General features: G+C 65.6%; 106 protein-coding genes and 1 pseudogene (2 of these 107 cut by a window edge). 62 read left to right on the top strand and 45 right to left on the bottom strand.

Annotated features, from left to right (window positions below; translation table 11 throughout):
- From V6V88_RS15155 to V6V88_RS15175, 5 genes are all read right to left on the bottom strand, one after another.
- Positions 1 to 569: the 5' portion of an alpha/beta hydrolase gene (locus tag V6V88_RS15155; RefSeq protein WP_196589521.1), read on the bottom strand. 298 nt of this gene lie to the left of the window's left edge; only the first 569 of its 867 coding nucleotides appear in the window; its start codon is at positions 567 to 569; the stop codon falls past the left edge of the window.
- Positions 566 to 1,723 carry a glycosyltransferase family 4 protein gene (locus V6V88_RS15160; protein ID WP_338615453.1) on the bottom strand — a complete coding sequence of 386 codons (1,158 nt, stop codon included), beginning with the start codon at positions 1,721 to 1,723 and terminating at the stop codon, positions 566 to 568. Before V6V88_RS15160 ends, V6V88_RS15155 begins: the two co-directional genes overlap by 4 nt.
- Positions 1,698 to 2,654 (bottom strand): glycosyltransferase family 9 protein, encoded by a 957-nt coding sequence (locus V6V88_RS15165; protein ID WP_152384628.1) that lies wholly within the window; start codon positions 2,652 to 2,654, stop codon positions 1,698 to 1,700. Before V6V88_RS15165 ends, V6V88_RS15160 begins: the two co-directional genes overlap by 26 nt.
- Positions 2,655 to 2,812: 158 nt before the next feature.
- Complete coding sequence (locus V6V88_RS15170; protein WP_338615454.1) at positions 2,813 to 4,120, bottom strand: ATP-binding protein; 1,308 nt, start codon at positions 4,118 to 4,120, stop codon at positions 2,813 to 2,815.
- Positions 4,113 to 4,835, bottom strand: coding sequence for a response regulator (locus V6V88_RS15175; RefSeq protein WP_196589522.1), 723 nt, complete (start codon positions 4,833 to 4,835; stop codon positions 4,113 to 4,115). Before V6V88_RS15175 ends, V6V88_RS15170 begins: the two co-directional genes overlap by 8 nt.
- 222 nt (positions 4,836 to 5,057) lie before the next feature.
- Here V6V88_RS15175 and V6V88_RS15180 point away from each other — a divergent pair, with 222 nt between their 5' ends.
- Entirely contained in the window at positions 5,058 to 5,681 is a 624-nt protein-coding gene (locus V6V88_RS15180) for a glutathione S-transferase (RefSeq protein WP_338615457.1), read from the top strand.
- Positions 5,682 to 5,712: 31 nt separating this feature from the next.
- Here V6V88_RS15180 and sodC read toward each other — a convergent pair whose 3' ends face one another.
- The 4 genes from sodC to V6V88_RS15200 all read right to left on the bottom strand — a co-directional run bounded on the left by sodC (position 5,713) and on the right by V6V88_RS15200 (position 10,011).
- Positions 5,713 to 6,237, bottom strand: a complete 525-nt coding sequence (gene sodC / locus V6V88_RS15185) for a superoxide dismutase [Cu-Zn] SodC (protein ID WP_338615458.1) — start codon at positions 6,235 to 6,237, stop codon at positions 5,713 to 5,715.
- Between the two features lie 166 nt (positions 6,238 to 6,403).
- Positions 6,404 to 7,732, bottom strand: coding sequence for a DUF445 domain-containing protein (locus tag V6V88_RS15190; RefSeq protein WP_338615460.1), 1,329 nt, complete (start codon positions 7,730 to 7,732; stop codon positions 6,404 to 6,406).
- A 78-nt stretch (positions 7,733 to 7,810) separates the two neighbouring features.
- Positions 7,811 to 9,025, bottom strand: a complete 1,215-nt coding sequence (locus V6V88_RS15195; RefSeq protein ID WP_223575858.1) for an AI-2E family transporter — start codon at positions 9,023 to 9,025, stop codon at positions 7,811 to 7,813.
- 53 nt (positions 9,026 to 9,078) lie between these two features.
- Positions 9,079 to 10,011 carry a LysR family transcriptional regulator gene (locus V6V88_RS15200; RefSeq protein WP_223575860.1) on the bottom strand — a complete coding sequence of 311 codons (933 nt, stop codon included), beginning with the start codon at positions 10,009 to 10,011 and terminating at the stop codon, positions 9,079 to 9,081.
- A gap of 207 nt (positions 10,012 to 10,218) precedes the next feature.
- Between V6V88_RS15200 and V6V88_RS15205 the strand changes: the two genes are divergently transcribed.
- From V6V88_RS15205 to V6V88_RS15235, 7 genes are all read left to right on the top strand, one after another.
- Entirely contained in the window at positions 10,219 to 12,339 is a 2,121-nt protein-coding gene (locus V6V88_RS15205; RefSeq protein WP_223575862.1) for a 3-hydroxyacyl-CoA dehydrogenase NAD-binding domain-containing protein, read from the top strand.
- A 24-nt stretch (positions 12,340 to 12,363) separates the two neighbouring features.
- The gene (locus V6V88_RS15210) at positions 12,364 to 13,545 is read left to right on the top strand and encodes an acetyl-CoA C-acyltransferase (RefSeq protein WP_338615461.1); all 1,182 of its coding nucleotides are present in this window, start codon (positions 12,364 to 12,366) and stop codon (positions 13,543 to 13,545) included.
- Between the two features lie 9 nt (positions 13,546 to 13,554).
- The gene (locus tag V6V88_RS15215; RefSeq protein ID WP_338615462.1) at positions 13,555 to 14,751 is read left to right on the top strand and encodes an acyl-CoA dehydrogenase family protein; all 1,197 of its coding nucleotides are present in this window, start codon (positions 13,555 to 13,557) and stop codon (positions 14,749 to 14,751) included.
- Between the two features lie 9 nt (positions 14,752 to 14,760).
- Positions 14,761 to 15,894 carry an acyl-CoA dehydrogenase gene (locus tag V6V88_RS15220; protein WP_338615464.1) on the top strand — a complete coding sequence of 378 codons (1,134 nt, stop codon included), beginning with the start codon at positions 14,761 to 14,763 and terminating at the stop codon, positions 15,892 to 15,894.
- A 16-nt stretch (positions 15,895 to 15,910) separates the two neighbouring features.
- Positions 15,911 to 17,851, top strand: a complete 1,941-nt coding sequence (locus V6V88_RS15225; RefSeq protein WP_338615466.1) for an acyl-CoA synthetase — start codon at positions 15,911 to 15,913, stop codon at positions 17,849 to 17,851.
- Positions 17,852 to 17,890: 39 nt separating this feature from the next.
- Positions 17,891 to 18,874 (top strand): tripartite tricarboxylate transporter substrate binding protein, encoded by a 984-nt coding sequence (locus tag V6V88_RS15230; RefSeq protein ID WP_338615468.1) that lies wholly within the window; start codon positions 17,891 to 17,893, stop codon positions 18,872 to 18,874.
- Positions 18,875 to 19,035: 161 nt separating this feature from the next.
- Positions 19,036 to 19,722, top strand: coding sequence for a GntR family transcriptional regulator (locus tag V6V88_RS15235; protein WP_280000703.1), 687 nt, complete (start codon positions 19,036 to 19,038; stop codon positions 19,720 to 19,722).
- 16 nt (positions 19,723 to 19,738) lie between these two features.
- On the opposite strand, the gene V6V88_RS15240 is transcribed toward V6V88_RS15235, so the two are convergent.
- Positions 19,739 to 20,611 carry a LysR family transcriptional regulator gene (locus V6V88_RS15240; RefSeq protein WP_338615471.1) on the bottom strand — a complete coding sequence of 291 codons (873 nt, stop codon included), beginning with the start codon at positions 20,609 to 20,611 and terminating at the stop codon, positions 19,739 to 19,741.
- A gap of 137 nt (positions 20,612 to 20,748) precedes the next feature.
- Between V6V88_RS15240 and V6V88_RS15245 the strand changes: the two genes are divergently transcribed.
- Positions 20,749 to 22,266 carry an MFS transporter gene (locus V6V88_RS15245; protein ID WP_338615472.1) on the top strand — a complete coding sequence of 506 codons (1,518 nt, stop codon included), beginning with the start codon at positions 20,749 to 20,751 and terminating at the stop codon, positions 22,264 to 22,266.
- A gap of 34 nt (positions 22,267 to 22,300) precedes the next feature.
- Here V6V88_RS15245 and V6V88_RS15250 read toward each other — a convergent pair whose 3' ends face one another.
- From V6V88_RS15250 to V6V88_RS15260, 3 genes are all read right to left on the bottom strand, one after another.
- Positions 22,301 to 23,584: a cystathionine gamma-synthase family protein gene (locus tag V6V88_RS15250; protein ID WP_062841014.1), complete on the bottom strand. Its 1,284-nt coding sequence runs from the start codon at positions 23,582 to 23,584 to the stop codon at positions 22,301 to 22,303.
- Between the two features lie 167 nt (positions 23,585 to 23,751).
- On the bottom strand, positions 23,752 to 24,351 hold the full coding sequence (locus V6V88_RS15255) for a thiamine pyrophosphate-dependent enzyme (protein WP_338615473.1): 600 nt from the start codon (positions 24,349 to 24,351) through the stop codon (positions 23,752 to 23,754).
- On the bottom strand, positions 24,351 to 24,887 hold the full coding sequence (locus tag V6V88_RS15260) for a phosphonopyruvate decarboxylase (protein WP_338615474.1): 537 nt from the start codon (positions 24,885 to 24,887) through the stop codon (positions 24,351 to 24,353). The genes V6V88_RS15255 and V6V88_RS15260 overlap by 1 nt, the downstream gene beginning before the upstream one ends.
- A 114-nt stretch (positions 24,888 to 25,001) precedes the next feature.
- Here V6V88_RS15260 and V6V88_RS15265 point away from each other — a divergent pair, with 114 nt between their 5' ends.
- From V6V88_RS15265 to V6V88_RS15305, 9 genes are all read left to right on the top strand, one after another.
- A complete protein-coding gene (locus V6V88_RS15265) occupies positions 25,002 to 25,934 on the top strand; it encodes a LysR substrate-binding domain-containing protein (protein ID WP_338615475.1) in 933 nt (310 codons plus the stop codon).
- Positions 25,935 to 26,050: 116 nt separating this feature from the next.
- Positions 26,051 to 26,746, top strand: coding sequence for an alpha/beta hydrolase (locus V6V88_RS15270; RefSeq protein WP_338615476.1), 696 nt, complete (start codon positions 26,051 to 26,053; stop codon positions 26,744 to 26,746).
- A 69-nt stretch (positions 26,747 to 26,815) separates the two neighbouring features.
- Entirely contained in the window at positions 26,816 to 27,784 is a 969-nt protein-coding gene (locus tag V6V88_RS15275) for a tripartite tricarboxylate transporter substrate binding protein (protein WP_062841019.1), read from the top strand.
- A 38-nt stretch (positions 27,785 to 27,822) separates the two neighbouring features.
- Positions 27,823 to 28,779, top strand: coding sequence for a tripartite tricarboxylate transporter substrate binding protein (locus V6V88_RS15280; RefSeq protein WP_338615478.1), 957 nt, complete (start codon positions 27,823 to 27,825; stop codon positions 28,777 to 28,779).
- Positions 28,780 to 28,972: 193 nt separating this feature from the next.
- The gene (locus tag V6V88_RS15285; protein ID WP_338615481.1) at positions 28,973 to 29,848 is read left to right on the top strand and encodes an NAD(P)-binding domain-containing protein; all 876 of its coding nucleotides are present in this window, start codon (positions 28,973 to 28,975) and stop codon (positions 29,846 to 29,848) included.
- Between the two features lie 59 nt (positions 29,849 to 29,907).
- A complete protein-coding gene (locus V6V88_RS15290; protein ID WP_056318153.1) occupies positions 29,908 to 30,873 on the top strand; it encodes a tripartite tricarboxylate transporter substrate binding protein in 966 nt (321 codons plus the stop codon).
- 36 nt (positions 30,874 to 30,909) lie between these two features.
- Positions 30,910 to 31,581 carry an RraA family protein gene (locus V6V88_RS15295; protein WP_056318150.1) on the top strand — a complete coding sequence of 224 codons (672 nt, stop codon included), beginning with the start codon at positions 30,910 to 30,912 and terminating at the stop codon, positions 31,579 to 31,581.
- Positions 31,582 to 31,583: 2 nt separating this feature from the next.
- Positions 31,584 to 32,636: an NAD(P)-dependent oxidoreductase gene (locus V6V88_RS15300; RefSeq protein ID WP_338615482.1), complete on the top strand. Its 1,053-nt coding sequence runs from the start codon at positions 31,584 to 31,586 to the stop codon at positions 32,634 to 32,636.
- Between the two features lie 54 nt (positions 32,637 to 32,690).
- Positions 32,691 to 33,350: a GntR family transcriptional regulator gene (locus V6V88_RS15305; RefSeq protein WP_338615483.1), complete on the top strand. Its 660-nt coding sequence runs from the start codon at positions 32,691 to 32,693 to the stop codon at positions 33,348 to 33,350.
- A gap of 27 nt (positions 33,351 to 33,377) precedes the next feature.
- Here the strand turns inward: V6V88_RS15305 and V6V88_RS15310 are convergent, their stop codons facing one another.
- The 8 genes from V6V88_RS15310 to V6V88_RS15345 all read right to left on the bottom strand — a co-directional run bounded on the left by V6V88_RS15310 (position 33,378) and on the right by V6V88_RS15345 (position 43,569).
- Positions 33,378 to 34,391, bottom strand: a complete 1,014-nt coding sequence (locus V6V88_RS15310) for a PleD family two-component system response regulator (RefSeq protein WP_056318137.1) — start codon at positions 34,389 to 34,391, stop codon at positions 33,378 to 33,380.
- Positions 34,392 to 34,425: 34 nt separating this feature from the next.
- Positions 34,426 to 35,436, bottom strand: a complete 1,011-nt coding sequence (locus tag V6V88_RS15315) for a chemotaxis response regulator protein-glutamate methylesterase (RefSeq protein WP_056318132.1) — start codon at positions 35,434 to 35,436, stop codon at positions 34,426 to 34,428.
- Complete coding sequence (locus V6V88_RS15320; RefSeq protein ID WP_338615484.1) at positions 35,433 to 37,745, bottom strand: hybrid sensor histidine kinase/response regulator; 2,313 nt, start codon at positions 37,743 to 37,745, stop codon at positions 35,433 to 35,435. Before V6V88_RS15320 ends, V6V88_RS15315 begins: the two co-directional genes overlap by 4 nt.
- Positions 37,742 to 38,404, bottom strand: a complete 663-nt coding sequence (locus V6V88_RS15325) for a chemotaxis protein CheW (protein WP_222119279.1) — start codon at positions 38,402 to 38,404, stop codon at positions 37,742 to 37,744. The genes V6V88_RS15320 and V6V88_RS15325 overlap by 4 nt, the downstream gene beginning before the upstream one ends.
- Positions 38,397 to 39,683, bottom strand: coding sequence for a CheR family methyltransferase (locus V6V88_RS15330; protein ID WP_081101041.1), 1,287 nt, complete (start codon positions 39,681 to 39,683; stop codon positions 38,397 to 38,399). Before V6V88_RS15330 ends, V6V88_RS15325 begins: the two co-directional genes overlap by 8 nt.
- On the bottom strand, positions 39,680 to 40,222 hold the full coding sequence (locus V6V88_RS15335; protein WP_062841025.1) for a chemotaxis protein CheW: 543 nt from the start codon (positions 40,220 to 40,222) through the stop codon (positions 39,680 to 39,682). The genes V6V88_RS15330 and V6V88_RS15335 overlap by 4 nt, the downstream gene beginning before the upstream one ends.
- An 8-nt stretch (positions 40,223 to 40,230) precedes the next feature.
- On the bottom strand, positions 40,231 to 41,850 hold the full coding sequence (locus V6V88_RS15340) for a methyl-accepting chemotaxis protein (RefSeq protein ID WP_223575877.1): 1,620 nt from the start codon (positions 41,848 to 41,850) through the stop codon (positions 40,231 to 40,233).
- 252 nt (positions 41,851 to 42,102) lie between these two features.
- Positions 42,103 to 43,569, bottom strand: a complete 1,467-nt coding sequence (locus tag V6V88_RS15345) for an amidase (RefSeq protein WP_223575878.1) — start codon at positions 43,567 to 43,569, stop codon at positions 42,103 to 42,105.
- 366 nt (positions 43,570 to 43,935) lie between these two features.
- Between V6V88_RS15345 and V6V88_RS15350 the strand changes: the two genes are divergently transcribed.
- The gene (locus tag V6V88_RS15350) at positions 43,936 to 44,298 is read left to right on the top strand and encodes a group III truncated hemoglobin (protein WP_062841103.1); all 363 of its coding nucleotides are present in this window, start codon (positions 43,936 to 43,938) and stop codon (positions 44,296 to 44,298) included.
- 12 nt (positions 44,299 to 44,310) lie between these two features.
- On the opposite strand, the gene V6V88_RS15355 is transcribed toward V6V88_RS15350, so the two are convergent.
- From V6V88_RS15355 to V6V88_RS15375, 5 genes are all read right to left on the bottom strand, one after another.
- Positions 44,311 to 46,581, bottom strand: a complete 2,271-nt coding sequence (locus V6V88_RS15355) for an ATP-dependent DNA helicase (RefSeq protein WP_338615491.1) — start codon at positions 46,579 to 46,581, stop codon at positions 44,311 to 44,313.
- Positions 46,578 to 48,224: a VRR-NUC domain-containing protein gene (locus tag V6V88_RS15360; RefSeq protein ID WP_338615493.1), complete on the bottom strand. Its 1,647-nt coding sequence runs from the start codon at positions 48,222 to 48,224 to the stop codon at positions 46,578 to 46,580. Before V6V88_RS15360 ends, V6V88_RS15355 begins: the two co-directional genes overlap by 4 nt.
- A 259-nt stretch (positions 48,225 to 48,483) precedes the next feature.
- On the bottom strand, positions 48,484 to 49,803 hold the full coding sequence (locus V6V88_RS15365; RefSeq protein WP_062841031.1) for a cytochrome c: 1,320 nt from the start codon (positions 49,801 to 49,803) through the stop codon (positions 48,484 to 48,486).
- 12 nt (positions 49,804 to 49,815) lie between these two features.
- On the bottom strand, positions 49,816 to 51,591 hold the full coding sequence (locus V6V88_RS15370; RefSeq protein WP_223575882.1) for a GMC family oxidoreductase: 1,776 nt from the start codon (positions 51,589 to 51,591) through the stop codon (positions 49,816 to 49,818).
- A 3-nt stretch (positions 51,592 to 51,594) separates the two neighbouring features.
- Positions 51,595 to 52,308 carry a gluconate 2-dehydrogenase subunit 3 family protein gene (locus tag V6V88_RS15375; RefSeq protein ID WP_338615496.1) on the bottom strand — a complete coding sequence of 238 codons (714 nt, stop codon included), beginning with the start codon at positions 52,306 to 52,308 and terminating at the stop codon, positions 51,595 to 51,597.
- Positions 52,309 to 52,658: 350 nt separating this feature from the next.
- Between V6V88_RS15375 and V6V88_RS15380 the strand changes: the two genes are divergently transcribed.
- Positions 52,659 to 54,272 (top strand): NAD(P)/FAD-dependent oxidoreductase, encoded by a 1,614-nt coding sequence (locus tag V6V88_RS15380; RefSeq protein ID WP_223575884.1) that lies wholly within the window; start codon positions 52,659 to 52,661, stop codon positions 54,270 to 54,272.
- Positions 54,273 to 54,335: 63 nt separating this feature from the next.
- On the opposite strand, the gene V6V88_RS15385 is transcribed toward V6V88_RS15380, so the two are convergent.
- From V6V88_RS15385 to V6V88_RS15395, 3 genes are all read right to left on the bottom strand, one after another.
- Complete coding sequence (locus V6V88_RS15385; protein ID WP_338619618.1) at positions 54,336 to 54,956, bottom strand: DUF1629 domain-containing protein; 621 nt, start codon at positions 54,954 to 54,956, stop codon at positions 54,336 to 54,338.
- 55 nt (positions 54,957 to 55,011) lie between these two features.
- The gene (locus V6V88_RS15390; protein ID WP_338615499.1) at positions 55,012 to 55,824 is read right to left on the bottom strand and encodes an SDR family NAD(P)-dependent oxidoreductase; all 813 of its coding nucleotides are present in this window, start codon (positions 55,822 to 55,824) and stop codon (positions 55,012 to 55,014) included.
- Between the two features lie 199 nt (positions 55,825 to 56,023).
- Positions 56,024 to 57,160 (bottom strand): hypothetical protein, encoded by a 1,137-nt coding sequence (locus V6V88_RS15395; protein WP_338615501.1) that lies wholly within the window; start codon positions 57,158 to 57,160, stop codon positions 56,024 to 56,026.
- 368 nt (positions 57,161 to 57,528) lie between these two features.
- Here V6V88_RS15395 and V6V88_RS15400 point away from each other — a divergent pair, with 368 nt between their 5' ends.
- Positions 57,529 to 62,373, top strand: coding sequence for a DUF3320 domain-containing protein (locus tag V6V88_RS15400; protein ID WP_338615503.1), 4,845 nt, complete (start codon positions 57,529 to 57,531; stop codon positions 62,371 to 62,373).
- 168 nt (positions 62,374 to 62,541) lie between these two features.
- Here the strand turns inward: V6V88_RS15400 and guaA are convergent, their stop codons facing one another.
- Both guaA and guaB read right to left on the bottom strand, forming a co-directional pair.
- Entirely contained in the window at positions 62,542 to 64,134 is a 1,593-nt protein-coding gene (guaA, locus tag V6V88_RS15405; protein WP_062841038.1) for a glutamine-hydrolyzing GMP synthase, read from the bottom strand.
- A 100-nt stretch (positions 64,135 to 64,234) separates the two neighbouring features.
- Positions 64,235 to 65,695, bottom strand: a complete 1,461-nt coding sequence (gene guaB / locus V6V88_RS15410; protein WP_056319209.1) for an IMP dehydrogenase — start codon at positions 65,693 to 65,695, stop codon at positions 64,235 to 64,237.
- Between the two features lie 193 nt (positions 65,696 to 65,888).
- Here guaB and V6V88_RS15415 point away from each other — a divergent pair, with 193 nt between their 5' ends.
- From V6V88_RS15415 to V6V88_RS15425, 3 genes are all read left to right on the top strand, one after another.
- The gene (locus V6V88_RS15415) at positions 65,889 to 66,509 is read left to right on the top strand and encodes a DUF2239 family protein (RefSeq protein ID WP_338615510.1); all 621 of its coding nucleotides are present in this window, start codon (positions 65,889 to 65,891) and stop codon (positions 66,507 to 66,509) included.
- A gap of 105 nt (positions 66,510 to 66,614) precedes the next feature.
- Positions 66,615 to 66,992 (top strand): DCC1-like thiol-disulfide oxidoreductase family protein, encoded by a 378-nt coding sequence (locus tag V6V88_RS15420; protein WP_338615512.1) that lies wholly within the window; start codon positions 66,615 to 66,617, stop codon positions 66,990 to 66,992.
- 154 nt (positions 66,993 to 67,146) lie between these two features.
- Positions 67,147 to 67,656: a hypothetical protein gene (locus V6V88_RS15425; protein ID WP_338615514.1), complete on the top strand. Its 510-nt coding sequence runs from the start codon at positions 67,147 to 67,149 to the stop codon at positions 67,654 to 67,656.
- A 22-nt stretch (positions 67,657 to 67,678) separates the two neighbouring features.
- Here the strand turns inward: V6V88_RS15425 and V6V88_RS15430 are convergent, their stop codons facing one another.
- Both V6V88_RS15430 and V6V88_RS15435 read right to left on the bottom strand, forming a co-directional pair.
- A complete protein-coding gene (locus V6V88_RS15430; protein WP_338615516.1) occupies positions 67,679 to 68,773 on the bottom strand; it encodes a PHB depolymerase family esterase in 1,095 nt (364 codons plus the stop codon).
- A gap of 27 nt (positions 68,774 to 68,800) precedes the next feature.
- The gene (locus tag V6V88_RS15435; protein ID WP_056319198.1) at positions 68,801 to 69,223 is read right to left on the bottom strand and encodes a hypothetical protein; all 423 of its coding nucleotides are present in this window, start codon (positions 69,221 to 69,223) and stop codon (positions 68,801 to 68,803) included.
- 161 nt (positions 69,224 to 69,384) lie between these two features.
- Between V6V88_RS15435 and V6V88_RS15440 the strand changes: the two genes are divergently transcribed.
- A complete protein-coding gene (locus tag V6V88_RS15440; protein ID WP_338615521.1) occupies positions 69,385 to 69,831 on the top strand; it encodes a DUF4189 domain-containing protein in 447 nt (148 codons plus the stop codon).
- 43 nt (positions 69,832 to 69,874) lie between these two features.
- The gene (locus V6V88_RS15445; protein ID WP_062841043.1) at positions 69,875 to 70,258 is read left to right on the top strand and encodes a hypothetical protein; all 384 of its coding nucleotides are present in this window, start codon (positions 69,875 to 69,877) and stop codon (positions 70,256 to 70,258) included.
- 118 nt (positions 70,259 to 70,376) lie between these two features.
- Here the strand turns inward: V6V88_RS15445 and V6V88_RS15450 are convergent.
- Positions 70,377 to 71,183 (bottom strand): annotated as a pseudogene (locus V6V88_RS15450) (LysR family transcriptional regulator); the annotation flags it as partial.
- Positions 71,184 to 71,358: 175 nt separating this feature from the next.
- On the opposite strand from V6V88_RS15450, the gene V6V88_RS15455 reads away from it, so the two are divergent.
- The 17 genes from V6V88_RS15455 (at position 71,359) to V6V88_RS15535 (ending at position 87,853) form a co-directional block, all read left to right on the top strand.
- The gene (locus V6V88_RS15455; RefSeq protein WP_223575893.1) at positions 71,359 to 72,354 is read left to right on the top strand and encodes a tripartite tricarboxylate transporter substrate binding protein; all 996 of its coding nucleotides are present in this window, start codon (positions 71,359 to 71,361) and stop codon (positions 72,352 to 72,354) included.
- A gap of 56 nt (positions 72,355 to 72,410) precedes the next feature.
- Positions 72,411 to 73,376: a 2-hydroxyacid dehydrogenase gene (locus V6V88_RS15460; protein WP_223575894.1), complete on the top strand. Its 966-nt coding sequence runs from the start codon at positions 72,411 to 72,413 to the stop codon at positions 73,374 to 73,376.
- 117 nt (positions 73,377 to 73,493) lie between these two features.
- A complete protein-coding gene (locus tag V6V88_RS15465) occupies positions 73,494 to 73,787 on the top strand; it encodes a hypothetical protein (RefSeq protein ID WP_223575895.1) in 294 nt (97 codons plus the stop codon).
- A 67-nt stretch (positions 73,788 to 73,854) separates the two neighbouring features.
- Positions 73,855 to 74,127, top strand: coding sequence for a hypothetical protein (locus V6V88_RS15470; RefSeq protein ID WP_223575896.1), 273 nt, complete (start codon positions 73,855 to 73,857; stop codon positions 74,125 to 74,127).
- Positions 74,128 to 74,170: 43 nt separating this feature from the next.
- Positions 74,171 to 74,377: a hypothetical protein gene (locus V6V88_RS15475; RefSeq protein WP_223575897.1), complete on the top strand. Its 207-nt coding sequence runs from the start codon at positions 74,171 to 74,173 to the stop codon at positions 74,375 to 74,377.
- Between the two features lie 191 nt (positions 74,378 to 74,568).
- Positions 74,569 to 75,546, top strand: a complete 978-nt coding sequence (locus tag V6V88_RS15480; RefSeq protein ID WP_142054871.1) for a LysR family transcriptional regulator — start codon at positions 74,569 to 74,571, stop codon at positions 75,544 to 75,546.
- Complete coding sequence (locus V6V88_RS15485; protein ID WP_223575898.1) at positions 75,543 to 77,018, top strand: NAD(P)/FAD-dependent oxidoreductase; 1,476 nt, start codon at positions 75,543 to 75,545, stop codon at positions 77,016 to 77,018. The genes V6V88_RS15480 and V6V88_RS15485 overlap by 4 nt, the downstream gene beginning before the upstream one ends.
- Positions 77,015 to 77,989 carry an ABC transporter permease gene (locus V6V88_RS15490; RefSeq protein ID WP_152384672.1) on the top strand — a complete coding sequence of 325 codons (975 nt, stop codon included), beginning with the start codon at positions 77,015 to 77,017 and terminating at the stop codon, positions 77,987 to 77,989. Before V6V88_RS15485 ends, V6V88_RS15490 begins: the two co-directional genes overlap by 4 nt.
- The gene (locus V6V88_RS15495; RefSeq protein ID WP_056319169.1) at positions 77,986 to 78,903 is read left to right on the top strand and encodes an ABC transporter permease; all 918 of its coding nucleotides are present in this window, start codon (positions 77,986 to 77,988) and stop codon (positions 78,901 to 78,903) included. Before V6V88_RS15490 ends, V6V88_RS15495 begins: the two co-directional genes overlap by 4 nt.
- Positions 78,900 to 79,913 (top strand): ABC transporter ATP-binding protein, encoded by a 1,014-nt coding sequence (locus tag V6V88_RS15500; protein WP_062841051.1) that lies wholly within the window; start codon positions 78,900 to 78,902, stop codon positions 79,911 to 79,913. Before V6V88_RS15495 ends, V6V88_RS15500 begins: the two co-directional genes overlap by 4 nt.
- Positions 79,910 to 80,935: an oligopeptide/dipeptide ABC transporter ATP-binding protein gene (locus V6V88_RS15505; protein WP_062841052.1), complete on the top strand. Its 1,026-nt coding sequence runs from the start codon at positions 79,910 to 79,912 to the stop codon at positions 80,933 to 80,935. Before V6V88_RS15500 ends, V6V88_RS15505 begins: the two co-directional genes overlap by 4 nt.
- A 74-nt stretch (positions 80,936 to 81,009) precedes the next feature.
- The gene (locus tag V6V88_RS15510; protein ID WP_062841053.1) at positions 81,010 to 82,581 is read left to right on the top strand and encodes an ABC transporter substrate-binding protein; all 1,572 of its coding nucleotides are present in this window, start codon (positions 81,010 to 81,012) and stop codon (positions 82,579 to 82,581) included.
- Between the two features lie 3 nt (positions 82,582 to 82,584).
- Positions 82,585 to 83,934, top strand: coding sequence for an acyl-CoA thioester hydrolase/BAAT C-terminal domain-containing protein (locus tag V6V88_RS15515; RefSeq protein ID WP_062841054.1), 1,350 nt, complete (start codon positions 82,585 to 82,587; stop codon positions 83,932 to 83,934).
- 24 nt (positions 83,935 to 83,958) lie between these two features.
- Positions 83,959 to 85,128 (top strand): CMD domain protein, encoded by a 1,170-nt coding sequence (locus tag V6V88_RS15520; RefSeq protein ID WP_081101045.1) that lies wholly within the window; start codon positions 83,959 to 83,961, stop codon positions 85,126 to 85,128.
- 184 nt (positions 85,129 to 85,312) lie between these two features.
- A complete protein-coding gene (locus V6V88_RS15525; protein ID WP_056319153.1) occupies positions 85,313 to 86,161 on the top strand; it encodes an SAM-dependent methyltransferase in 849 nt (282 codons plus the stop codon).
- 24 nt (positions 86,162 to 86,185) lie between these two features.
- Positions 86,186 to 86,740 carry an SMI1/KNR4 family protein gene (locus V6V88_RS15530; protein WP_062841055.1) on the top strand — a complete coding sequence of 185 codons (555 nt, stop codon included), beginning with the start codon at positions 86,186 to 86,188 and terminating at the stop codon, positions 86,738 to 86,740.
- A 57-nt stretch (positions 86,741 to 86,797) separates the two neighbouring features.
- Entirely contained in the window at positions 86,798 to 87,853 is a 1,056-nt protein-coding gene (locus V6V88_RS15535; RefSeq protein WP_062841056.1) for an RNA methyltransferase, read from the top strand.
- Between the two features lie 21 nt (positions 87,854 to 87,874).
- On the opposite strand, the gene V6V88_RS15540 is transcribed toward V6V88_RS15535, so the two are convergent.
- On the bottom strand, positions 87,875 to 88,666 hold the full coding sequence (locus tag V6V88_RS15540; RefSeq protein WP_338615538.1) for an IclR family transcriptional regulator: 792 nt from the start codon (positions 88,664 to 88,666) through the stop codon (positions 87,875 to 87,877).
- Positions 88,663 to 89,295, bottom strand: coding sequence for a flavin reductase family protein (locus tag V6V88_RS15545; protein WP_056319142.1), 633 nt, complete (start codon positions 89,293 to 89,295; stop codon positions 88,663 to 88,665). Before V6V88_RS15545 ends, V6V88_RS15540 begins: the two co-directional genes overlap by 4 nt.
- 242 nt (positions 89,296 to 89,537) lie before the next feature.
- On the opposite strand from V6V88_RS15545, the gene V6V88_RS15550 reads away from it, so the two are divergent.
- From V6V88_RS15550 to V6V88_RS15575, 6 genes are all read left to right on the top strand, one after another.
- The gene (locus V6V88_RS15550; RefSeq protein WP_280000633.1) at positions 89,538 to 90,506 is read left to right on the top strand and encodes a tripartite tricarboxylate transporter substrate binding protein; all 969 of its coding nucleotides are present in this window, start codon (positions 89,538 to 89,540) and stop codon (positions 90,504 to 90,506) included.
- Between the two features lie 121 nt (positions 90,507 to 90,627).
- Positions 90,628 to 91,008 carry a RidA family protein gene (locus tag V6V88_RS15555; protein WP_280000631.1) on the top strand — a complete coding sequence of 127 codons (381 nt, stop codon included), beginning with the start codon at positions 90,628 to 90,630 and terminating at the stop codon, positions 91,006 to 91,008.
- A gap of 12 nt (positions 91,009 to 91,020) precedes the next feature.
- Positions 91,021 to 91,893 (top strand): amidohydrolase family protein, encoded by an 873-nt coding sequence (locus V6V88_RS15560; protein WP_223575904.1) that lies wholly within the window; start codon positions 91,021 to 91,023, stop codon positions 91,891 to 91,893.
- On the top strand, positions 91,890 to 92,756 hold the full coding sequence (locus tag V6V88_RS15565; protein WP_338615544.1) for a fumarylacetoacetate hydrolase family protein: 867 nt from the start codon (positions 91,890 to 91,892) through the stop codon (positions 92,754 to 92,756). The genes V6V88_RS15560 and V6V88_RS15565 overlap by 4 nt, the downstream gene beginning before the upstream one ends.
- Positions 92,757 to 92,765: 9 nt before the next feature.
- Positions 92,766 to 93,548, top strand: a complete 783-nt coding sequence (hpaH, locus tag V6V88_RS15570; protein WP_062841063.1) for a 2-oxo-hept-4-ene-1,7-dioate hydratase — start codon at positions 92,766 to 92,768, stop codon at positions 93,546 to 93,548.
- A gap of 8 nt (positions 93,549 to 93,556) precedes the next feature.
- Positions 93,557 to 94,333, top strand: coding sequence for an aldolase/citrate lyase family protein (locus tag V6V88_RS15575; protein WP_280000628.1), 777 nt, complete (start codon positions 93,557 to 93,559; stop codon positions 94,331 to 94,333).
- A gap of 101 nt (positions 94,334 to 94,434) precedes the next feature.
- Here the strand turns inward: V6V88_RS15575 and V6V88_RS15580 are convergent, their stop codons facing one another.
- From V6V88_RS15580 to V6V88_RS15590, 3 genes are all read right to left on the bottom strand, one after another.
- Positions 94,435 to 94,650, bottom strand: coding sequence for a hypothetical protein (locus V6V88_RS15580; protein WP_056319125.1), 216 nt, complete (start codon positions 94,648 to 94,650; stop codon positions 94,435 to 94,437).
- 159 nt (positions 94,651 to 94,809) lie between these two features.
- Positions 94,810 to 95,415 (bottom strand): hypothetical protein, encoded by a 606-nt coding sequence (locus tag V6V88_RS15585; protein WP_338615548.1) that lies wholly within the window; start codon positions 95,413 to 95,415, stop codon positions 94,810 to 94,812.
- Positions 95,416 to 95,530: 115 nt separating this feature from the next.
- Positions 95,531 to 96,280, bottom strand: a complete 750-nt coding sequence (locus V6V88_RS15590; RefSeq protein WP_338615550.1) for an SDR family oxidoreductase — start codon at positions 96,278 to 96,280, stop codon at positions 95,531 to 95,533.
- A gap of 216 nt (positions 96,281 to 96,496) precedes the next feature.
- Here V6V88_RS15590 and V6V88_RS15595 point away from each other — a divergent pair, with 216 nt between their 5' ends.
- Complete coding sequence (locus V6V88_RS15595; protein WP_338615552.1) at positions 96,497 to 98,254, top strand: DUF4157 domain-containing protein; 1,758 nt, start codon at positions 96,497 to 96,499, stop codon at positions 98,252 to 98,254.
- A 45-nt stretch (positions 98,255 to 98,299) separates the two neighbouring features.
- Positions 98,300 to 98,722, top strand: coding sequence for a hypothetical protein (locus V6V88_RS15600; protein WP_280000620.1), 423 nt, complete (start codon positions 98,300 to 98,302; stop codon positions 98,720 to 98,722).
- A gap of 36 nt (positions 98,723 to 98,758) precedes the next feature.
- Here the strand turns inward: V6V88_RS15600 and V6V88_RS15605 are convergent, their stop codons facing one another.
- A complete protein-coding gene (locus tag V6V88_RS15605) occupies positions 98,759 to 99,787 on the bottom strand; it encodes an NADP-dependent oxidoreductase (RefSeq protein ID WP_280000618.1) in 1,029 nt (342 codons plus the stop codon).
- 112 nt (positions 99,788 to 99,899) lie between these two features.
- Here V6V88_RS15605 and V6V88_RS15610 point away from each other — a divergent pair, with 112 nt between their 5' ends.
- From V6V88_RS15610 to V6V88_RS15620, 3 genes are all read left to right on the top strand, one after another.
- Complete coding sequence (locus V6V88_RS15610) at positions 99,900 to 100,799, top strand: LysR family transcriptional regulator (protein WP_338615556.1); 900 nt, start codon at positions 99,900 to 99,902, stop codon at positions 100,797 to 100,799.
- A gap of 120 nt (positions 100,800 to 100,919) precedes the next feature.
- Positions 100,920 to 101,708, top strand: coding sequence for a DUF899 domain-containing protein (locus V6V88_RS15615; protein WP_056319106.1), 789 nt, complete (start codon positions 100,920 to 100,922; stop codon positions 101,706 to 101,708).
- 115 nt (positions 101,709 to 101,823) lie between these two features.
- Positions 101,824 to 102,402 (top strand): hypothetical protein, encoded by a 579-nt coding sequence (locus V6V88_RS15620; protein WP_338615560.1) that lies wholly within the window; start codon positions 101,824 to 101,826, stop codon positions 102,400 to 102,402.
- A gap of 3 nt (positions 102,403 to 102,405) precedes the next feature.
- Here V6V88_RS15620 and V6V88_RS15625 read toward each other — a convergent pair whose 3' ends face one another.
- Positions 102,406 to 103,452, bottom strand: coding sequence for a hypothetical protein (locus V6V88_RS15625; protein ID WP_235512637.1), 1,047 nt, complete (start codon positions 103,450 to 103,452; stop codon positions 102,406 to 102,408).
- A gap of 138 nt (positions 103,453 to 103,590) precedes the next feature.
- Between V6V88_RS15625 and V6V88_RS15630 the strand changes: the two genes are divergently transcribed.
- The 4 genes from V6V88_RS15630 (at position 103,591) to V6V88_RS15645 (ending at position 106,037) form a co-directional block, all read left to right on the top strand.
- A complete protein-coding gene (locus tag V6V88_RS15630) occupies positions 103,591 to 104,184 on the top strand; it encodes a YSC84-related protein (RefSeq protein ID WP_223575915.1) in 594 nt (197 codons plus the stop codon).
- Positions 104,185 to 104,242: 58 nt separating this feature from the next.
- A complete protein-coding gene (locus V6V88_RS15635) occupies positions 104,243 to 104,725 on the top strand; it encodes a nucleoside deaminase (protein WP_062841078.1) in 483 nt (160 codons plus the stop codon).
- A 170-nt stretch (positions 104,726 to 104,895) separates the two neighbouring features.
- Positions 104,896 to 105,531 (top strand): hypothetical protein, encoded by a 636-nt coding sequence (locus tag V6V88_RS15640; RefSeq protein WP_338615565.1) that lies wholly within the window; start codon positions 104,896 to 104,898, stop codon positions 105,529 to 105,531.
- 26 nt (positions 105,532 to 105,557) lie between these two features.
- Positions 105,558 to 106,037: a hypothetical protein gene (locus tag V6V88_RS15645; protein ID WP_056319096.1), complete on the top strand. Its 480-nt coding sequence runs from the start codon at positions 105,558 to 105,560 to the stop codon at positions 106,035 to 106,037.
- On the opposite strand, the gene V6V88_RS15650 is transcribed toward V6V88_RS15645, so the two are convergent.
- Positions 105,946 to 106,992 carry a helix-turn-helix domain-containing protein gene (locus V6V88_RS15650; protein ID WP_223575916.1) on the bottom strand — a complete coding sequence of 349 codons (1,047 nt, stop codon included), beginning with the start codon at positions 106,990 to 106,992 and terminating at the stop codon, positions 105,946 to 105,948. The two genes, V6V88_RS15645 and V6V88_RS15650, sit on opposite strands and share 92 nt — an antisense overlap.
- A gap of 103 nt (positions 106,993 to 107,095) precedes the next feature.
- On the opposite strand from V6V88_RS15650, the gene V6V88_RS15655 reads away from it, so the two are divergent.
- Positions 107,096 to 107,809 (top strand): GNAT family N-acetyltransferase, encoded by a 714-nt coding sequence (locus V6V88_RS15655; RefSeq protein WP_338615568.1) that lies wholly within the window; start codon positions 107,096 to 107,098, stop codon positions 107,807 to 107,809.
- A 126-nt stretch (positions 107,810 to 107,935) separates the two neighbouring features.
- Complete coding sequence (locus V6V88_RS15660; RefSeq protein ID WP_223575917.1) at positions 107,936 to 109,237, top strand: UDP-N-acetylglucosamine 1-carboxyvinyltransferase; 1,302 nt, start codon at positions 107,936 to 107,938, stop codon at positions 109,235 to 109,237.
- A gap of 13 nt (positions 109,238 to 109,250) precedes the next feature.
- Here the strand turns inward: V6V88_RS15660 and V6V88_RS15665 are convergent, their stop codons facing one another.
- The gene (locus V6V88_RS15665; RefSeq protein ID WP_062841081.1) at positions 109,251 to 109,721 is read right to left on the bottom strand and encodes a cupin domain-containing protein; all 471 of its coding nucleotides are present in this window, start codon (positions 109,719 to 109,721) and stop codon (positions 109,251 to 109,253) included.
- A gap of 53 nt (positions 109,722 to 109,774) precedes the next feature.
- On the opposite strand from V6V88_RS15665, the gene V6V88_RS15670 reads away from it, so the two are divergent.
- Together V6V88_RS15670 and V6V88_RS15675 are read left to right on the top strand one after the other, a co-directional pair.
- Positions 109,775 to 110,239: a MarR family transcriptional regulator gene (locus V6V88_RS15670; RefSeq protein WP_223575918.1), complete on the top strand. Its 465-nt coding sequence runs from the start codon at positions 109,775 to 109,777 to the stop codon at positions 110,237 to 110,239.
- Between the two features lie 147 nt (positions 110,240 to 110,386).
- Positions 110,387 to 110,971 (top strand): YceI family protein, encoded by a 585-nt coding sequence (locus tag V6V88_RS15675; RefSeq protein WP_056319084.1) that lies wholly within the window; start codon positions 110,387 to 110,389, stop codon positions 110,969 to 110,971.
- Between the two features lie 250 nt (positions 110,972 to 111,221).
- Here the strand turns inward: V6V88_RS15675 and V6V88_RS15680 are convergent, their stop codons facing one another.
- Together V6V88_RS15680 and V6V88_RS15685 are read right to left on the bottom strand one after the other, a co-directional pair.
- Positions 111,222 to 112,517 carry an acyl-CoA thioesterase/bile acid-CoA:amino acid N-acyltransferase family protein gene (locus tag V6V88_RS15680; protein ID WP_280000602.1) on the bottom strand — a complete coding sequence of 432 codons (1,296 nt, stop codon included), beginning with the start codon at positions 112,515 to 112,517 and terminating at the stop codon, positions 111,222 to 111,224.
- Between the two features lie 25 nt (positions 112,518 to 112,542).
- Positions 112,543 to 113,137 carry the 3' portion of a tripartite tricarboxylate transporter substrate binding protein gene (locus tag V6V88_RS15685; protein ID WP_223575921.1) on the bottom strand. Its footprint extends 395 nt past the window's final position, so only the last 595 of its 990 coding nucleotides appear in the window; the start codon falls outside the window, past its right edge — the gene reads right to left on this strand; its stop codon occupies positions 112,543 to 112,545.

Here is a 113,137-nt window from a genome sequence, read left to right on the forward strand (position 1 = left end):
CGTCCCGGCAGCGCGCGATGCCGGGCGATGCCGAGCACACGCAACACCGGCAGCAGGAAGGCCGTGCTTGCCCGGCGCGGACCCGCACGGCCGTCATGACGGAGCACGGGCGATAGCGCCAGGACGCCAGCCACGTGGAACGGCCGTTCCTGCGCCAGGGCAAGGGCCAGCACGGCGCCCGTGGCGATTCCGCCGACGACGATGCGATCGGTCCGGCTGGCCAGCATATCTGCGCCCCGGCGCACGCTGGCCAGCCAATCCATCCACCCTGCGCCGGCCAATTCTTGGAGCGATCCGCAATGGCCCGCCAGCTTGACCGCCATGACGCTGAAGCCCTGTTCATTCAGACCGCGCGCCAGTTCGTGCATTTCCCAGGGTGCGCCGCCCAGACGGTGGATCAGCAGGATTCCCGTGCGCGCGCGCTCGCCCTTGCCCACAAGCAACTGCTCGCCGGCCTGGGGCGCCAACGGCGACAGTGGGCCATCGCATGCCGCCGCCGTCCCGATGACGGACGTCGCGCACGGGTCCGGACGCGCCGCCACCTTGCAGACCCTGTCGATCGTGGTCAAGCCGACGCCCCCCCGCGCTGATAGCGTTCGGGCGGCAAGCGTGCGCCCACGGCCACGCGATACGCCTCGAGCGTGCGGAACATCTTTTCTCCCAGGCGCAGATGCGCATCTGCGAACGCCCGCGCGTTGGCCACAATGGCCTGGGCATGCCAAGGCCGGTTCCGGATCTGCAGGATGCAGTCGGCATACGCCGCGACGTCACCCCGCGCGGCAAGCCACCCGGTACGGCCCGGCACGACGATCTCCGGCAGGCCACCCACATTGCTGGCGACGACGGGCCGCTCGCCGGCGAAGGACTCGGGCACGATGCGCGACCAGGCTTCGGTCGCGGACGGAACCAGCACCACGTCCGCGGCGCGGATCATGTCGGGCACGTCGGTCCGATGACCTGCAAACACGACATGCTCTGCGATACCCAGATCCACGGCCAGGCGGTACAGCGAATACGCATACGGTTGTGTGCGCGCGGTTGCCATGCCCACGACCAGGGCCACCGCGGGCACGCCTTGAATGCGCAGGCGTTGCACCACGTGAAGCAGATCGGCCTGGCCTTTCTCCGGGCGCAGCATCCCCACGGTGGCGATGACGTAAGACGCCTTGGGCGCCGGTATCCCCAAGCCGCGACGGATCCGCAGGACGGCATCCGTCGCGTCACCGGACTGAAAGAACGCGTCGCCGGCCCACTCCCCGACCACGCTGATCCGGTCCTCCGGCACCAGCCGGGCCGCCAGCAGTTCTTGTTTGCCGACGTCGCTGGTGGCGATGACGTGGTCGCAGCCGAGCTTCCATTCCAGCCGGCGGCGCAGGGACGAACGCATGGGCTTGGCAAAATGACGCGTGCGCACGACCGCGCACAGATCCCGGCACAGCGCGGCCGTCTTGGCGTCTGCGCGGCTATGGCTATCGATGACCTGGATGCGCATTGCCTGGACGGCCCGGCGCAGCGCCAGGACGGTCCTGGGCGAATAGGCAGGGTTGAAGTCAATATCCACGGTCGTCAGCTTGCGCTCGCGCGCGGCGTGGCTCACGGCGCTGCCCGAGGGCGACGCAATGGCCACTTCGTAGCCGTGATTGAGCAGCCAGCTCGCCTGCTCCAGCGTGCGGAACTCCAATCCGCCCAGACTGCGCTCAGCCAGCGTGTGCAGTATGCGCATGATGATCCAATACATCCAGACAGGCCGCCAGCACTTCGCCGGGCGTGATCGAATTGATGCCGCTTGGCGGATGCCGCGGCACCACGAACGCCGACCCGCGCCGGCGCCAGAACCACTCGGGATTTGCTTCGTTGAAAACGCCCACATACGGCACGCAAGCGCCTTGCGCGATGTGCGAAGGGCCGCAATCGTTGGCCACCACCAGCCGCGCGCGCAGCATGATGGCACTCAGCTCGGCGATGGGCCGGCAATAGGCAATGGAGAAGTCGGGCCGCTGCATCGCGCGCAGGGCATCCCGCTCCGCGGCTTCCTGCTGGCCCAGCACGAAGAGAAAACGGGTGCCGGCGCCCAGCAGCGGTTTCAGCCTGTCGGCCAGCCGCAGGTAGTTCGATAGGCTCCAACGCTTGAAGTCGCCGGCGCCGCCCCCGGGAATCATCACCACGTCGCCGCCCAACGGCACGCGCAGGTGCGGACGCGCCAGCGTATAGAAACATGCGCGCGTCGCCCCTTCCAGGTCGAATGGCCGGTACGACGCCAGCAAGCGCAGATTGGCCTGGCCGATGTATTCGGTGATGTCCTTGCGATGGCAATGCGTCCAGGCAACGTCGCTGAAGCGCGCATTGCGAAACCCCAACCGGATCGCCGGGCGGCGCAGCAGATTGACCACGCCGAATCGCTCGCTGCTGTGATGCAGGCTGACGGACATGCGGGTCTCGGATTTCAGGCTGCGCAGGTAATCGATGAATGTCGAGGCACGCACGAACTCGTCGACCCAGGGCAGCGCCCGGTAGAAATTGCCCACGTCGTCACGGGCGACCACCTTGAGCCGGCGCGATGGCCACCATGTCTTGAGCTGATACAGCGTTGGCATGGCGACGATCTGGTCGCCCAGCTGCGGCTGGCTTCTGACATACACAACGATCTCCGACACCTGCGGCCTCCGTATTGACGGCCAGTTGGCCGATGGCCGGCAATGTATCGGGAGACGTCAGGCAAATTTCCCTGATCTCTTTAACAATTGTGAAGAAGCATTAAGCGGCCCGGCATACCACTGCACAACGACGGCGGCCGCGCGGCGTGCGGGTCAGATCAGGCCGCTTGCCAGCGGATCACGAAACGGGCGCCGCCCAGCGGGCTCTCGGACACCAGCGCCTCGCCGTTGTGCCATCGCGCCACGCGGCGCACAATCGCCAGGCCCAGCCCGGTTCCGCCAGTGCCGCGCGCACGGCTTTCGTCTAGCCGGATGAAGGGATCGAACACGCGCTCGCGATCGGCGGGCGGCACGCCCGGTCCATCGTCGTCCACCGTCAGCACGTACTGCCGTGGCGCGGGGCTGGCAAGTCCGACCTGCACCTGCCGGCCGGCGTGGCGGATGGCGTTCTGCAGCAGGTTGAGCAAGGCGCGCGTCATGTAGCGCGGGTGCAGCCGCACGTCGCCTGCATCGCAGTGCGTCACCACGCACTGCACCCCCGACAAGTCGGCCTCAAACGACGCATGCTGCACGACCGAATCGAGCCACCCGCGGGCGTCCTGGGCTTGAAGCGGAATGTCGTCACTCTTGTGTTCCAGACGGGCGTACATCAGCAATTCCGACGCCATGCTGTCCAGCTCGGCGACGTCGTTCTTCATGTCTTCGACCAGTCGCCGGCGCGCGGCGGGATCGGCCTCTTGCTCGATCATGTCCAGCTCGAACGACAAGCGGGCGATGGGCGTGCGCAGTTCGTGCGATACCGCGTTGGTCAGTTCGCGCTGATTGCTGATCAGCGCGCTGATGCGTTCGGACATCTGGTTGAAGGTGTCGCCCAGCCCGCGGATGCTGGAAAACCGCGACAGCTGCGCGCGCACCCGCAGGTCGCCCTGCCCCATCCGCTGCGCGGCGGTCTTCAGCGCCTCCAGGTCGCGCCAGACCGGCAGCGCCCACACCAGCATGAAGGCGCACAACAGCACGCCCAGGGCAGCGTAGATCGCGACGATCACCCACGTGCCGACGAGCGGCTCGGGCGGCAGCTTGACCATCAGCCACTGTGCGCCCGGGCCCGGTATGGCGGCCACGAAGCTCATCAGGTTGTCGCGCAGGAAGAACCCGCCCGCGTCGATGGTGCGCCGCTCGTCAGCGGTCAGCGCGAAATCCGGCGCGTTGTAGTCAGCCGGCTCCAGGACCTGCAACGTCAGTCCGTAATGCGGCGCCAGCGTGTTGCGCACGTAGTCGGGGCGCGCGTCCGGCGGCACGTGGGCCAGCTCCTGCTTCAGGCTGTGCAACTGGCCTCGCACGGCTTCGCGCGTGTAATTGGCCGTCTCCGACTCAAAAAGATAGTTTGCCGCCCGGTCGACGACTTCGTTGGACAGCACGAAGCCAATGGCCAGCACCACGAAGATGCGCAGGACGAACTTAAGCATCGTCCAGCTCGTGACCCTTGGGCGAGAACAGGTAGCCCTTGCCCCAGATGGTCTTGATGCGGGACGGATCCCGCGGATCGTCATCGAGCTTGCGGCGCAATTTGCTGATGCACACATCCACGGTGCGATCCAGCCCATTGAATTCGATGCCGCGCACCGCGTTCAGCAGATCGTCGCGCGTCAACACCTGCCCAGCCTGGCTGGCAAGCGCCCAGAGCATTTCAAATTCCAGTGTCGTCAGGTCGACCTCGACCTCAGACAGCATCACCGCGCGCGTCTGGCGGTCGATGGACAACGCGCCGAAATCCAGGCGTTCAGGCTGCAGCTCGGTCTGGTTGTGGCGCCGCATCAAGGCGCGGATCCGCGCCAGCAGGACGCGCGGTTCCACGGGCTTGATGACGTAATCGTCCGCGCCGGACTCCAGGCCCAGGATGTGATCCAGATCGTCTTCGCGCGCCGTCAGCATCAGGATCGGCGCAGACGAGAACGCACGCAGGTCGCGGCAGACCTGCAAGCCGTCGCGGCCCGGCAACATCAGGTCCAGGATGGTGATGGCCGGCTCGTGGCGGCGGAACGCATCCACCGCGTGATCGCCGCGATAAGCCTGGGCAACATTGAATCCGTGTTGTTCCAGAAACTGCGCGATCAGGCGCGCCAGCTTCGTATCGTCTTCGACTAACAGGGCCTTGGTCATGGTGGGCAGACAGAGGTTCATGCACCGTCGCAGTGCAATGGCGCGGCAAGCATACACCGAAGCCCGCCCGGGGCCGCGTGCGCGACGCCGGCTACCCACGCTTACCGGCGCAGCCGGCCACGTGTGGTTTGACGGGCTTCTGTTCTGGCTGCGCATTCCCCGATCTGTATCTGGCGGTGGCCCTTGCCGCCCGCTAGACTGCGGCGATCCTGTACTTCCGAACGCCCCGCCGGGCTGGCTGCCATGCTGAAAATTCTAGGTAAGGCCTCGTCCATCAACGTGCGCAAAGTGCTGTGGACGTGTGCCGAACTGAACCTGCCCTTCGATCGCGAAGACTGGGGCAGCGGTTTCCGGCCGACGTCCGATCCGCAATTTTTGGCGCGCAATCCGAATGCGATGGTGCCGGTTATCCAGGATGGCGACTTCGTCCTGTGGGAGTCCAACACCATCATCCGCTATCTGGCGGGCCAGTATGACGGGCGGCATCTTTATCCGGCCGAGCCCAAGGCGCGGGCCCGGGTGGATCAGTGGATGGATTGGCAGGCAACGGACCTGAACCGGTCCTGGAGCTACGCGTTCATGGCGTTGGCCCGGCAGTCGCCCGCGCACCAGGACGCCGCTGCCATCGAGGCGTCGTGCAAGGAATGGGCGCGATTCATGGGAATCCTGGATCAACGCCTGGCCGGCACCCGGGCGTACGTGGCGGGCGACACCTTCACGTTGGCCGACATTCCCGTTGGGCTGTCCGTGAACCGGTGGTTCCAGACGCCTTTCGGTAAGCCCGCGCTGCCATCGGTGGCTGCGTATTACGACCGCCTGGCCGAGCGCGACGGCTACCGGCAATACGGCCGCAACGGGACGGCCTGAGAACGGAACGCGACCGGCGCCGTCATCCTTCCTACTTCACGACGCCGCAAACCAGGCGTCCGCCCCCGCCGCCCAGCGGCTCGGGCTTATCGCTGTAGTTGTCGCCGCCCGCGTGGATCATCAGCGCGCGCCCCTTCACGTCGGCCAGTTTCAAGTGCGGGGCAAGCACCGTCTTCGTCGCGCTGCCGTCCGACGCAACGGTAAGGAACGGCAGGTCGCCCTGGTGCCCGTCGGTCGCCATCGGTCCCTTGTGGGCCTTGGTGCCCTTCGGGTCCAGATGGCCGCCCGCGCCACCGCCCGGCGCGGTCTTGCCATTCACCATGCCCGGCTCGCAGGAGCCTTTCTCGTGGACGTGGAAACCCCGCTCGCCCGGCGGCAGGCCTTTGAGGTGCGGCGTAAACTGCAGCCCCTCCTTGGTGTCTTTCAAGGTGATGGTGCCGGCGCTCTTGCCCACGCCTTCTGGCGTCAGGAACGACATCGAGACGTCTTCGGCCAGCGCCGCGCTGGACGCGCCCGCCAAAGCCAGCGCCGTGACAAGCATCGAGAATTTCTTCATGAATTGCCTCCTGGAAAGATGCCCGCGAACTGCGGGCGGCCAACGGAGCGAGACGCGCGCCTCGCGCGATGGGTGGCGCCAATGAAGATAGCACCGGCGCCGGGCGGTTCGCCAGCAAACTTCATTCCTGATACAAGGTTTGACACGGCGTAGGACACCGCGCCGTTTATCCGTTCACCAGCAGGATCACCGCGTGCAGCAGCACGCCGATCAGCCCCCCGACCAGCGTGCCGTTAAAGCGGATGTATTGCAGGTCGCGCCCCACGCTGAGCTCAAGCTCATCGACCAGATGGCGCTCGTCCCAATTCTTGACGGTGCGTGAAATGTGCTCGGTGACGCCCACGCGCAGCCGGCCGGTCAGCCGCCGCGCGCCGCCCAGGATGTGGTTGTTGATGGCCTCGCGCAGCCTGGGGTCTTCGCCCAGCTTGCGGGCCAGCGCCAGCAGCGCGCTTTCCAGGTGCGCGGCCAGCGCGGAGTGTTCGTCCGCCAGGTCACGCCGCAGCGCCGCATGGATGTCGTCCCACAGACCCTGGACATACTCCTGGACCTTGGGATGGTCGATGGCCCGCTGCTTCAGCGCTTCAACCTGGCCGGCCAGGGCGGGATCCGTCTTCAGGCGTTCGATGTAGTTCATCACCCAGGCCTCGTAGTCCCGGCGCACCGGATGATCGGGCTGGGACAGCACATCGCGCAGCTCTTCCACCAGCGCGCGAGCCAGGCGGTCGGCCAGGTTGTCGGCGATGTTGTCGACGGACTTGACCACGTCGACGGCGGCGATGATGCGCGGCCATTCCTTGCGGGCGAACTTCACGAGCAGCGTCGACGCCCGTTCCTTGACGTCTTCCTCGGCCAGATAGCCGCCCAGGCGTTCCAGCGCGGCGTCCAGCAATTCCTGGTGCCGCCCGTCGCGGGTCAAGAGGCCCAGGACCTCGCCCGCGGTGGCGGCCGCGTCCCAGCGGCGCAGATTGCTGACTACGAACTCCTGAATGACGCCCCGCACGGGGCGGTCATCCAGCAGGTCCAGCGTTTGCAACGCCACCCGGCGCGCGCCGTCGCTCAGGGCGCGGGCCTGGGCGGGCCGCGCCAGCCAGCGGCTGAGCCGCGCGGCGGGGTCGAAGACGCGCAGCTTCTCGATCAGGGTATCGGGGTCCAGGAAGTGATCGCGCACGAACACCGCCAGGCTGTCGCCGATACGGTCCTTGTTGCTGGGGATGATGGCGGTGTGCGGAATGGGCAGGCCCATGGGCCGCCGGAACAGCGCGACGACGGCGAACCAGTCGGCCAGCGCGCCCACGGTGGCGGCCTCGCAAAAGGCCCGCACCCATGCCCACGCGCCCTGCCCGCCCATGACATGGCTGGTGATGAAGCCGCTGACCATGGCCACCAGCAGCGCCAGCGCCGCGATCTTCATGCGGCGCAATTGCGTGCGCCGCGCATCCAGGGATGGCGCGGCGCGCACGCCGGATAGCCGGTCGGAACGGAAAGTGTCGGTCATGGAGGATCCGGTGATTCGAGGTGCAAGCATACCAATCGCACGCCGTCCGGCCATTGCGGCCGGGCCTGCCCGCAACGCCTACTCGCTCAGGAACTCGGACAATGCCTCCAGCCCTTCGATGTGGTCGGAAACCACCTTTGCGATGAACGCAATGGGCAGCGACAGCAGCGTGCCCCAGATGCCCCACAGCCACGTGAAGAGAAGCAGCACGATGAACACGGCGACGGCGTTCATGCGGGCGATCCGCCCCGACATCCAGGTGGTGACGAGCACGCCGATCAAGAGCGCGATCGCAACCGAACTCATCGAGATCGCCAGCGCCGGGCCAAGTTCTCCGAACTGGATCAGGCCGGCAATGCCCGTGCCAACCGCCGTCATCAGCGGACCGAAGTACGGGATGATGTGCAGCGCACCGGCCACCACCGCCCACGTCGCGGCGTTTTCCAGCCCAAGCCAGCGGAACGCCACCCACGACAGCAGACCCAGCGCCACGTTGGTCACCAGCATCATCGCCATGTACATGTGGATGGAGTTGTTGATCTGGTCCAGCATATGCACGCTGATCTTCTTCTGCGACAGCGTGTTGCCCGCCATCTTCACGAACTTGCGCTTGAACGCGTTGCCCGACAGCAGCAGGAAAAAGACCAGGAACACGCACATGGTCGCCTGCCCCACGAAGGTCGCCAGGCCTTTCGAGCCCCACACCAAGATGTCGCTCAGGCCCGTGTCCGGTTTCGCGACGACGACCCGCCCGCCCGCCTTGGGCGCGCCGGATTCCTGCAGGATGCTTGCTGCGTTGCGCAATTTTTCCAGGAACGACCCGTCCCCGCTCAACAGGCCGCCCAGCGTGCGGGACAGCTTGCTCGATATCTCGGGCAACGCATTGATGATGCCGGTGACCTGGTCCTGCGTGAAATAGATCACACAGCCAATTCCGACCGCGATGGCGCCCATGACGACCACCGTGCCCAGCGACCGGGGCACGCGGTACCTTTCAAGCATTGCCACCACGGGGTCCAGGGTGTAGGCGACCACGATCGCCATCACCACCGGCACGATGAATTCTTGCGCAGCCTTCAGGCCGAACAGCACCGCCAGCACCGTCAGCGTCACGAGGCAAAAGCCGCTGACGCGCACGAGCGGCGTCGGCGCGGGCGGCTTGATGAGGCCGGCGTCCTGGGCCGTGACCTTTTCTTCTGGCGGTTCGGGTTTATCCTCGGCCGGCGGGGCCGTCACCGGCTCCGGGCCCTGCCTCGGCGTCGAGGCGTCCACTGGCGTCGCGCTGTCCATCATTCCCCTCACATCCAATTTGCGAAGGCCTTCAGCAAGTTCCGTGCCTGCCGGTTCTACCCGGCGCTTACCGCCAGCAGACCGGGTTCGCCGTCATGCCGCCGCTGCGCGCGTTCGAGGATGAATTCGATCATCATTGCCAGCGCGCGCGGATGATGGCGGTTTGGCATGTACAGCATATACATGCCGCGCCCGAAAATGCTCAACCGCCAGTCCGTCAGCGCCGGTAACAGTTCGCCGCGCGCGATGTCTTCATGCACCACGTAGTCCGGCACCACGCCCACGCCCAACCCCGCGCGGATGGCGTCGCGCAGGAAGGCGTAGTTGCGGGAAATGACGGTGGGTTCCAGTACCACATGCTGGCGGGGCTGGCCGCCGTAGTAGGCCGACAGGCGCAGCGGCCGCCCGATCACGGCGGCGCTGATGACGGGCGTGCCGGCCAGGTCTTCCGGCCGCTGCGGCAGGCCGCGGTTAGCCGCATAGTCGGGGGACGCGCAGGCCACGTAGCGCACCTGCCCCAGTTCGCGCGCGACCAGGTGCTGTGGCGGGTCGGACATGATGCGCACGGCGATGTCGACCTCGTCGCGCAGCAGGTCTTCGACGCTGTTCTCGAACAGCACGTCCAGCACGATGTCGGGGTAGGTCTTCTTGAATTCCAGCAGCCAGGGCGTCATCACGAACTGCCCGTAGCCGCTGGGCACGCTCAGGCGCACCTTTCCCTGCGGCGTCTTGCCCAGCGTTTCAATTGACTCGCGCGCGGCCGCCAGTTCGTCCTGAATGCTGCGGCCGTGCTTGTACAGCTTCAGGCCGATCTCGGTGGGTTCCACGCGCCGGGTCGTGCGCCGCACGAGCTGCATGCCCACCGATCGCTCGAGCTGGCTCAGGTGATAGCTGACGTTGGCCCGCGTCATTTTCAGGCGGCGCGCGGCTTCACTGAGATTGCCCGCGTCCAGGATTTCGACCAGCAGGGTGAGGGATTTGGTGTCCATGACGGCGCTCCTTGCCGTGCATTGTCAAATTTTCTTATCCGGAGTGTCAATTATCGATGCCATTGTCAAGACATCTTTGCTGGGAAAGAATAAAGCCATAACAGACGGGCCACGCCTGGCCCGCCCCAGGCTCCGCTCGCGCAGCCGTCGGCGCTCCGGCATGCCGGCGCGGCGCGCGAGCAGGAAGCCATTAAGGAGACACTGTCCATGACAGACAGCGCAAGCACCGGCGCGGCCCAGACGCGCCGCCATGAAGACATTATGGTCGTCGTCATCGACCATCCTCCCGTCAACGCCCTGAGCGCCACCGTACGCCGCACGTTGTCCGAGGCCATCGCGCAGGCGCAGACCGACACGGGGGTGCGCGCGATCCTGCTGATTGGCGCCGGCAAGAATTTCATCGCGGGCGCCGACATCCGCGAATTCGGCAAGCCGCCGCAACCGCCCCTGCTGCCGGACCTGTGCAACCAGATCGAAGCCAGCGCCAAGCCGGTTATTGCCGCATTGCATGGCGCGGCGCTGGGTGGCGGGCTGGAGATTGCGCTGGCGGCGCACTACCGGGTGGCGCTGGCCAGCGCCAAGCTGGGCCTGCCCGAAGTGAACCTGGGCCTTTTGCCCGGCGCGGGCGGCACGCAGCGCGCGCCCCGTTTGATGGGTGCCGCCGCGGCCCTGGACCTGATGCTGAGCGGCAAGCCCCTGTCCGCCGATGCAGCGCTGGCAGCGGGGCTGGTCGACGCCCTGGCCGCCGAGGACGATCCATTGGACGCCGGCCTGGCTTACACGCGCCAGCTGCTGGCGCTGAACGCAGGCCCGCGCCGCACGCGCGACGCGGGTCATGCGCTGGCGGACCAGACGGCGCAACGCGCGGCGGTGGACGCGGCGGCCGAACGCGTGGCAGCCACCACCCGTGGCCTGTTTTCCCCCGCCAAGATCGTGCAAGCCGTGCGCGCCGCGATCGACCTGCCCTTCGACGAGGGCCTGCGCACCGAACGCGCCCTGTTCCTGCAATGCCTGGACAGCCCGCAACGCGCCGCGCTCATCCACGCGTTCTTCGCCGAGCGCGACAGCGCCAAGATTCCCGAGCTTAAGGAAGCCCGTGCCCGCCGTCTGGAACGCGTGGGCATCGTGGGCGGCGGCACGATGGGCGCGGGCATCGCCGTGGCGGTGCTGGATGCCGGCCTGCCGGTGGTAATGGTCGAACAGGACGATGCGGCCCTGGCGCGCGGCCGCAACCGCGTCGAACAGGTGTACGACCTGCTGGTCAAGAAAGGCCGCATCACCGCTGACGAACGCGCGGCCCGCCTGGCGCGCTTTACCGGCGCAACGGATTACGACGCGCTCGGCGAGGCCGATCTCATCATCGAAGCCGTGTTCGAGGACATGGCCGTCAAGCAGGCCGTCTTTGCGCAGCTGGACCGCGTGGCCAAGCCCGGCGCGGTGCTGGCCACCAACACCTCCTATCTGGACGTGGACCGGATCGCCGAAGCGACGCGCGGGCCCGCCGACGTGCTGGGGCTGCACTTCTTTTCGCCCGCCAACATCATGAAGCTGCTGGAAGTGGTGGTCGGCCGTCACACCGCGCCGGATACCGTGGCCACCGGCTTCGAGCTGGCGCGGCGGTTGCGCAAGATTCCCGTGCGCGCGGGCGTCTGCGACGGCTTCATCGGCAACCGCATCCTGGCCGTGCACCGGCAGGCGGCCGACATGATGATGGAGGACGGCGCCTCGCCGTACGACATCGACGCCGCCGTGCGCGCGTTCGGCTATCCGATGGGTCCCTACCAGATGGCCGACCTGGCGGGCGGCGACATCGGCTGGGCCACCCGCAAGCGCCGCGCCGCCACGCGCGATCCCGCGCTGCGCTATGTGCAGATTCCCGACCGCCTCTGCGAGCGCGGCTGGTTCGGGCAGAAGACCGGCCGCGGGTTCTACCTGTATCCCGACGGCGCCCGCCAGGGCACGCCCGACCCCGAGGTGCTGGCCATCATCGACGAAGAACGCCGCCGCGCCGGCGTCACGCCCCGCCCATTTACGCAGGAAGACATTTTGCGGCGCTATCTGGCCGCCATGGTCAATGAAGCCGCCAACGTGCTGCATCAGGGCATCGCGCTGCGTCCGTCCGACATCGACGTGGTGTTCCTGTCCGGCTACGGCTTTCCGCGCCATCGCGGCGGCCCTATGCACTACGCCGACAGCGTGGGCCTGGCGCAAATCCTGGCCGACATCCGCGGCTACGCGGCCGAAGACCCCGCGTTCTGGAAGCCATCGCCGCTGCTCGTGCAGCTGGCCGAATCCGGCCGCACCTTTGGCAGCCTGAACGCCGCCTGATCCAAACACCTTTTAGGAACCCCAATGCGCGAAGCCGTCATCGTCTCCACTGCCCGCACCCCCATCACCAAGGCGGGGCGCGGCGAATTCAACCTGATCGCCGGGCCCACGCTGGCCGCGCACGCCGTGCGCGCCGCCGTGGACCGCGCCGGCATCGACCCCGCCCTGATCGAAGACGCGTTCATCGGCTGCGGCTATCCGGAAGGCGCGACCGGGCGCAACATCGGCAGGCAGGCCGTCATCCGTGCCGAGCTGCCTGTCAGCGTCGGCGGCGCCACGATCAACCGCTATTGCGCGTCCGGCCTGCAGGCGATCGCCTCGGCCGCGAGCCGCATCGTGATGGATGGCGCGCCCGCCGTGATCGCCGGCGGCGTGGAACTGGTATCGCAGATCCGCACGCGCGACGACGGCGTCAGCGGCATGGACCCGTGGATCGTGGCCAACAAGCCCGAGTTGTATCTGCCCATGATCGAGACCGCCGACATCGTGGCCGCGCGTTACGGCATCAGCCGCGAGGCGCAGGACCGCTTTGCCGCGCAAAGCCAGGCGCGCACCGAGGCCGCGCAAGCCGCCGGCCGCTATCGCGAGGAGATCGTTCCGGTCACGACCACCATGTCCGTCACGGACCGCGCGACAGGCGCCCTCACCGAGCGCGAAGTGACGGTGGACAAGGACACCTGCAACCGCCCCGGCACCACCTACGAGGCGCTGGCCGGCCTGGCCCCCGTCCGGGGCGAGGGCCAGTTCGTCACGGCGGGCAATGCCTCGCAGCTGTCGGACGGCGCGGCGGCCTGCGTGCTGATGGAAGCCGCCGAAGCCCAGCGCGCCGGCATCCGGCCGCTGGGCGCGTTCCGCGGCTTGGCCATTGCCGGCTGCGAGCCCGACGAAATGGGCATCGGCCCGGTGTACGCGGTGCCCAAGCTGCTGGCCCGCCACGGCTTGAAGGTGCAGGACATCGACCTGTGGGAACTGAATGAGGCATTCGCATCGCAGGCGCTGTATTGCCAGGAAAAGCTCGGCATCCCCATGGATCGCCTGAATGTCGACGGCGGCTCCATCGCCCTGGGCCATCCCTTCGGCGTCACGGGCGCGCGGCTGGCTGGCCATGTCCTGATCGAGGGCCGCCGCCGCGGCGCCCGCTACGCCGTCGTCACGATGTGCATCGGCGGCGGCATGGGCGCGGCCGGCCTGTTTGAAATCTACTGAGAGACCCGCATGGATCTGGAATTCACCCCCGAAGAAATCGCCTTCCGCGACGAGGTGCGCGCCTTCCTGGACGCGAAGCTGCCGCCCCGGCTGTCGGACAAGGTCAGCGAAGGCAAACTGCTGACACGCGACGACATGACCGAGTGGCATGCCATCCTGAACGCGCAAGGCTGGCTGGCCACGCATTGGCCCGTGGAATACGGCGGCACGGGCTGGAGCGCATCGCAGAAGTACATCTTCGATAACGAATGCGCGCTGGCCAACGCGCCGCGCATCGTCCCCTTCGGCCTGAGCATGCTGGGACCCGTGCTGATCAAATACGGCACCGAGGCGCAGCGCCGTTACTGGCTGCCCCGCATCTTGGACGGGTCGGACTGGTGGTGCCAGGGCTACTCGGAACCCGGCGCGGGTTCGGACCTGGCGTCGCTCAAGACCACGGCCGTGCGCGACGGCGACAGCTATGTCGTCAACGGCCAGAAGACGTGGACCACGCTGGGCCAGTACGCCAACATGATCTTCTGCCTGGTGCGCACCTCGCAGGAAGGCCGGCGCCAGGAAGGCATCAGTTTCCTCTTGATCGACATGAACAGCCCGGGCATCGAAGTGCGCCCGATCATCACCCTGGACGGCGAGCACGAGGTCAACGAGGTGTTCTTCTCGGACGTGCGGGTTCCTGCCGAAAACCTGGTGGGCGAGGAAAACCGCGGCTGGACCTGCGCCAAGTACCTGCTGACCTATGAACGCACCAACATTGCGGGCGTCGGCCAGTCCACGGCCGCGTTGGAACGCCTGAAGGCCGTGGCCGCGCGCCAGAAGCGGCACGGCCGCCCGCTGGCCGAAGACCCGGATTTTGCCGCGCGCCTGGCGCGCGTGGAGATCGAGCTGGCCAACATGCGCACGACCAACCTGCGCGTGGTCGCGGCGGTGGCTGGCGGCGGCGCGCCCGGCGCGGAGAGCTCGATGCTGAAGATCCGCGGCACGCAGATCCGCCAGGAGATCAGCGCCTTGAACCGCCGCGCCATGGGCCCGTACGCGCGCCCCTTCGTGCCTGAGGCCTTGCACGACGGTTACGACGCGCCCGCCATCGGCCCGGACGGCGCAAACAGCGCCGCGGCGCAGTACTTCAACAACCGCAAGCTGTCGATCTTCGGCGGCTCCAATGAAATCCAGAAGAACATCATCTCCAAGATGATCCTGGGACTGTAAGGGCTGGCCATGAATTTCGAACACACCGAAGACCGGCGCATGCTCTCGGACATGCTGCGCCGCTTTGTCGCCGAGCAATACGACTTCACCACGCGCATGCGCCACGCCGAATCGCGCGAGGGCTACAGCCCCGAGTTCTGGCGCCGCTACGCCGAGCTGGGCGCCATCGGCGCACTGTTCACCGAGGCCGATGGCGGCCTGGGCGGCGCGGGCTTCGATATCTCCGTCGTCTTCGAAGCCCTGGGACGGGGCCTGGTGGTCGAGCCCTTCCTGGACGCCGTGATGGTCGGCAGCGCCATCGCCGCGGCGGGCTCGCCGGCGCAGCGCGAGGCGCTTGACGGCCTGATCGCCGGCAGCCTGACCGCCGCATTCGCCCACGCCGAACCGGCGTCGGGCTACGACCTGAATCAGGTGGCCACGCGCGCCGAACCCAGCCCCGACGGCTGGGTGTTGAACGGCGCCAAGGCCGTCGTCTACGCGGGCGAACATGCCGACCTGTTCCTGGTGTCGGCGCGCACGGCGGGCAATGTTGACGACGAATCGGGCATCGGCCTGTTCCTGGTGACCCGGGGCACGCCGGGCCTGGCGCTGCGGGGCTACGGACTGATCGATGGCGGGCGCGCCGCCGAACTGGTGCTGGACAACGTCAAGCTCGCCCCCGACGCCCTGCTGGGCGAGGCGCACGCCGGTCACGCGCTGCTGGAACGCGCCGTGGGCCGCGGCATCCTGGCGCTGTGCGCGGAAGCCGTGGGCGCCATGGACTGCGCGCGCGACGCCACGCTGGAATACCTGCGCACGCGCCGCCAGTTCGGCGCGCCGCTCGGCAGCTTCCAGGCCTTGCAGCACCGCATGGCCGACGTGCTGCTGGAAATCGAGCAGGCCCGCTCGGCCGTCATCAACGCGGCGGCCGCCGTGGACCATCCGGATCGCGCCACGCGCGAACGCGCGCTGTCCGCGGCCAAGGTCACGATCGGCCGCATCGGCACGCTGGTGGCCGAGGAATGCATCCAGTTGCATGGCGGCATCGGCATGACGTGGGAACTGCCGCTGGCGCACTACGCCAAGCGCCTGGTCATGATCGACCACCAGCTGGGCGACGAAGACCACCACCTGCGGCGCTACATCGCGCTGGGTCAGGCATGAGCGCGCAGGCACGGCCATGATCGACTCCCCTACCTCGACCCGCGCCCGCCCCATTGCCGCACCCTTTGCCGCGCCGTTTCCGGTACGCACGGCGCAGGACGTCCAGCGGTTGCAGGCCCGGCCGCTGGCGGACACGCTGACGGTACAAAGCACCTACGAGATCTTCTGCAACTCCGCGGCTGCATTCGGCGACAGGCGGGCGCTGACCTTCCTGCGCAGCGCCGACCCGGCTGACGATGCCACCAGCTGGACCTACCGTGAACTGCTGGCAGGCATCCACCAGACCGCCAACCTCTTGCACAGCCTGGGCATCCGCGAAGGCGACGCCGTGGGCGTGCTGCTGCCCGGCTGCCTGGAATACCACCTGGCGCTGTGGGGCGGCGAGGCGGCAGGCATCGTGCAGCCGCTCAATCCCCTTCTGACCGACGACAAGCTGGCGTCCTTGATGACGACGGCGGGCGCCAAGGCGCTGATCGCCTATGGGTCCGACGTGGAATGCGGCTCGTGGTCCAAGGCGCTGCGCCTGATGGAACGCGTGCCGACCCTGAAAACGCTGCTCCGCGTGGCGCCTTGGCACGAGGCCGAAGCCGACCGCCCCGCGCTGCCGGACTTCGCGCGCGATTTCAACGCGGCGCGCGCGGCCCAGCCCGCCGACCGCCTGGTCAGCGAACGCGTCATCCGCGCCAGCGATGTGGCTGCCTACTTCCACACCGGCGGCACCACGGGCGCGCCCAAGCTGGCCATCCACACGCACGCCAACCAGGTGTTCTCCGCGTGGGCGGCCGTTCAGCTGCAAAACGCGGGGCCGGGCGACGTGGTCATCAACGGCTATCCGCTCTTTCACGTGGCGGGAGTGCTGCCGGCGTCGCTGGCAGCGTTGTCGGCTGGCGTCGAAACCGTCATCCCGACCACCCTGCTGCTGCGCAACCGCGATGTGCTGCGCAACTACTGGCGTCTGGTCGAAAAGCACCGCGCCACCTCGCTGCAAGGCGTGCCGACCATCCTGGCCGCGCTGGCCGAGGTGCCGCTGGACGGCGCCGACATCTCATCGCTGCGCTACTGCCGCACGGGCGCGGCGCCCCTGCCCGCCGAGCTCGCCGCGCGCTTCAAGCGCCTGTTTGGCCTGCATGTCAGCGAAAGCCTGGGCATGACCGAGATGGCCGGCATCACGTCGATCTCGCCGCCGGGCTGCGAATTTCCGGTCAACTGCGTGGGGTTTCCGCTGCCCTATGTACAGGTGCGCATCGTGGGGCTGGACATGCCCGCGGGCCAGCCCGCGCGCGACCTGCCCGCCGGCACGCCCGGCATGGTGCTCATCAAGGCGCCCAACGTCATCCCGGGCTTTCTGGATCCCGCGGACACCGCGCACGCCTTCACCGAAGATGGCTGGCTGATCAGCGGCGACGTCGGCTTCATGGACGCCGAGGGCCGCCTGCATCTGCAAGGGCGCGCCAAGGACCTGATCATCCGCGGCGGCCACAACATCGATCCCAAGACCATCGAAGACGCCCTGGCCACGCATCCGGCCGTGCAGCTGTGCGCGGCGGTCGGCGCCCCCGACGCCTACGCGGGGGAATTGCCGATCGCGTTCGTCACGCTGGCCGAAGGCCGCGAGGCGACCGAGGCCGAATTGGTGGCCTATGCCGCCGCGCACGTGGACGAAGGGCCGGCACGGCCCAAGCGCGTGGTGATTCTGGACAGCATGCCCATGACCAACGTGGGCAAGATCTACAAACCCGATTTGCGCCGCCTGGCGACCGCCGTGTCGGTCGAGGCCGTGGTGGCGCGCACCCTGCAAGCGGCTGGCCGCGCCCAAGACGATCCCGTCTTTCGCGTGCTGGCCGATGCGCAACCGGATGTCGCCGTAGAAGCCGGCGCCGGTGCGCCCGCGCCGCTGATCGCCAGCCTGCGCGAGGCGCTGTCCCGGCTGCCTGTCAAAGTCGACGTACGCGATTGACTGGCATCCCATAACAACACCCACCAGGAGACAACACCCATGGCCCGACTGCCCCTGCGACGCGCTTGCCTCGCCGCCCTTACGCTCACCCTGGCAAGCGCCGCCTTGCCGTTTTCCGCCAGTGCGCAGACCGACTTTCCCACCAAATCCATCACGCTGATCGTGCCCTTCCCGGCCGGCGGCTCGACCGACCGGCATCTGCGCATCGTGGCGCAGGATGCCTCGAAGTATCTGGGCCAGCCCGTCATCGTGGAGAACCGTCCCGGCGCGGGCGGCACGCTGGGCACCGCCACCATGGCCAAGACGGCCAAACCGGACGGCTACACCATCGCCCTGTACACGCTGGCAATGCTGCGCATGCCTTACATGCAGAAAAGCAGCTGGGATCCGATCAACGACTTCACTTTCATCCTGGGGCTGTCGGGCTATACGTTCGGCTTCACCGTCCGCTCGGACTCGCCCTACAAGACGTTCAACGAGTACATCGAGGCCGCGCGCAAGGCGCCCGGCAAGATCGACTACGGCTCGACCGGCATCGGCTCGTCGCCGCATCTGATCATCGAAGAGATCGCCATCAACGCGAACGTCAAGCTGAACCATGTGCCGTTCAAGGGCAACGCCGACATGCAGCAGGCGCTGCTGGGCGGCCACGTCATGGCGCAGAGCGACGCCACGGGCTGGGACCAGTTCGTCGATTCCGGCAAGATGCGCCTGCTGGTCACCTTTGGCGACAAGCGCACGACCCGCTGGCCCGACGTGCCCACCGCGCAGGAGCTGGGCTACAAGGTCGTGTCCACTTCCCCCTACGGTCTGGCCGGTCCCAAGGGCATGGACCCGGCGGTCGTGAAGATCCTGCATGACGCGTTCAAGAAGGCCCTCTTCGATCAGGCCAGCATGGACGTCATGAAGCAGCTCAATCAGGAGCCGGCCTATCGCAGCAGCGAGGACTACAAGGCGTGGGCGCAGGCGACCTTCGTCAAGGAAAAGGACCTGATCGAGCATTTGGGGCTGATGGCCAAATAACAGTGGCCCGGCCGGGCGCCGGGGTTGGCGCCCGTTTGGGCCCGGAAGCCGGCGCGGGGTGCGGACAGATTTTGCATGCAAGAAATGTCCACCGCCGCGCCTGCCTTTTGTTAGACTGGCTGCCCGATGATTTTCCGCACCGGCAGCCCCTGCCGCGCCTCATGATCCAGGACGTCCAGCCAGACCCCAGCGCCGACGACATCGCAAGGGAAGTTTCCGCCGCCATCGTGGCGCACAAGCTTCCGCCCGGCACCCGGTTGCGCGAAGAGGCCCTGGCCCGGGTCTACAAGGTCAGCCGCACCAAGATCCGCGCGGCGCTTCTGATGCTGTCCAAGGACAAGCTCATCAACATCGTGCCGGACAAGGGCGCCTTCGTCAGCAAACCGGATGCGAACGAGGCGCGCGAGGTCTATGCGGTGCGCCGCATCCTGGAGGCCGCGCTGGCCCGCGAATTCGTGGCGCGCGCCGGACCTGACGATTACAAGCGCATCGACGACCACCTGGCCGAGGAACGCCGCGCGCTCGACAGCGGCGACGTGCAGACGCGCAACCGCCTGCTCAGCCATTTCCACATCCTGCTCGCCGAAGCCGTCGGCAATTCCGTCCTGACCGGCATGCTGCGCGAACTGTCGGCGCGCAGCGCGGTGATCACCGTGCTGTATCAGACCTCGCACGACGCCCATTGCTCGTCGCGCGAGCATCACGCCTTCATCGAGGCGGCGCGCGCGGGCGATGTCGAGCGGGCCTGCGCCCTGATGGACGAACACCTGGAGCACGTGCTGACCGCGCTGGACTTCAACGGGGACAAGCAGGCGGGCAGCGACCTCGTCGCCGCGCTGCTGAGCTGAGGCCCCTTCCGTGCCGCTAGCCGGCGCGCAGCAATTGCTCCATGCGGTGCTGCAACCAGCGCTCGGTCTCGTTGAGCACCGCCCCCTGCATCCATAGCGTGCGCACGGACAGCATGGGCAACGCCAGTTCCGCGCAGGGCAGCGGCCTGAGCGTCGTGCGAAAACTCTCGTACTCCGCAATGTTCAGGGGCAGGATCGCAAAGCCCAGCCCGTCGGCCACCATGCCCGCAATGCTGTAGAAGCTGTCGGTGCGCCAGACCGTCGGGCTCAGCACCATGTCCTCCACGCCTTCCATCTGCATGACCAGCTGGCGGTGACGCGCCAGGTCCTCGCGCGACACCTGCGGCAAGCCCGCCAGCGGATGGCCGGACGCCACGAAAATCCCTTGCGCCACGTTGCCCAGGGATTGGTGCGCGAAGTCACTGCCGGGATCGCCCCGGTCGAAGTGGAACGCGATGCTTGCCCGGCCCTGGCGCACATAATCGGCGACCTCGGTCGCGGTGCCGTTCAGTTGCGTCAGCTCCAGCGCCGGAAACCGCTCGGCCAGTTCCACCACCAGCGCGCCCAGCACGAGATAAGGCAAGGCTTCATCCAGCGCAATGGACAGGCGCGCCTCCTGTCCGCCGGCGAACGCCAGCGCCCGCTGCGACAACCCGCCGGCCTGGCGCAGCAGTTCCTTGGCTTCCAGCAGCATCACCTCGCCGGCCGGCGTCAGCACCGCGTTGCGGCGCGACCGGTCAAACAGCTCCACCCCAAGATCCGCCTCCAGCAGCCCCACCGCCGTGCTGACCGCCGACTGCGCGCGCCCGATGCGCCGCCCCGCCGCCGAAAACGAACCCGCTTCGGCGGCTGCCACGAATTGCCGTAATTGATCCAACGTCCACTGCATGGTCCGCTCCTGATTAGCCATCTATTTTATAGATGGAATCCAACTTTTTATGGCCAATATCTAGATGGATAATGCGATCCGTGATCCCGAGCGCGCCCGCCGCGCCGGGATCATGGTTATCAATAAGGAGTAGAACCATGCAGCGGACTCATTCGAACGCTGTCGCCGCGGCCCCCGGCCGCTGGCTCGTGCTGGCCATCGTGTCCAGCGCCTTGCTGCTGATCGTCGTGGACATGACGGTCCTGTATACCGCCCTGCCCCGGCTCACCCACGAACTGGGCGTCACGGCCTCCGCCAAGCTGTGGATCGTGAACGTCTACGCGCTTGTCGTGTCCGGCCTGCTGCTGGGCATGGGCACGCTGGGCGACCGGCTGGGGCACAAGCGCCTGTTCATGATGGGGCTGGCCGTGTTCGGCGCGGCCTCGCTGGCCGCCGCCTACTCGCCCGGCGCAATCGTCCTGATCGCCGCGCGCGCGTTGCTGGGCGTGGGTGCCGCGATGATGATGCCCGCCACCCTGTCCATCCTTCGTCTTGCGTTTGCCGACGAGCGCGAGCGCGCTGTCGCGATCGGCGTCTGGGCGTCGGTCGCCTCGGGCGGCGCGGCGCTGGGACCCGTCGTGGGTGGCCTGCTGCTGGAGCATTTCTGGTGGGGTTCCGTGTTTCTCATCAACGTGCCCATCGTCCTGCTGGCGCTGCCGCTGGCATGGCGCTTCATTCCGGCCAGCCGGCCTGACGCGTCGCGCCCCTGGGATCTGGCCGGCTCGCTGCAAGTGATGGCAGGCATGGTGCTTTGCGCCTACGCGCTCAAGGAGCTGGGCCGCGCGTCGCCTTCCTGGCTGCACGCCGCGCTGGCCTGCGCGGCAGGCGCCACCATGCTCGCCATCTTCGTGCGGCGGCAGCGGCGGCGTCCCTACCCGCTGATCGACTTCTCGATCTTCCGCAATGCGTCCTTCAGCTCTGCCGTGGCGGCGGCGCTGTTTGCCGCGGCGGCGCTATTGGGCATGGAACTCGTGTTCAGCCAGCGGCTGCAACTGGTGCTGGGCATGTCGCCGATCCAGTCCGCGCTCTTCATCCTGCCGCTACCGCTGGCCGCGTTCGTGGCCGGGCCGCTGGCCGGCCTGCTGCTGGGGCGCATCGGCAGCCGGCGCCTGCTGTTCCTGGCGCTGCTGGTGTCGGGTCTGGGCATGGGCGGCTATCTGCTGACCTACGACGGGGCCGTGATGCCGCAACTGATCAGCCTGTGCGTGCTGGGCCTGGGCATTGGCGCCACCATGACAGCCGCCTCCAGCACCATCATGCAAAGCGCCACCCCCGAACGCGCCGGCATGGCCGCGTCGATCGAGGAAGTCTCGTACGAGCTGGGCGGCGCGCTGGGCGTGACCTTGATGGGTTCGATCCTGTCCGGCGTCTACGCGCAGTCGCTTTCCGTGCCGGCAGGCGTGACGGCCACCGGTGCGGCGCGCGACAGCCTGGACGAAGCGCTCATCGTGGCCGGCAGCCTGCCCGCGGACTTGGCGGCGACGCTGACCTCGCTGGCCCGAAGCGCCTTCGAGACCGGCTACGCCGCGGTGATCGCGACCGCCACGATCATGCTGCTGGGCACGGCCGCGTTCGTGCTGCTGAACCGCACCCGGCGGACAGCGCAACCGGGTTGAGGGCGCGCGGGCCCGGCCGCCCGGCCCGCGCCGCTCAGCCGTTGCGGAACGCGTGATCCAGGTCCGCGATCAGGTCTTCCTCGTGTTCCAGGCCAATCGACACCCGGATCAGCCCTTCGGACACCCCCGCCGCATCGCGTTCCTCGGCGGGCACGCCGGAATGCGTCGTCGATGCAGGGTGGCAGACCAGCGTTTCCGTGCCGCCCAGGCTGACGGCCGAGCGGAACAGATGCAGGGCATTGATGAAGCGGAACGCGCGCTCGCGGCCACCTTCCAGCACGAAGGCGAAGGTCGAACCCGGTCCGGTGCACTGGCGCTTGTAGACCTCTTGATAGGCGCGGTCCGCAATCAGTTCAGGGTGGAACACCTGCACCTTTTCGTACGGGTTTTCCGCCAGCCACTGCGCGACGCGCGTCGCCGTGCGCGCCGCCTGCTTCATGCGAAGCACCACCGTTTCCATCGACCGCGTGATCATCCAGCATGAATGCGGGTCCAGTTGCGAGCCGAAGGCGCTGCGGATGGCGCGCACCTTCTTGATCAGCGCCTTGCTGCCGGTGACCGCCCCCGCCACCAGATCGCTGTGGCCGCCGACGTACTTGGTCAGCGAGTACACCGACAGGTCCACCCCATGTTCCGCCGGCTTCTGAAAGATGGGTCCCAACAGCGTGTTGTCGCATACCGAGATCGGCCGGTAACCATGCCGCGTCTCGAACGCATCCAGCTCGTTCTTCATTGCCTCAAAATCGAACAGCGCATTGGTCGGATTGGCGGGCGTCTCGACATAAAATAGCTTGACCGGCCCCTTCTCGGCCGCCGCGTCCAGCGCCGAGCGCATGCTGCGGGGCGACAACCCGTCCGCGACAGGATGCGAACCAATGCCCCACTCCGGAAAGATCTTGCCGATCAGCGTCTCGGTGCCGCCATAAAGCGGCACGGACTGCACCAACTGGTCGCCCGGCCGCAAAAAGGCCATCAACACCGCGCTGATCGCGGACATGCCGCTGGACGTCACCGCCGCGTCCTGCGAGCCGTCCAGCAGCGACAGCCGGTCCTCCACGATCTCCAGGTTCGGGTGATTGAACCGGCTGTACACCAGCCCCGCCGTCTCGCCCTGCGGCAAGGGCTTGCGGCCCGACACCAGGTCAAAGAACGCCGCGCCGTCCTCGGCCGTGCGGAACGCAAACGTGGACGTCAGAAACACCGGCGGCTTGACCGCCCCCTCGGACAGATAGGGATCGTAGCCATAGGACATCATCTGGGTTTCGGCATGCAGGGGACGGCCGAAGATGTCCTTCTTGTGGTAGCTCGAGTACGTCATGGTGTGCCTCTTTCTGGTGTTCCAGCCAAGCGGGCAGGCGCGTCACGCATCTTCAGACGATAACGCCGGGCCGCGAGCGAAACATTGCAGGTTGTGACCCGCACCAGATCAGAGGCGCCCCGGCGCCGCGAGCGGCGCCGAGGTGGCATTCAACCAAGCACCCGCAGTCAGAACGGCTGCAGGCCAAGCGCGGCTCGGAACCGGTTCTTCACGTGCACGCCGTCGCGGGACGGTAGCGCGCGGGGCGGCTCGTCGGGGCTGATGAACGCCTGCACGAACGTAACGCCGCGCCGCGCCCGCACGCGCTCGGCGACTTCCCCCGCCTGGCCGGTTTCGCGGACGCTGAACGCATCCCGGATGCCGAACCCGCGCGCCACCGCCACGAGGTCCGTGCCCAGGCTGGTGTGGCTGCGCTGCATGCCGGTCTCGCCAAAATGCCCGTTATCCAGCACCAGGATGGTCAGGTTTGGGGGCTGCTTGGCACCGATGGTGCCCAAGGTGCCAACGCCCATTAACTGTTCGCCGTCGCCGGTGATGACGAGCACCGCGCGCTCGGGTTGCGCCAGCGCCAATCCGAGCCCCAGGGCCGCCGCTCCGCCCATCGCGCCCCATAGATAGAAGTTATGGTCGCGGTCGCCCGCGGCGAACACGTCGTAGGACGGCGATCCCAGCCCCGAGATGACGAGCGCATCGGGCGTGGCGGCGATCAGTTGCGACACGAAGGCGCGGCGCTGGACGGCGCCTTGTGGATTCAGGTTCGTCGACATCAGTTGCGCTCCCACTTCTTACGTCCGATCAAGGTCTGCGACAGCAGCACGGCCACCTGTTCGCCCGCGAGAAACGCCGAATCCAGCGCTGCGCCAACGGTCTCTCCCACCTCGTCGGGATCGGATGCCCGCAGCACCGTGATGCCCATCAATTCCAGTGCCTGCTGCGTGGTCCGGCCCATCGGCCCTTGCCACGGATTGAACTCGGCGTATTCGCCGCGCATCGTCACCAGCGTCAGGAACGGGAAGTTGCAACTGCGCAGCAGCGAGAACATGTTCACGCAGTTGCCCACGCCGCTGCTCTGCATCAGCAGCGCGGCGCGCTGGCCGCCCAGCCAGGCGCCGCTGACGACCGCGACTCCCTCTTCTTCCGTGGTCAGGACCACGTCGTTGATGTCCGGATCCTGCTGCGCCTGCCGGATCGCGTAGGCATGGCCCGCGTCGGGGACGTAGGCGATCTGGCGGATGCCGCCGGCTTTCAGCGCGTCGAACACGGCTTGTTGCCAGGCGGGCGCCTCGGTGGTCGTTGAAGTCATGGTGGGTTTCCCTGTGGCTGAAGTGCTGCGAGCCATCTTATATCGCTATAGAATTGCGAACTAAATAGAATTTGCTGATGGATTTAATCACTCATCCGCATACCTGGAGCGCCAATGGACTTGAAGCAACTGAAGGCGTTAGTAACCGTGGCCGAGACCGGCAGCGTGACCAGCGCCGCCCGCCTGCTGAACATCGTGCAGCCTGCGGTTTCCCGGCAATTGAAGCTGTTGGAAGACGATATCGGCACGCCGCTCTTCACCCGCGGCCGCCTCGGCATGGAACTGACCGACGCCGGCAAGACGCTGGAGGACTACGCGCGGCGCGCCTTGAACGAGCTAGACCGCGCTCGCGCTGAGATCCGGCCATCCAGCGGCACAGTGGGCGGCATTGTCACCGTGGGCCTTTTGCCCAGCACGGCTGACATGCTGTCCAGCGCGCTGCTGTCTGCCGTTGCGTCCCACTATCCCGGCATCCGCTTGCGGTTGACGGCGGGATATGCCGGGCACTTGCAGTCGTGGCTGGAAACCGGCGACGTGGACATCGCGCTGCTGTACGAGTCCAAGCCGAATCCCGCGCTTAAATTCCGCACCTTGCTGGAAGAGAGCCTGTGGTTCGTCGGCCCGCCGGGCAGCGGGCTCGACACCCACACGCCTGTCCGCATGGCCGACATCATCGGGCGGCCTCTGGTGTTGCCGGGCGCGCCGCATGGCCTGCGCTCGCTGGTCGAGCAGGCCGCGCGCACGCAAGAGACCGAACTGCAGATCGTGGCCGAGACCAATGCGATGAGCGTGCAGAAGCGCCTGGTGCTGGACGGCCACGGCTACACCATCCTGCCTTCGATCGCTGTGGCCGACGACGTGGATCGTGCAATCCTGGCCGCTGCGCCGGTCGTGGATCCGTTGCTGGTGCGGCGCATCGTGCTGGCGCAGCCCGCCACCCGTCCCATCGCCAATTCCGTGCATTGCGTCATGAACGAGCTGATCCAATGCGCGCGCGATGCGGTGCGCAATGCACGCTGGCCGTCCGCCCGCTGGTTGTCCAAGTAGCCCCGCGCGCCGGCCGCGCCATCTCCCGCCGTGATGAATTCCATCACGAAATTCTATTTATTCGGCCTTTTCATAACGGATTAACCTGGGACACCTGACAGCGCTTTCTGGCCGACATGTCCCACCTGATTGATACCGAACTCCCCGCCGGCGCAAGGACGGAAACACGGCTGATCCCCGGTCCGGCCGATCCGCTGGAGTTGCTGATTGACCGCCCCTCTACGCCGCACGTTGGGGTGGCCATCGTTACTCATCCGCAACCGCTGTTGGGCGGCACGCCTCGCCACAAGATCCCGCACAGACTGGCGCACGGCGTCCGGGATGCAGGATGGATCGCGATACGGCCCAGCTTTCGGGGCGTGGGCGCCAGCGCCGGCGTGTATGACCATGGCCGGGGCGAATCAGAAGACATTCTCGCCGTCGTACATGCCGTGCGTGCCGAGTCCCCAAATACGCCGCTGGCGCTGATTGGCTTTTCATTTGGCGCGTATGCCCTGGCCCGCGCGATTCGCGCGCTAACTGAGCAGGACGCCGCGCCTGCCGCCGCCATCCTGGCTGGTCTGCCGGTTGGCGCCGTCGAGGGCGACCGGGTCTACGACACGCCGCCCTTGCCCGCCGGCGTGGTGCTGATCCATGGCGAATCGGACACGCAGGCGCCCTTGCAGCCGCTGCTGGCGTGGGCGCGGCCGACCTCCCATCCGATCATCGTCGTCCCGGGCGCGGATCACTTTTTCAACCAGTCGCAGGACCTGCTGCTTTCCCTCGTCCTTGCGCATCTTCCCAAGGAGGCCGCCAAGGCTCGTACAGATTGATCGCGGCGCCCTTTCACACCTCCCCGATACGCCATCGAGCAAGAGGGAGGGTTCAACAAGGAGACAGACATGCGATTTCCAATCAAGCGTTGGGCGTGCGGCGCCCTCGCGTCCGCATTCAGTGCGGCCGTCATGGCGGCCGCGCCGTATCCGGATAAACCGATACGCCTCATCGTGCCGTGGCCCGCGGGCGGCTCGGCGGACACGATCGGCCGCTCGCTGGGCGATGCCTTGGGCAGGCGCCTGAATGCGACGGTCGTGGTCGAAAACGTGGCGGGCGCTTCCGGCACCATCGCAACCACCCAATTCGCCCGCGCCGCGCCGGACGGCTACACCCTCCTGCTGGCCAGCAGCTCGGCCAACGTCTCGGCGCCCAATCTGTACACCAAGGTGCATTTCGACCCGATCAAGGACTTCGCGCCGATCGGTGAAGTCGCGCTGGTGCCCAGCGTGCTCATCGTCTCCGAGAACTCGCCGTTCAAGCGTCCGATCGACATCGTCGCCGCGGCACGCAAGCAGCCCGGCAAACTGACCTACGGCTCTGGGGGCACCGGCAACTCGGGGCACCTGTCCGGCGAACTCTTCCGCACGATCAACAAGATCGAGGTTACGCATGTGCCCTACAAGGGCAACAACCCCGCGCTGACCGACCTGATGGGCGGGCGGCTCGACTACATGTTCGACAACGGCGCGATCGGGCACATCCAGAGCCAGCGCGTCCGCGCGTTGGCCGTTGCCGCCGACGCCCGGCTCAAGGCCATTCCCAACGTGCCGACGTTCGAGGAACTGGGCATGGCGGGCATGCAACTGACGACGTGGTTCGGCCTGGCGGCGCCGGCCGGCACGCCCGCGCCCATTGTGGACAAGCTGAGCAGCGCCCTGAACGCCGTGATGACCGATCCCGCCTATTCGCAACGGCTCATCGCAATGGGTGCCGAATTGCACCAAAGCACGCCTGCGGCATTCACGGCCTTCTGGGCAGAGGAACTGGACCGCTACCGCCAGCTCATCCAGTCCGCCGGCATCCAGGTCAATTGAGGCGCAAAAGCGCACGACAGCCCATCAAGGAGACAAGCATGAAGGCAACTGCATTTCAACGGATGCTCGTGGCCGGGGCGCTGGCCCTGACAGCCAGCGTGGCTCATGCGGCGTGGCCCGACGATCGTCCGATCGAACTGGTGGTGGGATTCGCGCCCGGCGGCGGCACGGACGTCATGGCGCGGCTGGTGGCCCAGCACATGGAAAAGCGCCTGAGCGGCAAGGCGCGGATCATCGTCATCAACAAGCCGGGCGCGGGCGGAGAAATTGCGGTGCGCTACGTTGCCGCCGCCAAGCCGGACGGCTACACGCTGGGCATGATCAACGCCCCCGGCTTCGTGTATCTGCCGGTCAGCAAGGGCGCGAAGTACAAACCCGAGGACATCCGGCTCATCGCCCGTCTGGTCGACGACCCGCTGCTTTTCATCAAGCGGCGCGGGTCGAAAGCGCCGAACGACCTGCAGGCACTCGTAACAAAGCTGAAGCAGTCGCCCGAATCGCTGTCCTTCGGCCACAGCGGCGACGGCACGACCGGACATCTGGCCTTGATGGACATGGAGCGCAGCCAGAACGTGCGCGGCACGAGCGTGCCGTTCAAGGGCGGCGGCGACATCCATCTGGGGATTCTGGGCGATCACATCGACTACGGCTTGATCACCGTGAGCGAAGTGCCGGAACTGGTTGACCCGAAAGGCCCCTTCGAGGCCATCGCCATCGCCAGCGACAAGCGCCACAACACCATCCCCACCGCGGCGGAGTCCGGGGTGACGTTGCGATATTCGTCCGAGCGCGGCATGGGCGGCCCGGCGACCTTGCCGGACGCCATCCGCGACAAGCTGGAGCTCGCGCTTCAAGACACGCTGAAGGATCCTGCTTTCCTGGCGGCATCGGGACGCGATGCCGCCGTGCTGGCCTTTCAGCCGGGCGAGGAATGGAGGGCCAGCCTGGCCCGGCAGACTCGCGCCTTTCAGGAAGAGGCGGCCACGAAAAAGTAGGCGCCTGATGCCGGGCAGCGCTTGCGCCGCTGCCTGGCATCCACCTTCCGGACGCCGTTTGCGATGTGTGTTTTAGCCCTGATTGTTTTTTTTGTGTACTTTAATTAAACAAAACCTAGGGTAAACGCCCCCTTTATCTCCGGAAACAGCCGATCTATAAACACATATTGTTTTTTTTATGTGTTTTTCCAAGATGAAAATTGCACTCATTGGATGCGGCGAAGTCGGACATTGCTACGCCCGCGCCTGGACGGCCGCCGGACATCGCATCGTCGGCATCTGCGACCTGCGTTCGGACGCCGACATGGCGGACCGCGCAAAGGCCGCAGGGGCAGCCTTGCATGCCGAACCGGGGGCCTGGCTCGCGGAAGCGGACGTCGTGGTTTCCGCCGTGTACGGCTACAACGCCGCCGAGGTCGCGGCCCAGGCGCTACCGCATATGCGCGCCGATGCGGTGTACGCCGACTTCACCACCGCCAGCGCCCCCAACATGCAGAAGGCCGCCGCCGCGGCTGCCGCACACAACATTCCCTTCATGGACGTCGCCATCATGGGCGCCATCGCCCTGCTGGGCGAGAAGACGCCGCTGCTGTGCGCCGGCGATGGCGCGGCGGTTGTGACGGCGCTGGGCGAAAGCGCGGGCGCGACGGTCCGGATCATCGAAGGAAAGCCCGGCGATGCGGTGCGCCTGAAGCTTCTGCGCAGCATCATGACCAAGGGCATGGAAAGCCTGGCGGTCGAATGCCTGGTGGCGGCCGAACGCATGGGCCTGCGCGATTCGCTGTACGAAGTGCTGGCCGACATCGACCGCACGCCGCTGACGGCGTTCATGGATTCGTTCGTGCGCTCGCACGTGCTGCATGCGCCGCGCCGTCTGGCCGAGGTGCGCGAAGCGCGCGACCAGCTGCACGAAGCGGGCCTGGAGCCGCTGGCGCTCAATGGTGTGGAAGCGCTCTTTGCCCGGTCCGCCCGCGGCATCGAGGCCGCGCGCGCGAACGGCGAGGCCCCGGCCGCCGACACGGTCCAGGCGCGCCTTGCCTGGCTCACCACGCTGGCCCGTCAGTCCTGACACCCCACCGCGCCCCAGAGCGCGGACCGAATCCGCAATAACACTTAGTGAGGAAGACAATGAAACTGTTCAAGAAACTGCTGGCCGCATCCCTGGTGCTGGGCTGCGCCGCGGCACAGGCCGCCGACCTGGGCTCGGCGCCGATCACCCTGATCTCGCCGTTCCCGCCCGGCGGCGGCACCGACACGCTGACGCGCATGATCGGCAGCGCGATCAGCCAGGACGCCGGCTGGAACATCGTGGTCGAGAACAAGCCCGGCGCCGGCGGCAACCTGGCGCTGGACGCCACGGCCCGCGCCCGCCCGGACGGCCACACGCTCGTCATGGCGCAGACCGACAACATCGTGCTGAACCCGTGGCTCTACAGCAAGCTCAGCTACGACACCTTCAAGGACTTCAAGCCGGTGGGCCCCGTGGCCTCTTCGCCCAGCGTCTTCGTCGTGCTGCCCGACTCGCCCTTCAAGTCGCTCGGCGACGTCGTGAAGGCCGCCCAGGCCAAACCCAACCTGGTTTCGCTGGGAATCCCCGGCATCGGCGGCACCGGTGACCTGACCGGCTATCTGTGGCGCAAGGCGGCCAAGATGGAGCTGATGCACGTGCCCTACCGTGGCTGGAGCCAGGCCTTCCCCGATCTGGCCAGCGGCCGGATCGACATGTACGTCGGCTCGGTGGCGTCGCTGCTGCCGCAGATCCGCGGCGGCAAGGTGCGCGCGCTGGGCGTGGTCGCCAATGAGCGCTCGCCCGCCCTGCCGGACGTGCCCACGTTCCCGGAAAGCGGCTTTCCGACCATCAACCAATCGATCTGGTGGGGCCTGATGGCGCCTGGCAAGACGCCCGACGATGTCGTCGCCGCGCTGAACACCGAATTGCAGAAGGTGCAATCCAACCCCGAATTGATCAAGAAGCTTGAAGAGGCCGGCTACAGCGTCCTGAAGGGCTCGCCCGAGGACCTGGCGCGCCGCCATCGCGCCGATCACGACGCCTTCGGCAAGGTCGTGCAAGAAGCCGGCATTCCCAAGCAGTAAGCCCCACACATATCCATCCAGCGATCAGGAGCAGAGATGACAGGTTTTGAAATCCACGCCCGCCAACGCGCGGTCAGCAAGGAACTCGTCGAGAAATTCCGTCAGGTGCCGGTGGCCAACGTCAGCGACTGCATGTCGCGCATGACGGCCGGCGGCGCTCGCCTGCGGCCCATGCACGACGGCACGCCCCTGGCCGGGCCGGCCCTCACGGTGCGCACACGTCCCGGCGACAACCTGCTGGTGCACAAGGCGCTCAGCCTCGCGCAGCCGGGCGACGTCATCGTGGTCGATGCCGGCGGCGACCTGACCAACGCGATCATCGGCGAGATCATGACCACCTATGCCGAGTCGCGCGGCATCGCGGGCATCATCATCAATGGCGCCATCCGCGACTGCGGCACCATCCGCCGCAGCGCCTTCCCCGTCTATGCGGCGGGCGTCACCCACCGCGGGCCGTACAAGGACGGACCGGGCGAGATCAACTGCGTCGTCGCGCTGGACGGCATGACCATCGCGCCGGGCGACCTGATCCTTGGTGACGACGACGGGCTGCTCGCCGTGCCGTACGAACAGGCCGAAGCCATCTATCAGGCGGCAGCGGCAAAGCACGACGTGGAAACCAAGATGCTGGCCGATATCGCCGCCGGCACGCTGGACACGTCGTGGATCGACGCCCGCCTGCGCTCGCTGGGTTGCACGGGAGTCTAGCCATGCGCGATGCGGCAGTCAGCAGGCCCGATCTGCGCGTCGTGCGCCTGGATCTGTGGATCGATCCCGCGTTCGACGAGGCGATCGCGCGGGACGCCACGCTGGACCTGCGCGTGCTGCCGGCGCAAGGTGACGCGGTGACCGCGGCCGGCTTGGCCGGCGCCCACGCCTACCACGTCAGCGCGGCCAAGGACGAAGTCCCCGCGCGGTGGCAGGTGTCCGCCGACCTCTTGGCCCAGTGCCCCCAGCTGCTGTGCGTATCGTCCGGCGGCGCCGGTTACGACACGGTCGACGTGGCCGCCTGCACCCGCGCGGGCGTGGCCGTGGTGAACCAGGCCGGCGCCAACGCCGCGTCGGTGGCCGAGATGACCTTCGCCTTGCTGTTGTCGCTGGTCAAGCGGTTGGGCGAGTCGGAAGCCGCGCTCAGGGCGGGCACCGCTGTCAGCCGCGAGGCGCTGATGGGCCGCGAGATCGAAGGCCGCGTGATCGGCATCGTCGGCATCGGCGAGATCGGGCGTCGCGTCGCCCGTATCGCGGCGGGATTCGGGTTGAAGGTCATTGCCTACGATCCGCTGTTGGCCGACGCGCAGATCGCCGAACGCGGCGCCGCGCCTGTCGGCTTCGATGCGCTGCTGGAACAGGCCGACATCGTCAGCCTGCACTGCCCGCTGAACGCCGTTACGCGCGGGATGTTCGGCGCGGCCACGCTGCGCCGGATGAAACGCGGCGCGCTGTTCGTCTCCACCGCGCGCGGCGGCATTCATGACGAGGACGCGCTGCTTGCCGCGCTTGAGTCCGGCCATCTTGCCGGCGCGGGCCTGGACGTCTGGCAGGTGGAGCCGCCCCCGCCTGGCAGCGGCCTTTTGCATCGCCACGACGTGGCCGCCGCCTTTCACACGGGCGGCGTCACGCACGAAGGCCGCCGCAAGGTGGCGCAGGGTTCGGCCACGCAGATCATCGACATGCTGGCCGGACGCAAGCCCGCGCGCCTCGTCAACCCCGAGGTCTGGCCGCGCTTTCTGGCGCGTCTGGCCGAGCACGGGGTGAAGGTGTAGCGTCCGCCGTTGGTATAGTCGCAGCTTTGAAAACCGGGAAGAGCCAGCCTCCTCATGTCGAGCGCCAGTGATTACGTCTACGGCGAATTGCGCCGCCGCCTGATGGCCGGATCGTTCCTGCCCGGCGAGCCGCTGCGCGAGGAACACATCGCCACCCAGCTCTCGGTCAGCCGCACGCCCGTGCGCAACGCGATCGAACGCCTGATCGCGGACGGCCTGGTCACCCGCGAAGGCCGGCGCGGCGCGGTCGTGCTGGGCTGGCAGGACCGCGACATCGACGAAGCCTTCGAGCTGCGCATGCTGCTCGAACCCTACGCCGCCAAGACCGCCGCCGAACGCGCCACGCCCGAACAGATCGCCGAGCTGGAACGCATCAACCAGTGCATGCTCGACGCGGTCAACTCCGGCGCGCCCGACCACGTCGCCCAGGTCCAGCACTACAACAACCTGTTCCACCACGCCCTGCTCGAGGCCGCGCAGTCCGCACGCGTGCGCTCCCTGGTCGAGAACCTGCTGGACATGCCGATCATCATCGGCTCTTTCTATTTCTACGGCCGCGAAGACATGCTGCGCAGCGTGGAACACCACCGCCAGATCATCGCCGCGATCCGCGCGCGCGACCCCGAATGCGCGCAGATCGCGGTGCGCTTTCACCTGGCGTCAACGCATCTTCTGTTCCGCTCGCACCGGAAGGATGGGAAGACGGGCGGGTAGGCTCGCGCAGGCCGGCGGCCAGACGCCTCAGATCTGTCCCGGCACCACCCGGTTGCGGCCCTGCCGCTTTGCTTCATACAGGCCCCGGTCGGCCGCCTGGATCAGCTCCGTGCACGGTTGCCCATCCAGCGGCACGGCGGTCGCCAGGCCGATGCTCACCGTCAGCCACGGCCCGAAGCCCGCGTCGCGTTGGGGAATCTGCATGGCCTCCACTGCGCGGCGCAGCTTTTCGGCGGCCAGTCGTGCGCTGCCGCCGGGCGTGCCCGGCAGCACCAGCGCAAACTCCTCGCCGCCGAAACGCGCCGCCAGGTCGGTGGACCGGTCGCAACTGGCGAAGATGGTGTTGGCGACGCGCTTGAGGGCTTCGTCGCCCGCAATGTGGCCGTAGGTGTCGTTGTAGGACTTGAAGTGATCCACGTCGATCATCAGCATGCTGATCTCTCGGCTGTCCCGGCCCGCGCGCTGCCACTCGGCATTCAGGTACTCATCGAAATAGCGCCGGTTGCCCAGCCCGGTCAGGCCGTCCGAGTTGGTGAGCCGGCGCAGTTCCATGTTGCTTTCCAGCAGTTGCTGCTGGCTCTGGCGCAATGCCTGATAGGCTTCGTCGCGCTGCACCAGCGCCATGTAGGAACGCGAGTGGTAGCGGATGCGCGCAATCAGCTCGATCGAATCCGGCAATTTCACCAGGTAGTCGTTGGCCCCCGCCGCGAAGGCCGCGCTCTTGATGGCGGGATCTTCCTTGGTGGACAGGACGATGATCGGGATGTCGCGCGTCACGGGATGGCCGCGATATTCGCGCACCAGGGAAAGGCCGTCCACGCCGGGCAGCACCAGATCCTGCAGGATGACCGTGGGCCGCGTCTGGATCGCCACGCTCAGCGCCTTGTAGGGATCCGAGCAATAGTGGAAATCGATGTTGGCTTCGGGCACCAGCGCACGCCGGATGGCTTCTCCCACCATGACCTGGTCATCGACGAGCAACACCATCGCCCCGTGCGAATTGAGATCCGCGGAAACCGTGTCTTCAGGGGATGGCAGCATAGTGGGTCCTTGATGTCCTACGTTGTGCCGCGCCTCAGGCAAACGCCCGGATGACGCGAGACGCAATTTGATCGAGCGGCCGAATCTCGACCGCGGCCTTCATGGCGGCAGCCGCTTTCGGCATGCCATAGACTGCGCTGGTGGCCTGGTCCTGCGCGATGGTGAGGCATCCGCGTTCGCGCAGCGCCTTCAGGCCGCGCGCCCCGTCCTGGCCCATGCCGGTCAGCAGCACGCCGACCGCAATGCCGCGCCAGTGCTGCGCCACGCTATGGAAGAAAACATCGATGGAAGGCCGATACAGGCTTTCCCGGGGGCAGTCGGTGTACCGCAGGGTACCATCCTCGCAAAGCGCCAGATGATCATCCGTGCCCGCGAGCAGCACCTGGCCTGGCAGCGGCGATTCGCCTTCGCGCGCCAGCCTGACCGGCAGCGGCACCTGGTCGTTGAGCCAGTCAGCCATGCCCGCTGCGAACGAGGCGTCCACATGCTGCACCAGCACGATGCCGGCCGGAAAATCCAGGGGAAGATCGCGCAGCAGCTGCGCCAGCGTGGCCGGGCCGCCGGCCGATGCGCCGATGGCAAGGAGGCGCCGGGCGCCGGCGGACGCGGCGGGCTTGCTGACCGGGCTGAGCGCCGGCCGGTTGCCGTAGCGGCCGATCAGCCAGCCGATGTTGCGGATCTTGCGCAACAGCGGCGCCGCCGCCGTGCGCATGTCCGTCGCGCCCACCATGGGCGTGTCCACGGCATCCAGTGCGCCGTGCCCCATGGCATCGAAGACGCGCGAGGTGTGGCCCGCCACGTCGGAGGTCACCACGACGATGGCGCACGGCGTTTCCGCCATGATGCGGCGCGTGGCCTCGACGCCGTCCATGACGGGCATGATGAGGTCCATCAGCACGACATCGGGACGGTCGCGCGCGCATTGCTGCACGGCCTCCAGGCCGTCGGACGCCGTCCAGGCAATCTCCAGCCCGGGTTCCAGCGCGATGACGCGCCGCAGGACTTCGACGGCAAGCGGCATATCGTTGACGATCCCGATTCTCACGTCCGAGCCTTCCCGATGAGGTCTTCCACGGCGTCGAGCAGCGCATCATCGTGAAAGCTGCCCTTGGCCAGATAATAGTCGGCGCCGGCGTCCAGCCCGCGCTGCCGGTCCTCTTCCCGGTCCTTGTACGACACCACCATGACGGGCAGCGCCTGCAGCCTGGGGTCGGCCTTGATGCGCGTCACCAGTTCGATGCCGTCCATCCGCGGCATGTCGACATCGGTCACGATCAGGTCGAAGTCCTCGTTGCGCAACATGTTCCAGCCATCCATGCCGTCCACGGCGACTGCCACATCGAACCCGCGGTTCAGCAGCAGCTTGCGCTCAAGCTCGCGAACCGTCAACGAATCGTCCACTACCAGCACGCGCTTGCGGCGGCGCGCGGCCGCCGCGCCCGACCCGCTGTCGACCCGCGACAGGCGCCCGCCCTCGATAAGCTTCTGGACGGAAACCAGCATGTCCTCGACGTCCAGAATCAGGAGCGGCGTGCCGTCGTCCATCAGCGAGCCGGCCATGACGTCCTGCACCTTGCCCAGCCGGGGGTCCAGCGGCTGCACGACCAGCGTGCGCTCGCCCACGTACCGGTCGACGGCGATGCCGTAGAGGCGGTCATGATCGCCCACCACCACCACGGACAAGGTATCGGCGGCCGGGGCGGCCTCGCCGGCGCGCAGGATCTGCCGCGCCGACACCAGGCCGATCTGCCGCCCCTGGAATCGGAAGTGCTGCTGGCCTTCCAGCTGCTCGATGTCGGTGGCGTCCACCTGCAACGCGTGGCTGACGTAGGCCAGCGGAAATGCGTAGATCTCGTCCTGCACCTCGACCAGCAGGCTGCGCACCACCGACAGCGACAGCGGCATCTCCAGCACGAAACGCGTGCCCCGGCCCTGCTGCTGGTGGACCCGCACGGCGCCGCGCAACTGGCGCACCATCGTCTGCACCACATCCAGCCCCACGCCGCGCCCGGAGATTTCAGTCACCTCGTCGCGCGTGCTGAAGCCCGAGAGGAACAGGAATTCCAGCAGTTCGGCTTCGCTCAGGCGTGCCGCGGTCTCGGCATTGGTCAGCTTGCGTTCGACCACTTCCTCGCGCAGGTGATCCAGCGATATGCCGGAGCCGTCGTCGGCCAGTTCGACCAGCAGCATGCCCGCCGAATGGCGCGCCGACAGTGTGATCAAGCCCTCGGCCGGTTTGCCCGCCTGTTCGCGCTGCGCAGGCGACTCGATGCCGTGGTCCACGGCGTTGCGCAACAGGTGCATGAGCGGCGCATCCAGTTTTTCCAGGATGTCCCGGTCCACCTGCGTGTCTTCGCCCTCGATCTCCAGGCGGACCTGCTTTCCCAGCGAGCGGCCCAGGTCGCGCACCATCCGCGCCATGCCGCCCACGCCGTCGCCAAAGGGCCGCATGCGGCACGCGAGCGCGGTGTCGTACAGCCGCCGCGTCAGGTGGTTCATGCGCCAGCCGAATTCGTCGACTTCGCTAGCGCGCAGCGTCAATTCCCGCTGGCATTGTTCGAGGATGCGGTGGGCATCGTCCAGCGCCGCCTGGCCGCGCGCATCGAGCTGCTGTTCGGCCAGCACGGCGCGTACCCCGTCCAGCGCGTGCGCCGCGCCCGCCTGCAGCCGCCGCAGCCGCAGCATGGCGGCGCTGAAAGGCCCTACCCATTGCGACTCGACCAGCGTTTCGCTGGATAAGCCCAGCAGCTTGTTCAGCGTATCGGCCGTGACTCGCAGCACCCGCTCGCCCTCGCCCGCGCCGCGGTCCGAACTGCGGCGCGCGGGCGGGACCGCGGCGGCCGCGTCCAACACTTGGGGCTTGTCTGCGGGCGCCGGGGCTGCCGGGACGGGCGCGTCTTCCGTCAGAACTATCGGCGGCAGATGGCCGGCCGGCCGGGAAGAACGTGCCACCGCGGCCGGCGTGGCGGGCAGATTGGGCGCGCTGCTCAGCCGCGCCACCAGGTCGCCGATCTCGGCATCCAGCTCCACGCCAGGCGTGGCCACGCGCTGCAGCAAGTCCGTGCCCAGCAGCAAGGCGTCGATGTCGCCGGCCTGCAAACGCAGACGGCCCTCCTGGGCGGCCACAAGGCAGTCTTCCATGGCGTGCGCGATACGCACGGCCGGATGCAGGTCCACGATGCGCGCGGCGCCCTTGAGCGAGTGGGCGGCACGCATGCAGGCCTCGAGCTGCGGCGCGGACGTGGGATTTTTCTCCAGGGCGAGCAGCCCGTCGTTGAGCACCTGCACCTGGGTGCGGGTCTCGATCTGGAACAGTTCGAGCAGCGAGGCATCGCGCATCTGATTGGGATTCACGCGAGGCTCCGTTCCAATGCCTGCATCAGCAGGGTTTCGTCCAGCACGCCCACCGCGCGGCCGCCGCAGCGCGCCACGCCGCGCGAGTACTTCAGGCTGGCGCCCTGCACCGTCGAGGGCAGCGGCTCAAGCGCGTCCAGGTCCACCTCGTGCATGCCCTCCACCTCGTCCACCGGCAGCACCACGGCGCGGCCCGCGCCGCCGAATATCAGCATGCGCGCGGTGGCAGGCCGCTCGCGGGCCTGCGGCGCAGCGGCGTCCAGACCCAACAGGCGCGTCAGCGATACGCAGACGGTCAGCGTGCCGCGCACGTTGGTCATGCCAAGCACGGCGGGATCACGCCGGTGCGGCAGGCTGATGATGCCCCGCGTGCCGGCAACCTCGTCCAGCGATCGCGTCGGCAGGCCTATCCATTCACGATGCAGCCTGAACACCAGAAGCGACGACAGGTTGGCCGCGTGCTTTGGCGGCGCGGCTTCCTCGTCTTCCTGCATGGCGGGCGGCAGACGGTCAAGGATGCGCTTGGCCGCCGCGGCATACACCGGACAGTTGCGGCAATGCACGTGTTCGGCCAGCTGCCCGCAGCTTTTGTCGCCACGGATGCCGATGCGGTTCCAGCAGTCGTCCACGCCAGAAAGCGATGCCATTGCGTCAGTCACGTCGCGCCTCCCCGCGCGCCGCGCGCGCCTGCAGGCGGCGGGCGCCCTCTTGATCCCCGTCCGACGCCACCAGCGCGGCCAGATGCAGCAACGCCTCGCGGTGGTTCGGATCCAGGTAGAGCGCTTTGCGGTAGGCAGCCTGCGCCTGCCGCGACTGACCTTGCGCATCCAGCAGCAAGCCCTGCAGATGCAGGGCCTCGGCGCTGGCGCCATGAATGTCCAGATGCGCCTGGCACTGCGCCATCGCGTCGCGCACCCTGCCCAGGTCGGCCAGCGCGGCGATCTCGCGCAGCGACGCCTGGGCCGCCTGTCCCGCGCCTTGCGCGGACGGCGCGTCGGCCATCGCGGCATGCGGCACGGGTAGCCGGGGCGCGGGCGCCTGCGCCACCGGACGGCGCGGCGGCGTCCAGGCATGCACGAGCGGCCGTTGGCCGGCCAGCGGCGCGCGCGCGGGGGTGGGCAACTCGGCCGGCGCCGGCGCGGGCGTGGCGCGAAATGCAAAGGACCGCGCCAGCGGCACCGCCGGCAGGCGGCGGCCCGTCAGAAGACTGGTTTCGGCGGGGCCCACGAACAGCAAGCCGTCCTCGCGCGCGAACCGGCGGAGCACTTGCACGGCGCGTTCCTGCGTGGCCATGTCGAAGTAGATCAGCAGGTTGCGGCAGAACACGAAGTCATACGGCGCGGCCCCTGCCAGCAGGTTGGGATCGAACAGGTTGCCGGGCTGGAACCGGACCTGCCCGCGCACCCGCCCCGCCAGTTGATGGCCTTCCGGCACTTCGGAAAAATGGCGGTCGCGGAACGCCAGATCGCCCCCGCGAAACGAATTGCGGCCATACACGGCGCGCTGCGCAAATTCGACCATGCGCACGCTGATGTCCACCGCATCCACCTGAAACCGATGCGCCGGCACGCCCGCATCCAGCAGCGCCATCGCAATGGAATACGGCTCTTCGCCGCTGGAACACGGCACGCTCAACACGCGAAGCACGCGGTTCTCGCAGCCCGGCGCAAACAGGCGCTCGCGCGCCAGCGCCGCCATGGCGACTTGGGATTCCGGATAGCGGAAGAACCAGGTCTCCGGAACGATCACGGCTTCGATCAGCTGTTGCATCTCGTCGGGCCAGGCCTGCACGCGCATCAGGTAGTCCTGCTCGTCCTCCACGCCGGCCGCGTGCATGCGATGCCGCACGGCGCGCTCGACGGCCGCCTGGCCGATGGAACCGCTGTCCAGCCCCATGCGGCGCTTGAGCAGCCCGCTGAATTCCTCGATCAGGCTCATGGCTGCGCCTCAGTCATCGAAGCCTCGCCACCAGACGGAAACAACATTGCCCGCACGAAATCGGGCAACAGGTCATCCACGCTGACGGCTTGCACCATGCCGTGCGCGTCGGACAGAACGGGACCCAGATAGCGCGCCTCGGCATTGTCCAGCGCATGCGGCTGAAACGCCGCCGGGTCGTAGTGGACGGTTTCGGTGGCCTGCTCCAGGATCAGGCCAAGCAGGCGCTCGGCGCTGGCGGGACCAGCGCGGTAGCGCACCAGCGCAAGCCGCGTGCTGGTCACCGCGGCGCACGCCCCTGCACCGGCCAGCGCGCTCATGTCGATGACCGGCACCGCCGTGCCGCGGCGCGCCATCATGCCCGCGACCCAGTGCGGCGCGCCCGGCACCTGCTTGAAGACGCGCAGCCCCAGCACTTCGGCGATGTCGGCGGCGTCCAGCGCATAGCGGTCCGCGCCGATCCGGAAAAGCAGATACAGCCGGCGCGCCGGGCCGGCATGGCCCGCGGCGGCACGTGGGCGGACGGCGGAAGCAGTCATGGACGCAATCACACCTTGAAGCGCGACACGCCACTGCGCAGGTCATTGGCCACCAGCGTCAGTTCTTCGATGGCAAGGCTGGACTGCCGCAGCGACTCAACCGTCTGCTGGGCCGCGTCGCTGAGCTGCTGCAAGGCCTGGTTGATCTGTTCGGCGCCGGTGGCCTGGGCCTGCATGCCTTCGTTGACCATCTGCACGCGCGGCGCCAGCGTCTGCACCTGCTGGATGATCTGCGACAGCTGGTCGCCCACCTGCTGCATGTCGGCCATGCCGCGGCGCACTTCCTCGGAAAACTTGTCCATGCCCATCACGCCGGCCGACACCGACGACTGGATCTCGCGCACCATCTGCTCGATGTCGTAGGTGGCCACGGCCGTCTGGTCCGCAAGCCGGCGGATCTCGGTGGCCACCACGACAAACCCGCGGCCGTACTCGCCGGCCTTCTCGGCCTCGATCGCCGCGTTCAGCGACAACAGATTGGTCTGGTCCGCAACCTTGGTGATCGTGGTCACCACCTGCGTGATATTGCCGGCCTTTTCATTCAGCACCGCCAGCTTGGCGTTGACCGAGCCCGCTGCCCCGACGACATTGCGCATCGTGTCTTCCATGCGCGCCAGACCCACCTGGCCGCTGCCCGCCAGCGTGGCCGTCTGCTCGGCCGCACTGGAGACTTCGGTCATGGTGCGCACCAGTTCGCGCGACGTTGCCGAGATCTCCCGCGAGGTGGCGCCGATTTCCGTCGTGGTGGCGGCCACTTCCGACGCGGTGGCCTGCTGCTGCTTGGACGTCGCGGCAATTTCCGTCACCGACGTGGCCACCTGCACGGCCGACCGCTGCGTCCTGCCCACCAGGCCGGTCAGTTCGTCGACCATGCCGTTGAAACCCGTTTCGATGGCGTTGAACTCGTCCTTGCGCGCCAGCTTCAGGCGCCGGGTCAGGTCGCCGCTGCCGGTGGCTTCCAGCGTCTTGACGATGTCGCGCATGGGGTTGGCGATGGCGCGCATGAGCAGGTAGCCGCACACGATCGACGCGGCAATGGCCATCACCAGCGACACCAGCATCCCGGTTTCGGCCGCTTCGACGGATTGCTGAATGCTGACCGCGGCATCGTCCGCCTGCTTCTTGTTTTCGCTCACCATCCTTGCCAGGACGTCGCGCCCCCGGTAGAACGACGGGCGCAGTTCGCTCACGATTCGCGCCTGGGCTCTCGCCGCGTCCGCCGCCACCGCGGGCGACAGGATCTCGGTGCGGATGCGCTTGTACTCCTGCAACTCTTTCTGGAACGCGTCGAACATCTGTTGGTCGTCCTGCCGGGAAATCGTGCGCCGGTAGAACTCGATGTTCTCTTCAAGCTGCTGGTCGTTACGCGGCAGGGTTTCCAGCGCGACACGGCGGTCGGCCTCGGTCGGCGCATTGAACGCGTCCTGCACCACGACGAAGCCGGCGAACCACGACGCCCGGATCGACGTGCTGTAGTAGATGCCCGGCACCGCGTCGTTGTTGATCATCTGGGCTTCTGCTTCGACATGCAGAAGCCGCCGGTAGTCCACCACCACCATCAGCGTCATGATGGCCAGAATGGCCAGGAAACTGACCAGAATTCTTTGGCGGAGCGTCACATTCTTCATACCGGGAGACCTTTGTCCTAAATCGACTCGTCGACGCCCTGCCGGGACGCCCCTGGGTTATTCCCGCGCCGGCCAAGCCGCACCCGGCGCTTTTTACGGGAATATGGGAAATTTCGACAATTATTACAAAGGTGCCGCGCCGCAGCCATGAAAAACGCGGGAAAACGCCAAACATGGCTGTCATGTCGGAAAAAAGCAAAGGTCTCTTACATAAAATCAACCGCGCGTTTGTCTGGACGGTTACATCTGCAGTCAGCCAGCGGCGCGCCACAGCGCGACCGGCGGCCGGTCCTGGACCCAGTCGCGTGCCTTTTCATAGGCGTGCGCCAGTTGCAGCACAGCCAGGTCGCCCTGGGGCGGACCGATCAGCTGCATGCCCATCGGCAGCCCATCGGCATTGAAACCCACCGGCACGCTGATGACGGGACAACCGGCCAGCGTCCAGGGCGTAACGGTTTCCATCCAGCGGTGATACGTGTCCATGGGCCGCCCCGCGATCTCCTTGGGCCAATCCAGATTGACGTCGAACGGAAAGACTTGCGCGGACGGCACCGCCAAAAAGTCCACGTCTTCAAACATGCGCAGCACGGCCTGATACCACGCACTGCGTTCTTCCGTGGCCTGATAGACCTGCCGGGCCGTCATGCCTTCCAACCCCTCGACCTCCCAGATCAGCGCGGGCTTGACCAGCTTTCGCGTGTCGGGATTGTGGACCAGGTCGTGGAACTGCCCGCCCACCATCAGGTGACGGTGCGCCAGCCAGATGCGCCACAGGCGGTCGCCCGCGAACGGCACCCGGTAGGCGTCGACCTGGCAGCCGGCCGTCTCCAGATCCTTCAGCGCCTGCTCGCACAGATCCAGGATGCCCGGCTCCATCGCCAGGTAGCCGTCCCAATCGCCCAGCCAGCCGACCCGCTTGCCCGCAAGGTCCGCGTCCAGCGGCTGCGCGTACTGAGCCGGATCGTCCGTCAGCGACAGCGGCGCGCGCTTGTCGTGGCCGGCGATCACCGACAGCAGCAGGGCCACGTCGCGCGGCGTGCGGCCCATGGGGCCTTCGTAGGAGAGTTGCTTGAGAAAGACTTCGGGCGACGGGCCGGACGGCACTCGGCCGGCGGACGGGCGCATGCCGTACACGTTGCAAAAGGCCGCCGGGTTGCGCAGCGAACCGCCAAAGTCGCTGCCGTCCGCCACGGGCAGCATGCGCGCGGCCAGTGCCGCCGCCGCTCCGCCGCTGCTGCCGCCCGCCGTCTTGGTGGCGTCGTAGGGATTGCCGGTGGCGCCATACACGCGGTTGTAGGTGTGCGAGCCCAGGCCGAACTCCGGCACATTGCTGCGGCCGATGAAGATCGCGCCCGCGGCGCGCATGCGCTCGACCAGGATCGAGTCATGCTGCGTCACCGTGTCCTTGTAGACCAACGAGCCCATCGACGTGACCATGCCGCGCACGGCGGTCAGGTCCTTGGGCGCCTGCGGCATGCCGTGCAGCCACCCCTGCCACTGCCCCGCCGCCAGCTGCGCATCGCGCGCATCGGCTTCGCGCAGCAGCTCGTCGCTGTCGCGGCGCGCGACGATGGCGTTCAGCTTGGGATTGACCTGGTCGATATGCGCCAGATACGCCTGCATCACTTCGCGGCAGGACACCCGGCGGCCACGGATGGCGTCCGACAGCGCATGCGCGGGCATGGCCACGATGTCATTGAGCGGGGCGGAAGTCGGCATGGCTATTCGTCTCCTGGGCGCGCGCCGCGGATCCGCGGGGCGCGCATATTGTCATGGGGCGCGGCGCGGCGGCCGGCCGCGCGCATCGCGACAATACTACGCAAATCGACGGCGCCGCGCCTGGGAAAAGCGCCGGATGTCAGGCGCGGCGCACGCCGCCAAGGTGCCAGCCCGCACGGCTCCATCCTGGCAATTTCCGTCAGGCGGGTCTTAACGATTGGCTCAAGCAACCCTGCCGACAATTGCGCCAGGTCAAACCGCGCGATTCGCCCCCCGTCCTAACATCGCCTCCTGCCATCCCGCCCGGAGATCCTCTTGACCACCACCGCCCCCGACGACATCTGCACCGAAGCCGAAATCCAGGACATGGTCCACACCTTTTACGGCAAGGCGCGCGCCGACGAAGCCCTGGGCCCCATCTTCAATGGCATGGTCCACGACTGGGACGAACACCTGTCCACGCTCTCGGATTTCTGGTCCGCCGTGATTCTGGGCACCCGGCGCTTCACGGGCATGCCCATGCCCAAGCACGCGGCCATGCCCAACCTGAAGGCTGAACTCTTCGAACGCTGGCTGGTCCTTTTTGGCGAAACCACCGACGCCCTGCCCAATCGCGCCCTGGCCGACGCCGCACAGGAAATGGCCAGGCGCATGGCCCGCAGCCTGTGGTACGGCTACCAGTTGTCGCGCGACCCCAACCAGCCGCTGACCGAACTGCGCCCCGCCTGACGCCCTGGAAGGTCAGTCCACCCGCCACCACCCCGGCAACAGCCCGCGCACCTTGGCGCGCCGATAGCGGTCATCGATGAGGTGCACGGTGCCCTCATCGTGTTCGGTCCGGATGACCCGGCCGGCCGCCTGCACCACCTTCTGCATGCCCGGGTACAGGTACGTGTAGTCGTACCCGTTCTCCTCGCCATAGCGCATGTCCATGGCGCGCTTCATGTTCTCGTTCACCGGATTGACCTGCGGCAGGCCCAGCGTCGCAATGAAGGCGCCGATGAGCCGCTTGCCCGGCAGGTCCACGCCTTCCGAGAACGCGCCGCCCAGCACCGCAAACCCCACCCCCTGCCCTGTTTCCGTAAACCGCGCCAGGAAGGCCGCCCGCCCCGGCTCGTCCATGCCCGGCGTCTGCAACCAGATCGGTACCTGCGGATGGCGCTCCCGCATCAGGTCGGCCACGCGCTTCAGGTAATCGAAGCTGCTCAGAAAACCCAGGTAATTGCCGGGCCGCTCGGCGTACTGCCGGGCGATCAGGTCCGCGATGGGCGCCAACGAACGTTCGCGATCGCGAAAGCGCGTGGAGACGTTGCCCACGACGCGCACCGCCAGCTGGTTGGCCTTGAACGGCGCGGCCACATCGATCCACGGGGTGTCCTTGGGCAGGCCCAGCGTGTCCCGGTAGAACTGCTGCGGACTCAGCGTGCCGGAAAACAGCACCGTCGCGTGCGCCGCGGCATGCCGGGCGGCCAGGTACGGCGCGGGAATCACATTGCGCACGCACAGCGTCGAAGGCGGGGTCTTGGCGCTGCTGACGCCGGCGTCGCCAAGCGTCACATCGAATAGCGCGTGCGAGCCGAACTGCTCGGCCAACCGCATGAAATGCAGCGCCTCGAAATAAAACCCCAGCAAGGGGTCGTCCTGTGGCAGCGGCGTCTGGCCGATGAATTCGGTAATGGCGGCCACCGCCTTCTGCACCGCCGTCAGCACGCCGGCCGGCGCGGCATCGTACGCCTGATAGCGTTCGGCCTGCTTCTTGTTCAGCGCGTTCCAGGAACGATGCAGCCCGTCCAGCGACTTCTTGAGCGCCTTGGGCGCCGCGAACCGCGCGGCGGTCAGCCGGTTCTGGTCGAGTTCGCCGGTGTACATGCGCCGCGCACGATCCACCAGGTTATGGGCCTCGTCGACCAGCACGGCCACCTTCCATTGATGCGCCTGCGTCAGCGCGTGCAGCATGGCCGTGGCGTCGTAGTAGTAGTTGTAGTCGCCCACCACCACGTCGCTCCAGCGGATCAGTTCCTGCGACAGGTAGTAGGGACACACGTCGTGCGCAAGCGCGGTGGCGCGTACGGCGGGCGCGTCCAGCCGCGTGTACTCAAGCGCGGCGGCGCGAGCCTGCGGCAGGCGGTCGTAGAAGCCGCGCGCCAGCGGGCAGGAATCGCCATGGCAAGCCAGATCCGGATGCACGCAGCTTTTATCGCGCGCTTGCAGATCCAGAATGCGCAGGCCGGGCGCGGCCGGCTGGGCATTAACGGTTTCCAGCGCCTCTACCGCCAGCCCCCGGCCCGACCCCTTTGCCGCCAGGAAGAACACCTTGTCCAGGCCCGTGCCCGGACTGGCCTTGAGCAGAGGAAAGATCGTGCCCAGCGTCTTGCCGATGCCCGTGGGCGCCTGCGCCATCAGGCAGCGCCCATCGCGCGCCGTGCGGTACACGGCCACCGCCAGATCGCGCTGCCCGGCGCGGAACTCGCCATGCGGAAACGCCAACGTCTCCAGCGCTGCGTCACGCGCCTGCCGGTGCGCGAGTTCGGTCTTGGCCCACGCCAGGAAACGCTCGCATTGCAGCTGGAAGAACGCGGCCAGGTCCGCCGCCTGGTGGGTCTCCACCAGCACGGTCTCTTCCTCGGTCGCCACGTTGTAGTACACCAGCGCCACCCGCACGTCGGCCAGGCCACGCGCCTGGCACAGCAGATGGCCGTACACCTTTGCCTGCGCCCAATGCACCACGCGGTGGTTTTCGCGCACGCTGTCGAACTGCCCGCGGTAGGTCTTGATCTCTTCGAGCTGGTTGGCGGCAGGGTCGTAGCCATCAGCACGCCCGCGCACCAGCAGGTCACCGAACACGCCCGACAGCGACACTTCGGTTTCGTAGTCCGGCCCGCGCCGCCCTGTCACGGCCGCATGGCCAGCCATGCCTTCCAGGCCGCTGGGCACGGGCGTGAAACGCAAGTCCAGATCCCCCGCCCGCGCCGTGAATTCGCACAACGCCCGCACCGCCACCGCATAGCTCATGCGGCCTCCTGCAACCAGCTCACGTGACACACGCGCACCGGCATGCCGTGCGCGACGCAATATTGCAGCCAGCGGATCTGGTTGTCCTGTAGCTTGTCGCCCGGCCCCTTCACCTCGATCAGTTCATAGCGGCGCTCGGCGGGCCAGAAGCGCACCAGATCGGGCAGACCGGTGCGGTTGCCCTTCACGTCGCGCAGCAGCCGCGTGAAGAAAAGCTTCAGGTGCGCGGCCGGCAGGCAATCCAGCGCCTGCGCCAGCAACGCTTCGGACAAGGCGCCCCAGAACACGAACGGCGACTGCAGGCCGGCCTTATCCGCATAACGCTGCAGAATCACGTCCCGGTAAGCCGGCGTGTCAAGGAGGGCCAGGCAGGCCTCGAACTGCGCCTGACGACGGGCATGAAAGTCCGGCGCTTCCAGATCCGCCGGACCGCGTTGGAACGGGTGAAAGAACGCGCCCGGCAGCGGTGCGAACACTGCCGGCCAGCACAGCAATCCGAATAGCGAATTGATCAGCGCGTTCTCGACATAGTGCACCGGCGCGTCGTCGTGATGCAGGTGATCGCGCGTCACGTATTCGACCGCGGACGGCTGCGCCGGGCGGGCCAGCGCCAGCTCCGTGCGCGGCAGGATGGGTGCCGCGGCGCGTGCCGCCGCGCCCTGCCCCAGCCCGCGCCGCAGCCGCGGCATCATGCGTGCCACGCGCTGGCTTTCTTCCTCGCTTTCGGGCGCGCTGGCGGCTTGCTGGGCCAACGCCATGGCGTCTTCGAAGCGCTGCATCCTTTCGTACACGCGGATGCGCCGATGCCGCGCGCCGGGATAGCCGCAGGCCGCGTACACGCGCTGGGCGGCTTCCCAGTCCTGTGCGCGTTCGCAGGCTTGACCAATGCGCAGCAACACCTTGGCGCGGCGCTTTTCCAGCCATGCGTTGCCGCTGATGCACGCCTGCGCCGCCTGCAACAGATCGTCCACCGCCGCGCCCTCGTCCAGCGCCTGGCGGCAGGCGTGCAGCGCCAGATAGCAATCCACGTCAGCCCGCGTCTGGAAGGCCCGCGACGCCGCATCGAACGGCACGGTCTCGTAATGGAACACGCCCAGGTCCGCCAGCACGAACTCCGACCAATCCTGATGCAGATTGCCGAAGAACATGAGGCGCAGGCGTTCGCAACGTTCCGCCACCATCACACGCCAGACGGCTTCAGCGGATTGCGGCGCCCAATCGCAGAATGGCCGGGCTTGCGTCAGATCGGCGCGCAGCGCTTCAAGCATGTCGGCCTTGCGCACGCCCGGCCTGGCCGCCGTGTGCGAGGCGAACACCCGGCAGAGTTCGGGCTTGGTCAACAGCGCGAACAGTTCATCCAGCGACATGGGTGCCCGCGCATCCAGCCACCCCAACGTTTCGAGCGGCCGGGCGGCTGCCTCGACGGCCGGAATCTCTTCGTACACCAGCCGGCTGGCCCGAAACCACGGTCCACGCCGCATCAGCATGCGCACCATCAACGCCTGCGACGCCTGCGGCAACGCCGCGAAGTCCGCCAGAAAGCGGCAATCGTCCTCGTCCAGCAGATCGGCGTAACGGTCCGAGACCCACGCCAGCGCGCGCTGGAAATTGTGCAGATAGTAGTAACGGTGCGGGGGCAACATCGGCGGCGGCCGGTTGGACTGTTTATTTATCCAGTAATCATAGCAGGCCGGCAGTCTTCGCTGAACCGCAGGCCCGGGGCCGTCCGGCATCCCGCCGCCGTCCCAAACTGCCCGCACCGCCTTTCGCGCAGGAAAAACTCGGCAGGTCGGCGGGTCATCAACTCACGCATGAAAAACGGCGCCGGAAAGCCTGAGCTCTCCAGCGCCGTTTGCGTCCCGCCCATCACAAGGCGGGACAGTCCATCACGACATCGTCACATCACTGCGCGCGCACCGGTTGCGGCGCCGCGCCGATCTCCTTGCGGACCTTGGCCACGTCGGACGCGCTGACCGCCGCGCCCTTGTTGCCCCAGCTCGACCGCACGAAGCTCACGACATCGGCAACTTCCTTGTCGGTCATGCGCCAGTCGAAGCCCGGCATCGCGTACGCGGTGGGCGCCGAGGCCGTGCCCGGCATCTGCGCGCCCTTGAGCACGATGTGGATCAGCGAGGCCGGATCGGCCGAGTTGACCGTCGAGCTCAATGCCAGCTGCGGGAACGTTTCGGTATAGCCCTTGCCCGTGCTGCGATGGCAGGCCGCGCAGTTGTTCAGGAAGGCCATCGCGCCGTCGCTCTTGTCCTTGCCGGACCGCAGCGCTTGCGCCACGGTTTCGTCATAGGCCAGCGGCTTGGTCGCGTCCTTGTTCACGGGCGGCAGGCTCTTCAGGTACACCGCGATGGCGTTCAGGTCGTCATCGGTCAGGTGCTGGGTGCTGTCCTCCACCACCTGGGCCATGCCGCCAAACGCCGCCGAATGGCCGTTGCGGCCGGACTTCAGGAAGGTCGCAATGTCCTCCTTGCTCCAGCTGCCCAGGCCGTCGGTCGCGTCGCCGCGCAGGTTCTTGGCCAACCAGCCTTCCACCACGCCGCCCGACAGGAAGGCCGAGCCGTCCGCGTCGGTCAGCGCCTTTTCCTGCAAGGCCACGCCGCGCGGCGTGTGGCAGGTGCTGCAATGGCCCAGGCCCTCGACGAGGTACTGGCCGCGCAGCAGCGCCTGCTTGTCCGCGCCGCTCGTGTTCACCGTGACAGGCGCCGTCGCAACGTCAGGCGCGAACATCCAGCGCCACACCGTCAGCGGCCAGCGCATGGACATCGGCCAGACGATGTCGGTGTCCTTGTTCTCCTGCTTCACGGGCTCGACGCCGTGCATGAAGTAGGCATACAGGGCCTTCACATCCTCGGGCGTGACGTTGGCGTACGCGGTGTACGGCATGGCCGGGTACAGCGAATGTCCGTCTTTGGCCACGCCGTGGCGCACGGCCCGGTCGAAGTCCTCGTACGAATAATTGCCGATGCCCGTTTCCTTGTCCGGCGTGATGTTCGTCGAATAGATCATGCCCAGCGGCGAATCGATGCCCAGGCCGCCGGCAAAGGGCTTGCCGCCCTTGGCCGTGTGGCAGGCGATACAGTCGCCGGCGCGCGACAGGTATTCGCCCTGCTTGATCATCTGCGCGTCGCTGGACGCCGGCGTGCCGTCGGCCGCGAACGCGGCGCTGGCAACGAGGGCCGAGAAGGCCGCAACAATGGTGTGCTTGATCATTGTTCCGTCTCCTTAAGCCTGGACCAGCGGGCCGGGGTTCTTCAGGTACTGGTCGCGAATCGCCTGCGCCGCCCAGTAGGCCAGCGCGCCGACCAGACCGGTCGGGTTGTAGCCCATGTTCTGCGGGAACACGCAGGCGCCCATCACGAACACGTTCGGCACGTCCCAGCTCTGCAGGTACTTGTTGACGACGCTTTCCTTCGGGTTGCTGCCCATGATGGCGCCGCCCGTGTTGTGCGTGCTCTGGTAGACCCGCGTGTCGTAGTGCGAACCCTTCTTGCGCACGCCCACGAAATACTTCTCGGGGTTCATCGCCTTGGCCACGGTCTCCATGCGCTTGCCCATGTAGCCCAGCATGTCGAACTCGTTGTCGTGCCAATCGAACGTCATGCGCAAGAGCGGCTGGCCGTAGGCATCTTTGTAGGTCGGATCCAGCGACAGGTAGGCGTCCCGGTACGACATCACCGAACCCGAAATGCCGATCGTCATGTAACGCTGGTACGCATCCTGCACGCCGGCCTTCCAGGCCGTGCCCCAGGTCGCGGTGCCCGGCGGCGTGGGCGTCTGCTTGATGGGACGGCCCCCCGTGCGCACATGGCGAATGCTGGCGCCGCCCAGGAAACCCAGCGGCCCGTGGTCGAACTGGTCGCCGTTCAGGTCGTCCATGCCCACGCCGCCCGCGCCCGTGCCGACGAAAGGATTGAGCTGCGTGCCCTTGGGCAACAGCACGTTGATCCCACCGTTCATCTGGTAGGCGTAGTTCTTGCCCACCACGCCTTCGTTGGTCTTCGGATCATACGGCTTGCCGATGCCCGACAACAGCAACAGGCGCACGTTGTGCATCTGGTAGGCCGACAGGATCACCAGATCCGCGGGCTGATCGATTTCGTTGCCGTCCGCGTCGATGTACGTTACGCCCACGGCCTTCTTGCCGGTCGAATCCAGATTGACCTTGATGACCTGCGAACGCGTGCGCAGCTCGAAATTCGGCTTCTTCAGCAGCACCGGCAGAATCGTCGTCTGCGGCGAAGCCTTCGAATACATGTAGCAGCCGTAGTTCTCGCAGAACCCGCAGAAATTGCAGGGGCCAAGACGCACGCCGTACGGGTTGGTGTACGGGCCCGACGCGTTGGCGGCCGGCGTGGGATACGGGTTGAAGCCGACTTCGCGCGCGGCCTTCTCGAACAGCGATGCGCCGTGGGTCGTGGCCAGCGGCGGCAGCGGATATTCCTTGCTGCGCTTGCCTTCCAGCGGGTTGCCGCCTTCGACGATCTTGCCGTTCAGGTTGCCGGCCTTGCCCGACGTGCCGCAGACGTATTCGAACTTCGAGAAGTACGGTTCCAGTTCGTCGTACGTCACGCCGAAGTCCTGGATCGTCATGCCTTCCGGAATGAACTTCTTGCCGTAGCGCGTTTCGTAGCGCGTGCGCAGTTCCAGCTCTTCGGGCAGCACGCGGTAGTGCATGCCGTTCCAGTGAAAGCCGGCGCCGCCCACGCCCGTTCCCAGCAGGAACGAACCGTTCTGGCGATACGGCACGGCCACGTCGTCCACGTTGTGGCGGATCGTCACGGTTTCCTTGGACAGGTCCTGGAACAGATAACCGCGCACCGAATACTTCAGCTCGTCGATCACCTTGGGATACTCGGCATCCTTGGGCGTGTCCTGCATGCCGCCGCGCTCCAGCGCCAGCACCTGCAAGCCCGCTTCGGTCAGCTCCTGCCCCAGGATCGCGCCGGTCCAGCCGAACCCGACCAGTACCGCATCCACTTTGTCTTTCTTGATCGCCATGATTTAACCCTTCTCCCCAGAGATCGACACGGGGCCATAGGGGTACTTGACGTTGGGCTGGTCCGCCCAGTCCATGAAGTCGGCGCGCGCGCCGGGAAAGCCCACCATCTTCCAGCCCACCATGCCCTTGTTGCCGCCATAGATCGGGTCGGCGAAAAAGCCTTCCTTCGTGTTGGCAAGCAGGAAGCTGAAGAACGTCTTGGACGGCACGGACTCGAACGCGATCTTGCCGGCCTGCAGGTCCTTCAGGATCTGCTCCTGCAAGGCCTTGTCCAGGTCGGCATACGCCTTGCCGTGCGTCTTCACGCAGAAGGCGTCACAGGCCTTGATGCCGTTGCGATAGACCTGACGGGGATTCTGGTCGAGCTGATAGCCCAGTTCCGGCGCCTGGTCGGTGTGGAACGGCCCGTCCATGTACCACAGCTTGCCGTGGCCAAAGGGCGTATCCATCTGACGATCGATGAACTCGGGCACGCCCGCCGCGATGGCGCCAGGACCGTATTCGTCGGCGGGAATCAGATGATCCACCGCGGCAACGATGAAGGCCCATTCGGCCTTGGTGAAATAGGTGGGCTCGTACGGCTTGGCCGCCTTTGCGGCATTGCCGTCGGCGGCGTTGGTACAGCCGACGGTCAGGCCGCCGACCGCCAGCGTCGACGCTGGCACAATGGCCATCGCCTGCAGAAACCGCCGGCGCGGTTGTGCGTCATCAGTCATGGACATCTCCGTGAATATTCCAAGTTGTCCTAGCGCGCTACCGAACATGCAACCTGGAAACACGAACTGCCCGAGCTAGTGACAACACGCTCTTTTCTTGCTCAAGATCAAGACTGCTCTCTGAAAAGGGACGTAAGAGCAGGTGCGGGCATTATGCGCTTCTGATCCGCTCGTTCGACCGTATCAGATGGAATTTCTTGACGTGGAAAAGTCTTTTGCATTAAGGACAACGTAAGAACATCGAAAATGCATTGCTTTCTGACAGCAAGGTGAACAAAAACCGTCGTCGGCCGTCCAGTACAATCCGCGTTTGGCGACGTTGTGATCGCCCATCTGTCTGGACCCCAAGCATGTTGCGTCTGTCTGAAATCAAGCTGCCGTTGAACCACACGCCCGAGGAACTGCCCGCGGCAATCCTCAAGAAACTGGGCATTCCGGCCAGCGACCTGAACGGCTTCACCATCTTCCTGCGCAGCTACGACGCGCGCAAGAAGCACAACATCCTGCTCATCTATGCGCTGGATGTCGACGTGGCCAACGAAGCCGCAATCCTTGAGCGCTTTCACGACGACCGCAACGTCAAGCCCTCTCCCGACACCGAATACAAATTCGTCGCCCAGGCACCCACCACCCTCGCCAAGCGCCCCATCGTCATCGGCACCGGTCCCTGTGGCCTCTTTGCCGGCCTGGTCCTGGCGCAGATGGGGTTCAAGCCCATCATCCTGGAACGCGGCAAGGCCGTGCGCGAACGCACCAAGGACACCTGGGGCCTGTGGCGCAAGCGCATCCTGAATCCCGATTCCAACGTTCAATTCGGCGAAGGCGGCGCGGGCACGTTCTCGGACGGCAAGCTCTACAGCCAGATCAAGGATCCCAAGCACTACGGCGAGAAGGTCCTGAAGGAATTCGTTCTGGCCGGCGCGCCCGAGGAAATCCTTTACGTCAGCAAGCCCCACATCGGCACATTCCGCCTGGTCGGCATGGTCGAAGTCATGCGCGACACCATCACCAAGCTGGGCGGCGAAGTCCGCTTCTCCAGCCGGGTTGAAACCCTGCACCGCGAGAACGGCAAGGTCACCGGCGTCACGTTGGCGAGCGGCGAACACATCGAAGCCGACCACGTCGTCCTGGCCATCGGCCACAGTGCCCGCGACACCTTCCAGATGCTGCTGGACCAGGGCGTCTTCATGGAAGCCAAGCCCTTCTCCATCGGCTTTCGGATCGAACACCCGCAATCGCTCATCGACCGCGCGCGCTTCGGCCCCAACGCCGGCCATCCGATCCTGGGCGCCGCCGACTACAAGCTGGTGCATCACGCCAGCAACGGCCGCTCCGTCTACAGCTTCTGCATGTGCCCCGGCGGCACCGTCGTCGCGGCCACGTCAGAGCCCAACCGCGTCGTCACCAACGGCATGAGCCAGTATTCGCGCAACGAGCGCAATGCGAACGCCGGCATCGTCGTGGGGATTTCGCCTGAGGTCGACTATCCGGAGCACGTGCTGGCTGGCGTCGACTTTCAGCGCAAGTGGGAATCGCAGGCATTTGAGCTGGGCGGCCGCGACTACAGCGCGCCGGGGCAGTTGGTGGGCGACTTTCTGGAAGGCCGGGCCTCGACGGAATTCGGTAAGGTGGTGCCCTCTTACACGCCTGGCGTTCATTTGACCGACCTGGCCACCGCCCTGCCCGACTTCGCCATCACCGCCATTCGCGAGGCGTTGCCGGCGTTCGACAAGACCATCAAGGGCTTCAACATGCCCGACGCCGTGCTGACGGGCGTCGAAACCCGCACGTCTTCGCCTATCCGCATCAAGCGCGATAACGACACGCTGCAGAGCATCAACACGCAGGGCTTGTTCCCGGCCGGTGAGGGCGCGGGTTACGCGGGCGGGATTCTGTCGGCAGGGGTCGATGGGATCAAGATCGCCGAGGCGGTGGCGTTGAGCATCATGGGCCGTCAGGGATAAAGGTCCAGGGATAAACGCAGATAGCCACTGACGCCCAGCGCACTCGCCGGGCGTCAGTGGCGATCACAAATCCGCCGCGTCCCGCAGATCCACCCCATCCAGGTCCGCTGCGCATAGCGCGTCGTACATCACGCGGTCGCAAACCGGGTCGATCGACATCCGCGTCTGGCAAAAAATGTGCGCATCGCCGATTTGCTCCTTTCGAAAGACAAGATTGGCGCCGCCCACGATGCTGTAGTACAGCTCGTCTTTGCCCGTCAGGAAGTTCCGGTCGTACTTCTTCTTGACCCGCGACGCTTCCACATCCAGCGCATCAAGCGTTCGCATCACATTGCAAAAATAATATTGCGGGCCCGGCGAGCCGTCGGCCTGCGTGTAGTCGCAAGCGCTGAATACAAAGGCCTCGGGATCGACCGATTCGAATACCCGCCTCAACGGCCCCGAGACGATCCAGATGCCGGCCCACTGCTCGAATTGCCGAGGCGCCCCGCCCTGCTCCGGCACATGGACGATGTGCGGCCGTTCGCAGTATTGGGAAGGATCGCCGTTGGGCGGATCCATCGTGTACATGCCGGGCCGAATCAGCTTTTCCTCGTTGGCGATCAGAAGGCCCGGGCCAATGCCATCACGCCAAAGGCCCGCGCCAAGGACGAAGTATTTCCCCTTCTGCGATTCAAACGTCATCACTTGAGCATTCTCCGGGGCAGATCCAAGGCTCACCATCGTAACGCCAACGCACTCATTCAGATGGCCGCGTCTGCGTCAGCCCCGTGGGCGGCCCATCAATTGCCGTCCACCCTGCATCCACCGCCAGGCTACTACCAGAGATATAGCTCGCGGCATCCGACGCCAGAAACGCCACCGCAGCGCCCACCTCGGACGGCTGTCCCCAGCGGTTCAGCACCGTATGGCCGGCGTACGTGTTGTAGATGTCGGGACGTTCCTTCAGCGGCTCGGTCAGACGGGTCTCGATGATGCTGGGCATCACTGCGTTGACGCGCACGCCGTGGGGGCCGACCTCCGCCGCGAACGCCTTGACCATCTGCTCGATGCCTGCCTTCGTGGCAGCGTAAATGCCCAGGCCGGGCTCGATCGTCACGGCACGCATCGACGAACACAGGATCATGCTGCCCGCGCCCTGCTTCATCATCGGCCGTCCGAAGTGGCGCATGAAGTGAAACGCGCCGCGAAGATTCAGGTTCACCACCTGATCGAACTCGTCTTCCGTGTAATCGACGATGAGCGTGCGGATGTTCAGCGCGGGCGTTGCCACCGCGATGTCGACCCTCTTTTGCTCGTCCACAACCCTGGCGGCCAACTGCGCGATGGACCCGCCGTTGGCCGCATCGGTCTGCATCCAACCGGCCGCGCCGCCGCCGTCGATGATCTGCTGCGCGGTGGCTTGCGCGCCAAGTTCGTCGCGGTCCGCGCACATCACATAGGCTCCCATCGCGCCCAGCGCGTGCGCCGACGCCTGACCGATGCCGGAAGCGGCGCCCAGGACGACGGCGATTTTTCCTTGAAGACTGAAGAGTTGCGGATAGTTGGTCATGAACGCTTTGAAAACGGTTTAAATGGCAACCCGTCTAGCTGCGGGCGCTTGGCGATTATCCTGGCATGACTGAACCGCTGACTATCGCAACCATATGACAGATCACTGCGAGGCCACGCGAACCGCGCTGCCTCGAGGATTTGCGCCACCGATAAACGTCGAGGCGTAAAAAAACCGGCGTCTGCCGGTTTGGTTGGAATTAGCGCGCCATACCGATCTGCAGCACCGACGGGTCGCGCTGCATGTACCGGTTCATGATCTGGCTCAGAATCGGGTTGCCCGCGTTCTCCGCCTTCGGCGCCGTCAGGCTGATCACGGCCGCGCACAGCTTGCCCGCCTGAACGGTGCGCCCCTTCACATCGGCCTGTACCGTCGCCGCCATGGCCTTTTTCCAGGCCGCGGCAACCCCATCGACCGCCTGCTGCGCAACGCCGCAATCCGAGTAGGACAGCGAAAGCACCACCGCAGGCACGTCCTTGACCTGCACGTCCGCAATGATGCCGCCAAAGTAAGGCGGAATGCCTTCGTTGCTGGATGCCGCAGCCGCTTGAAGCTTCTGCTTTGCACCCTCCAAGTCGGCCGGCGATGCCATCAGCACCTTTGCCGGATCCACCCCTTGCAAGCCAAAGACCGGCGAGATGACAGCCGCCTGCACGATCCGCCCGCCATCCGAAGGTACGGATTCCTTCAGGCCGGCAATGGAAGCCGCCACGATCTCGCTGTCCGCAACGGAAGGCTTGGGCTGAGACAACGCCTTCATTCCCGAGGGCGCCGCTGCCTGCACCAACGCCGTATCCAGCGGCAAGACAAACGTCGGCATACCCATCGTGCCCCGCCAAGGCTGCTGCCCCGTGGCTTTGGTCAGATCGGGTTTATTGGGCTCGCCGTTTGCCATCAGGCCGGCCACATCGCCCTCCACGGGCTTGAAGTCTGCCTGCTTCAGACGATCGGCAAACTTTGCCGCCGATTGTTTGTCCTTCAGCCCCCAGTAGGTGACATTGCTGGGCGACTGGCCGAAGCTTGCAAAATAGGACAAATCATTGAGAGGTATATGCGCGCTGTCGGACCATTTATCCAGACCGTAGCCAATGGATTGCAGCGGCGTGATCGCCTGCGCGATGGACAACCGGCGCATCGCATCGGCGGTGGGCCCATCTTTTTCAAGGCCGCGCCACGCCTGCACATCAAGGAAGGATATCTGTATCGCTTCAGGGGCACTCAACACCACCTGCGGTACTTGCTTCAAGGCCTGTTGCAAGGTTTGCGTGCTGTCCTGTGCTGCCAACGACGTACCGCAAACAGTCATCAAGCCAAATGCAAGGGCCTTTAAGCGCATCCGATATCTCCTGTGGGGTGGTGCTCAACTAAGCTCGGGGAGTATATCAATGGTCGGTCACCAATAAAAAAGCATACGTTGGCACAGCCCTGCAAGGGACGGTTGACTTCTCTAGAAACCGAGCACAAGCCGAATTCCTGCATCTATCGGTGAAAAGCGTTGTCGCGAATCTGCTACCAACGCCGGAATAGACCACGATAAAAAACAGATCCTGCCCGTTAATGATCGTTACCCATTGTAGTATTTAGGTTCGCGGCGGCGTTGCGGCCGCCCCTTACGTGCAGATGGACCACCGGCATGGGTTTGGTTCATGTTTCCGAAACAGAGCGCGCTTGATGCGAGCCATATCATCCTGAGCCAACACCGTTATGTCAGTAATTGATGGAACCACCGCAGACATCCATACGAAGTTGCTGCAAAGCCGCCAAGAATTATTAGACATTGGGCTGCGCAATAATCTGATCAGCGCCAGAAAAACAAGCAAAACAATTACTGTTCAGTCGGCAGTGGCAGAGTCCCTACTAGTTGCTCTGGTGGATAACCAAAAGTCACTCACGTTCCGAGCAATTGGATCCAGCCGAAACAGCGCCCAAGACGCCGCAGATTCTCAAGCAAAGACGAAGGCGGAAACGCCTGCTCCGCGTGCCTGCTCCCGCGACGAGGCTACCGACAGCAATGTTGAACGTCTAGAGGCGAAACCGTCCGGCAGCTCCCCCGCACTTGAAGACGCACAACCCTTCCCGAACCACCAAACCAAAACCGTTGGTCAGCGCGCTCACGAGCTGCAAGTGGCCAGCACCGAAGATTCGCTTTCTCTTCAACTCTTGAAAATCCGCGCTGACGCGCAGGCGTTCGTCGAAGAGCAAGGCGCAAATCTTCTGTTCCTTGCTATCGGATTTCTTCATTGGTACGAGAGCGATTCTTCCAAAGATCCGAGGCGCGCGCCCCTGGTCTTGGTACCGTGCAACTTAGTGCGTAAGTCTGCCCAAGAGACGTTCCACCTAGAGCCTACCGGTGATGACATTCAAGTGAATATGTCACTAGCCGCCAAGCTCCGTACGGATTTCGGCATCACCTTGCCAACACCCGATGCCGAGGCCGAATCGGATGCCGCTGCATGGCTGGAGTATTTCGGAGCCGTAGAGCGCGCTGTTACCCGTCAGCCGCGCTGGCGCGTGTGCGCAAACGAAGTGATGCTCGGGTTCTTTTCTTTCGGCAAATTTCTCATGTACAAGGACCTGGATCCCGAAACATGGCCTAAAGAAAAGCAACCAAGCGACCACCCCGTGGTTCGCCGCCTGATCGGCGAGGGATTTGCAGGAGAATCCGCGGCGTATCACGAGGACGTGCACATTGACGAGGTGATTACCCCAGGTGAAGTGCATTTCGTCAAGGATGCGGACAGCAGTCAAACTCAGGCCATTCTCGAGGTGCGTGCGGGGCGCAATCTTGTGATTCAAGGTCCGCCCGGGACAGGAAAATCTCAGACTATCACCAACCTCATCGCCGAACTCGTTGGACAAGACAAGACAGTATTGTTCGTCGCTGAGAAGATGGCGGCTCTTGAGGTGGTAAAGCGCAGACTAGACGAATGCCATCTTGGCGATGCCGTACTTGAGCTGCACAGCCACCGTGCCACCAAAACCGCCGTACTTCGTGATCTGGCCAACGCACTGGAACAAGGGCGGCCCGTCGTGGAGAGCGGTGAGCGCGAAATGCAGCAGTTGCGAAAGGTCCAAACTGAGCTGAACGCTTACTGTGAAGCAGTGGCAGCGCCTGTGGGCAAAACAAAAATGCCATTTTCTGTAGTGCTGGGGCGGCTGCTGTCACTGAAGCGGCAGTTTCCCGACCTGATGGCGCTAGCGATGCCTGCCATGGCCAAGTGGCAAGAGAAAGATCATATCGACGCCCGAGAGCTCGTAGACAGCATGGCATTGGTGCTGGGCGCACTGGGTCGTCCAACAGCTAGCGCATTGTGGGGGAGCCAGCACACAGTCTTCACACCAATCGAAGAGAGCCGAGCGAGCGAAGCGCTGACCCGGGGCGGCGCGGCGCTCCAGTCATTGCTGCAATCTTCGAACGACCTATCTCAACGACTGCAGCTTACCGAGCCGGCGAGCCTGCATGATATCGACGTCGTCTGCAGAGCCGCGAGGCGCGCAGCCGAGGCACCCAAGCTTTCTGGTATCCGCCTGTCGACAGGAGACTGGCAAGCGCGCCGCGACGCATTAAAAGCGTTGACCGATGCTGGATCCGGAATGAGCTCGGCACGGCTGCACTGGTCCACGAGTTTGATAGATGCGGCTGAGAACGAGGATCTGCTTTCCACCCGTCAAAGCCTCGCCCGATATGGGAGCAAGTGGTGGCGATCCTTCGCGGGCGAATGGCGTGCGGCAAAGAAAAAAATGCAGGGCCTTGCGAAATCCGACTTGCCCAGCGATCCTCAGCATCTAGTTGAGCTGGCGGATAGCGTGCTCGCGTATCAACAGCATAAGAGGACGTACGTTTCTCACGCGGCTCTAGGAGAAGCGCTATTCGGCGCGCAATGGCAATTCGAAAAGTCTGATTGGGACGTCCTCGACCGAATTTCGCGTTGGGTGATTACCTTGCACGATGAGGTTGGCAAGGGCGACATGCCTCAGGGCATCGTAGACTTCTTGTCGGGACATCAAGATGCAAGTGGTCTTGGAGAATTGGCAGCTTCCACTGAAGCCAACGTTAGTGCTCTCAAAACCGCTGTGGAGGCCGCAACCACTTCGCTGGCACTGAAGCCAATCCCCTGGACCGAACACCCTCTGCAGGAGCTCGGTGAGCGCCTTAACACGTGGCTTAAGCAGTTGCCTCAACTTCACCAGATGGCGAGATTCAACACCCTGACCGGGCGATTCAATGCGGCAGGGTTGGAGCCTATCCGGGATGTTGCCCAGAATTGCGACCAACCCGACACTCTGCGTCCGCTGCTCGATATCAGTTGGTACGACTTTCTGGTGCAAAAGGCCTATACCGATCACCCGGAGTTAGCGGGGTTTGATCGCCTGGAACATGAGCACAGAATTGAACGCTTCAAGAGCCTAGACCTCGCGTCGATTGAACATGCGCAGACCAAACTCGCTACGGACATTTGGAGACGAAAACCTCAGATAAATCAGCCTGGTGAAATGGCCGTACTGAGAGGAGAGATCAATAAAAAGCGGAAACATCTGCCAATTCGCCAATTGATCGACCGTGCGGGACGCGCGATCCAGCAGTTAAAGCCTGTGTTCATGATGAGCCCGATGTCAATTGCCAACTTCCTGCCTCCGGCCAAAGTGGCCTTCGATGTAGTGATCTTCGACGAGGCGTCGCAGGTCAAAGCGGTGGACGCACTGGGCGCGATTTTGCGCGGCCGGCAAGTCATCGTGGTCGGCGACACGCGGCAGATGCCGCCCACCGATTTCTTCAGTCGAGACGCTGAGCAGGAAGAAGACACGGAAACTGCCGACATCGAGAGCATTCTCAGTCTGTTTAAGGCCAAAGGCTGCAACGAACGGTACCTGCGCTGGCATTACCGCAGCCGCCACGAGTCACTAATCGCAGTATCCAATGTCGAGTTTTACGACAGCAGGCTGGTCGTGTTTCCCGCCGCTGGTCAAAACCGATATGCAACGGGTATTGCCTTCAGACACAACCCCAATGCGCTATATGATCGCGGCAAGACTCGTAGCAATTCCGGCGAGGCTCAAGCAGTCGCAAATGCAGTTCTTGAGCACGCTCGCATTACCCCACATCTTTCGTTGGGCGTTGCAGCCTTCAGCGTCGCGCAGCGCGATCGTATCGAAGAAGAGCTGGAGCGTCTGCGCAAGGCGCATCCTGAAACCGAGGAATTTTTCGCTTCGCATCCCAATGAACCATTCTTCGTAAAAAATTTGGAGAATATTCAGGGTGACGAACGAGACGTCATGTTTATTAGCATCGGCTATGGCCGCAATGAGTCCGGTCGCATCGCGAAGGAGTTCGGGCCGCTGAATCGAGACGGTGGACATCGTCGACTTAACGTACTTATTACGCGTGCCAAAATGGCCATGACTGTGTTTAGCAACTTCCGTGCTGACGAGCTCGAACTCGACGCAGGCGCCAAACATGGCGTGCGCGCATTGAAGAATTTGCTCAAGTACGCCGAAACTCGTGAACTGGAATGCACCGTAGAAACCGGGAAAGCGACGGATTCCCCCTTTGAAGATCAGGTTATGCGCGCCCTGCAGGAACGGGGCTACAGTGTCGAACCCCAGGTTGGCACCGCCGGTTACTTCATCGACCTTGCTGTGCGCGACCCTGAGCTTCCCGGGCGTTATTTGCTAGCAATTGAGTGCGATGGCGCGGCTTATCACAGCGCGAAATCAGCTCGAGACCGAGATCGCCTTCGCCAAGGAGTCCTCGAGGGCCTGGGATGGCGCTTCCATCGTATTTGGAGTACGGACTGGTTCCGAAATGCAGGGCACGAGACTGACCGCGTCATCGACGCAATCAAAGCGGCACAAGAATCGTTTCAAGCAGCGGCTGAATCTACCCAATTGTCTAAGGCCTCGTCGCCCGAGCGGACTGAAGCGTCTGCAAGGATTGAACTCGATCGAGAAGCTGCTGACCCGTCAGAAGAGAGCCTCCGCGCCACTCGGTACGTCTCGATCGAACTGCCTGTGCAAAAAAACGGCAGCGACATCGCCTCCGCGCCGCTGCACACCCTTCGTGAATTGGTATCGGCCGTTGTTGATGGCGAGGCGCCTGTAAGCATAGAAATCATCGGTCGTCGGCTCATGGCTGCATTCGGCGTCAGCAGGGCCGGGGCTAGAGTTGTTGCCCGCATCAAGGAAGCGGTGGATGCCTCGATGAACGAGCATGCTTACGTGCTACAGGACGAAGGATTCATCATCCGGCCCGAGCAGTTGGATGGAAGTGCCCCGATTACGGTCCGAGATAGATCATCATTGCCGACAGCTGAGCGGAAGATTGAACTGATTGCTCCTGAGGAAATTCGAACTGCGTTGGTTCAGACGACATCGCTTGCGTTTTCGATATCGTCCACACAGCTGATCGCTGAAGTGGCTCGGCAGCTAGGATTTAACCGCGCAAGTGCGAATATCTCGGCCCGGATCGAAGCACAGTTAGGTGTGCTTTTGGCAACTCAGACGCTAAGCCCCATCGACGACGGACGAATAGCCATTGCACAACCGGGATGAGCGCGGAGTGCTTTTTTCCAGGCCCGACTTTCGCGCGACGATCAATAACATATGGGTAGCGCTAGGCCTTCGTTCATGCACTCAAGCATCAAGGGTTAACGCAGAATGCAATAGAAAAAAGGCGCCGGAAGCGCCTCTTTTGCCCTCGCGAAACCCGCTATCGCAGGATCACTCCCACTCAATCGTCGCCGGCGGCTTGCTCGACACGTCGTACACCACCCGATTGATCCCGCGCACTTCATTGATGATCCGCGACGAAACACGAGCCAGCAGCGGATGCGGCAGCGGGGCCCAATCAGCGGTCATGAAGTCGAACGTCTGAACCGCACGCAGCGCAACCACGTACTCATACGTGCGGCCATCGCCCATGACGCCCACCGACTTCACCGGCAGGAACACGGCAAACGCTTGCGAGGTCAGCTCGTACCAAGTCAGGCCGCTGGCCTCGTCCTTGGTGTTGCGCAGCTCTTCGATGAAGATCGCGTCGGCACGGCGCAGCAGTTCGGCGTATTCATGCTTGACTTCGCCCAGGATGCGCACGCCCAGACCCGGACCGGGGAACGGGTGGCGGTAGACCATCTGCGGCGGCAGGCCGAGGGCAACGCCCAGTTCGCGGACTTCGTCCTTGAAGAGTTCGCGCAGGGGTTCCAAGAGTTGCAGGTTCAGCGTGTCCGGCAGGCCGCCCACGTTGTGGTGCGACTTGATGGAGGTGGCCTTGCCCGTCTTGGCGCCAGCGGATTCGATGACGTCGGGGTAGATCGTGCCCTGGGCCAGCCACTTGGCGCTCTTTTGCTTGCCGGCTTGTTCCTGGAAGACTTCGACGAATTCGCGGCCGATGATCTTGCGCTTGGCTTCGGGGTCGGCGACGCCGGCCAGCTTGCCCATGAATTGCGCGGTGGCGTCAACGTGAATGATCTTCACGCCCATGTTTTCGGCGAAGGTCTGCATGACCTGCTTGCCTTCGTCCAGGCGCAAGAGGCCGTGGTCGACGAAGACGCAGGTGAGCTGGTCGCCGATGGCCTTGTGGATCAACGCGGCGGCAACGGAGGAATCCACGCCGCCGGACAGGCCGAGGATGACTTCGTCGGTGCCGACTTGCTCGCGGATGCGGGCGACGGCCTCCGACACGTAGTCGGGCATGTTCCAGTCGCCCGAGCACTCGCAGATCTCGTTCACGAAGCGGGCCAGCATGGCCTTGCCTTGAACGGTGTGCGTGACTTCGGGGTGGAACTGGACGGCGTAGAAGCGGCGGTCTTCGTCGGCCATGCCGGCGATCGGGCAGGACGGCGTGGACGCCATCAGCTTGAAGCCCGGGGGCAGCTCGGTGACCTTGTCGCCGTGGCTCATCCAGACCTTGAGCATGCCGTGGCCTTCGGGCGTGCTGAAGTCTTCCAAGCCTTCCAGCAGCTTGGTGTGGCCGTGGGCGCGGACCTCGGCGTAGCCGAATTCGCGGTGGTCGGAGAAGCTGACCACGCCGCCCAGTTGCTGCGCCATGGACTGCATGCCGTAGCAGATGCCCAGCACGGGCACGCCCAGCTCGAACACCGCGTGCGGGACGCGCATGGAGCCCTCTTCGTAGGCCGAAGCGTGGCTGCCGGACAAGATGATGCCCTTCAGACCCTGCGCCATCTGTTCGCGCACGAAGGCATCGTCGACGTCGCCAGGGTGGACTTCGGAATAGACGCCGGCCTCGCGGACGCGGCGGGCGATCAGCTGCGTGACTTGCGAACCGTAGTCGAGGATAAGAATGCGCTGGTGCATGGAGACTCTACCCGTTGGAAATAAAACCGCACCGGCAGACCCGCTGATCGTTGCGGTTCTGCCGGTGCGTGATGCATGACATTGTAGTTGACTGTGCGGATCAGTCGGCGCGGTAGTTGGGCGCTTCCTTGGTGATCTGCACGTCGTGCACGTGGGACTCGCGAACGCCCGCGGAGGTGATCTCCACGAACTCGGCCTTGGTGCGCATGTCGTCGATGGTGGCGGCGCCGCAGTAGCCCATGGAGGCGCGGATGCCGCCGACCAGTTGGTAAATGATGGCGAGCACGCTGCCCTTGTAGGGGACGCGGCCTTCGATGCCTTCGGGGACCAGCTTGTCGGCGTTGTTGGCCGGGTCCTGGAAGTACCGGTCGGCCGAGCCTTCCGTCATGGCGCCCAGGCTGCCCATGCCGCGGTACGACTTGTACGACCGGCCTTGGAACAGCACGACTTCGCCGGGGGCTTCTTCGGTGCCGGCGAACATGCCGCCCATCATGCACGAGAACGCGCCGGCGGCCAGCGCCTTGGCGACGTCGCCCGAGTAGCGGATGCCGCCGTCGGCGATGAGCGGAACGCCCGTGCCTTCCAGCGCCTTGGCGACTTGCGAGATGGCATGGATTTGCGGCACGCCAACGCCGGCCACGATACGCGTGGTGCAGATGGAGCCGGGGCCGATGCCGACCTTGACGCCGTCGGCGCCGTATTCGACCAGCGCGCGCGCGGCGGCTGCCGTGGCGATATTGCCGCCGATGACTTCAACCTTGGGGTAGTTCTGCTTGACCCAGCGCACGCCTTCGAGCACGCCCTTGGAGTGGCCGTGCGCGGTGTCGACGATAAGGACGTCGACGCCGGCGGCGACCAGCTTTTCCACGCGTTCTTCGGTGTTGCCGCCCACGCCCACGGCCGCGCCAACGCGCAGCTGGCCTTGGCCGTCCTTGCTGGCCATCGGGTGCTCGGTGTTCTTGACGATGTCCTTGACGGTGGCCAGGCCACGCAGTTCAAAGCCGTCGTTCACGATCAGCACGCGTTCCAAACGGTGCTTGTGCATCAGGGCCTGCGCTTCTTCGAGCGTGGCGCCTTCCTTCATGGTGACCAGGCGTTCCTGCGGCGTCATGATGTTGCGCAGGGGCTGATCCAGGTTTTCTTCGAAGCGCAGATCGCGGTTGGTAACGATGCCGACCAGCTTGCGGCCTTCGACGACCGGCAGGCCCGAGATGCCATGCTGGCGCTGCAACGCAATGGCGTCGCGCACTTTCATCTGGGGGGTGACGGTGACCGGATCGATCACGATGCCGAACTCGTGGCGCTTGACGCGAGCCACTTCACGCGCTTGGGCGTCGGCGGAGAGATTCTTGTGGATGATCCCGATGCCACCCTCTTGCGCCATGGCGATGGCCAGACGCGATTCGGTGACGGTGTCCATGGCGGCGGACACGAGGGGGATATTCAGGCTGATGTTGCGAGTCAGGCGCGTGGCCAGGGAGGTGTCGCGCGGCAACACCTCGGAATACGCAGGCACCAACAACACATCGTCGAAGGTGAGCGCTTTTTGTACGAGACGCATGGGTAACTCCGGGCGCAAAGCGAGATTATACGCCGCCAGTCTGATTTGACTAGGTGTTAACCATAGGTCGAGGTGGATATTTATGACACCGCAACGACACGACAACCTGAGTGACTTATTTTTACCCGGACCATATTGACAGGGAATTTTGACGGGGTAATAATCCAATCCATAAATTTACCCGGACAAAAAAATGATTCCATACCCTTCCGACTCTCATACCGCCTTCGAAGGCCATCGGCTGTTGGCGGCAGGCTCGCTGGCCGACGTGGCGCAGGCGGTCAAGCAGGCGCTGGCCGCGCGCCGTAACGACGCCGTGCTGGTGTTCCAGGATTCGACCGGCAAGCAGGTCGATCTGGACTTAAGCGGAGATGATGCGCAGATCGCTGACCGTTATGCCCGGACGGACACTGCCGCCCCCGTGGTTCAAGACACGCCCCCCGACGAGGCGCCGCGCGGCCGGGGCCGACCGAAACTGGGCGTGGTGCCGCGCGAGGTGACCCTCTTGCCGCGCCATTGGGATTGGCTGGCCGCCCAGCCAGGCGGCGCTTCGGTGGCACTGCGCAAACTGGTGGAGCAGGCCCGCCGCGACAACGAGGCGCAGGACGCGCGACGCCATCGCCAGGAGGCGGCGTACCGCTTCATGACCAGCGTCGCGGGCAACCTGCCTGGTTTCGAGGAAGCCACGCGCGCGCTCTACGCGAACGATCGCGACGCCTACGCGCGGCATGTGGGGCATTGGCCGCATGACGTGCGGCGCTATGCAATGGCGCTGGCGTGGGACGCTGCCCAAGCGCCGGCCGAAGATGTTTGAATCCGGCCGCGCGCGGCAAACTACAGAGCAAGCCGAAGGCGTGCCCCGCAACCACCCCGCCGGATTTATGAGGTATGTTCCCGGAGTACCCGACGGATCCCGACGATGCAGCCCGACGAAAACTACCTACTCTACGACGGCGATTGCCCCTTCTGCTCAAACTACGTGCGGATGATGCGGCTACGCAAGGCCGCCGGGCCCATTGCCATGCTGAACATGCGCGACCATCCCGAGCTGGCCGCGCACCATCGCGCGCAAGGCTATGACTTGAATCAGGGCATGCTCTTGCACCTGGACGGCCGCGATTATTGGGGCGCCGACGCGATCCACCGGCTGGCGTTACTCAGTACCGGCAGCGATGTGTTCAACCGCCTGAACGCCACCATCTTCAGCAACGCCTGCCTGTCCAAGACGCTATATCCGTTCATGCGCACGGGCCGCAGCCTGACGTTGGCCTTGCTGGGAAAGAAGAAGATGCCTTGATGCGCACGCCGCGCAACCCAGGCAACTCGTGCAATTCGCACACGCTACGCGCCCGAAAGTCCACGCCTGCTGGCCGCGGGCCTCGCAACCGCGCCCTGCTGGCAGGGCGCTTGCCCGCCCCGCCTTTTTATCCAATCAATCCGGAACTGACCTGATGATGTACTTTGTTGGCGCCCTGCTTCTCGCATGCACGCTGGCTGCGGCCGTCTATCGCCGCATGCAGCGCCGGCCCGCGGACTCGGGCCGCGCCATGTCCCGCGACATGCTGGCGGGCGCGGCAATCTTTGCATTTATGGGGCCGGCCGTCGGCATGCTGGTCATGGCCGTCGTCATATCCATCGGTGCGCAGGATCCGGAGATGCTCTTGTTCGGTCTCTATGGGCTGCCGTGGGCCTATCTTTTCGGCGGCATCCCGGCGCTGCTTTGCGGGATGACCGCGGGCGCGCTCAAGCCTGCCGCGCCGTCCTGGCTGGCAATCCTGCGCATGGGTTTGATCGGCGCGGCGTATGCCTTCGTCTTCCTGCTGACGTTCGGCACGCGCGACCGGTCCCTTGCGGCCCTGGGGTTCCCGTTATTCATGGGCGCCCTGCCCGCTGCGGTGGCCGGCCTGGCGTGCGCGCGGGTGCTCTACGGCAAGCCGGTGACGGTTCGCCAGCCGGCTTAGCGCCGGCAGCCAGGATTGCACGTCACTGCTTTGCGGTGCGCACGAAGAAGAATCGCAGCATCTCGGCCGTGGCGTCCGGACCGGACCGATCCGTGTAGGACCCTTGCTCCGATCCGCCCGCCCAGGCATGTCCGGCGCCGTGAACGTCCCAACGTTCGGCGACGATGTTGCCCGTGGCGTCGCGGTACAGATGCCGCGTGCTGTGCCGCTTATTGGCGGCGCCAGGAACGCGCACGGTTTCAACGCGCGCGCCGGGACCCACGCTGGCCGCGATCACGTTTTCGGCATTGCCGGGGTGCACGGTGGCATCGCGGTCGCCGTGAAGGACGATGACCGGCACGCCGGCATTGGCCGGCACGGCCGTTTTCAGCCCCTCGCCCTTCATGGCGGACAGCGCCGACGGAAGATCCGACGCCACGCCAGCAGCCAGCCCCGAATGCACGCCTGCCGCCGCATACAGGTCGGGATAGGCGCCGGCCAAGATCGCGGCCATGGCCCCGCCCGCCGACAGTCCGGCGACATACACGCGCGACGGATCGATGTTGTGGGTGGCCATGACCTCGCGCGTCATGCCCGCCAGGATGGCGGGTTCCCCGCGCCCTTGCTGCTGGTGGTTGTGCTTGAACCAGTTCCAGCACTTCTGGGGATTGGCATCGCGCGCTTGCACGGGATACAGCACGTAGAAACCCTGTTCGCGGGCGGCGTCGTTCATGGCGGTGCCCGCCGCGAAATCGTCGGCGTCCTGGGTGCAGCCGTGCAGCATGACCACCAGAGGACGCGGCGCGCCCTCCGGGTTGGGCGGCACATACAGCTTGTAGCCGCGCTGTCCGGACGCATTGCGAAATGATCCCGACGTGAACGTATCGCCCGGGACAGCGGCGGTGTGCGTGGGCGGGACGGCTTCGTCGAACGCGGGGCGGGCCGCACCAGAGGCCCGGCCGGAATCGGGAACCTCCCAGGCCTCAACGTCGATGACGTCGGCATCGTCGTTGCTCGGCGCGGCAGCGGCCGGCAAGCCGCGCAGCGCGGCCTGGATCGCGGCGGTGGCAGCCGACAGATCACCGGCTTGCGTGAGCTGGGTGGCGCGGTTCATGAGGTGCTGGAATTCAGGGTGCATTGAGTGACCTTTTTGCGGCGTGGACGATCAGCGGATGCGCTGACGCAAGGCGGCTTTGACGGCGGGGCTGGCATGCAGCGCCCCCAATACCGTTAGAGATTCGATCGTGGCAAGCGCGAGCTCGGGCGTGACATCGGAGGCGATGGTCGCCAGGCCCAGCACCCGTATCTGAAGCATTTCGCCCGCGGCTTGAACCGCCAGCAGCTCCTGGGCGGTGTAGTGCTGGATGCCAAGCACCAGCGTTTTACGGCTGACGGCCTGACGCACCGCGTCGCCATGGGTGGCAAGTTGATTGCGGATCGCCGTTCGGATCAGGTCCGTACGGTTTGCATAAAACCCTTCCTGGACGAGCAGATCGATCTGGCCAAGGTCGACATAACCCAGGTTGATCGTGATCTTCTCGTCCGCAGGTTTGGGGGTGGAGGCGAGTTGTGAGGTGCGAGGCGGCATGGATCGAATCATAGACCATCCACTTGGATGGTCCATGGATGTTTCAACTTGATATATCCGCGCCAGCCCGGTTGATGCTGGCAAGGCGCGCGCCGCTCCGCTACTGTGGTCTTGAACCCCAGGGGATTCCTATGCCGCGACGGCTTGTTTCGGGCTTGCTCATGTCTGCTGCGTGCGCCACCGCGGCCAGCGCACAGCCGGTCCCGCCCGATCTGCATGGCGCCCTGATCGTCTCGTCAACGTATCGCTACTACGCGTCGATCCTGTACGGCTCCGCCGCAGCGGCTCGCGGTGGCGCGCTCGCCGCTTGCCGCGAAGACGAGCCCCACGCCACCTGCGCGGTGTATGCCAGCTTCAAGAACCAATGCGTGGCGGTGGCTGCGAACGGCGCGCAGCACGTCGTCGCCATTGGCGAGCATGCATGGGACGGGCAGCGGACCGGGGATTACGTTCTGGGCCTGTGCCGTGACAAGACGGGATCCGAATGCAGGCTGGTGCTGACCGCGTGCTCGACCCAGGCGCAGCAGTTGCAGGATCAAGGCGCCCGTGCCGACGGGGCGATGCAGCAGGACTTCCAGGCCCAGTACACCGGCCCGCTTGACCAATGAACTACAGTCGGTCCCATCAACGTTCACCCAAAAGGAACACATCATGGAAAATCCGTTCGGCGATGCCGACGAGCCGGCCGGCGACCACAGGCAGTATCTGGTCCTGATCGCGGCATCCAAAGACAACGCCGCGCTGGCGCAGAAGATCCTGGAAAACATCAAGACCCATGTGGATGAACGCGCCGCGCCGTTGTGGATCGATGCGAAGGGAATCGGCGTGCTGGTGACGACGGAACTGGTCGCCTCCGAAATCTGGCGCGAGATGTTCCAGAAGGCGCCGGGCCAGGATTACGGTGACACCCGCAACCTGCTGATCCTGGAAATCGGCAAGGACTGGGCCGCCCGCCGGGACGACAAGATCGAACACTGGCTGGCCAGCCACGTCGGCGCGCCGCTGCCTGCGCCGAACCGCGCGAAGCGCCGATAGCAACCAGACAGGCCCCCGCCCGTCCGCCGCCGCGGACGGGTTGCGGGGTATCCAGTTTTGCCACGCGCTGCAGGAACGCATCCAGCGCCGGGTTGTCGTGCTGCGCGTGCCACGCCAGGTACATGTCCGCATACAGATTGCGCTGGTCGATGGGCCGGAACACCACGCCTTCAAAGCGCAGTTCCCGCGCCGAATCCGGCACGATGCCCACGCCCAGTCCCGCGCGCACCAGCGCCAGCAGCGTATGCGTCTGCCCGGCGCGCTGCACGTACTGCGGCTGCACGTCCGCCAGCCCGAAGGCGCCCACGATGCGGTCATAGAAATACTTTCCTTCCCGCGGCGAATACAGCACGAATGGCTGGCCTTGAAGCAATTTCAGGGGCACGGTCGCGTGTTCGCACAACGGCGAATCGGCAGGCAGCGCCAGGACCAGCGGTTCGCGTTCGACCAGGCGCGATTCAATGCCGGCCTGCTGCGGCACGCTGCGCGCCAGGATGGCGTCCAGCTCGTGGGCCAGCAGCAGACGGGCGAGTTCGGTGGTGACGGTTTCTCGAAGCTGGATCTCCACGCCCGCCAGCAGCTTGCGCGCCTGCACGATGAGCGACGGCATCAGGCGGTACGACGCCACGGCAGTAAAGCCCAGCGTAATGTGGCCGGCCTCGCCACCCGATGTGCGGCGCGCGGTGGCGGCGGCCTGCGCTGAAAACTCCAGCAGGTGGCGAGCATCGCGCAGAAAGCGCCGGCCCGCGGCGCTTAGCACCACTTGACGACTGTTGCGCTCGAACAGCGTGACGCCCAGATCCTGCTCCAGCAACTGGATCTGGCGCGACAGCGGCGGCTGCGTCATGCACAGCCGTTCGGCGGCGCGGCCGAAATGCAGTTCCTCGGCAACCGCAATGAAGCATTCGAGCTGGCGGAATTCCATCGATTCAATCCTTGAATTGATTGATGCTATTTATAGCTCGAACGGATATCCATGGACAGGCCTCCCTATACTCGCCTGCAGGGCCGCGAATCCGGTCCGCCAAGCATCAGGAGCCTTACCCGCAGCACCATTTTTTGCGGCCTCGCCGCCATCAACGCCATAAAAGAGAAAATCCATGGAGACAAAGAACCCCGCCCGGATCCGCGTCCGGCTCCTCGCCGCGGCGCTGGCCCTGGCCGCCACCGCGGCCGTGCCCCACGCAGCCAGCGCCGCCGGCTATCCGGAACGCCCGATCAATCTCATCGTTCCCTTCTCGCCCGGCGGAGGCACCGACATCTCGGCGCGGTTGCTGGCCGCGGCCCTGGGCGAAAAATTCTCGTCGTCGGTGGTGGTGGACAACCGGCCGGGCGCAGGCGGCCAGATCGCCGCCGACCTGGTGGCCCGTTCGCAGCCCGACGGCTACACGCTGCTGTTCGCGAACTCGGGAATGCTGGCGATCAACCCCTGGATCTACAAGCTGCATTCCGACCCGGTCAAGGCGTTTGCGCCCGTATCGCTGTTTTCGGACCTGCCTTTCGTGCTGGTGGTGCCCGCCAGCCTGCCAGCCAAGAACGTCGCGGAACTGGTCACACTGACCAAGTCCCAGCCGGGCAAGCACACGTTTGCCAGCTCGGGCACGGGCGGCGCGCCCCATCTGTCCGGCGAAATCTTCCAACAAGCCACGGGCGTGGACCTGGTGCACGTGCCCTACAAGGGCGGCGGCCCGGCGATGACCGACCTGATGGCCGGCCGCGTCGACATGCTGTTCGCGTCGGTCCTGGAAACCATGCCGTACGTGACGGCCGGCAAGCTGCGCGCGCTGGCTGTCACGGGTGCGACGCGCTCGCCCGCCATGCCGGACGTGCCCACCATCGAGGAAGCCGGCGTGAAGAACGCGCAAAGCGGCTCGTGGACGGCGGTGCTGGCGCCTGCCGGCACGCCGCAGGCCGTGATCGACAAGCTTTCCGAGGCCATACGCGCCGTCGCGGCCGATCCGGCCGTCAAGGCCAAGCTGGAATCGCAGGGCGCCGTGGCGCACGGCTCGACGCCAAAGGAACTGCAGGATCTGGCCGCCAGCGAGCGCGAACGTTATGGGCAGATAATCAAGTCCCGCAACATCCAGACCAACTGATTCCGGTCCCGGCCCGCTTCGGCGGGCCTTTTCCTCTAATTAGATAAGCCGTATCCATGACTGCATCCCTTCCCGCTTCCGCCGCCGATCTGCTGATGGTCGGTCCCCTGCTGCCCGAACTGGTGGCCGACCTGGAATCGCGCTACCGCGTCCATCGCCTCTGGGAGGCCCAGGACAAGGCGGCGCTGCTGCGTGAGCACGGCGCCGCCATCCGCGGCATCGCCACCAGCGGCCGGTTTGGCGCGACGAAGGAACTGATCGACGCCCTGCCCGCGCTGGAAGGCATCTTCAGCTTTGGGGTGGGTTACGACACCATCGACATCGCGGCTGCCAAGGCACGCAACGTCGTCGTCACCAACACGCCCGGCGTGCTGGACGCCTGCGTGGCCGATACCGCGTTGGCCCTGATGCTGGCCGTCACGCGCCGTATCGCCGAAGCCGACCGCTTCGTGCGCGCGGGCCGCTGGCCCACCGAAGGATTTGGCCTGGGTTCGCGCATGACCGGCAAGCGCTGCGGCATCGTCGGCCTGGGCAACATCGGCCTTCAGATCGCGCGCCGCGCGCAGGCCTTCGACATGGAAATTCTTTACACCAACCGCAAGCCGCGCCCCGACGCGCCCGAGGCGTATCGCTATTGCCCGACCATCGTGGACCTGGCCTCGCAATGCGATTACCTGGTGCTGGCCGTGCCGGGCGGCAGCGCCACCCGGCACATGGTGAATGCGCAGGTGCTGGATGCGCTGGGCGCCGACGGCTGGCTGATCAACATTGCGCGCGGCACGGTGGTCGACGAGGCCGCGTTGGTGGCGGCGCTGCAGGATAAGCGCATCGCCGGCGCGGGGCTGGACGTGTTCGAACATGAGCCCGCCACGCCCCCGGGATTGAACGCCATGGATAACGTGGTGATGCTGCCGCACATCGCCAGCGGCACCCACGAAACGCGCCGCGCGATGGCGGATCTGATGCGCGCGAATCTGGATTCGTGGTTCCGCGAAGGCCAGGTGCATACGCGGGTGGTGTGAACGCAGCGCGACCTGCGCTACCTCCCTGTGGCAGGTTCTGGGCGCAGTTGGGAAAACACCCACTCGCTCCTTCGACGCTGGCGGACTATACTGGATATATAAACAGTATTTTCCGCCATGCCGTTCAAAACCCCGCTCTCCCACGCCGACCTGCGCATCATCCGCGAGCGTCAGCCCTGGAATCCCGATGTGATCGCCCTGCTCTGGGAGGTCAAACGTCTGCGCTCGATTCTTTTGCGCGCGTACCAGTTGTCCGGCGATTTCAAGCGTCCGGCCGGCATCACCGGCGAGCTCTACGACGATTTCATGCGGGACCTGCACCACGAACCCTGTGTGCTGGAGCGCGACGACATGAAGGACGCGCTCATGGAACCCGCCAACAGATTGCGCAAGGGGATGGCGCCCAGATAGGACTGGAGCGCGAGCGGGCACGAGAGTATCGTCAAGACGCATCCCTGATCCAGGAACGGAGGCGCCCATGACTGAAAAACCCGAAATAGACATCGAGGCCGGCGCGTCCCAGATGGGCAACCTGATGCAGTTCCTTCTGTGGATCGCCGCCCGGCCGCGCACGTATGCCGAGACGATGGAGGCCTGGCGCACCAATTGCCCCCGGCTGTCGGCCTGGGAAGACGCCACGGCGAATGGCCTGATCGACATGTCGCCGGGCGAAAGCACGGTGCGCGGGGAAGCGGTGGTGGTGCTGACGGAAAAGGGGCGCGGCGTCCTCCGTTTGGGCAGCCGAGATTGACAAGGCCAACTGCGCCTACAAGGGGATCCCCCTGTACGGCAAAGTGAAGATCGTCAAATCGTTTCCTGACATCGAAGTCAAAGTGGCCACCGCATTCCCCGATTTGCTGGTAGAGAAAGTCAGCTCATTCCCCGACCGCTGCGGCAGATGGCAAATCGTCGACAACTTCCCGGACTTCACGATCAGATTGGTCGATTCGTTTGGCGACTTATCGATTAAATGGGTCGACCACTTTCCCGGTCTGCCGTGACATGCCGGGATCGCGCTTCTGGACCCAGCGCACCCGCCAGGCGCGCAGCAATAAGCTAAGCAATTGAAATAACGCGAAGTTATCAACTTCCCTAAGGAAAACCCCATTAGGGAATTTGCTTATGCGCTTTTATTATTTGCAAAGCGCATACTCGAGCGGCCAGAATTCGTCCTTGGCATAAATCAAGACCAATGGAACTTCGTCAACTCGAGGCCTTCGCGGCCGTCATGTCCACCGGCAGCGTCACCGCGGCCGGACGGCTGCTGGGACGCTCGCAGCCTGCGATCAGCCGGTTGCTGCAGGAACTGGAGGCCGAAATCGGCTATCCCCTGTTCAACCGCAGCGGTCCGCGCGTGACGCCCACCGAACAGGGCTTCCTGCTTTACGACGACGTTGAACGCGCGTTATCCAGCCTGCAGCAGATCCGGAGCCGGGCCGACGAAATTGCGCGCGGTCAGGCGCAGCCGCTGTTGATGGCTGCCACTTCCGCCCTTGCCGCTGGCCTGGTGCCGGCCGCCCTCAAACGCATCGAAGACCGGCTTGGGCCCGCCCGCGTGCAGTTGCGCAGCGCCTCGCCCGAGCGCGTGGTGCATGCCGTGCTGTCGGGCGCCGCGCAGTTGGGCGCGACCAGCCTGCCGCTGGAGCACCGCGGCCTGACCGTGCACTGGATTGCGCAGGCGCCTTGCGTGGCCGCCCTGCCCGAAGACGATCCGGCCGCGCGCCACGCCGTGGTGCCGGTGTCGGCGCTGGCCGGACGCCGCCTCATCACCATGGCCAACCCCTATCGCCTGCGCCGCCGGCTGGACGCGGCGCTCGCGCACAACGTGCAGGCGCTGGGCACCATCGAAACCAATTCGTCCGTCAACGCCCTGGCCGCGGTCCGCGCGGGCCTGGGCGTATCGGTGCTGGAACCCGTGACCGCCTATGGTTCGCCGATGGCGGGCGTGGCGATCCGTCCCATCGATCTGGACATCCCTTTCTTCTTTGGGGTCATCACCCCGCAGTCGCAAACGCTGTCGCCCGCCTGCCAGGCGATGGCCGACGCGTTGGCCGAAGCCGCCGCAGACCTGCTACCCGGCTTTGTCCTGCACGACGCGTCCGAGCATTCGGCGCTGCTGCAGTCGATCTACGGCGATGACGCCCCTGTCATGGAAACACCCGCATCATGAATCTGCCCCTCGCCGCCCCGCCGCAAGGCCTGCCCGCCCTGGAGGCGCGCCTTCGGCAAGACCTCTCCTGGCTGGAAATTCCCGCCAAGAACTGGGTGACGCCCCGGCTGGTCGACGGCCAGCAGGTGTTGGATGTGGCGATCATCGGCGGCGGCATGGCCGGCCTGGCCGCAGCGGCGTCTCTGAAGCACCTGGGCATCGATGCGCCGATCTTCGATCAGGCGCCTGAAGGCTACGAAGGCCCGTGGGCCACGACGGCCCGCATGGAAACGCTGCGCTCGCCCAAGCAACTGACCGGTCCCGCGCTTGGCCTGCCCGCACTGACCTTCCGCGCCTGGTTCGAGGCGCAATTCGGCCAGGAGGCCTGGGAAGCGCTGGACAAGATCCCCCGCCTGCAATGGATGGACTATCTGCGCTGGTACCGCCGCGTGCTGAACCTGGACGTGCGCAACGAACACCGCATCCTGTCCGTGCAGCCGCGCGCCGATCAGCTAGTTGAGCTGGACATCCAGTCGCCGGCCGGACGCACGACCGTCCTGGCTCGCCGCGTCGTGCTCGCCACCGGCCGCGACGGCCTGGGCGGCGCATACGTGCCCGACTTTGCAAAGAAGCTGCCGCGCGACCGCTGGGCGCATTCGTCCGACGTGATGGACTACAACACCTTGGCCGGCAAGCGCGTTGGCGTCGTGGGCGCGGGCGCGTCCGCCATGGACAGCGCGGCGACCGCGCTGGAAGCCGGCGCCGCCAGCGTCGATCTGCTGATCCGCCGCAACGACATCCCGCGCATCAACAAGGGCAAGGGCGCGGGCAACCCGGGCCTGACCCACGGCCATCTGACGCTGCCGGACGAATGGAAGTGGAAGATCCGCCACTACATCAACGCCGCGCAAGTGCCACCCCCGCGCGGCAGCACGCTGCGCGTGTCGCGCCATCCCAATGCGTTCTTCAACCTGGGCTGTGGCGTGCTGGACCTGGCCCTGGTCGATGACGAAATCCATGTCACCACGCCCAAGGGCGTGTTCGTGCTGGACTTCCTGATCTTCTCCACGGGCTTTCGCATCGATTGGACCGTGCGGCCGGAGTTCGCGCCGCTGGCGCCCCACGTGCGCGCCTGGGGCGACCGCTACACGCCGCCGCCCGGCGAGGAAGACCAGGAACTGCATGACTCGCCCGATCTGGGACCGGTGTTCGAACTGCAGGAGAAAGTCCCCGGCGCCTGCCCGGGCCTGGACCGCGTGCACTGTTTTTCGTACCCCGCCGCGCTGACGCACGGCACGATCTCGGGCGACATCCCCGCGATCAGCGAAGGCGCCAAGCGCCTGGCGCAAGGCATCGCCGGCCTGTTCTACCGCGAAGACGTGGTCACGCACTACGCCAACATGGAAGCGTTCTCGGAACCCGAAGTGTTCGGTGACGAGTGGACGCAGGCCGCCGCGCCGGCCACGGCTTCGCAGGCGGAGACCGCGCAATGACCGCATGGCTGCTACGCCGCGTGGCGCAGGCTGCGGTGGTCGTGTTCCTGATGACGCTGATCGTCTTCGTGGGCCTGCACGCCATCGGCAACCCCGTGGACATCCTGATCGGCCAGGACGTGGACCAAGTGGACCGCGCGCGCATCATCGCCGAACTGGGGCTGGACAAGCCGCTTTGGCAGCAATACCTGGCCTTCCTGAACGGCGCGCTGCACGGCAACCTGGGCAACAGCTTCGTCTACAACATCCCGGCGATCGAACTGGTGATCCAGCGCCTGCCGGCCACGCTTGAACTGGCCATCACCGCCCTGTCCTTTGCCGTCATCATCGGCCTGCCGCTGGGTCTGTTTGCGGGTTTGTATCCGGACAGCCGCGCGGCCAAGATGATCATGGCGGGCAGCATCGTGGGCTTTTCGCTGCCTACCTTCTGGGTGGCGCTGATGCTCATCATGGCGTTCAGCGTGTCACTGGGCTGGCTGCCCGCCAGCGGCCGCGGCCAGACGGTGGAGTTCCTGGGCTTTCAATGGTCGTGGCTCACGGCCGACGGCTGGCGTCACTTGATCCTGCCGGCGTTCAACCTGTCGCTCTTCAAGATCTCGCTGGTGATCCGCCTGACCCGCGCCGGCGTGCGCGACGTGATGCCGCTGGACTTCGTGAAGTTCGCGCGCGCCAAGGGCCTGTCGCCGTTTCGCGTGGTCTGTGTGCACGTGCTGCGCAACACCATGATTCCGCTGGTGACGGTGCTGGGCCTGGAGCTGGGCTCGACCATCGCATTTGCCGTCATCACCGAGAGCATCTTTGCGTGGCCCGGCGCCGGCAAGCTGATCCTGGACAGCCTTAACGCGCTGGACCGCCCCGTGATCGTGGCCTATCTGATCGTGGTGGTGTGCCTGTTCGTGACGCTGAACCTGATCGTCGACATTCTGTACAAAGTGCTGGACCCCCGGGTGCGGCTGGAGGCCACGGCATGAGTTCCGTATCCCAAACCGCGCAGGCGCCCGCCCTGCGCCGCGAGTCGCCGTGGCGCCGCAACCTTGCCGAGTTCATGTCGTCCAAGACGGCCGTGCTGGGCCTGGTTGTCGCCACCCTGCTGATCCTGGCCGCCGTGCTGGCGCCGTGGATCTCGCCGCAGAATCCCTATGACCTGCTGCAGATCGACGTGCTGGATTCGCGCCTGCCGCCGGGTTCCATGAATGGCCTGGACACGTTCCACTACTGGCTGGGCACCGACGGCCAGGGCCGCGACCTGCTGTCGGGCATCCTGTATGGCCTGCGCATCAGCCTGATGGTGGGCGTGGGCTCGGCGTTGATCGCCGGCATCATCGGCACACTGCTGGGCCTTCTGGCCGCCTACGCCGGCGGCAAGGTCGACGCCTTCATCATGCGCCTCGTGGACCTGATCCTGTCGTTCCCGTCGATCCTGGTCGCGATGATGATCCTGGCCTATCTGGGCAAGGGCGTGGGCAACGTGGTGCTGACGCTGGTGATCCTGGAATGGGCCTACTACGCCCGCACCGCGCGCGGCCAGGCCCTGGTCGAGCGCCGCCGCGAATACGTGGAGGCCGCCCGCTGCCTGGACATTCCCAATTGGCGGATCATGTTGAAGCACATCCTGCCCAACTGCCTGCCGCCGCTGATCGTCATCGGCACGCTGCAGATTGCGCGCGCCATCACGCTGGAAGCCACGCTGAGCTTCCTGGGACTGGGCGTGCCCGTGACCGAGCCGTCGCTGGGCCTGCTGATTTCCAACGGCTTCCAATACATGCTGTCCGGCGAATACTGGATCAGCTTCTACCCCGGCATCGCGCTGCTCATCACCATCGTGGCAATCAACCTGGTGGGCGACCGCCTGCGCGACGTGCTGAACCCGAGGACTCACAAATGACCGACCGCTCTGCCTCGGCTGGCGCGCCGGCCACGCTTGAAGTGCGCAACCTGCGCACGCACTTCCACACCCGCGCGGGCGTGTTGCCCGCCGTGGACGACGTCTCTTTCACCTTGCCGCGCGGCAAGATCCTGGGCCTGGTCGGCGAATCCGGCTCGGGCAAGTCCGTGACGGGCTTTTCCATCATGGGTCTGGTCGACGCGCCGGGCCGCATCGTGGGCGGCCAGGTCCTGTTTCAGGGCCGCGACCTGACCACGCTGCCCCCGCGCGAACTGCGCCGCCTGCAGGGCAACCGCATCGCCATGATCTTCCAGGATCCGATGATGACGCTGAACCCCGTGCTGCGGGTGGACGTGCAGATGATCGAGACGGTGCGCGCGCATAACAAGATGAGCAGCGCCCAGGCCCGCATCCTGGCGCGCGACACGCTGGGCATGATGGGCATCCCCAGCCCCGAGGAACGCCTGCTCGCCTATCCGCATCAACTGTCGGGCGGCATGCGCCAGCGCGTGGCCATCGCCATTGCCATGCTGCACCGGCCGGACCTCATCATTGCCGACGAACCGACCACCGCGCTGGACGTCACCATCCAGGCGCAGATCCTGTCCGAAGTGCAGAAGCTGGCCCAACAGCACGGCACCAGCCTTATCTGGATCACCCACGACCTGTCGGTGGTGGCGGGCCTTGCCGACGAAGTGGCCGTCATGTATGCCGGGCGCATCGTCGAACACGGCAAGGTCGACGACGTGCTGGACCGCCCGCAGCACCCCTACACCGTGGGCCTGATCGACAGCCTGCCCAGCAACAATGCGCGCGGCCAGCGCCTGCGCCAGATTCCCGGCATGACGCCGAACCTGCTGCACCTGCCGGCTGGCTGTGCGTTCGCCGCGCGCTGCGCGCGCGCCACCGCCGCCTGCGGCCAGCAACCCGGCATCACCCAAGCCTTACCCGAACACGACGTGCGCTGCTTTCATCCTTCCATCCAGATCCACCGCGAGGTGGCGGCATGAGCGCCACCTCCACCGCCAACGCCCCGACGCCGCTGATCGACCTGCGTCAGGTCAGCAAGCGCTTTGGCGAACGCAAGGTTGGCGCCGCCGGCCGCGCCATGCAGTCGCTGGGCCTGTCCAAGCCGCCCGCCATCACGCGCGCCGTGGACCACGTCGATCTGATCGTGAATCCCGGCGAGGTCGTCGGCCTGGTCGGTGAATCCGGCTGCGGCAAGTCCACGCTGGGCCGCATCGCGGCAGGCCTGCTCACGCCCTCGGGCGGCGAGGTCCGCATCAATGGCGTGCGCCCCGCCGACATGAATCCGGCCCAGGCCCACGCCGCGCGCCTGAAGGTGCAGATGATCTTCCAGGATCCCTACGCCAGTCTCAACCCGCGCCTGCGCGTGGATGAGATCGTGGGCGAAGCGGCGCGCATCCACGGCCTGGTCGGCAACGGCGACTTCGACGATTACGTCAGCGCGCAACTGGAGCGTGCGGGCCTGGACCCGTCGCTGCGCCAGCGCTACCCGCACCAGTTCAGCGGCGGCCAGCGCCAGCGCATCGGCATCGCCCGCGCGCTGGCGGTGCAGCCGTCCATGCTGGTCTGCGACGAAGCCGTGGCCGCGCTGGACGTCTCGATCCAGGCGCAGATCCTGAACCTGTTCATGGACCTGCGCGAAGAACTGAACCTGACGTACCTTTTCATCAGCCATGACCTGGGCGTGGTCGAACACCTGTCCGATCGCGTGGTCATCATGTACCTGGGCCGAGTCGTGGAAACGGCGACGGTGGAAGAAGTCTTCCGGCGTCCCAACCACCCTTACACGCAAGCCCTGCTGGCCGAAATCCCCAGCCTGAAATCGCGCCACAAGACCTTCACCGCGATCAAGGGCGAGATTCCCAGCCCGCTCAACCCGCCCACCGGCTGCCATTTCCATCCGCGATGTCCGCACGCGATGCCGCGCTGCAAGACCGAGGTTCCCACACTGAAGGGAATCGCCATCAACCACCTGAGCGCCTGTCACCTGAACGACATGGCCTGACGATCACTGGCCGCGGCACGACCGCCGCGGCCGCTGGACCCACACCGTTCCCCCTTCACCAAGGATCCCGGACAATGAAACGCCTGATTCTCTCGACCCTCACCGCCGCCATCCTGGGCGCCTCGGCCGCCGCCTCCGCGGACAACCTGTCGATCGGCTTTGCCGACCCGCTGTCGTCGCTGGACCCGCAGCTGAACAACCACGCTGGCGACCGTTCGGTGGCCCTGCACTTCTGGGACCTCCTGATCGAGAACAAGTGGAACAAGCTGCAGCCGGGCCTGGCCGTGAGCTGGAAGCCGCTGGACAACACCACCTGGGAATTCAAGCTGCGTGAAGGCGTCAAGTGGCAGGACGGCACGCCGTTCACCGCCGACGACCTGATCTACTCCTACACCCGCGCCCGCGGCGTGCCGGGCAGCGTCGCCACCTACGCCGGCTACCTGCGCACCATCGACACGATGACCGCCAAGGATCCGCTGACCCTCATCATCAAGACCAAGGCCCCCAACCCCGACCTGCCGCTGAACCTGGCGTCCATCCACGTCGTCAGCAAGCACGTCGGTGAAAAGTCCTCGACCGAGGACTACAACTCGGGCAAGGCCATGGTCGGCACTGGCCCCTACAAGTTTGTCTCCTACACGCCCGGCGACCGCGTCCTGATGGAACGCAACGACGCCTACTGGGGCGACAAGCAGATCTGGGAGAAGGTCAACTACCGCTACATCAACAACGCCGCCGCCCGCACCGCCGCCCTCTTGGCCGGCGACGTGGACGTGATCGACAAGGTGTCGGTGTCCGATCTGGCCAAGCTGGAGAAGGCCGCCAACATCTCGGTCTACCCGTACGACGGCCTGCGCGTCATGCTGCTGCAACCGAGCTTCAACCCCGCGCCCAACCAGTACATCACCGACAACAACGGCAAGCCGCTCGACAAGAACCCGCTCCTGGACGTGCGCGTGCGCCAGGCGCTGAACCTGGCCATCAACCGCAAGGCCATCGCCGACCGCATCCTGCAAGGCGCCGCCACCGAGGCCAACCAGTGGATGCCCAAGGGCACCTTCGGCTACAACCCCGAGATCAAGGACATCCCCAACGACGTCGCGCAAGCCAAGAAGCTGCTGGCCGAAGCGGGCTTTCCCGACGGCTTCAAGCTGACCATGCACGTGCCCAACGACCGCTACCCGCAAGGCCCGGAAACGGCCCAGGCGGTGGCGCAGTTCTGGACCCGCGTGGGCGTGAAGACCCAGGTGGAAGTCGTGCCGTGGGCCGTCTATTCGGGCCGCGCCAACAAGAACGAATTCGCCGTCAGCATGCTGGCGTGGGGCAACGGCACGGGCGAAGCCAGCTACGCGCTGGTCAACATCCTGGCCACCGTCGACGCCAAGAAGGGCCTGGGCGCCTCCAACTGGGGCCACTACAGCAACCCCAAGGTCGACACCGCGCTGGAGCAATCCACCTCGGAATTCGACGTGGCCAAGCGTGAAGCCATCCTGCGCGACTCCGTCAAGCTCGTGTCCGACGACGTCGGCATCATCCCGCTGTTCCACTACAAGAACATCTGGGCCACCAAGAAGGGTCTGAAGGTCACCCCGATGACCAGCGACCGCACGGCCGCCATGATGGTCACCAAGGTCTCGGACAAGTAAGCCATGGCGCCGACCCTGCACATCAGCCCCGCGGACGCCCTCATCGACGTCCCGCGCCAGATCCGCGTCGAACACGTCGCGCCGGGCGCCACCGTCGAGATCACCGCCCTCACCCGCCGCAACGGCGTGCTCTGGCAAGCCCAGGCCGCCTACACGGCAGGCGAGGACGGCGCCGTCGATCTGACCCGCGACGCGCCCGTCTCGGGCGACTACACCGGCCTGGCCCCGATGGGCCTGATCTGGGCGCAGTCTCCCGATGACGGCAAGAGCCGCGAGTACTTCAACCAGCCGGTGACCGATGCCCTCGTCACCGAGGTGGTGGTCCGCGTCGAAGGCGCCGAGGCGCGCGGCAGCTTCACGCAACGCCTGGCGGCCGACGGCGTCACGCGTGTCGAGGTCCGCGAGGACGGCCTAGTCGGCACCCTGTACCTGCCCGCCGGCAGCGCCCCGGGATCGCATCCCGCCGTCATGATCCTGAACGGGTCCGGCGGCGGCATCAACGAACCGCGCGCCGCCCTGTACGCCTCGCGCGGCTACGCCGCCTTCGCGCTGGCGTACTTCAAGGCGCCCGGCCTGTCGGACTACATTTCCAACACCCCGCTGGAGTACTTCCAGACGGGCCTGCGCTGGTTGCGCAAGAAGGTCCAGCCCCTGCACGACTTCGTCGCCATCAGCGGCCAGTCGCGCGGCGGCGAGCTGGTGCTGCTGCTGGGCGCCACCTTCCCGAAGGAAGTGTCGGCAGTGGTGGCCTACGTGCCCGGCGCCGTCGTGCACAGCGGCCAGAACGCCTGCGACCCCAAGATCGGCCGCGAAGGCCCGACCTGGCTGCTGGGCGGCAAGCCCATCCCCCACGTCTGGGAAAACAACCGCACGGCCACCTGGGCCCCGTTCGATGAAGGCCCCGCGCCCCATCGCCACGAGAAAGCCATTTTGACGGCCTTGCAGGACCCGGACGCCGTGGCGCGCGCGCGCATCCGCGTGGAGGACATCGAAGGCCCGGTCATGCTGCTGTCCGGCACCGACGACGGCTCGTGGCCGTCCAGCCTGTACTCGAAGATGGTGCAGGACAAGCTGACCGAAGTGCGGCACCCGTACCCGGTCCAGTGGCTGGACTACGAAAACGGCGGCCACTCGATCCTGTTCCCCTACGTACCCACCACCCAGCTCGTGTATGCCCACCCCGTGTCGGGCAAGATCAGCACCAGCGGCGGCAACCCCAAGGACAACGCCCGCGCCGACCAGGAATCCTGGGAAGGCGTGAAGACGTTCCTGGACGCGGCGGTAAAGGCCAAGGGCGCGGCGGCTGGCATGCCGGTAGCGACCGCGAACGATGCCTCGGGCAACGTCCGCTGAACGAAACTTTAGGAGACCTCCTCAATGGCACAACAACCGATCGTCTACGACATCAGCAAAGACATCGTCGACCAGCTCGTGGGCCTGGCGCCCGGCACCCAGACTTTTGACGTGCGCCACAAGCGCGACAAGGTCGCCGCCGCCACGCAAGGCAGCTACGACGCCCTCTTCGACCCCGCCCTGCCCGGCCTGCCGCTGGCCGACCGCCTGCTGGTCGCGCTGTACGCCACGCGCATCACGCCGTCGCCGCTGTTGGCCGCGCACTATCGCGCCCGTGCGGTCGAGGCCGGCGTGCCGGCCGCGGACATCGCCCTCGCCGAATCCGGCAAGCCGGCCGATGCCGCCGACCCCCGCCTGGCCGCCATCCTGGAATTCACCCGCAAGCTGATCGAAAAGCCGGTCGAAGGCGACGAAGCCGCGTTGAAGACGCTGCCGGCTGCGGGGGTTTCCACCCCGGCTGTCGTCACGCTGTCGCAGCTGATCGCCTTCCTGTCGTATCAGACGCGCCTGGTGGCCGGATTGGTCGCGATGAAAGCGGCTGAAGGGCTTGAGGCGGGTGCTGGCGCCGCGGATGCCACGGCCGTCATCAACCCTGGCAACACCGAACCCGGCGCCGTCATCAAGGCCCATGGCTTCACCAACGAAGTCCTGGAATGGAAGGCATGGCTGGACGTCGTCAACGTCGACACCGCCACCCCCGAACAGATCGCCGTCCTGGAAGAAAGCCACCCCAAGGCCAAGGTCTCGGACTATTACCTGTTCCTGGTCCACCAGCCCGAAATCCTGCGCCAACGCTCCACGGCCTTCAACGCCATCATGTACGCACCGGGCGGCCTGTCGCGCGCCGAGCGCGAACTGGGCGCCACCGTGGTGTCGCGCGTGAACGGCTGCGTGTACTGCGCGTCGGTGCACGCGCAGCGGTTCGAGCAACTGGCCAAGCGCAATGACGTGATTGGGCAGGTGTTCGAGAATCCGGTCACGGCTGGCACGACCAAGCGTGAACAGGCGATCGGCAAGTTCTCGATCCAGATCACCGAGGCGCAGGCCGACGTCAACGCGGCCAGCATTCAGGCGCTGAAGGATGTGGGTCTGAATGACGGCGAGATCCTGGATCTGCTGCATTCGGACGCGATCTTTGCGTGGGCGAACCGGTTGATGCTGAATTTGGGTGAGCCGGAGCTGGTGACGGTCTGACGCAGCTACATTTAGCCGGTGTCTGACACCCGCATACGCTCGCTTGGGTTCCCTTGCCTGCGCATACGGGTGTCAGACACGCGGAAGGATCGGCTGGTGTCAGACACTCGGAAGGATCGGCTTGTTACACTGTCCTTCCCGCACATACCCGCGCCCCGCCTCAGCGGGGCGCTTTGCCTTTCCCATGTCCGAAAAAACCCACGACATCCGCCCCGGCCAGTCGATCGAACTGCTCAAGGCCCTGCACATCCTGACCCGCGACGGCAAGATGAACCAGGACAGCCGCCGCAAACTGAAGCAGGTCTATCACCTGTTCCAGTTCATCGAGCCGCTGCTCAAGGATGTCCAAGACCAACGCGGCGCCGTCACCCTGGCCGACCACGGCGCGGGCAAGTCGTATCTGGGCTTCATCCTGTATGACCTGTTTTTCAAGGATCAGCCCGAGGCGCTGAAGAACGGCTCCCATATCTACGGGATCGAAACCCGCGAAGAACTGGTGAAGTCGTCGGAAGATCTGGCCAAGCGGCTGGGCTTTGGCGGCATGTCGTTCCTGAACCTGTCGGTGGCGGAGTCGATTACCTCGGACAAACTGCCCGCGTCGATAGACGTGGTGACCGCCCTGCACGCCTGCAATACGGCTACCGACGACGCGATTCACTTTGCGTTGGAGAAGAAAGCCAAATACATCGTGGTCGTGCCGTGCTGCCAGGCCGAGGTGGCTTCGGTGCTGCGCAAGAACAAAGCGAAGGCGCTGGCGGATCCGTTGGCTGAGATCTGGCGGCATCCGCTGCACACGCGGGAGTTTGGTAGCCAGATTACGAATGTGCTGCGATGCCTGCAGCTTGAGGCGCACGGATATCAGGTCAGCGTGACCGAACTGGTCGGCTGGGAGCATTCGATGAAGAATGAGCTGATCATCGCGCAATATAAAAACCTGCCGACGCGCAAGCCCGCGCAGCGTTTGACCGAGATGCTGGATCGGATCGGGCTGCAGGAATTGAAGGATCGGTTTTTCTTGCCGCAAGCTGCGTAACACTGAAAAGGACCGCCTGCGGCGATGAATTTTTCCCATTATCTTGATCGGCTACGTGCGGTGTGCGATGCGCATGGCCACGCGCTACACCTCAACCCGGGTGCGGCGGAATCGAGGCTTGAAGCGGTCGAGGCGGAACTTGGTTTTCCCATCACTGCGGACACCAGGCAGGCTTGGCTTCTGGCCAATGGGGCCGAGCGCGATGTGCCGGTATTCATGCGGCCAGGCTATCTGACGGCCTATGATTTTCTGCCGCTGGAAAAGGCGATTGCGGGACGAGCACGGATGGCGGACCGCGCGCCGCGATATGCCGGATATATGGAGCCAGAACCGCGCGATGCGCGCATCAGGGACGGCTGGTTTCACAAGGGCTGGCTCCCCTTCGCCAGCTTTGGCGGCGCAACGATGCTGCTGATGGTCGACCACTCCCCGAGCGAATCCGGCACACCGGGGCAGATCATCGCATTCACCCATGACCCAGATCAGATCACGTGGGTGGCGCCGAGCTTCACCGCGCTACTGACGGGATCAATCGCTGAGGTCGAAGCCGACCCCGAGGAATTTCTGGGGGATTTTTAAGGTTGGGGATCAGACGCCCCCAGCCCATTCCCACGACCGAAGTAAAATCCGCTCCCCATGCGCTTCTCTGACTTCGACCAACGCCTCGCCGCCCTCGGCGCGCTGCCCGTTCACCGCGGGCGGGTCATGCGCGTCTGGCTGCAAGGACAAGCGCTCGACACCGGCACGCGGCGCCGTAGCGCGGAGCATTTTCTGCCCCTCGCGGTTCGCGATGCCGTGCCCGCGTTGACGGCAGAACTGGACGGCCTTGCGCGCATCCGTTCCGAACATGCCGGCAGCGACGGTTCGCGCTTGCTTGTCGAACTGGCCGACGGGCAGATGGTGGAAAGCGTGCTGTTGCCGCGCGACGGATTGTGCGTGTCAACCCAGGTCGGTTGTGCGGTCGGCTGCCGCTTCTGCATGACCGGCAAGAGCGGCTTGATTCGTCAGGTCACCAGCATGGAAATCCTTGCCCAGGTCGTGCTGGCGCGGCGTCAGCGTGCGGTGAAGAAAGTCGTCTTCATGGGCATGGGTGAACCGGCGCACAACCTCGACAACGTGCTCGAAGCCATCGACCTGCTGGGCAACGAAGGCAATATCGGGCACAAGAATCTTGTGTTCTCCACCGTGGGAGACCAGCGCGTGTTCGACGCGCTGCCGCGGCAACGCGTCAAGCCTGCGCTGGCGCTGTCGCTGCACACGACCAAAGCCGAGTTGCGAGAGCACCTGCTGCCGCGCGCGCCCAGGATTTCGCCAGAAGAGCTGATCGAACTTGGCGAGCGATATGCTCGCGACACCGACTATCCGATCCAGTATCAATGGACGCTGCTCAAGGGCGTCAACGACGGCGACGACGAACTCGATGCGGTCGCGGATTTGCTCAAGGGCAAGTACGGCGTGCTCAACGTTATTCCGTTCAATAGTCTTGAAGGCGATACCTACCAGCGCCCCGATGCCGAGCGCACCCGCGAAATCGTCCGCTATCTGCACAGCCGTGGCGTGCTGACCAAAGTCAGGAATAGCGCGGGGCAGGATGTGGACGGCGGCTGTGGCCAGCTGCGCGCGCGTGCCGTAGGCGCCGAGCAAGTGGTCGAGCTGCGCCGCACGCGCACAGCCAGACCGGCCGCCGCCTAGCCTGCGTTGCGGGCGGGCCCGTCACGCCCGAGTCGAGACCTGTCCCCACCTTGCCGCAATCCCGGCCACCGCCTGCCTCATCCGGTCCACGACCTCCCCGAATCTCCCGGCCCCCAACCGCTCCGCCATTGCCGTCACCGTAATCGCCCCGAGCGCTTCCCCTTTAGCCGACATGATCGGCACGGCCACCGCACTGGTCCCTGGCATCAGGCCCACCGGCGCATGCGCCAAGCCCTCGCGGCGCGCCGCATCGACCCGAGCGATCACATCCTCTACCCGCTCGCCCAACACCTCCAACCGCGCCGCATTACTGCGGACCAGCCGCGTGCTTTCGTCTGCGTCCAGGCTGGCCAACAACGCCACTCCGGAGACCCCCACCCCAAGCGGTCGTCGAACGCCCACCTCAATCGATAACACCTGTATCGGATGCCTTCCCGTGCGGCGCCCAATGCAGATCGAGTCATGCCCATGCCGGATGCTTAGAAACACGGTATCCCCGACTTGATCCGCAAGCTCCGCCATATACGGATCGGCCAACGTCAGTAACGGGAACCGCCGCGTTCGCGCCAGCCCGAGCAAGGTGATTTCCTGGCCAATCAAATACCGGCGCGTTTCCGGGTCCTGTTCTACCGCCTCTTCCTGCACCAAGGTCTTGAGCAGCCGATGCACGGTCGGCCGGTTCAGGCCGGACATGCGCTCCAGGTCCACCAAGCGCACGCCCCGTTCCTGCCCGCACGCGATCAACCGCAGTAAAGCCAATGCGCGCCGGACGGTCTGGGCGCCGGTCGCGCTTTTATCCTCGGAGCCGCTCATGCGGCCTCCGGTTTCATGACGGACTTTGCCGTTTGGGCGATGCCGCGCTTGGTGATGATTTCGCCCAGCGATGCATAGTTTGGCCCGCCGATGCGGCAGATCGGGCGCAGTGTTGCGGTGTCGATCTTGCCGTCTTGCATCAGGCCCTCGCGGATGTGGAACATCACCACTTCACCCACAAAGAACTCGGCGCCGGTGTTGCCAAACGGCGTGACGCTGTGCAGCCGGCATTCCAGGCTGATGGGCGCGGCGGCCAGGCGGGGGGTGGCGACCACCACGCCGGGGATGACGGGCAGGCCCAGCAAATCGGCTTCGCTGACTTCGGGCGGATGTTCCTGAGCGCTTTCGTGCAAGGGGTCCAGCAGCGTTTCGTCGGCAATGTTCACGACGAAATGACCGTTGTCCATGATGTTGCGGCCGGTGTCTTTGCGCTGGCCGGCCTTTCTGCCGATGTTCACGCCAATCATGGGCGGCTGGTTGGAGACGAAGGTGTAGCAACTGAAGGGGGCCAGGTTGACGACACCGTGGGCGTTGACGCTGCTGATCCAGGCGATCGGCCGGGGCACGATGATGCCGCTCATCAGGCGGTAGGTCTGCTCGGGGTTCAGGTCACTGGCGGGAAAGTGCATGGTCGTCTCGCTCCGTAGTCCGGATATTGAACATCAGTTTAAGGGCGCGTCCATGCGGACTTCGTGCGCCGAGCGTCATTTTCCCGTGAAGCAGGGGCCGATCGAAAGGAGCGCCTGACCCAGCGTTCCAAAAGAGTCCAATATCCGGACCTTTTTGAAAAATTGCCGTTGTTCAGCGCGGCGCAAATTCCTAGAGTGTCAACAAACAAACAAAACGCGATGACACGCACAGGAGACTCACCATGAACCGCACCGCGCTCCGCGCCTGCGCCACAGTGGCGCTGACCGTACTTACCTCGATGGCGCACGGCGCCTGGCCCGACAAACCCGTGAAGATCGTTGTGCCCTACCCGCCCGGCGGGAATGTGGATGTGGCGGCGCGGCTGATCGCGCCGGGGTTGCAGGCGGCGCTGGGACAGCCGTTCATCGTGGAGAACAAGCCGGGCGCGGGCGGCATGATTGCCGGCGAGCAGGTGGCGCGGTCGGAACCGGATGGCTACACGCTGTTCATGGCGGCCAACGGTCCCCTGCTGTTTTCGCCGCTGATCTTCAAGCGCGACGCCTACAAATGGGACCGGGACTTTGCGCCGATCAGTTCGGTGTCCTATACGCCGCTGGTGTTGCAGGTGCGGCCGGAGCTCAAGGCCAAGAATCTGGAAGAGCTGCTGGCGCTGGCCAAGAAGGAGCCGGGCAAGCTGAACATGGCATCGCCCGGCGCGGGGACGACGAATCACCTGGTGAGCGAACTGCTGCAGTCGCTGACCGGGGCGCGCTGGACGACGGCGCAATACAAGGGCAATGCTCCCGCGACGACGGATCTGCTGGGCGGCCAGGTGGATTTCAATTTCGACCAGATTTCCGTGGCGTTGCCTTACGTCAAGGAAGGCCGGTTGCGCGCGCTGGCCGTGACCACGGCCAAGCGCGTGCCATCGATGCCGGACGTGCCAACGTTTGCGGAAGCCGGCGTGCCGGGCATGGAAGCGGCGACGTTCACTGGATTGCTGGCCCCGAAGGGCACGCCGCCCGAGGTGCTGAACAAGCTGAGCGAGGCGTTGACCAAGATCCTGGCGCAGCCGACGATCATCCAGCGCTTTGACGATCTGGGCGCACAAGCGCGCGGCAGCTCTCCGGAGGAATTCACGCGCTATCTGGCCGCGGAAGATGCGCGCTGGACGCCGATCATCAAGCGCGCCGGCATCACGGCGAACTGAGCGGCCGCCTGAGCCGACAACTGACCCGACAACTGAGCAGCCAGCCCGGCAGCCCACTGAATCCCGGGGCGCGGCAACGCCGGGCTCCTTCCCCGACACTTCGACTGAGACGGAAAACGCCATGAGCAGACGCAGCATCTATGCCGAAGGCTTCAGCCACAAGAACCCCATTCCCGCCGCCTGCCGGATCGGGCCCATGCTGTACTCCGGCAGCATCCAGGGCACGGACCCCGCGACGGGCGCCTACGGCGACTCGCTGGAACGCCAGTGCGAGCTGATGTTCGACCACGTGCGCCGCATCGTGCAGGCGGGCGGCGGCTCGCTGGATCACATCGCCAAGATGACGGTGTGGATGCGCGACCGCAGCCAGCGCGCGGCACTGAACGCGGTGTGGATGCAAGCCTTTCCGGATGCGCAGAATCGTCCGGCGCGTCACACCATGCAGGCGGACCTGGATGGCGACAAGCTCATCGAGTGCGACTTCGTGGCCGTGATCGAATAAAGGAGCCGGACGATGCCGCAATATCAAGCCTTCAATCCCAACCCGACCGCGCCGGCCTATCGCCTGCCGCCCGGATCGTGCGATAGCCAATTCCACGTATTCGGCCCCGCCGACCGCTACCCGGTGCGCCCGGGCGCGGCCTATGAGATGCCTAGTGCGACCATCGAGACGGCGCTGGGCCTGCACCGGCTGCTGGGTATCCAGCGCGGCGTGATCGTGCAAGCCACCACGTACGGTGCCGATCACCAGGTGGTGCTGGACGGCCTGGCCGCGGCGGGCCCGTCGTATCGCGGCTGCGCAAATGCCGTGGTGCTGGCCGAATGCGACGATGCCTATATCCAGAAGCTGCACGACGCCGGTGTGCGCGGCGCGCGGTTCACGCGCCAGGGGCTGGGCATCAGCATGGCGCCCGAGGTCTTCGACCGCGCCATCGCCCGCATCCGCGAGCTGGGCTGGTACGCCAAGTTCCAGCCGGAACCCGACGGGATGATGGCGCAGGCAGCACAGTTCGAGAACCTGGACATCCCTGTGCTGCTGGACCACATGGGCCGGGCGGACCCGGGCGCGGGCGCCGCCGACCCCACGCGACACTTACTGGAGTCGCTGCTCTCGCGCGGCAACTTCTGGGTGATGCTGTCGTTGACGGAGAAGATCTCGCGCACGGGCGAGCCCTGGGACGATGTGATCCCGCTGGCCCAGGCGCTGATCGCCGCGAACCCGGACCGCGTGGTGTGGGGCAGCGACTGGCCGCATCCGGTATCGATGAAAGCCACGCCCAACGAAGGCCGGCTGCTCGATCAGTTGGCGCGCTATGCCGGCGATCAGGCCACGCTCAAGAAGATCCTGGTCGACAACCCCGCGCACCTTTTTGGATTCGACGAATGAAACTGCTCAGTTTTACGCATGATGGCCGGGCGCGCTTTGGCGCGCTGCGCGGCCAGGACGAGATCGTAGCGCTGGACGGCCACGGCCACGACAGCTTGCGGGCCGCGCTGGAAGCCGGCGACCTGCCCGCGCTGGCGCGCCTGGCCGAGTCGCTGCCCGCGACGCACCAGCTGGACCAGGTCCGTCTGCTGCCCCCCATTCCCGCACCCGAGAAGATCATCTGCGTGGGCGTGAACTACGGCAAGCGCAACGAGGAATACCGGGACGGCAGCGCGCCGCCGGCCTATCCCAGCGTATTCCCGCGCTTTCCGGGATCTTTCGTGGGACATGGCGAACCCTTGCTGCGTCCGCCGGAGTCCGAACAGCTGGACTACGAGGGCGAGATCGCCATCGTGATCGGCAAGGCCGGCCGCCGCATTGCTGCGGCCGATGCCTGGAACCACGTGGCTGGCCTGACGTGTTTGAACGAAGGCACGGTGCGAGATTGGCTCAAGCACGGCAAGTTCAACGTGACCCAGGGCAAGAACTTCGACGCCAGCGGTTCGATGGGACCGTGGCTGGTAACCGCGGATGAATTCGATCCGGCCGCCCCGCTCACGGTCAGCACGCGCGTGAACGGCGAACTGCGCCAGCAGGACACGACCGAGAACCTGATGTTCCCGTTCGCCGAACTGATCCGCTACATCTCCATCTGGACCACGCTCAAGCCAGGGGACGTGATCTCGACCGGCACGCCGATTGGCGCGGGCGTGCGCTTCACGCCGCCGCGCTTCCTGAAACCCGGCGACGTCGTCGAAGTGGAAGTCGCCGGCATCGGCGTCCTGTCCAATCCCGTGGCCGATGAACCGGCCGTGTCCGCATAAGGAGCCGACATGCTGAATGAAAAAGACCGCGACCGCGCCGCGAGCCTGCTGCTGGAAGCAGAGCGCAGCGGCGTGCCCACCACGCAACTGGACCAGGTCTTTCCGGACATCGAAATCGCGGATGCCTACGCGATCCAGAAGCGGATCATCGACGAGAAGCTGGCTGCCGGCGCCAAACTGCGCGGCCACAAGATCGGCCTCACTTCCAAGGCGATGCAAAGCACCGTCGGCATCGACGAACCCGATTACGGCCATCTACTGGACACGATGTTCTATCAGGACGGCGAGACGATCCCGACCGACAAGCTCATCGTGCCGCGCGTCGAGGTGGAGCTGGCCTTCGTACTGGGCAAACCGCTGCGCGGGCCGGACGTAAGCCTGTTTGATGTACTGGATGCCACGGATTACGTGGTGCCGGCGCTGGAGCTGATCGACGGACGCAGCAAGTATCCGCGCCGCATCGTCGACAACATTGCCGACAACGCCGCATGCGCCGGCATCGTGTTGGGCGGCCGGCCCGTGCGTCCGATGGACGTGGATCTGCGTTGGGTGGGCGCCCTGCTCTTGAAGAACGGCGTGATCGAGGAATCGGGCGTATCCGCCGCGGTCCTGGGGCATCCGGCGCTGGGGATTGCGTGGCTGGCCAACAAGCTGGCCCTGCACGACACGGGCCTGGCTGCGGGGCAGATCGTGCTGGCGGGATCGTTCACCCGCACGGTCGCGGTCAAGCGGGGCGATACGCTGCATGCCGACTACGGCAAGCTCGGCAGCATTTCGGTGCACTTTTCATAGGACCAGACGTGGAACTTCCCATCAATACGTTCAAGCGCGCGCTGCGCGAGCAGCGTCACCAGACGGGGCTTTGGGTCACGCTTGCCCATCCGAACAGCACCGAGCTGGTGGCGGCCAGCGGCTTCGATTGGCTGCTTCTCGACACTGAGCACACGCCGGCGCTGTTGCCCACCGTCATGGCGCAGCTGCAGGCCGCGGCGGCATATGGCAGCCATCCGGTCGTGCGCCCGTCGTGGAACGACAAGGTGCAGATCAAGCAATACCTGGACATTGGCGCGCAGACGCTCTTGCTGCCGTACGTGCAAAATGCGGCGGAAGCCGAAAGCGCCGTGGCCGGCATGCGTTATGCGCCACGCGGCGTGCGCGGCGTAAGCGGCACCATGCGCGCCACGCGTTACGGACGCGTGCCCGACTACATGCGCCGCTGCGAGGAAGAGCTTTGCCTCCTGGTTCAGGCCGAGACCGGCGAAGCCCTGGAAAATCTTGACGCCATCATTGCGGTGGACGGCGTGGACGGTGTGTTCATCGGGCCAGCCGACCTGGCGGCCAGCCTGGGATATCCCGGCGAGCCGCAGCATCCCAACGTGGTGGCGGCCGTTGAACAATCCATCCGCCGGGTGCGGGCGGCGGGCAAGGCGCCGGGCGTGCTGACCACGGATGAGACGTTGGCACGGCGCTACATGGCTGCGGGAAGCCTGTATACGGCGGTGGGCGTGGACGCGGCGATCCTGGCGCGCCACTGCGATCAACTGGCCGCGCGGTTCGCGGCCACGGCGCCTGAATAGGGTCGTTTCAAATTCGCGGGCCTCTGGCGTGACGCGCGCACGCCAATCGCCTGCCCATCAAGCGCCTGCCCGTCGACCGCCTGCCCATCAATTGCTTCCAATCAATCGCCCGAGCTTCGGCGCAGCCGATCCGTCGACTCCTTGTTCAAGCGCTTCGCTTCGTCTTCCGCGTAGCCTTCCTCGCCTGACTCGTACTGACCTTCGTACATGCAGCTGCTGCGCAGCATTCCGCACTCGCCAACGACCGAGGAACAGCCCGCATTCAACGCCGCGAGAAACAACAAGACACTGCAACGGCCTAACGTTTGAATCGACATATCGCTCCTTGAGAATGGGTCTGTAGCGCCGGGGTCTATAGTGCCGGTGGGTCCGGCGCAGCAATGCCGTTCAGCATGGACGAAGAAACCAGGGTCTGCAACACGTTGCGTATCGAATTGTCTCTGGCCGCGGGCAGGTGACCGCGAGCCGATTCGCCGTCAAAGATGCCGGTGACTGCAGCCCATCACCTGCCCTGTCAGCTCGCCAATCAACCGCGCCAGGCCTTCTGCGCTTTCCCGGTCCAGCCCTTCACAGCGCACCATTCGAAACCCCATGGCCAGGCTGTAGTGCCAGTCCAGCTCAAGAATGCGGTAGCTGCGTCCGGTCTGTTCGCAGTGCCATTGCACGGCCGGGTTCTCGTAGGCTTGGCCGATGAAGTCCACATGCGAGTCGGCCGGCATCGGAGAGGCGGGCTCGTTCGATCCCGGGGGGCTGGGTGCGCATAGATTCTCGCCGACCATGACGCGCGGGTTTTCGCCGTCAAATGCCAGCAGCAGGATCGGGAAGTTCCGGGGATCGGCGTCGTAATCGTCCCTGACCGCGGCGCTGAGGTAGGGCCGGGCCGCCGGGCCCAGACAGTACTGGACGCTATGCCAAGCCGCGTCGGCTTCGTCGAAGCTGTCGCGGCTGGCGCTGTAGGGAATGCTGTCGCCTTGCGCGGGCAGGACGTAACCGCCTTCCAGCAGCCGCGCTTGCAGGGCGGGCCAGTCGGGCGGCGCAAGATGGAAATCGCGGGGGAAGATGAATTGATGGTGTTCAGACATGACCGGTCATCCAGGCGCTGGGAGGGATGGCGCGAAACCGGATGAGGACCGATTCACGCCAAAGCGACGAAGCCGCAGTATTACAGAAACTGCCCGCGCCACGGCGTGTTCGTCATCACTTGACCGCCGCGTTTCCCCCGTCTGCGAACAGCGCGGAGCCGGTGACGAAGCTTGCCATCGGGCTGGCCAGGAACAAGGCGGCCGACGCAATTTCTTCTGGCCGCGCAATCCGCTTCATGGCGTGTAATCCCGCCGCCCATTCCTTTTGCGCAGCGTCTCCGGCCATCGCCGTGTCCACACCGCCCGGCATCAGCGCATTTGCCCGGATGCCTTGGCCGCCGTAGTCCGCGGCGATACCCTTGACCAGCCCCATCAGCCCCGCCTTGGCTGCGCCGTACGCCGCCATGCCGGGCAATCCGACGCTGGTGCCCACGAAGCTGGACGTGAAGATGATGGCGCCACCGCCTCGGGCCAGCATGGCCGGGATCTGATGGGCGCTGCCCAGGAAGGCAGCGGTGAGATTCACGTCGATCGTGGCTTGCCAATCGGCAAAGCTGATGTCGGCCAGCGGGCCGATCGGGCCGGTGGCGCCGGCGTTGTTGAAGGCGATGTCCAGGCCGCCGAAGGCGTCATTCGCCTCGGCAATCAACCGCGCGTGCGTGTCAGGCTGGCTGGCGTCGCCCGCGACGGTACGCACCCGCCCGCCCCGGTCGCGGATGCTGGCGGCCACGGCTTCGAGCGCCGCAGCGCCCCGGGCATTGAGCACGACGTCGGCGCCCTCGGCACTGAATAGCAATGCGGCGGCGCGTCCGATGCCGGACGATGCGCCGGTGATGAGGGCGACTTTTCCTTGCAAGAGGGGCATGTTGTTTGTCCTGAGTGAATAGCGTGCCGCCATTGTCAGAACAGCACGCCGCAGCGGCTATCCGGTTCTTGCGCTCTCTTGTTGGCAGACGGTGCGCGCGCCCTGGAAAAGGCGCACAATAATCGGCGTTGCCCGCCTGAGATCGCACCCCTGCCGGGCCCAACACCGCATGTTGAATTCCCGGCTTTCAACAGGCCGAACGAAAGGAGCGACCTCATGCGCGCTTTCGTACAGAAGCCCAAAGCGGCTTTTCACCCCGCACCGGCCGAACGGCGCGCACGAACCGCAGCGGCGCATCCCCCCGATGCCCGCCTTGCCATGTCACGGTCAGGCGATGCATCGGAGCAGGAGGCGCAGCGGGCGTCCGAACAGGTGATGCGCATCCCGCGGCTCGACCCCGCGCAGGGCTTTTCGCCGATCCCCCTGCACCCGGTCGACGCGCGCAACGCGGCATCGATGACCGACCCGTTGCCGCTTGCCAACGTGCTGGCGGCCGGCGGCCATCCCCTCGACGCCGATACCCGCGCGTTCATGGAGCCGCGTTTCCAAAAAGATTTCAGCCACGTCCGGCTGCATTCGGACTCGCGGGCTGGCGCATCAGCCCGCGCCGTCCAAGCCCGCGCATTCACCGTCGGCCATCACATCGTCCTAGGACCAGGCGAGTACGCGCCCGGCACTGCCGCGGGCCAAGCGCTGTTGGCGCACGAACTCGCGCATGTGGTCCAGCAGTCGTCGATCAGCCCGCAAGGCCCTCGCCTGTTGCAGCGCGAGCCCAGCGGGCCGACGTACGGCAATCTGCCGCGGGACGCGCCCGCGTTCGGGTCGTCGCGCAACGTCATCAAGCTGCAGAACGTGAACGGCACATGGCGGGAGGTCGGCGGAAAATATGGCAGGACCGCGCGCGGTAACTATGACTTCGTCGTCAAAGACGGAGAAATCTACGCGGTCAAGGCCAAAAACACGATGAACCCGCTGGGCCACACCGAAGCGGCGCGCGGCGGCCGTGTCAACTGGGCGGGACAGGTGGAATTCGAGGCGGGCAAGGTCAAATCCTGGAACGACGGATCGGGTCACTACCGGTCGTTGTCCAGCATGCGCCAGCCCGCCGTGCAGGCCGGATTGCCCGACGAAAAGTTCATCCAGCATCCCGAAACCGCCGTGCGGCCTCGCCCCAAATCGTCCTTGCCGCAACTGCCTGTCGAACAGCCCGCCACCAAGCCTCGCGTGCCCGGCGAAGCGCCGAAGGTCGGCTCGGGACCGCCCCGCATGGCGGAATTGGAAGCGCGGTATGGAAAGGCGCCCACCGCGGTGCCCGCCACCGCCGCCAGTACGGTCGTGGCCGAGGAAGCCGGTTCACTTCTGAAGGTTTCGGGCCGTACCGCTTCGGCGCTCGGCAAGATCGGCAGCGCCGCGGGCTGGGTCGCCGACTTCCTGATGCCGGGGCCGCAGGACGCGATCATGCTGATGGTGCAGTTCGCTATGACGTATGCCGAGGCGCAGGAAGCGGCGCGCGCGGAAGGGATGCGCACGGGCTTTGGCCATGGTCTGGCAGCCGGGTTGCTGCGGTTGAGCCGCAGCTGGATACGCGAGAACCTGGCGCCGAAAGTCATCAGCCGCAGCGTCGCGAGCGAGGTGGCAGCCACCACCGGGTATCGAGAGAAAGGGGTGGTGCAAGGGCTGGTGGCGGGCATTTCGTTTGCCGAGCGGCTCAATGCCGATCAACGCAAGGCGATGCTGAAGGAAGGCACGCGCGCCATGCGCGCCAAAGGCGACGATGTGACCCTGCGTGCCCGCTGGGAGCGCGGTTATACCGCTTACGACATCATCGACCTGTCCGTGGCGCTGGCGCCGCGCATCGATGAAATCCTGGAGGAAGCGCGCAAGAACGAGGAGCTGCGCCAGGCTGCCGAGAACTGGGAAAAACTGAAGAAATATGGCCCGCTGATGCCTTTGGCGCCCTTGTTCGAGCAATAGCGGCTGTGGCATATTTGCCGTGCCCTGCCCGCCCGGTTTCCCTTCATGCGCAGCCCACCCGATCCCTTCGCCCCGCCCCGCAAGCAGCGCGCCGCGAAAACCAATTCACTGCTCTGGATCCTGGAGCCCTTGGCGCGCGACGCCGGCTACATGCATCGCAAGATGTTCGGCGCCGACGCGGCCTACCTGGACGGCTTGCTCTATCTGATCGTCGCCGACCGCGACGATCCCTGGAACGGGGTGATGGTCAGCACATCGCAGGACCGCCATGCGGCGCTGCTGGCAGATATTCCCGAGCTGCTGCCGCATCCGGTGCTGGGAAAGTGGCTGTATCTGCCGCAGTCGAGCGAATCCTTCGAATCGACCGCGGCCACGCTGGCGGCGTTGGCGCTGGCGCGGGATCCGCGGATGGGGGTGGCGCCCAAACCCAGGGCGCGGCGCAGCAAGGCGCGCACCATCGGCCAGTAAAGCATCCCCCCCGGCGCCTGCGCCAGGCGCCGCGGGTCAGTCACCCACCCGCACCACCAGCTTCCCGAAGTTCTTTCCTTCAAGCAGACCGATCAGCGCTTCGGGCGCCTGTTCCAGCCCGTCGACAACATCCTCGCGCCAGCGCAGCTTGCCTTCGCGGATCCACTGCCCTGCCACGCACAGGAATTCGTCTTCCTGTTCCTTCGGAAAGTCGAACACGATGAATCCTTGCATCGTGATGCGGCGCGACAGGATCTCGCGCATGGTGGCGGGCAGGCGGTCCGGGCCGCGGCGGTCGGCGGGGCCGTCGTTGTAGTTGGCGATCAGGCCGCACACCGGCACGCGGGCAAAGTCGTTCAGCAGCGGAAGCACGGCGTCCCACACATGGCCGCTGACGTTTTCGAAGTAGACGTCGATGCCGTCGGGGCAGGCCTCGGCCAGCTTCTGCGCAAAGTCGGGCGCGTGGTGGTCCACGACCACGTCAAAGCCCAGTTCCTCTTTGACGAAGGCGCACTTTTCCGGGCCGCCCGCGATGCCCACGACGCGCGCGCCCTTGATCCGCGCGATCTGGCCGACCACCGAGCCAACGGCGCCGCTAGCAGCCGCAACGACCACGGTTTCGCCCGGTTTGGGCTGGCCGATGTTGAGCAGCCCGACGTACGCCGTGAGGCCGGGCATGCCCAACACGCCCAGCGCCGTCGACGGCGGCGCCATCTCCGGATCAAGTCGGCGCAGACCGCTGCCGTCGGACAGCGCGTAGCGTTGCCAGCCGGCAGACGACAGCACGATGTCGCCCTCACGCCAGTCGGGATGGCGGGACGTTTTCACCCGGGCGACCGTGCCACCGACCATGACGTCCCCGATTTGCATGGGCTCAGCATAGGATTTTTCGTCGCTGACGCGCCAGCGCATGTACGGGTCCAGCGACAGGGTCTGGACTTCCAGCAGCACCTGGCCGTCGGCCGGTTCGGGAATGGGCGCGTGCTCGACGCGGAAATCGGTGGCCTTGGGGCGGCCAACCGGCCGGGATGCTAGGACGACGCGCAGATTCTGGGGATGTGTCATGGTGGATGGCTCCTTGAGTTGAGTCGGACATTTCGCGACAAGGGTCATCCTAGGGACGCCGTAGAGTTACAGATAGACTGATAGCTCGTAAACCAGATTTCATGGATTGATAATGTCAACCGACTTCGACCCCGCCCTGCTCCGCACCTTTGTCGCGGTCTGCCGATACGGCAGCCTGAGCCGCGCAGCCGAAATGTCGGGCCGTGCGCAGTCGGCGCTTAGCACGCAGATCCGCCGGCTGGAGGAAATGGTCGGCAAGCGGCTGCTGCATCGCACCGGCCGCGGCATGGCGCCCACCACCGAAGGCGAGTTGCTGCTGAGCTACGCCAACCGGATCCTTGCGCTGGGCGAGGCGGCCGCGGCGCGGCTGCGCGAACGGGCGGTGGCGGGCAGCGTGCGCATCGGGCTGTCCGAGGACGTGGCAGTGGCCGCGTTGCCGGCGGCGCTGGGCCGGCTGCGGCGCGCGTGTCCCAACCTGCATCTGGAGGTCGTCATCGACGACGGCGAGCGGCTGGCCGCGCGCTGGCAGGACGGCACGCTGGACGTGGCCGTGGGCGCCTGCGTGGGATTCACCGAAGAACCCATCGATACGTGGACGGTGGATTTGCACTGGGCCTGCGGGATCGACGAAACCCTGGACCCGGACCAGCCGCTTGACGTGATCGTGTACGCCGAGCCGTGCTCATGGCGCCGGCTGGCGTTCGATGCGCTGACGGCGTCGGGGCGCGATTTCCGGGTGTCGCTGACCAGCCACAACGTGGGCGCCACGATCGCCGCCGTCGAGAACGGCCTGGGCGTGGCCTTGCTGACGACCGAGTGCCTGCGGCCCGACACCATGCGCGTGATTTCCATCGGGGACGAAGGCGCGCTGCCGCTGACCGCGCAATTCGGCTTGTACGCGGCGCACCGTCTGAATGAAAGCGGCCAGGCCGCCGTAACGCTGTTGCGTGAAAGCCTGCGGGGGTGGACTGCACAGGCCATGCCGCGAGAGGCCGTGCTGCTTACCGCCTGAGCCGCCAGACACGCGCCAGATTTGTTACTCCTGGCCGCCGCCTCCCGGTGCCACACTATTCCCGTACCCGCGCCGCTCGCTTGGCGCCTTTGGCACCGAACCCCTCAGGAGGATCCAGTCATGACCACGCCCCCCGAATCCCCCGGCAATGGCGCCCGCCCCGCCATGCTGACGCCCCCGGTCGTTTCCGGCAAAGACTGGGAAGCCGCCCGCCAGCAACTGCTCATCAAGGAAAAGGCCCACACCCGCGCCCGCGACGCGCTCGCTGCGGAGCGCCGCCGCATGCCCTGGACGCCGGTGGACAAGGAATATGTTTTTGAAGGCCCGACGGGCAAGGTGACGCTGCGCGACCTGTTCGACGGCCGCCGGCAGCTCATCGTCTATCGCGCGTTTCACGAGCCGGGGGTGTTCGGCTGGCCGGATCATGCGTGCCGCGGCTGCTCGATGGTGGCGGACCAGGTGGCCCACCTTTCGCACCTGAATGCCCGCGACACGACGCTGGTCTTCGTGTCGCGCGCGCCGCAGGCGGACATCGACCGGCTGAAGGCGCGCATGGGCTGGACGATGCCGTGGTTCACGCTGACCGACAGTTTCGACGCCGATTTCGGCGTGGACGAATGGCACGGCACCAACGTGTTCTTTCGCGACGGCGACCGCATCTATCGCACGTACTTCCTGAACAACCGGGGCGACGAGCAGATGGGCGGCACGTGGAACTACCTGGACATCACGCCGCTGGGGCGACAGGAAACCTGGGAGGATTCTCCGGCCGGCTATCCGCAGACGCCGCCCTACAAATGGTGGAACTGGCACGACAGCTACGCACCGGACGCGCCGCCAGACCAGAAATGGGTCGAGGTGTCCGACGCGGGCGAAAAGGCGTTTCGCAATCACTGCGACCCGAAGTAGCCTGCGTCGCGGCAAGCGGCTGTTTTAAGATACGCGCTGGCAAATTCCGCAGCGCGCCTCATGAACATCGATACTGGTTCCCGCAATCGTCGCCATCGTTTCCGAGTCAGCCTGCATGCCGGGTGAACTGGCTGACTGGAAAAGCGCCTTCCAGCCTTGCCGCATTCCCGCGATTGCCGCACTTGTGCTCCTGGGCATTGCCATCTACTGCTTCAATGCGGCAAAAGACATCCGCCTGCCCTATGACCCCGCCAAGCTGAACACGATCCAGCTTCGTGTCAACAAGGTCGCCAGCTGCGATGCCCAGGCGCGCATACGCGGACGGTTGGAGCGTTACACCGTGCCTTGCGTCTATTCGGGCAACTATCCCTACATGGTGTTCAAGTTCTTCAAGGCGACCTACAACGTCCGGTACACCGAGGGCGAGCACGTCGAATTCTTGGTGCTTGAAGACCAACAGCAGCTTACCGACGGCACGATTGCGCGCCAATACAACATGGCCATTCCCGTGCGGGTCTATGGCGTGCGCAAGAACGGCGAAACGCTGGTCGATGCCAAGCAGATCCATGACGAAAGCCATTCGCGCAAAGTGCAATTCAACATGAACGGTTGGATCGCGTTGGTGCTGGCTGGCTGGGCGGCGGTGATTACCTTCAGGCGGGCCCGAAAGATCCTGAACGAAGCAATGTGGTGACGCTCAGGCGCGCTGGCTGGCCCCATCCAGAACGCGGGTCCAGGCCTGCGTCAAGGTCAGCGCGTCTGCTTCGGTCACGTACTTCGGCGCCCCCCGCGCCATGGCGGCAAACAGCAACGCATCGCAAGCGGCTTGCCACAACGGGTTCAACACCTGTTCGGTCTCGCCATCTTCCTCGACCAGGATGAAGGCGCCGCCGCCATCCACTTGTTCGGCGCGCTTGCGCAGTTGGTCATGGATCAGCAGAAAGCCGGCATGGACCGGCGAACGCGCCTTGTCGTCCCGCCGCGCGGCGGCCAGCGTGCCGCGCCAGTCGTCCTCGCCGTTCGAGGTTGGCTCGCCACCCTGTTGGGACCAACGCATCCAGGCCCGGCTGTACGCCCGCCAGGCGTCTTCAGGCAGGTTGTCCGCCAACGCCTGCGCCTGGCTGCGCGACAACGTCCCGATCAGCTCAACGATCTCCAGCACGCCCTCGCCAGTCGGCCCGAACAGGGCGGAGAGCGGCAATTCTTCCAGCAAAGCGATCGCACTGGCGCGCCAATAGCCGGGTTGGGCGACCAGATCGGACATGTCGCCCTGCTTTTCGACCCGCACGCGCCACAGCCGGCCCGGCCAGCGGCTTCCGATGACGATGGAGTCAAGCGTCTGGTCCACCACGATCCATGGCGGAACGGGCTTGACGAGCGACACGCGGTCCGCGGATCGAATCAGCTTGAAGGCGGGATCGGGAAGATCGAACCAGTACCCGACAGGCATTGCCTGACGCACCGGCGCAAGCCCGCTTTCCGTCACGTCGCCGCCGCAATGCCGGCACACGCGCGCCTCGCGCAGGATGGGCTTGCCGCAGTGCAGGCAATCGACATGCGATGACAGAATCGGCTGGCCGGCCAGCGGCGAACGATTGGCGATGTTTGCCAGAAAAACGGCCGCCACCGGCGGACTGATCAGACAAGCCAACACCGTCCACCCCACCCCATTGCGGCCACGTTTACGCGCCATGAAGCCCACCACGATGGCCAGCGCGATCCAGAGAAAGATGATGAATAGCATGGCGCGATGTTAAACCGAGGGAAAGCGCGATTTCCTTTCCTACGATCAACCCCGTCGCCTGCGCGCGCAAGCCAGAGTAATCTCCAGCCAGGAAATGATTCGAAGTGCACAGTGGTCCCCTACAAAAAGGAAGCGCAAATGCTTGATATCAATTCAAAATTCCGCAGAACCGCTCTGGCGGCCGTCACATTCGGCATGGCCGGGCTGCTCTTTGCGGGCTGCACCACGACAGACTCGCGCGCCACGGCAACCGCCGCTGAAAAGCGTCAGGAGTTGGATACCGCTGCGGCGGCCACGCTGTCCAAGCTGTATGAGTCCGCGCCGCAGTCCAAGCAGTTGGTGGAACGTGCCCGCGGCGTGCTTGTGTTTCCGGCCGTGCTGAGCGCCAGCTTCATCGTGGGCGCCCAGCATGGCTCGGGCGTGCTGCAGATCGGCGGGCAGGACAAGGGCTACTACAGCATCACGGGCGGCTCCATCGGCTTTCAGGCGGGCGCGCAGTCCAAGGCGATGGTGCTGCTTTTCATGACGGACGACGCGCTGGCAAAGTTCCGCGCCAGCAGCGGCTGGACCATCGGCGCGGACGCCACCGTCGCCGTGGCCAACGTTGGCGTGAACGGCAGCATCGATTCCTATACCGCGCAGCAGCCCATCGTGGGGTTCGTGATGAACAACGGCGGCCTGATGGCGGGCGTCTCGGTGGACGGCAGCAAGATTTCGCCGCTGCTGCTGTAGGACAAAACGGCCGGCGCGCACATCGCGCGCCGGCTCAATCTTTACAAGGAGATCACGCGTGATTACCGCAGAGGACAAGAAGCACCTAGCACGCTGCGTCGAGCTGGCCCGGCAGGCGCTCGATGCGGGAGACCAGCCGTTTGGATCGGTGCTGGTGTCGGGCGACGGACGGGTGCTGTTTGAAGACCATAACCATGTCTCCAGCGGCGACCGCACGCGGCATCCGGAATTCGAGATCGCGCGCTGGGCGGCGAACAACGTGCCGCCCGCGGACCGCGCGGCCTGCACGGTGTACACGTCCGGCGAGCATTGCGCCATGTGTTCGGCGGCGCACGGCTGGGTGGGACTCGGCCGGATCGTGTACGCCGTGTCGTCCGCTCAATACGCCGAATGGATGCGCGAATGGGGCGTGCCACCCTCGCCCGTGCGGTCCCTGCCCATTGCCGAGGTGGTCAGCGGGATCGAGGCGGAGGGGCCGGTCCCGGAATTCGTGGAACCCGTGCGATTGCTCCACGAAGAGAACGTGCGGCGGCGAGCCTGATGGGATTGCACGGGCGAGACGGTGAAGCATTCTGTTTTCCGCTTAACGAATGGATACAGCTACGCTAAACACCGCAATTATTTGCGCGCACGGGCGTGATAAGTTGGCGCCCGTGCCGTAATCGGGGTCAGGTTTGTACGGCACATCCCTTTCCTCTCTTGATACAGACCATGCACACTCACGTTGCCCGCGCCTCGGGAATCAAACGCAAATCCGGTAATCTGCTTCTTGCTCTGGGACTGGCTTTCGCAGCCGCCGCTCCCGCCTTCGCGCAAAAGGATCCCGGCGCAGCCATCCTGCCTCCGCGCGCCAATTCGGGCAGCCAGGCGCCGGCGCCGCAGCAGGCCCCCGCTGCGCAACCCCAGGTTCAACAGGCGCCCGCCCGTCAAGCGCCCGCGCAGCAGGCCCCCGCCGGCGGCGCCCTTGCGCCGGTGCAAAAAACACAGATCAACGACCAGGCCGCTTACGAGCGGCTGCTGAACAACAGCGGCGTGACGCTGCAATGGCTGTGGTCCGCCAAGCGCGGCAAGATGAATGCGATCGACGACAACGACGTGGTGCGTCTTGACGGCACGCAGGCCAACCATGAAGGCACCTTGAAGGTCAAAGGCGTGGTGGTCTCCATTGGCCGCGACAGCTTCGTGCTGCGCGGCACGATCCTGATCCTGGACGCGCCCGACAAGGGCCGCCGCTGCGAGCGTACCGGCGACTACGAATTCAAGGCGACCGGCAAGCGCAAGTACTGGCGTCTGCAGCAGATGGAAGCGTGCGGCGGCCTGACCGATTACGTCGACATCTACTACTGATCCACAAGAAGCGACCCGCCGCCCCCATGCCCCCGACCGCGATCAAATGGCTGGCCAGCATTGTCCTGGGTCTGCTGATCGGCAGCGCCAGTTTTGGCGTCACCAATCCGCTGCTGCAAGCCCTGTTCGGCCTGAACCAGCCCGCTGGCGGCACCTACGTGCCGCTGGACGACACCGCGCTGCAGCGGATGCAGATCGCCAGCGCCGTGCTTTACGCGGTGATCGCGGTGATTGCCGCCGTATTGCTGGCGCGCATCGGGAATCTGCGCCGGCTGATCGGCTGGGGGTGCCTCGCGCTGGGCGTGACGCTGCTGCTGACCGTGCCGATTGCGCTGCTGCAGATGGACCCGGCCATGCACACGGGCGGCGGCGCGGACGCGCGGGATGCAAACACCGCGCTGTTCTTCTTCCTGCTCATCTTTGGCCTGCCGTATCTGGGCGGCGGCTTGCTGCTGACGATTGGCGGCGCGGTGCTGATTCGCAAGAATCGGGATAAGCCCGCGTAAGCCGTAACTCTTTCACCCCCTTACCCAGCTTGCGGCGCAGCAGCGTCCGCAATGTCGCGCCGTCCTCATAACCCACCTCTGTGGCAATCGCATCGATGTTCAGGTGGCTGGTTCGCAGCAGATGGACCGCCCGCTCGACGCGCAAGTCCTGGAAGTAAGACAGCGGCGACTTGCCCAGCACCGCCTCGATACGGCGTTGCAACGTGCGGGTACTGGTCGCAAGCGCGTCCGCGGCGTCGGCCACCGAGAACCCCTGCGCCAAGCGTTGGCGGGCCCAACGCTCGAAACGCTCGACCAGCGGGTCGGCGCGCGCGAGGTGATCGGGGATCATGTACGGCGCCTGCGACGGCCGCGCGTCCACGAGCAGATAACGCACGACCACGGCGGCCAGCGCCGGACTGGCCTGGCCCACCAGCCACAGGGCCAGATCCAGATGACCCATCGCCGCACCCGCGGTCGTGAAGCTGCCGGACGGCACCATCATACGTGCGCTGTCCAGTTCAATTTCCGGATACCGCTGGCGAAACAGCGGCGCCAGCCACCATGAGGTCGTAGCCTCGTGTCCATCGAGCAACCCGGACTCGGCCAGCACGAAGGTGCCAATACACGCGGCCGCGATCCTGGCGCCGCCAGCATGGGAATCCCGCAGCACCCCTAGCGCGTCCTTGACGTCCCGGCGTTCCAGCGCCGGCAGCAGTTGCTCCGGCATCTTGGTGGCGATGGCTGGCAGCACGACCCAATCGGGATTGCCCATTGCGCTGACAGGCTTGACCGGAACGCGCATGCCTAGACCCGTGCGCACCTCGCGCCGCACACCGATGATGTCGATGTCAAACCGCGGCCCTTCGCCGGGCTGTTGGAGGTCGGCCAGCTCGTTGGCCGTCGTGAATGCGTCCAGGATGGCCGACAGCCCTGTGTCGAAGCAGCCGTCCAGCGCCAGCACGGAAATCTTCATGGCGGAAACAACTCCAAAAATGTCATTTGCGACCATAGAACGGCGCCCCGTTCCTGTCTACATTGACGCCACGCGCCCATGGCGCGGATCAATGGGAGCCCGCATGGACCAACAAGCACACAGTCTGGACAACCCGATCTGGACGGCCCTCGTCACGGAGCAGGCGCATCTGAGCGCCGGCGAGCACCTTGCCCGCCGCTATCACCCGGATGTCGCGCCGTTTGCCGCGATGGCGTCCGATGACTCACCCGAGGCATGGGCCGCGCTTGCGCAGCTAGTGCCGCCGGGCGAGCAGGTGGCGCTGCTTTCGTTCGACCCGCTCAAGCCCCCCGCCCGGCTACGCGCCCATCCGGTCGGCGAGATCCATCAGATGGTTGCGACGCGGCGCGGGACCTGTGTCGCCGACACCGCCGACATGGTCGCGCTCACCGCGGCCGATGCTGCCGAAATGCAGGCGCTGGCCGCCAAAACCAAGCCTGGCCCGTTCTGCCCGCGCACCCACGAGATGGGCCGCTACATCGGAATTCGATGGCAAGGCCGCCTGGTCGCGATGGCGGGCGAACGGATGCGCCCGGCAGGCCACATCGAAATCAGCGCCGTCTGTGTCGACGAGCAATGGCGCGGCAAGGGACTGGCCCAACAGCTGGTGCAAAACCTGCAAGCGCAGATCTGGCGGCAGGGCCAATCGCCGTTCCTGCACGTGCTTGGCCAGAACGCCGGTGCGATTGCGTTGTATGAGCGCCTGGGGTTTCGGCTGCGGCAGCCATTTCATTTGACGATGGTGGGACGCGCACCGATAGAAGGTGACCAGAATTAGAACGGCGTCTGCGTTAGAACATTGCAGTCTGAAACGTTTAGCCGCCTTTCGTCAAAATGACCCCTTGAAGGACCCCGGTACAATCCCCGCGCTCTCCCCTATTTCTTTCCCGGCTGTCCCATCCCCATGTCCAACCTCATCGTCCACGGCGGCACGCCCTTGCGCGGCCGCGTCATTCCCTCGGCCAACAAGAACGCGGTGCTGCCGATCCTGTGCGCCACGCTGCTGACCGACCAGCCGTTGCGGCTGCACGGGGTGCCGGACATCACCGACGTGCGCAAGATCCTGGATATCTTCCGCACGTTGGGCAGCGACGTGCGGTTGGACGATGCGACGCGCACGCTGGAACTGCATCACAAGAACACCATGTTCGACGCGGCGGCGCACCGGCTGCCGGAGGAGATGCGTTCGTCGATCATGCTGGTGCCGCCGCTTCTGGCCCGCTTTGGCGTGGCGCGGCTGGAAGACAACGTCAAGGGATGCACGCTGGGGGTGCGCGAGATCGATCCGCACGTGGACATCTTCCGCTCGTTCGGCGGCGAGGTGGAGCGCGCCAGCGGATCGCTGCTGGTGCGCGCGGGCGGTCCGCTCAAGCCCACGCATCATTGGCTGGACTACGCGTCGGTGACCACGACCGAGAATTTCGTGTTGTGCGCCGCCGCCGCAGAAGGCGAGTCGTCGCTGACTAATGCGGCGTCCGAGCCGCACGTGCAGGAGTTCTGCCGCTTCATGGCCATGATGGGCGCCGACATCGACGGCATCGGCACGTCGCGGCTGGTGGTGCGCGGCGGCAAGCGCCTGGGCGGTGGGGAGTTCACGTTCGAAGAGGACTTCCACGAAATCACCACGTTCCTCGCGCTGGGCGCGATCACCGGCGGCGACGTGGTCGTGCGCAACCGCACGCCGGGCAACTTCCCGCTGATCGACCGCACGTTCGCCAAGTTCGGCGTGCGGATCGAGCACAAGGACGGCTGGTCGCGCGCGCTGCGCGAGGGTCCGCTGAAGGTGCAGACGCCGTTCACCAGCAACGTGCTGACCAAGGTGGAAGCGGCGCCCTGGCCGTACTTTCCGGTGGACCTGCTGCCGATCTTCATTGCGCTGGGCGTATGCGCCGAAGGCAATGCGATGTTCTGGAACAAGGTCTACGACGGCGCGCTGGGCTGGACGGGCGAACTGTCCAAGTTCGGCGCGCATGTGTTCTCGTCGGACCCGCACCGCGTGGTGACATTCGGCGGCAATCCGCTGACGCCGGGCGTGGTCGAAAGCCCCTACATCATCCGCGTGGCGATCGCGCTGTTCATGGTGGCCAGCAGCATCAAGGGCCGTTCCGAGATCCGCAACGCCACGCCGATCCGCCGGGCGCACCCGCGGTTTGTCGAAAACCTGCGCAGCCTGGGCGTGCAGGTCGAGTGGGCGAACGACGAGTAAACAAACAGCCCGGTCAACTTGCCGGCGGCGCCGCAACTGCCGGCGCCGGCGCGATCGGGGTCAGGCCGAATCGCTTCATCGTTTCCATCATCCGGGCTTTGTCCGGCGGACCGCCGCCATTGATCAGCGCCGCCATCTCGCGGAAATAATCCGCGCTGATTTCAGGCGTGTTCATGACAAGAGCCCGGGCCATGACGCTGTGCGGATTGCTGAACGCGTGGGCCACGCCGGTGGGCGTGGTCATCGAGTCGCCCGGCCCCAAGTCCCGCGTTTGCCCGCCGACCGTAAAGCGCAGCGTCCCCTCCAGCACGTAGATCAGCTCTTCATTGTCGTGACTGTGGGGCGGCGGCACGTTCGAGCCCGGCGGCACCCGCAATTCAAACGCCCCCATGTGATTTCCTTGCCCGCTGGGCTGAAGATAGCGGATCTCCAGTTGGCCTATCCGGATCACTTCGTCTGCATCGAATACGGCGTCTTCGTTCATGGCATACTCCGCGTAAAGTTCCTTTACTCCGCAGTGTACAAATTTTTTACGCGATGTCCAGCAGAAAAAATAGCGCCGCATCCGAACCGCACGCTGGCCTGCCGATGATCGGTTCCTTGCTGCGGCTGCCGCGCGAGCATGTCGTCGCGCGCATGCTGTCCACCGTCAACGCGCAGGGCTTTGACGTGTCATTGACCGAACTCGGCGTCTTCATGTACCCCGGCCCGCACGGCCGCCGGCCGATAGAGTTGGCCCGCCAATGCAATATGTCGCGCCAGGCGATGAACTACGTGCTGGCGGAACTGGAGCGGCGCGGCTATCTGCTGCGACGGCCTGGCCCGGCCTCCAATTCGACCGAGCTGCAGCTTACGGCGCGCGGCCAGGAGATGTATGCGCTGATGCGCACCTGCGTGGCCGACGTCGAACAGGAATGGAAGGAACACCTGGGCGAACAGCGCTTCAACGCGCTGCGGGAGACCTTGCAGGACCTGTCGGCGTGGCTGGGCAAAGTGGATTGATGCCATCGGACGGTGCGCAATGCAGGACCGCGAGTTTTTGATTTAAGCCACGCTGCTGACACGGAACTGAATGTTATTGTCTTGCCTTCCCTGCACGCTTGCGGCCTGCCGCAGCCGTGACGTGAACGCCATATTCAAGGAGCCGCAATGAAGTTGATCCCGACCCTGCTGCTGGGCGCAAGCGCGCTATCGCTGACCGTGGGCGCCACTGCCGCGCCGGTCACCTATGATCTTGATCCCTCGCATACGTATCCCAGCTTCGAGGCCGATCATTTTGGCGGCCTGTCGACCTGGCGCGGCAAATTCAACCAGTCCAGCGGCGTGGTCGTGCTGGACCGCCAGGCGCGCACCGGCACGCTGGAAGTCACCGTGGACATCAAATCGGTCGACTTCGGCCACGACGAGATGAACCAGCACGCGATCGCGCCCGACATCTTCGATGCGGCCAAGTACCCCACCGCCACGTTCAAGGGCAAGTTCACCAAATTCGACGGCGACAAGCCGGAAGAAGCGACGGGCGACCTGACGCTGCGCGGCGTCACACGCCAGGTCAAGCTAGAGATCGACGACTTCAAGTGCATCGACCACCCGATGGTCAAGCGCGAGGTCTGCGGCGCCGATGCCTCCACGGAATTCAGCCGCAAGGATTTCGGCATGAACTTCGGGCTGGACATGGGCTTCAAGCCGGAAGTGAAACTGAAGATCCAGGTCGAGGCGATCCGCCGGCAGTGAGGGTGGTGCGGGCACAATGCCGGTCTCTTTTTGTTGGGGATGACCCGCCTTCGCTTAGCACGGTGTCAGACACCCTTGTGGCGGCTGATCAACTTGGTGGTCAATTCTGACGGGTGTCAGACACCTTGTATCTTGGCCACTGTCAAACCGAGGTGTCTGACACCCGCGGAGCCGCTGTCACATGCTGACGCCCCCCTCGCCCGGGTGTCTGACACCGGCCCAGCTGAGCCGCCGGCCCGCGCGGGATGTCCTACCCTTCCCCAGACCGAACCTGCGCCAGAAAGTCCAGCACCGCCCGGTACGATCCTTCGTTGCCGGCCGCATTGGCGGACGGCGTGCCGCCCGCGTCCAGCAGCAGCCCGGACATCGCGTGCGGCTTGTTGATCAGCGTGGCTGGCAGACAAGGATAGTGGACGTGGTGCCCTGCCCCCGCGCAGACGTAATGGCGCGTCGGCAAGTCATGCGCCTGGCGCTGGCGCACCACCATTTCGGAATACGCGGTGCTGGGCCAGAAGCCATCGTCCGATGCGCTTACCAGCATGACCGGGCCGGGATAGTTTTCGACGGGAATGCGCGCGCGCTCGACGGCCGCGGCATCGCGCGTGGCGCTCAGGAACGCCAGGGTCTGGCGGTACGGCGGATCCGAGGCATAGGCGGCGTCCCAGTCGGCCGTGGCGTTGTCCTGCCACAAGTGCGGCAAGGGCTCGCCATGCCGGGTCCAGACCTGGGCGTTGCGTCCCGTGCCCGGCGCGCCCGCGCTAACCACGCCGTGCGTCACGGGCGATGGCACATAGGCGACAACGGCGCTTACCAGGTCGGGGAAATGCGAGGCCACGAGCAATGAGGTCTCGCCGCCCCGGCTGATGCCGGACACCGCCACGAAGCCGTCGCGCGGTTGCAGCGATTTTCGGACCCACTTCAACGCCGCCTCGAAGTATTCCAGCGGCATGTCGTTCAGGTATTTCGGCCGGCCATCGTAGTTGAAGATCGCCAGCGCCAGGCATTGGTAGCCGCGGGCGGCGAACAGCGCGGCGCGGGGCGCATTGACGCCGCCCGACGAACCATTCATGTAGATCACGACGGGATGCGGACCGGGACCGGCGGGCATGTAGAGTTCGCCGGACACCATCATGCCGTCCACCGTTTCACGCACGGGCCGGTGCGTGACGCCGTCGGCCAGGAAGTCCTGGACCATCGTGGCGTCGGCCGTGAGCGTGCCGCTGGCGGCGTGGATATGCACGGTCAGCGCCTGGGTGTTGTCGGGCGGGAACACCACGCGGTCCATGTCCTGGCACACCATGGACCAGACAAGTCCCATGGCCGAAGGCTCGGCATACGAGCCGGACACCGGGCAATCGCGCCGCAGGTCCAGCCGTCCGTCATGGCCAGCCATGAACACGGCTTCCGAGCGCCACGTCGCGCCGCACATGCTCATGCTGGCGGTGACGGTGATGAAGGCATACGCCGGAAAGCCATCGATGTGGATGTCGCGCTCGACGTCGATGAGCGCGCGTTCGGGCGTTACGGTGATACGGGGCTGCGTCACGGTCGTCTCCATGGCAGTCGCGGCCTCATGCCTTCAGATCGGTCTTGGGCACGCCGTTGGCCCTGATGACCTGCGCCCACATCGCCGATTCGTCGGCGATGACCTTGTCCAGGTCGGCGGATGACGTGAACTCCACGGCCACGCCCTGCTCGGCAAACTGCTGGATCAGGCTGGGGTCGCGCGTGCCTTCGCGCACGGCGTGTTCCAGCGTTTTCACCACGTCGGCAGGCATTGCGGCGGGGCCCGAGATCATCATGCGGGTGTAGAGCTCGAAGTCGTCCACGCCCGCTTCCTTCATGGTCGGGACATCGGGCAGACTGGACAGCCGCTTGTCCGCGGTCACGGCCAGGACCTTAAGCTTGCCGGATTTGATGTTGGGCAGCGCCGAGGTCGGGAAGTCGAACGTACTTTGCACGGTGCCGGCCATCAGATCCAGCAGCGCCGGGCCGCTGCCCTTGTAGGGCACGTCCTGGAACTGCGTGCCGGTCTTGGACTGGAAATGCAGCAGCGCGAGGTGGTTGATGACACCCCGGCCCGCGTGCGCGCACGTGATGTCGTCGGGCTTTTTCTTGGCCAGGGCAATGAATTCCTGCACGGTGTTCACGCCAAGGTCGGGATGC

The sequence above is a fragment of the Achromobacter sp. E1 genome (assembly GCF_037039475.1).
GTDB classification, from domain to species: domain Bacteria; phylum Pseudomonadota; class Gammaproteobacteria; order Burkholderiales; family Burkholderiaceae_B; genus Achromobacter; species Achromobacter mucicolens.

Coding starts and splice junctions, on each gene's coding strand:
- V6V88_RS15660 (WP_223575917.1), top strand. CDS start 107,936: ATGTCCAACCTCATCGTCCACGGCGGCACGCCCTTGCGCGGCCGCGTC.
- V6V88_RS15375 (WP_338615496.1), bottom strand. CDS start 52,308: ATGACTGATGACGCACAACCGCGCCGGCGGTTTCTGCAGGCGATGGCC.
- V6V88_RS15335 (WP_062841025.1), bottom strand. CDS start 40,222: ATGACTGCTTCCGCCGTCCGCCCACGTGCCGCCGCGGGCCATGCCGGC.
- V6V88_RS15560 (WP_223575904.1), top strand. CDS start 91,021: ATGCCGCAATATCAAGCCTTCAATCCCAACCCGACCGCGCCGGCCTAT.
- V6V88_RS15620 (WP_338615560.1), top strand. CDS start 101,824: ATGCCGGGTGAACTGGCTGACTGGAAAAGCGCCTTCCAGCCTTGCCGC.
- V6V88_RS15175 (WP_196589522.1), bottom strand. CDS start 4,835: ATGAACCTCTGTCTGCCCACCATGACCAAGGCCCTGTTAGTCGAAGAC.
- V6V88_RS15565 (WP_338615544.1), top strand. CDS start 91,890: ATGAAACTGCTCAGTTTTACGCATGATGGCCGGGCGCGCTTTGGCGCG.
- V6V88_RS15370 (WP_223575882.1), bottom strand. CDS start 51,591: ATGGCGATCAAGAAAGACAAAGTGGATGCGGTACTGGTCGGGTTCGGC.
- V6V88_RS15380 (WP_223575884.1), top strand. CDS start 52,659: ATGTTGCGTCTGTCTGAAATCAAGCTGCCGTTGAACCACACGCCCGAG.
- V6V88_RS15260 (WP_338615474.1), bottom strand. CDS start 24,887: ATGACTTCAACGACCACCGAGGCGCCCGCCTGGCAACAAGCCGTGTTC.
- V6V88_RS15430 (WP_338615516.1), bottom strand. CDS start 68,773: ATGCACCCTGAATTCCAGCACCTCATGAACCGCGCCACCCAGCTCACG.
- V6V88_RS15670 (WP_223575918.1), top strand. CDS start 109,775: ATGTCCAGCAGAAAAAATAGCGCCGCATCCGAACCGCACGCTGGCCTG.
- V6V88_RS15200 (WP_223575860.1), bottom strand. CDS start 10,011: ATGGACACCAAATCCCTCACCCTGCTGGTCGAAATCCTGGACGCGGGC.
- V6V88_RS15255 (WP_338615473.1), bottom strand. CDS start 24,351: ATGTCGACGAACCTGAATCCACAAGGCGCCGTCCAGCGCCGCGCCTTC.
- V6V88_RS15500 (WP_062841051.1), top strand. CDS start 78,900: ATGACCGACCGCTCTGCCTCGGCTGGCGCGCCGGCCACGCTTGAAGTG.
- V6V88_RS15240 (WP_338615471.1), bottom strand. CDS start 20,611: ATGCAGTGGACGTTGGATCAATTACGGCAATTCGTGGCAGCCGCCGAA.
- V6V88_RS15460 (WP_223575894.1), top strand. CDS start 72,411: ATGACTGCATCCCTTCCCGCTTCCGCCGCCGATCTGCTGATGGTCGGT.
- V6V88_RS15665 (WP_062841081.1), bottom strand. CDS start 109,721: ATGAACGAAGACGCCGTATTCGATGCAGACGAAGTGATCCGGATAGGC.
- V6V88_RS15555 (WP_280000631.1), top strand. CDS start 90,628: ATGAGCAGACGCAGCATCTATGCCGAAGGCTTCAGCCACAAGAACCCC.
- V6V88_RS15415 (WP_338615510.1), top strand. CDS start 65,889: ATGATTCCATACCCTTCCGACTCTCATACCGCCTTCGAAGGCCATCGG.
- V6V88_RS15395 (WP_338615501.1), bottom strand. CDS start 57,160: ATGCGCTTAAAGGCCCTTGCATTTGGCTTGATGACTGTTTGCGGTACG.
- V6V88_RS15630 (WP_223575915.1), top strand. CDS start 103,591: ATGCTTGATATCAATTCAAAATTCCGCAGAACCGCTCTGGCGGCCGTC.
- V6V88_RS15625 (WP_235512637.1), bottom strand. CDS start 103,452: ATGCTATTCATCATCTTTCTCTGGATCGCGCTGGCCATCGTGGTGGGC.
- V6V88_RS15505 (WP_062841052.1), top strand. CDS start 79,910: ATGAGCGCCACCTCCACCGCCAACGCCCCGACGCCGCTGATCGACCTG.
- V6V88_RS15355 (WP_338615491.1), bottom strand. CDS start 46,581: ATGAGCTATGCGGTGGCGGTGCGGGCGTTGTGCGAATTCACGGCGCGG.
- V6V88_RS15245 (WP_338615472.1), top strand. CDS start 20,749: ATGCAGCGGACTCATTCGAACGCTGTCGCCGCGGCCCCCGGCCGCTGG.
- V6V88_RS15350 (WP_062841103.1), top strand. CDS start 43,936: ATGGTCCACACCTTTTACGGCAAGGCGCGCGCCGACGAAGCCCTGGGC.
- V6V88_RS15225 (WP_338615466.1), top strand. CDS start 15,911: ATGATCGACTCCCCTACCTCGACCCGCGCCCGCCCCATTGCCGCACCC.
- V6V88_RS15485 (WP_223575898.1), top strand. CDS start 75,543: ATGAATCTGCCCCTCGCCGCCCCGCCGCAAGGCCTGCCCGCCCTGGAG.
- V6V88_RS15160 (WP_338615453.1), bottom strand. CDS start 1,723: ATGCGCATACTGCACACGCTGGCTGAGCGCAGTCTGGGCGGATTGGAG.
- V6V88_RS15600 (WP_280000620.1), top strand. CDS start 98,300: ATGCGCAGCCCACCCGATCCCTTCGCCCCGCCCCGCAAGCAGCGCGCC.
- V6V88_RS15330 (WP_081101041.1), bottom strand. CDS start 39,683: ATGAGCCTGATCGAGGAATTCAGCGGGCTGCTCAAGCGCCGCATGGGG.
- V6V88_RS15390 (WP_338615499.1), bottom strand. CDS start 55,824: ATGACCAACTATCCGCAACTCTTCAGTCTTCAAGGAAAAATCGCCGTC.
- V6V88_RS15470 (WP_223575896.1), top strand. CDS start 73,855: ATGACTGAAAAACCCGAAATAGACATCGAGGCCGGCGCGTCCCAGATG.
- V6V88_RS15610 (WP_338615556.1), top strand. CDS start 99,900: ATGTCAACCGACTTCGACCCCGCCCTGCTCCGCACCTTTGTCGCGGTC.
- guaA (WP_062841038.1), bottom strand. CDS start 64,134: ATGCACCAGCGCATTCTTATCCTCGACTACGGTTCGCAAGTCACGCAG.
- V6V88_RS15585 (WP_338615548.1), bottom strand. CDS start 95,415: ATGTCTGAACACCATCAATTCATCTTCCCCCGCGATTTCCATCTTGCG.
- V6V88_RS15545 (WP_056319142.1), bottom strand. CDS start 89,295: ATGCACTTTCCCGCCAGTGACCTGAACCCCGAGCAGACCTACCGCCTG.
- V6V88_RS15445 (WP_062841043.1), top strand. CDS start 69,875: ATGGAAAATCCGTTCGGCGATGCCGACGAGCCGGCCGGCGACCACAGG.
- V6V88_RS15210 (WP_338615461.1), top strand. CDS start 12,364: ATGCGCGAAGCCGTCATCGTCTCCACTGCCCGCACCCCCATCACCAAG.
- V6V88_RS15535 (WP_062841056.1), top strand. CDS start 86,798: ATGCGCTTCTCTGACTTCGACCAACGCCTCGCCGCCCTCGGCGCGCTG.
- V6V88_RS15595 (WP_338615552.1), top strand. CDS start 96,497: ATGCGCGCTTTCGTACAGAAGCCCAAAGCGGCTTTTCACCCCGCACCG.
- V6V88_RS15650 (WP_223575916.1), bottom strand. CDS start 106,992: ATGAAGATTTCCGTGCTGGCGCTGGACGGCTGCTTCGACACAGGGCTG.
- V6V88_RS15490 (WP_152384672.1), top strand. CDS start 77,015: ATGACCGCATGGCTGCTACGCCGCGTGGCGCAGGCTGCGGTGGTCGTG.
- V6V88_RS15520 (WP_081101045.1), top strand. CDS start 83,959: ATGGCACAACAACCGATCGTCTACGACATCAGCAAAGACATCGTCGAC.
- V6V88_RS15655 (WP_338615568.1), top strand. CDS start 107,096: ATGGACCAACAAGCACACAGTCTGGACAACCCGATCTGGACGGCCCTC.
- V6V88_RS15170 (WP_338615454.1), bottom strand. CDS start 4,120: ATGCTTAAGTTCGTCCTGCGCATCTTCGTGGTGCTGGCCATTGGCTTC.
- V6V88_RS15205 (WP_223575862.1), top strand. CDS start 10,219: ATGACAGACAGCGCAAGCACCGGCGCGGCCCAGACGCGCCGCCATGAA.
- V6V88_RS15435 (WP_056319198.1), bottom strand. CDS start 69,223: ATGCCGCCTCGCACCTCACAACTCGCCTCCACCCCCAAACCTGCGGAC.
- V6V88_RS15270 (WP_338615476.1), top strand. CDS start 26,051: ATGTCCCACCTGATTGATACCGAACTCCCCGCCGGCGCAAGGACGGAA.
- V6V88_RS15195 (WP_223575858.1), bottom strand. CDS start 9,025: ATGATGGACAGCGCGACGCCAGTGGACGCCTCGACGCCGAGGCAGGGC.
- sodC (WP_338615458.1), bottom strand. CDS start 6,237: ATGAAGAAATTCTCGATGCTTGTCACGGCGCTGGCTTTGGCGGGCGCG.
- V6V88_RS15190 (WP_338615460.1), bottom strand. CDS start 7,732: ATGACCGACACTTTCCGTTCCGACCGGCTATCCGGCGTGCGCGCCGCG.
- V6V88_RS15290 (WP_056318153.1), top strand. CDS start 29,908: ATGAAACTGTTCAAGAAACTGCTGGCCGCATCCCTGGTGCTGGGCTGC.
- V6V88_RS15295 (WP_056318150.1), top strand. CDS start 30,910: ATGACAGGTTTTGAAATCCACGCCCGCCAACGCGCGGTCAGCAAGGAA.
- V6V88_RS15515 (WP_062841054.1), top strand. CDS start 82,585: ATGGCGCCGACCCTGCACATCAGCCCCGCGGACGCCCTCATCGACGTC.
- V6V88_RS15345 (WP_223575878.1), bottom strand. CDS start 43,569: ATGCCGACTTCCGCCCCGCTCAATGACATCGTGGCCATGCCCGCGCAT.
- V6V88_RS15340 (WP_223575877.1), bottom strand. CDS start 41,850: ATGAAGAATGTGACGCTCCGCCAAAGAATTCTGGTCAGTTTCCTGGCC.
- V6V88_RS15275 (WP_062841019.1), top strand. CDS start 26,816: ATGCGATTTCCAATCAAGCGTTGGGCGTGCGGCGCCCTCGCGTCCGCA.
- V6V88_RS15495 (WP_056319169.1), top strand. CDS start 77,986: ATGAGTTCCGTATCCCAAACCGCGCAGGCGCCCGCCCTGCGCCGCGAG.
- guaB (WP_056319209.1), bottom strand. CDS start 65,695: ATGCGTCTCGTACAAAAAGCGCTCACCTTCGACGATGTGTTGTTGGTG.
- V6V88_RS15400 (WP_338615503.1), top strand. CDS start 57,529: ATGTCAGTAATTGATGGAACCACCGCAGACATCCATACGAAGTTGCTG.
- V6V88_RS15440 (WP_338615521.1), top strand. CDS start 69,385: ATGTCTGCTGCGTGCGCCACCGCGGCCAGCGCACAGCCGGTCCCGCCC.
- V6V88_RS15550 (WP_280000633.1), top strand. CDS start 89,538: ATGAACCGCACCGCGCTCCGCGCCTGCGCCACAGTGGCGCTGACCGTA.
- V6V88_RS15305 (WP_338615483.1), top strand. CDS start 32,691: ATGTCGAGCGCCAGTGATTACGTCTACGGCGAATTGCGCCGCCGCCTG.
- V6V88_RS15580 (WP_056319125.1), bottom strand. CDS start 94,650: ATGTCGATTCAAACGTTAGGCCGTTGCAGTGTCTTGTTGTTTCTCGCG.
- V6V88_RS15235 (WP_280000703.1), top strand. CDS start 19,036: ATGATCCAGGACGTCCAGCCAGACCCCAGCGCCGACGACATCGCAAGG.
- V6V88_RS15360 (WP_338615493.1), bottom strand. CDS start 48,224: ATGTTGCCCCCGCACCGTTACTACTATCTGCACAATTTCCAGCGCGCG.
- V6V88_RS15230 (WP_338615468.1), top strand. CDS start 17,891: ATGGCCCGACTGCCCCTGCGACGCGCTTGCCTCGCCGCCCTTACGCTC.
- V6V88_RS15455 (WP_223575893.1), top strand. CDS start 71,359: ATGGAGACAAAGAACCCCGCCCGGATCCGCGTCCGGCTCCTCGCCGCG.
- V6V88_RS15215 (WP_338615462.1), top strand. CDS start 13,555: ATGGATCTGGAATTCACCCCCGAAGAAATCGCCTTCCGCGACGAGGTG.
- V6V88_RS15300 (WP_338615482.1), top strand. CDS start 31,584: ATGCGCGATGCGGCAGTCAGCAGGCCCGATCTGCGCGTCGTGCGCCTG.
- V6V88_RS15385 (WP_338619618.1), bottom strand. CDS start 54,956: ATGACGTTTGAATCGCAGAAGGGGAAATACTTCGTCCTTGGCGCGGGC.
- V6V88_RS15615 (WP_056319106.1), top strand. CDS start 100,920: ATGACCACGCCCCCCGAATCCCCCGGCAATGGCGCCCGCCCCGCCATG.
- V6V88_RS15480 (WP_142054871.1), top strand. CDS start 74,569: ATGGAACTTCGTCAACTCGAGGCCTTCGCGGCCGTCATGTCCACCGGC.
- V6V88_RS15530 (WP_062841055.1), top strand. CDS start 86,186: ATGAATTTTTCCCATTATCTTGATCGGCTACGTGCGGTGTGCGATGCG.
- V6V88_RS15280 (WP_338615478.1), top strand. CDS start 27,823: ATGAAGGCAACTGCATTTCAACGGATGCTCGTGGCCGGGGCGCTGGCC.
- V6V88_RS15645 (WP_056319096.1), top strand. CDS start 105,558: ATGCCCCCGACCGCGATCAAATGGCTGGCCAGCATTGTCCTGGGTCTG.
- V6V88_RS15365 (WP_062841031.1), bottom strand. CDS start 49,803: ATGATCAAGCACACCATTGTTGCGGCCTTCTCGGCCCTCGTTGCCAGC.
- V6V88_RS15265 (WP_338615475.1), top strand. CDS start 25,002: ATGGACTTGAAGCAACTGAAGGCGTTAGTAACCGTGGCCGAGACCGGC.
- V6V88_RS15285 (WP_338615481.1), top strand. CDS start 28,973: ATGAAAATTGCACTCATTGGATGCGGCGAAGTCGGACATTGCTACGCC.
- V6V88_RS15420 (WP_338615512.1), top strand. CDS start 66,615: ATGCAGCCCGACGAAAACTACCTACTCTACGACGGCGATTGCCCCTTC.
- V6V88_RS15425 (WP_338615514.1), top strand. CDS start 67,147: ATGATGTACTTTGTTGGCGCCCTGCTTCTCGCATGCACGCTGGCTGCG.
- V6V88_RS15220 (WP_338615464.1), top strand. CDS start 14,761: ATGAATTTCGAACACACCGAAGACCGGCGCATGCTCTCGGACATGCTG.
- V6V88_RS15250 (WP_062841014.1), bottom strand. CDS start 23,584: ATGACGTACTCGAGCTACCACAAGAAGGACATCTTCGGCCGTCCCCTG.
- V6V88_RS15180 (WP_338615457.1), top strand. CDS start 5,058: ATGCTGAAAATTCTAGGTAAGGCCTCGTCCATCAACGTGCGCAAAGTG.
- V6V88_RS15310 (WP_056318137.1), bottom strand. CDS start 34,391: ATGCTGCCATCCCCTGAAGACACGGTTTCCGCGGATCTCAATTCGCAC.
- V6V88_RS15510 (WP_062841053.1), top strand. CDS start 81,010: ATGAAACGCCTGATTCTCTCGACCCTCACCGCCGCCATCCTGGGCGCC.
- V6V88_RS15590 (WP_338615550.1), bottom strand. CDS start 96,280: ATGCCCCTCTTGCAAGGAAAAGTCGCCCTCATCACCGGCGCATCGTCC.
- V6V88_RS15465 (WP_223575895.1), top strand. CDS start 73,494: ATGCCGTTCAAAACCCCGCTCTCCCACGCCGACCTGCGCATCATCCGC.
- hpaH (WP_062841063.1), top strand. CDS start 92,766: ATGCTGAATGAAAAAGACCGCGACCGCGCCGCGAGCCTGCTGCTGGAA.
- V6V88_RS15525 (WP_056319153.1), top strand. CDS start 85,313: ATGTCCGAAAAAACCCACGACATCCGCCCCGGCCAGTCGATCGAACTG.
- V6V88_RS15640 (WP_338615565.1), top strand. CDS start 104,896: ATGCACACTCACGTTGCCCGCGCCTCGGGAATCAAACGCAAATCCGGT.
- V6V88_RS15675 (WP_056319084.1), top strand. CDS start 110,387: ATGAAGTTGATCCCGACCCTGCTGCTGGGCGCAAGCGCGCTATCGCTG.
- V6V88_RS15540 (WP_338615538.1), bottom strand. CDS start 88,666: ATGAGCGGCTCCGAGGATAAAAGCGCGACCGGCGCCCAGACCGTCCGG.
- V6V88_RS15605 (WP_280000618.1), bottom strand. CDS start 99,787: ATGACACATCCCCAGAATCTGCGCGTCGTCCTAGCATCCCGGCCGGTT.